This window comes from Burkholderia sp. AcTa6-5, assembly GCF_017815075.1.
Lineage (GTDB): Bacteria > Pseudomonadota > Gammaproteobacteria > Burkholderiales > Burkholderiaceae > Burkholderia > Burkholderia sola.
On sequence record NZ_JAGIQE010000012.1, the window covers coordinates 57253 to 170400 of the forward strand.

The 113148-nt window shown below is 67.1% G+C and carries 104 protein-coding genes, 1 tRNA gene and 1 pseudogene (2 of these 106 cut by a window edge); 47 read left to right on the top strand and 59 right to left on the bottom strand.

Annotated features, from left to right (window positions below; genetic code table 11):
- Window positions 1–1244: the 5' portion of a DNA-processing protein DprA gene (gene dprA / locus J8I33_RS17590; protein WP_185641094.1), read on the bottom strand. Its footprint begins 73 nt before the window's first position; the window shows 1244 of its 1317 coding nt (coding positions 1–1244); the start codon lies at window positions 1242–1244; its stop codon lies off the left edge, out of view.
- Between the two features lie 185 nt (window positions 1245–1429).
- Here dprA and def point away from each other — a divergent pair, with 185 nt between their 5' ends.
- The 14 genes from def (at window position 1430) to J8I33_RS17660 (ending at window position 14270) form a co-directional block, all read left to right on the top strand.
- Entirely contained in the window at window positions 1430–1933 is a 504-nt protein-coding gene (def, locus tag J8I33_RS17595) for a peptide deformylase (protein ID WP_006485794.1), read from the top strand.
- Window positions 1934–1967: 34 nt separating this feature from the next.
- Window positions 1968–2960: a methionyl-tRNA formyltransferase gene (fmt, locus tag J8I33_RS17600; RefSeq protein WP_124631139.1), complete on the top strand. Its 993-nt coding sequence runs from the start codon at window positions 1968–1970 to the stop codon at window positions 2958–2960.
- A gap of 120 nt (window positions 2961–3080) precedes the next feature.
- The gene (locus J8I33_RS17605; RefSeq protein ID WP_124556226.1) at window positions 3081–3722 is read left to right on the top strand and encodes a LysE family translocator; all 642 of its coding nucleotides are present in this window, start codon (window positions 3081–3083) and stop codon (window positions 3720–3722) included.
- A 100-nt stretch (window positions 3723–3822) separates the two neighbouring features.
- A complete protein-coding gene (htpX, locus tag J8I33_RS17610) occupies window positions 3823–4680 on the top strand; it encodes a zinc metalloprotease HtpX (RefSeq protein WP_011546484.1) in 858 nt (285 codons plus the stop codon).
- Window positions 4681–4913: 233 nt separating this feature from the next.
- Window positions 4914–6305, top strand: a complete 1392-nt coding sequence (rsmB, locus tag J8I33_RS17615; protein WP_089488947.1) for a 16S rRNA (cytosine(967)-C(5))-methyltransferase RsmB — start codon at window positions 4914–4916, stop codon at window positions 6303–6305.
- Window positions 6302–6892, top strand: a complete 591-nt coding sequence (locus J8I33_RS17620) for a DUF4390 domain-containing protein (RefSeq protein WP_006477467.1) — start codon at window positions 6302–6304, stop codon at window positions 6890–6892. The genes rsmB and J8I33_RS17620 overlap by 4 nt, the downstream gene beginning before the upstream one ends.
- Window positions 6882–9296 (top strand): sensor histidine kinase EsaS, encoded by a 2415-nt coding sequence (gene esaS, locus J8I33_RS17625; RefSeq protein ID WP_124556227.1) that lies wholly within the window; start codon window positions 6882–6884, stop codon window positions 9294–9296. The genes J8I33_RS17620 and esaS overlap by 11 nt, the downstream gene beginning before the upstream one ends.
- Window positions 9297–9998 (top strand): response regulator transcription factor EsaR, encoded by a 702-nt coding sequence (esaR, locus tag J8I33_RS17630; RefSeq protein WP_006495385.1) that lies wholly within the window; start codon window positions 9297–9299, stop codon window positions 9996–9998. It abuts the gene before it with no gap.
- Window positions 9999–10058: 60 nt separating this feature from the next.
- Window positions 10059–10134, top strand: a tRNA-Phe gene (locus tag J8I33_RS17635).
- A gap of 350 nt (window positions 10135–10484) precedes the next feature.
- Window positions 10485–11219, top strand: coding sequence for a 7-cyano-7-deazaguanine synthase QueC (gene queC / locus J8I33_RS17640; RefSeq protein ID WP_050011125.1), 735 nt, complete (start codon window positions 10485–10487; stop codon window positions 11217–11219).
- A 76-nt stretch (window positions 11220–11295) separates the two neighbouring features.
- Complete coding sequence (gene queE / locus J8I33_RS17645) at window positions 11296–11928, top strand: 7-carboxy-7-deazaguanine synthase (RefSeq protein WP_050011126.1); 633 nt, start codon at window positions 11296–11298, stop codon at window positions 11926–11928.
- A gap of 18 nt (window positions 11929–11946) precedes the next feature.
- Complete coding sequence (queD, locus tag J8I33_RS17650; RefSeq protein WP_050011127.1) at window positions 11947–12399, top strand: 6-carboxytetrahydropterin synthase QueD; 453 nt, start codon at window positions 11947–11949, stop codon at window positions 12397–12399.
- A gap of 333 nt (window positions 12400–12732) precedes the next feature.
- Window positions 12733–13518, top strand: coding sequence for an aldolase/citrate lyase family protein (locus J8I33_RS17655; RefSeq protein ID WP_209938396.1), 786 nt, complete (start codon window positions 12733–12735; stop codon window positions 13516–13518).
- Window positions 13515–14270: a tetratricopeptide repeat protein gene (locus tag J8I33_RS17660; protein WP_209938398.1), complete on the top strand. Its 756-nt coding sequence runs from the start codon at window positions 13515–13517 to the stop codon at window positions 14268–14270. The genes J8I33_RS17655 and J8I33_RS17660 overlap by 4 nt, the downstream gene beginning before the upstream one ends.
- A gap of 67 nt (window positions 14271–14337) precedes the next feature.
- On the opposite strand, the gene rodA is transcribed toward J8I33_RS17660, so the two are convergent.
- From rodA to J8I33_RS17685, 5 genes are all read right to left on the bottom strand, one after another.
- Complete coding sequence (rodA, locus tag J8I33_RS17665) at window positions 14338–15486, bottom strand: rod shape-determining protein RodA (protein ID WP_050011130.1); 1149 nt, start codon at window positions 15484–15486, stop codon at window positions 14338–14340.
- 11 nt (window positions 15487–15497) lie between these two features.
- Window positions 15498–17786, bottom strand: coding sequence for a penicillin-binding protein 2 (gene mrdA / locus J8I33_RS17670; protein WP_124556230.1), 2289 nt, complete (start codon window positions 17784–17786; stop codon window positions 15498–15500).
- Between the two features lie 101 nt (window positions 17787–17887).
- Window positions 17888–18400, bottom strand: coding sequence for a rod shape-determining protein MreD (gene mreD, locus J8I33_RS17675; RefSeq protein ID WP_006477476.1), 513 nt, complete (start codon window positions 18398–18400; stop codon window positions 17888–17890).
- Entirely contained in the window at window positions 18397–19473 is a 1077-nt protein-coding gene (gene mreC / locus J8I33_RS17680; protein WP_209938404.1) for a rod shape-determining protein MreC, read from the bottom strand. Before mreC ends, mreD begins: the two co-directional genes overlap by 4 nt.
- 138 nt (window positions 19474–19611) lie before the next feature.
- The gene (locus J8I33_RS17685; protein ID WP_004189550.1) at window positions 19612–20655 is read right to left on the bottom strand and encodes a rod shape-determining protein; all 1044 of its coding nucleotides are present in this window, start codon (window positions 20653–20655) and stop codon (window positions 19612–19614) included.
- Between the two features lie 367 nt (window positions 20656–21022).
- Here J8I33_RS17685 and gatC point away from each other — a divergent pair, with 367 nt between their 5' ends.
- From gatC to J8I33_RS17710, 5 genes are all read left to right on the top strand, one after another.
- Window positions 21023–21322 (top strand): Asp-tRNA(Asn)/Glu-tRNA(Gln) amidotransferase subunit GatC, encoded by a 300-nt coding sequence (gatC, locus tag J8I33_RS17690; protein WP_006485929.1) that lies wholly within the window; start codon window positions 21023–21025, stop codon window positions 21320–21322.
- Between the two features lie 69 nt (window positions 21323–21391).
- Window positions 21392–22882 carry an Asp-tRNA(Asn)/Glu-tRNA(Gln) amidotransferase subunit GatA gene (gatA, locus tag J8I33_RS17695; protein ID WP_006494379.1) on the top strand — a complete coding sequence of 497 codons (1491 nt, stop codon included), beginning with the start codon at window positions 21392–21394 and terminating at the stop codon, window positions 22880–22882.
- Between the two features lie 2 nt (window positions 22883–22884).
- Entirely contained in the window at window positions 22885–24357 is a 1473-nt protein-coding gene (gene gatB, locus J8I33_RS17700; RefSeq protein WP_050011133.1) for an Asp-tRNA(Asn)/Glu-tRNA(Gln) amidotransferase subunit GatB, read from the top strand.
- Between the two features lie 118 nt (window positions 24358–24475).
- The gene (locus J8I33_RS17705; protein ID WP_050011134.1) at window positions 24476–25315 is read left to right on the top strand and encodes a polyphosphate kinase 2 family protein; all 840 of its coding nucleotides are present in this window, start codon (window positions 24476–24478) and stop codon (window positions 25313–25315) included.
- Between the two features lie 35 nt (window positions 25316–25350).
- Complete coding sequence (locus J8I33_RS17710) at window positions 25351–26124, top strand: exodeoxyribonuclease III (RefSeq protein ID WP_074802007.1); 774 nt, start codon at window positions 25351–25353, stop codon at window positions 26122–26124.
- Window positions 26125–26210: 86 nt separating this feature from the next.
- Here the strand turns inward: J8I33_RS17710 and J8I33_RS17715 are convergent, their stop codons facing one another.
- On the bottom strand, window positions 26211–27263 hold the full coding sequence (locus tag J8I33_RS17715) for an NAD(P)-dependent alcohol dehydrogenase (RefSeq protein ID WP_124653081.1): 1053 nt from the start codon (window positions 27261–27263) through the stop codon (window positions 26211–26213).
- Window positions 27264–27490: 227 nt separating this feature from the next.
- Between J8I33_RS17715 and J8I33_RS17720 the strand changes: the two genes are divergently transcribed.
- Window positions 27491–28435 carry an AraC family transcriptional regulator gene (locus J8I33_RS17720; protein WP_209938406.1) on the top strand — a complete coding sequence of 315 codons (945 nt, stop codon included), beginning with the start codon at window positions 27491–27493 and terminating at the stop codon, window positions 28433–28435.
- A gap of 148 nt (window positions 28436–28583) precedes the next feature.
- On the opposite strand, the gene J8I33_RS17725 is transcribed toward J8I33_RS17720, so the two are convergent.
- From J8I33_RS17725 to argB, 18 genes are all read right to left on the bottom strand, one after another.
- Window positions 28584–30059, bottom strand: a complete 1476-nt coding sequence (locus J8I33_RS17725; RefSeq protein WP_209938408.1) for a hypothetical protein — start codon at window positions 30057–30059, stop codon at window positions 28584–28586.
- Complete coding sequence (locus J8I33_RS17730; RefSeq protein WP_209938410.1) at window positions 30060–31535, bottom strand: AAA family ATPase; 1476 nt, start codon at window positions 31533–31535, stop codon at window positions 30060–30062.
- Between the two features lie 5 nt (window positions 31536–31540).
- Window positions 31541–31918 (bottom strand): hypothetical protein, encoded by a 378-nt coding sequence (locus tag J8I33_RS17735; protein WP_209938417.1) that lies wholly within the window; start codon window positions 31916–31918, stop codon window positions 31541–31543.
- A gap of 169 nt (window positions 31919–32087) precedes the next feature.
- On the bottom strand, window positions 32088–33137 hold the full coding sequence (locus J8I33_RS17740) for a M48 family metallopeptidase (protein WP_209927557.1): 1050 nt from the start codon (window positions 33135–33137) through the stop codon (window positions 32088–32090).
- Window positions 33127–34548 carry an AmpG family muropeptide MFS transporter gene (locus tag J8I33_RS17745; protein WP_209938421.1) on the bottom strand — a complete coding sequence of 474 codons (1422 nt, stop codon included), beginning with the start codon at window positions 34546–34548 and terminating at the stop codon, window positions 33127–33129. Before J8I33_RS17745 ends, J8I33_RS17740 begins: the two co-directional genes overlap by 11 nt.
- Window positions 34549–34664: 116 nt before the next feature.
- Window positions 34665–35273, bottom strand: coding sequence for a methionine biosynthesis protein MetW (gene metW / locus J8I33_RS17750; protein WP_009689331.1), 609 nt, complete (start codon window positions 35271–35273; stop codon window positions 34665–34667).
- Complete coding sequence (locus J8I33_RS17755) at window positions 35270–36415, bottom strand: homoserine O-acetyltransferase (RefSeq protein ID WP_209927553.1); 1146 nt, start codon at window positions 36413–36415, stop codon at window positions 35270–35272. The genes metW and J8I33_RS17755 overlap by 4 nt, the downstream gene beginning before the upstream one ends.
- 266 nt (window positions 36416–36681) lie before the next feature.
- Window positions 36682–39585 (bottom strand): autotransporter outer membrane beta-barrel domain-containing protein, encoded by a 2904-nt coding sequence (locus J8I33_RS17760; protein WP_245172168.1) that lies wholly within the window; start codon window positions 39583–39585, stop codon window positions 36682–36684.
- An 843-nt stretch (window positions 39586–40428) separates the two neighbouring features.
- A complete protein-coding gene (locus J8I33_RS17765) occupies window positions 40429–41478 on the bottom strand; it encodes a fimbrial protein (RefSeq protein WP_209927552.1) in 1050 nt (349 codons plus the stop codon).
- Between the two features lie 24 nt (window positions 41479–41502).
- Window positions 41503–42600, bottom strand: coding sequence for a fimbria/pilus outer membrane usher protein (locus J8I33_RS17770; protein WP_348522281.1), 1098 nt, complete (start codon window positions 42598–42600; stop codon window positions 41503–41505).
- 392 nt (window positions 42601–42992) lie between these two features.
- Window positions 42993–43535 carry a fimbrial protein gene (locus J8I33_RS17775; RefSeq protein WP_209927550.1) on the bottom strand — a complete coding sequence of 181 codons (543 nt, stop codon included), beginning with the start codon at window positions 43533–43535 and terminating at the stop codon, window positions 42993–42995.
- Between the two features lie 249 nt (window positions 43536–43784).
- Window positions 43785–44849 (bottom strand): fimbrial protein, encoded by a 1065-nt coding sequence (locus tag J8I33_RS17780; RefSeq protein WP_209927548.1) that lies wholly within the window; start codon window positions 44847–44849, stop codon window positions 43785–43787.
- A 55-nt stretch (window positions 44850–44904) separates the two neighbouring features.
- Window positions 44905–47514, bottom strand: a complete 2610-nt coding sequence (locus tag J8I33_RS17785) for a fimbria/pilus outer membrane usher protein (protein WP_209927546.1) — start codon at window positions 47512–47514, stop codon at window positions 44905–44907.
- A 114-nt stretch (window positions 47515–47628) separates the two neighbouring features.
- Window positions 47629–48381: a fimbria/pilus periplasmic chaperone gene (locus tag J8I33_RS17790; protein ID WP_245172176.1), complete on the bottom strand. Its 753-nt coding sequence runs from the start codon at window positions 48379–48381 to the stop codon at window positions 47629–47631.
- 112 nt (window positions 48382–48493) lie between these two features.
- Entirely contained in the window at window positions 48494–49036 is a 543-nt protein-coding gene (locus J8I33_RS17795; RefSeq protein ID WP_209927542.1) for a fimbrial protein, read from the bottom strand.
- Window positions 49037–49563: 527 nt separating this feature from the next.
- Window positions 49564–50229 carry a nucleoid occlusion factor SlmA gene (slmA, locus tag J8I33_RS17800; protein ID WP_209938423.1) on the bottom strand — a complete coding sequence of 222 codons (666 nt, stop codon included), beginning with the start codon at window positions 50227–50229 and terminating at the stop codon, window positions 49564–49566.
- Window positions 50196–50987: a pyrimidine 5'-nucleotidase gene (locus J8I33_RS17805; protein WP_209927536.1), complete on the bottom strand. Its 792-nt coding sequence runs from the start codon at window positions 50985–50987 to the stop codon at window positions 50196–50198. The genes slmA and J8I33_RS17805 overlap by 34 nt, the downstream gene beginning before the upstream one ends.
- Entirely contained in the window at window positions 50984–51883 is a 900-nt protein-coding gene (gene argB, locus J8I33_RS17810; RefSeq protein ID WP_006490510.1) for an acetylglutamate kinase, read from the bottom strand. The genes J8I33_RS17805 and argB overlap by 4 nt, the downstream gene beginning before the upstream one ends.
- 294 nt (window positions 51884–52177) lie before the next feature.
- Between argB and J8I33_RS17815 the strand changes: the two genes are divergently transcribed.
- From J8I33_RS17815 to J8I33_RS17825, 3 genes are all read left to right on the top strand, one after another.
- The gene (locus tag J8I33_RS17815) at window positions 52178–52402 is read left to right on the top strand and encodes a cysteine-rich CWC family protein (RefSeq protein ID WP_011546466.1); all 225 of its coding nucleotides are present in this window, start codon (window positions 52178–52180) and stop codon (window positions 52400–52402) included.
- Between the two features lie 80 nt (window positions 52403–52482).
- Window positions 52483–53913 (top strand): ATP-binding protein, encoded by a 1431-nt coding sequence (locus tag J8I33_RS17820; protein ID WP_209938424.1) that lies wholly within the window; start codon window positions 52483–52485, stop codon window positions 53911–53913.
- A gap of 13 nt (window positions 53914–53926) precedes the next feature.
- Entirely contained in the window at window positions 53927–54469 is a 543-nt protein-coding gene (locus tag J8I33_RS17825) for a response regulator transcription factor (RefSeq protein ID WP_021156278.1), read from the top strand.
- Window positions 54470–54533: 64 nt separating this feature from the next.
- Here J8I33_RS17825 and hslU read toward each other — a convergent pair whose 3' ends face one another.
- The 8 genes from hslU to dapF form a co-directional block, all read right to left on the bottom strand.
- On the bottom strand, window positions 54534–55877 hold the full coding sequence (gene hslU, locus J8I33_RS17830) for an ATP-dependent protease ATPase subunit HslU (protein ID WP_124556249.1): 1344 nt from the start codon (window positions 55875–55877) through the stop codon (window positions 54534–54536).
- Between the two features lie 10 nt (window positions 55878–55887).
- A complete protein-coding gene (hslV, locus tag J8I33_RS17835) occupies window positions 55888–56424 on the bottom strand; it encodes an ATP-dependent protease subunit HslV (protein WP_006477497.1) in 537 nt (178 codons plus the stop codon).
- A gap of 237 nt (window positions 56425–56661) precedes the next feature.
- The gene (dksA, locus tag J8I33_RS17840; RefSeq protein ID WP_006477498.1) at window positions 56662–57078 is read right to left on the bottom strand and encodes an RNA polymerase-binding protein DksA; all 417 of its coding nucleotides are present in this window, start codon (window positions 57076–57078) and stop codon (window positions 56662–56664) included.
- A 494-nt stretch (window positions 57079–57572) separates the two neighbouring features.
- Window positions 57573–58655: a GTP-binding protein gene (locus tag J8I33_RS17845; RefSeq protein ID WP_176016704.1), complete on the bottom strand. Its 1083-nt coding sequence runs from the start codon at window positions 58653–58655 to the stop codon at window positions 57573–57575.
- 189 nt (window positions 58656–58844) lie between these two features.
- On the bottom strand, window positions 58845–60059 hold the full coding sequence (locus J8I33_RS17850; RefSeq protein ID WP_209938426.1) for a class I SAM-dependent rRNA methyltransferase: 1215 nt from the start codon (window positions 60057–60059) through the stop codon (window positions 58845–58847).
- 76 nt (window positions 60060–60135) lie between these two features.
- Window positions 60136–61056, bottom strand: coding sequence for a tyrosine recombinase XerC (gene xerC, locus J8I33_RS17855; RefSeq protein ID WP_089488909.1), 921 nt, complete (start codon window positions 61054–61056; stop codon window positions 60136–60138).
- 13 nt (window positions 61057–61069) lie between these two features.
- On the bottom strand, window positions 61070–61795 hold the full coding sequence (locus tag J8I33_RS17860; protein WP_124593521.1) for a DUF484 family protein: 726 nt from the start codon (window positions 61793–61795) through the stop codon (window positions 61070–61072).
- Window positions 61796–61832: 37 nt separating this feature from the next.
- Window positions 61833–62777 (bottom strand): diaminopimelate epimerase, encoded by a 945-nt coding sequence (dapF, locus tag J8I33_RS17865; RefSeq protein WP_080334404.1) that lies wholly within the window; start codon window positions 62775–62777, stop codon window positions 61833–61835.
- Between the two features lie 134 nt (window positions 62778–62911).
- Here dapF and J8I33_RS17870 point away from each other — a divergent pair.
- Window positions 62912–63058: pseudogene (locus J8I33_RS17870) on the top strand (addiction module antidote protein, HigA family); the annotation flags it as partial.
- 28 nt (window positions 63059–63086) lie between these two features.
- Here J8I33_RS17870 and lpxL read toward each other — a convergent pair.
- Window positions 63087–63971, bottom strand: a complete 885-nt coding sequence (lpxL, locus tag J8I33_RS17875; RefSeq protein WP_089488908.1) for a lauroyl acyltransferase LpxL — start codon at window positions 63969–63971, stop codon at window positions 63087–63089.
- A gap of 265 nt (window positions 63972–64236) precedes the next feature.
- On the opposite strand from lpxL, the gene metK reads away from it, so the two are divergent.
- Window positions 64237–65424 carry a methionine adenosyltransferase gene (metK, locus tag J8I33_RS17880; protein WP_050017940.1) on the top strand — a complete coding sequence of 396 codons (1188 nt, stop codon included), beginning with the start codon at window positions 64237–64239 and terminating at the stop codon, window positions 65422–65424.
- Between the two features lie 106 nt (window positions 65425–65530).
- On the opposite strand, the gene J8I33_RS17885 is transcribed toward metK, so the two are convergent.
- Complete coding sequence (locus tag J8I33_RS17885; RefSeq protein ID WP_006753005.1) at window positions 65531–65872, bottom strand: hypothetical protein; 342 nt, start codon at window positions 65870–65872, stop codon at window positions 65531–65533.
- Window positions 65873–66224: 352 nt separating this feature from the next.
- On the opposite strand from J8I33_RS17885, the gene J8I33_RS17890 reads away from it, so the two are divergent.
- The gene (locus J8I33_RS17890) at window positions 66225–66998 is read left to right on the top strand and encodes a phytanoyl-CoA dioxygenase family protein (RefSeq protein WP_050017942.1); all 774 of its coding nucleotides are present in this window, start codon (window positions 66225–66227) and stop codon (window positions 66996–66998) included.
- A gap of 150 nt (window positions 66999–67148) precedes the next feature.
- Here J8I33_RS17890 and J8I33_RS17895 read toward each other — a convergent pair whose 3' ends face one another.
- Window positions 67149–67355 (bottom strand): DUF3185 family protein, encoded by a 207-nt coding sequence (locus J8I33_RS17895; RefSeq protein WP_006477510.1) that lies wholly within the window; start codon window positions 67353–67355, stop codon window positions 67149–67151.
- A gap of 193 nt (window positions 67356–67548) precedes the next feature.
- Between J8I33_RS17895 and mgrA the strand changes: the two genes are divergently transcribed.
- Complete coding sequence (gene mgrA, locus J8I33_RS17900; protein WP_089488907.1) at window positions 67549–68592, top strand: L-glyceraldehyde 3-phosphate reductase; 1044 nt, start codon at window positions 67549–67551, stop codon at window positions 68590–68592.
- Window positions 68593–68697: 105 nt separating this feature from the next.
- Here the strand turns inward: mgrA and J8I33_RS17905 are convergent, their stop codons facing one another.
- Window positions 68698–68883, bottom strand: coding sequence for a hypothetical protein (locus J8I33_RS17905; RefSeq protein WP_006482800.1), 186 nt, complete (start codon window positions 68881–68883; stop codon window positions 68698–68700).
- 353 nt (window positions 68884–69236) lie between these two features.
- Window positions 69237–70124, bottom strand: a complete 888-nt coding sequence (locus tag J8I33_RS17910; RefSeq protein WP_050017949.1) for a DMT family transporter — start codon at window positions 70122–70124, stop codon at window positions 69237–69239.
- An 806-nt stretch (window positions 70125–70930) separates the two neighbouring features.
- On the opposite strand from J8I33_RS17910, the gene J8I33_RS17915 reads away from it, so the two are divergent.
- Both J8I33_RS17915 and J8I33_RS17920 read left to right on the top strand, forming a co-directional pair.
- A complete protein-coding gene (locus tag J8I33_RS17915; RefSeq protein WP_006477514.1) occupies window positions 70931–71143 on the top strand; it encodes a hypothetical protein in 213 nt (70 codons plus the stop codon).
- Between the two features lie 39 nt (window positions 71144–71182).
- Window positions 71183–72205, top strand: a complete 1023-nt coding sequence (locus J8I33_RS17920) for a serine/threonine protein kinase (RefSeq protein WP_124556258.1) — start codon at window positions 71183–71185, stop codon at window positions 72203–72205.
- A gap of 77 nt (window positions 72206–72282) precedes the next feature.
- On the opposite strand, the gene J8I33_RS17925 is transcribed toward J8I33_RS17920, so the two are convergent.
- Together J8I33_RS17925 and J8I33_RS17930 are read right to left on the bottom strand one after the other, a co-directional pair.
- Window positions 72283–73725, bottom strand: coding sequence for a coniferyl aldehyde dehydrogenase (locus tag J8I33_RS17925; protein ID WP_124556259.1), 1443 nt, complete (start codon window positions 73723–73725; stop codon window positions 72283–72285).
- Entirely contained in the window at window positions 73722–74228 is a 507-nt protein-coding gene (locus J8I33_RS17930) for a hypothetical protein (RefSeq protein WP_209928156.1), read from the bottom strand. Before J8I33_RS17930 ends, J8I33_RS17925 begins: the two co-directional genes overlap by 4 nt.
- A 503-nt stretch (window positions 74229–74731) precedes the next feature.
- On the opposite strand from J8I33_RS17930, the gene J8I33_RS17935 reads away from it, so the two are divergent.
- Window positions 74732–76372 carry a GMC family oxidoreductase N-terminal domain-containing protein gene (locus J8I33_RS17935; RefSeq protein WP_209938428.1) on the top strand — a complete coding sequence of 547 codons (1641 nt, stop codon included), beginning with the start codon at window positions 74732–74734 and terminating at the stop codon, window positions 76370–76372.
- A 33-nt stretch (window positions 76373–76405) separates the two neighbouring features.
- Here the strand turns inward: J8I33_RS17935 and J8I33_RS17940 are convergent, their stop codons facing one another.
- The 6 genes from J8I33_RS17940 to fliF are packed head-to-tail and all read right to left on the bottom strand — an operon-like array spanning window position 76406 to window position 83228.
- Window positions 76406–77776 carry a flagellar hook-length control protein FliK gene (locus tag J8I33_RS17940; protein WP_209928151.1) on the bottom strand — a complete coding sequence of 457 codons (1371 nt, stop codon included), beginning with the start codon at window positions 77774–77776 and terminating at the stop codon, window positions 76406–76408.
- Window positions 77777–77807: 31 nt separating this feature from the next.
- Window positions 77808–78266, bottom strand: a complete 459-nt coding sequence (gene fliJ, locus J8I33_RS17945; RefSeq protein ID WP_050014220.1) for a flagellar export protein FliJ — start codon at window positions 78264–78266, stop codon at window positions 77808–77810.
- 5 nt (window positions 78267–78271) lie between these two features.
- A complete protein-coding gene (gene fliI / locus J8I33_RS17950) occupies window positions 78272–79810 on the bottom strand; it encodes a flagellar protein export ATPase FliI (protein ID WP_209938430.1) in 1539 nt (512 codons plus the stop codon).
- Entirely contained in the window at window positions 79804–80487 is a 684-nt protein-coding gene (gene fliH / locus J8I33_RS17955; protein WP_050014222.1) for a flagellar assembly protein FliH, read from the bottom strand. Before fliH ends, fliI begins: the two co-directional genes overlap by 7 nt.
- Window positions 80480–81475, bottom strand: coding sequence for a flagellar motor switch protein FliG (gene fliG / locus J8I33_RS17960; RefSeq protein ID WP_050014223.1), 996 nt, complete (start codon window positions 81473–81475; stop codon window positions 80480–80482). Before fliG ends, fliH begins: the two co-directional genes overlap by 8 nt.
- On the bottom strand, window positions 81465–83228 hold the full coding sequence (gene fliF / locus J8I33_RS17965) for a flagellar basal-body MS-ring/collar protein FliF (RefSeq protein WP_050014224.1): 1764 nt from the start codon (window positions 83226–83228) through the stop codon (window positions 81465–81467). Before fliF ends, fliG begins: the two co-directional genes overlap by 11 nt.
- 248 nt (window positions 83229–83476) lie before the next feature.
- On the opposite strand from fliF, the gene fliE reads away from it, so the two are divergent.
- The 6 genes from fliE to J8I33_RS17995 all read left to right on the top strand — a co-directional run bounded on the left by fliE (window position 83477) and on the right by J8I33_RS17995 (window position 87625).
- Window positions 83477–83821, top strand: a complete 345-nt coding sequence (fliE, locus tag J8I33_RS17970; protein ID WP_050014225.1) for a flagellar hook-basal body complex protein FliE — start codon at window positions 83477–83479, stop codon at window positions 83819–83821.
- 230 nt (window positions 83822–84051) lie between these two features.
- Window positions 84052–84486 (top strand): flagellar export chaperone FliS, encoded by a 435-nt coding sequence (gene fliS / locus J8I33_RS17975; protein WP_050014226.1) that lies wholly within the window; start codon window positions 84052–84054, stop codon window positions 84484–84486.
- Entirely contained in the window at window positions 84483–84815 is a 333-nt protein-coding gene (locus J8I33_RS17980) for a flagellar protein FliT (RefSeq protein ID WP_050014227.1), read from the top strand. Before fliS ends, J8I33_RS17980 begins: the two co-directional genes overlap by 4 nt.
- A 133-nt stretch (window positions 84816–84948) precedes the next feature.
- Window positions 84949–86307, top strand: coding sequence for a flagellar hook-length control protein FliK (locus J8I33_RS17985; RefSeq protein WP_209938432.1), 1359 nt, complete (start codon window positions 84949–84951; stop codon window positions 86305–86307).
- Window positions 86304–86621: an EscU/YscU/HrcU family type III secretion system export apparatus switch protein gene (locus tag J8I33_RS17990; protein ID WP_050014230.1), complete on the top strand. Its 318-nt coding sequence runs from the start codon at window positions 86304–86306 to the stop codon at window positions 86619–86621. Before J8I33_RS17985 ends, J8I33_RS17990 begins: the two co-directional genes overlap by 4 nt.
- A 269-nt stretch (window positions 86622–86890) precedes the next feature.
- The gene (locus tag J8I33_RS17995; protein WP_050014231.1) at window positions 86891–87625 is read left to right on the top strand and encodes a PepSY-associated TM helix domain-containing protein; all 735 of its coding nucleotides are present in this window, start codon (window positions 86891–86893) and stop codon (window positions 87623–87625) included.
- Between the two features lie 61 nt (window positions 87626–87686).
- Here J8I33_RS17995 and J8I33_RS18000 read toward each other — a convergent pair whose 3' ends face one another.
- From J8I33_RS18000 to J8I33_RS18035, 8 genes are all read right to left on the bottom strand, one after another.
- Window positions 87687–88712: an XdhC family protein gene (locus tag J8I33_RS18000; protein ID WP_050014232.1), complete on the bottom strand. Its 1026-nt coding sequence runs from the start codon at window positions 88710–88712 to the stop codon at window positions 87687–87689.
- A gap of 253 nt (window positions 88713–88965) precedes the next feature.
- Window positions 88966–90372 (bottom strand): amino acid permease, encoded by a 1407-nt coding sequence (locus J8I33_RS18005; RefSeq protein ID WP_050014233.1) that lies wholly within the window; start codon window positions 90370–90372, stop codon window positions 88966–88968.
- A gap of 236 nt (window positions 90373–90608) precedes the next feature.
- The gene (rqpR, locus tag J8I33_RS18010) at window positions 90609–91265 is read right to left on the bottom strand and encodes a response regulator transcription factor RqpR (RefSeq protein WP_124556266.1); all 657 of its coding nucleotides are present in this window, start codon (window positions 91263–91265) and stop codon (window positions 90609–90611) included.
- A 7-nt stretch (window positions 91266–91272) separates the two neighbouring features.
- Window positions 91273–92088, bottom strand: coding sequence for a quorum system sensor histidine kinase RqpS (rqpS, locus tag J8I33_RS18015; protein ID WP_050014235.1), 816 nt, complete (start codon window positions 92086–92088; stop codon window positions 91273–91275).
- Window positions 92089–92538: 450 nt separating this feature from the next.
- Window positions 92539–93309, bottom strand: coding sequence for a ferredoxin--NADP reductase (locus J8I33_RS18020; RefSeq protein WP_050014236.1), 771 nt, complete (start codon window positions 93307–93309; stop codon window positions 92539–92541).
- A gap of 306 nt (window positions 93310–93615) precedes the next feature.
- A complete protein-coding gene (locus J8I33_RS18025; protein ID WP_089488901.1) occupies window positions 93616–94431 on the bottom strand; it encodes an endonuclease/exonuclease/phosphatase family protein in 816 nt (271 codons plus the stop codon).
- Between the two features lie 5 nt (window positions 94432–94436).
- Window positions 94437–94925, bottom strand: a complete 489-nt coding sequence (locus tag J8I33_RS18030; RefSeq protein WP_050014237.1) for a hypothetical protein — start codon at window positions 94923–94925, stop codon at window positions 94437–94439.
- Window positions 94926–95072: 147 nt separating this feature from the next.
- Complete coding sequence (locus J8I33_RS18035; RefSeq protein ID WP_209938439.1) at window positions 95073–95801, bottom strand: nitroreductase; 729 nt, start codon at window positions 95799–95801, stop codon at window positions 95073–95075.
- A 238-nt stretch (window positions 95802–96039) separates the two neighbouring features.
- Between J8I33_RS18035 and J8I33_RS18040 the strand changes: the two genes are divergently transcribed.
- The 3 genes from J8I33_RS18040 (at window position 96040) to J8I33_RS18050 (ending at window position 98788) form a co-directional block, all read left to right on the top strand.
- Window positions 96040–97020: an AAA family ATPase gene (locus J8I33_RS18040; protein ID WP_050014238.1), complete on the top strand. Its 981-nt coding sequence runs from the start codon at window positions 96040–96042 to the stop codon at window positions 97018–97020.
- Between the two features lie 178 nt (window positions 97021–97198).
- Complete coding sequence (locus J8I33_RS18045; RefSeq protein ID WP_050014239.1) at window positions 97199–98308, top strand: NAD(P)/FAD-dependent oxidoreductase; 1110 nt, start codon at window positions 97199–97201, stop codon at window positions 98306–98308.
- A 168-nt stretch (window positions 98309–98476) separates the two neighbouring features.
- Window positions 98477–98788 carry a high-potential iron-sulfur protein gene (locus tag J8I33_RS18050; RefSeq protein ID WP_021163765.1) on the top strand — a complete coding sequence of 104 codons (312 nt, stop codon included), beginning with the start codon at window positions 98477–98479 and terminating at the stop codon, window positions 98786–98788.
- A gap of 215 nt (window positions 98789–99003) precedes the next feature.
- Here the strand turns inward: J8I33_RS18050 and J8I33_RS18055 are convergent, their stop codons facing one another.
- On the bottom strand, window positions 99004–99519 hold the full coding sequence (locus J8I33_RS18055) for a hypothetical protein (protein ID WP_209938441.1): 516 nt from the start codon (window positions 99517–99519) through the stop codon (window positions 99004–99006).
- Window positions 99516–100526, bottom strand: a complete 1011-nt coding sequence (locus J8I33_RS18060; RefSeq protein ID WP_209938443.1) for a DUF6402 family protein — start codon at window positions 100524–100526, stop codon at window positions 99516–99518. The genes J8I33_RS18055 and J8I33_RS18060 overlap by 4 nt, the downstream gene beginning before the upstream one ends.
- Window positions 100527–100870: 344 nt before the next feature.
- On the opposite strand from J8I33_RS18060, the gene J8I33_RS18065 reads away from it, so the two are divergent.
- From J8I33_RS18065 to J8I33_RS18095, 7 genes are all read left to right on the top strand, one after another.
- Window positions 100871–102178, top strand: coding sequence for an MFS transporter (locus J8I33_RS18065; RefSeq protein WP_209938445.1), 1308 nt, complete (start codon window positions 100871–100873; stop codon window positions 102176–102178).
- Between the two features lie 320 nt (window positions 102179–102498).
- A complete protein-coding gene (locus J8I33_RS18070; protein ID WP_050014244.1) occupies window positions 102499–104127 on the top strand; it encodes an ABC transporter substrate-binding protein in 1629 nt (542 codons plus the stop codon).
- Window positions 104128–104245: 118 nt separating this feature from the next.
- The gene (locus J8I33_RS18075) at window positions 104246–105256 is read left to right on the top strand and encodes an ABC transporter permease subunit (protein WP_050014245.1); all 1011 of its coding nucleotides are present in this window, start codon (window positions 104246–104248) and stop codon (window positions 105254–105256) included.
- Window positions 105257–105260: 4 nt separating this feature from the next.
- Window positions 105261–106178 (top strand): ABC transporter permease subunit, encoded by a 918-nt coding sequence (locus tag J8I33_RS18080; RefSeq protein WP_006489141.1) that lies wholly within the window; start codon window positions 105261–105263, stop codon window positions 106176–106178.
- Between the two features lie 84 nt (window positions 106179–106262).
- Entirely contained in the window at window positions 106263–107261 is a 999-nt protein-coding gene (locus J8I33_RS18085; protein WP_209928143.1) for an ABC transporter ATP-binding protein, read from the top strand.
- Complete coding sequence (locus tag J8I33_RS18090; protein ID WP_050014247.1) at window positions 107258–108271, top strand: peptide ABC transporter ATP-binding protein; 1014 nt, start codon at window positions 107258–107260, stop codon at window positions 108269–108271. Before J8I33_RS18085 ends, J8I33_RS18090 begins: the two co-directional genes overlap by 4 nt.
- Complete coding sequence (locus J8I33_RS18095) at window positions 108264–109409, top strand: TraB/GumN family protein (RefSeq protein ID WP_050014248.1); 1146 nt, start codon at window positions 108264–108266, stop codon at window positions 109407–109409. Before J8I33_RS18090 ends, J8I33_RS18095 begins: the two co-directional genes overlap by 8 nt.
- A 577-nt stretch (window positions 109410–109986) precedes the next feature.
- Here the strand turns inward: J8I33_RS18095 and pxpA are convergent.
- The 3 genes from pxpA to pxpB are packed head-to-tail and all read right to left on the bottom strand — an operon-like array spanning window position 109987 to window position 112527.
- Entirely contained in the window at window positions 109987–110751 is a 765-nt protein-coding gene (gene pxpA, locus J8I33_RS18100) for a 5-oxoprolinase subunit PxpA (protein ID WP_050014249.1), read from the bottom strand.
- Window positions 110752–110806: 55 nt separating this feature from the next.
- Window positions 110807–111874: a biotin-dependent carboxyltransferase family protein gene (locus tag J8I33_RS18105; RefSeq protein WP_050014250.1), complete on the bottom strand. Its 1068-nt coding sequence runs from the start codon at window positions 111872–111874 to the stop codon at window positions 110807–110809.
- On the bottom strand, window positions 111871–112527 hold the full coding sequence (pxpB, locus tag J8I33_RS18110) for a 5-oxoprolinase subunit PxpB (protein WP_050014251.1): 657 nt from the start codon (window positions 112525–112527) through the stop codon (window positions 111871–111873). The genes J8I33_RS18105 and pxpB overlap by 4 nt, the downstream gene beginning before the upstream one ends.
- A 149-nt stretch (window positions 112528–112676) precedes the next feature.
- Between pxpB and J8I33_RS18115 the strand changes: the two genes are divergently transcribed.
- A protein-coding gene (locus J8I33_RS18115; RefSeq protein WP_057924555.1) for a winged helix DNA-binding protein crosses the window boundary here: on the top strand, window positions 112677–113148 show its 5' portion. 41 nt of this gene lie beyond the right edge of the window; the window shows 472 of its 513 coding nt (coding positions 1–472); it begins with the start codon at window positions 112677–112679; its stop codon lies off the right edge, out of view.

The following is a 113148-nucleotide window of genomic DNA, read 5'->3' on the forward strand; positions in this document are numbered from 1 at the left end:
GGGACACTGGCGACGCGGCCGGCCAGTTCCAGCGCGAGCAGCGCGCCATGCAGCACGTCGTCGGACAGGCCGCTGTGCTCGGCGAGCCATTCATACGTCACGGGCCCGTATCCCAGCGCGGCGAGCACTGCCTGTTCCGACGGGTTGCCCGGTGGCCGGGCTTCGATGCGAGGGGGCGGCGGCGCGCCCGCGACGGCGCGATCCGTTGGCGCGACGCCGGCAGCTTCGGGTTCGCGAATCGCACCGGCGTTCTCGCCCCGGTTGCCGGCCCGCGTCGCGCCGCCCGTTGCGCGCGCGGCCGGCTCGCCCAGCCCGTATTCCTCGAGCACGTCGAGCGGCGCCGCGGTGAGCTTTGCGCCGTCGCGGATCAGCGCGTGGCAGCCCTGCGCGAGCGGGGCGTGGATCGAACCGGGCATCGCGAACACATCGCGCCCCAGTTCGTTCGCGAGCCGCGCGGTGATCAGCGAGCCCGAGCGCGGGGCGGCCTCGACGACGAGCGCGCCGATCGCCAGCGCGGCGATCAGCCGGTTGCGCTGCGGGAAATGTGCGGCGCGGGCCGGCGTGCCGAGCGGCCATTCCGACACGATCGCGCCGTGCGCGGCGATCTCGTGGGCGAGCGCGCGGTGCCGCGCCGGATAGACGAGATCGGCGCCCGTCGCGATCACCGCGACGGTGCCCGACCGGCCGTCGAGCCCGCCACGATGCGCGGCGGCGTCGATCCCGAGCGCGAGGCCCGAGACGATCGTGAGGCCCGCGTCGGACAACGCGTGGGCGAAGTGCGCGGCGTCGGCGAGCCCTTGCGGCGTCGCATGGCGGCTGCCGACGATGGCGAGGCCGTGTGCGTGCAGCAGGTCGAGCCGCCCCTTTACATATAGCAGCGGCGGCGGATCGTGCAGGTCGCGCAGCCGCGGCGGGTAGGCCGGGTCGCTCAGCGTGACGAGCCCGTTGCCCGGCCCGTCGAGCCACGCGAGCACGGCGCGGGTGCGCGTGTCGAGATCGTCGCGCTCGCTTGCGCGCACGGCCTGCGCGGCGGCGGGGCTGCTCACGGCGGCGATGGCTTCGTCGGACGCGCGCAGCAACGCCGCCGGCGAGCCGAATGCCGCGAGCAGCGCCTGTAGCACGGCGGCCGAGAGGCCGGGCGCATGCGCGAGCTGCAGCCAGGCGCGCAGCGCGGCGGGCGTCAGCGCTTGCGGGGACATGAGGCGGCCCTCGAATGCGGCGTCCAGCGGAGCGCGTGGCGCCATGATAAAATTTTCATCATCCGAAATACTCGACAGGGCCGTGCGCGCAGGCGCCCGGCCGATTGCAGGAGGCGCGATCCGCGGCATTGATATGCCACGCATCCGCCTCATCTTCATTGCATCCCGGCGGCGGCGCCAGCCGGCCGGATGGCCGATGCGGCGCGCCGCTCCACCGAATACCGAACACCATGGCTTTGCTCAATATTCTTCATTACCCCGACAAGCGGCTGCACAAGGTCGCGAAGCCCGTCGACAAGGTCGACGACCGGATCCGCAAGCTCGTCGCCGACATGGCCGAGACCATGTACGCGGCGCCCGGCATCGGCCTGGCGGCCACCCAGGTCGACGTGCACGAGCGCGTGATCGTGATCGACGTCTCCGAGGAGAAGAACGAGCTGCGCGCGTTCATCAACCCGGAAATCGTGTGGTCGAGCGACGCGAAGCAGACCTACGAGGAAGGCTGTTTGTCGGTGCCCGGCATCTACGACGAAGTCGAACGTCCCGACCACGTGCGCGTGCGCGCGCTCAACGAGCAGGGCGAGACGTTCGAGCTCGACTGCGAAGGGTTGCTCGCGGTGTGCGTCCAGCACGAGATGGATCACCTGATGGGCCGCGTGTTCGTCGAATACCTGTCGCCGCTCAAGCAGACGCGTATCAAGACGAAGATGAAGAAACTCGAACGCGCGATGTGATGCGCGTGCGCCCAGCCCGACCCCGAACGCTGTCATGACCCATACGTTGCGCGTGATTTTTGCCGGTACGCCGGAATTCGCCGCGGCCGCTCTTGCCGCGATCCACGAGGCCGGTTTCCCGGTGCCGCTCGTGCTCACCCAGCCCGATCGCCCGGCCGGGCGCGGGATGAAACTCCAGGCGAGCGCGGTGAAGCGCTACGCCGTCGAGCACGGGATGACCGTCGCGCAGCCGCCGTCGCTGCGCCGCGCGGGCAAGTACCCGGCGGAGGCGGCCGACGCGATCGAGCTGCTGCGCACGACGCCGCACGACGTGATGGTGGTGGCCGCGTACGGCCTGCTGCTGCCGCAGGAAGTGCTCGACATCCCGCGCGCCGGCTGCATCAACATCCATGCGTCGCTGCTGCCGCGCTGGCGCGGCGCCGCGCCGATCCATCGTGCGATCGAGGCCGGCGACGCCGAGACGGGCGTTACGCTGATGCAGATGGACGTTGGCCTCGACACCGGCGCGATGATCGAGGAGGCGCGCCTCGCGATCGCGCCCGACGATACGACCGCGACGCTGCACGACCGGCTCGCCGCCGACGGCGCGCGGCTGATCGTCGATGCGCTCGTGCGGCTCGAGCGCGACGGCACGCTGCCGGCGACGCCGCAGCCGGCCGACGGCGTGACCTACGCGGAAAAGATCGGCAAGCACGAAGCGGCGCTCGACTGGCGCAAGCCGGCCGACGTGCTCGCGCGTCAGGTGCGTGCGTTCGATCCGTTCCCGGGCGGCGTCGCGACGCTCGACGGCGCGGCCATCAAGCTGTGGGCGGCCGAGCCCGTGGCTGCGCCGGCCACGATTGCCGACGCGGCGCCCGGCACGATCGTCGAAGCCGCGCCGGAAGGCGTGGTGGTCGCATGCGGTAGCGGCGCGCTGCGCGTCACCCAGCTGCAGAAGCCGGGCGGCAAGCGGCTGCCCGCGCGGGAATTCCTCGCCGGTTCGCCGCTCGCCGCCGGCCAGCGGTTTGCGCTGCCCGACGTGGACTGACAGGACCTGAGCGTCATTCGACCCGGTCCGCCGGCCCGGCGCAACTGGCCGGACGGCCGAGTCGCGCGGGGCGGCAGGCGCGCGTAGAATTTCCCTGCGCTCTCCGGTTTCGAGGTTTTCATGTTCGGCATCACCCATTTCGGCTTCTTCGTGTTCGCGGTTTTCCTGCTGAACATCACGCCCGGTCCCGATACGGCCTACATCGTCGGCCGCAGCGTCGCGCAGGGGCGCGGCGCGGGGCTGATGTCGGCGTTCGGCATTTCGGCCGGCTGCTGCGTCCATGCGCTCGCCTGCGCGTTCGGCCTGACCGCGCTGCTGGCCGCGTCGGCAACCGCGTTCACGGTGATCAAGCTGGTCGGCGCCGCGTACCTGATTTATCTCGGCGTGCGGATGATCATCGCGAAGCAGGCCGCCGCGCCGTCGGGCGCCGAAGCCGCGCAGGCCGCGGCCGCCAAGCCGCTGCGCCAGCTGTTCATGCAGGGTTTCTGGACCAACGTGCTGAATCCGAAGGTCGTGCTGTTCTTCGTGTCGTTCTTTCCGCAGTTCGTATCGGCCGACAGCCCGCACAAGGCCTGGGCGTTCCTGACCCTCGGCGCGGTGTTCGTCGCGATGAGCACGGTCTGGACGAGCGTGGTCGCGTGGGTGGCGGGCAGCGTCACGCAGCGCTTTTCCGGCAAGCCGGGCGTCAGGAAGTGGCTCGACCGCACGGTCGGCAGCGCTTTCGTCGGGCTCGGCCTTCGTCTCGCCGCTTCGCAACGCTGAGATTGAATTTTTCCGGCAAGACCTTATCTAACAAATCGCTTACAATTTTCCGCCGTGCGCTGTGATGCGCGGCGGGTCCCCTGACGGATAAGGAGTGGGTATGTTCAATTGGGTCAAAACGGCGATGCTGATGGCCGCGATCACGGCCCTGTTCATCGTGATCGGCGGGATGATCGGCGGCTCGCGCGGCATGACGATCGCGCTGCTGTTCGCGCTCGGCATGAATTTCTTCTCGTACTGGTTCTCGGACAAGATGGTGCTGCGCATGTACAACGCGCAGGAAGTCGACGAGAACACGGCGCCGCAGTTCTACCGGATGGTGCGCGAGCTGGCCACGCGCGCGAACCTGCCGATGCCGCGCGTCTACCTGATCAACGAGGATGCGCCGAACGCGTTCGCGACGGGCCGCAACCCGGAGCACGCGGCGGTCGCCGCGACGACGGGCATCCTGCGCGTGCTGTCGGAGCGCGAGATGCGCGGCGTGATGGCGCACGAGCTCGCGCACGTGAAGCACCGCGACATCCTGATCTCGACGATCACCGCGACGATGGCGGGCGCGATCTCGGCGCTCGCGAACTTCGCGATGTTCTTTGGCGGGCGCGACGAGAACGGCCGGCCGGCCAACCCGATCGCCGGTATCGCGGTCGCCTTGCTCGCGCCGATCGCCGGCGCGCTCATCCAGATGGCGATTTCGCGGGCCCGCGAGTTCGAGGCCGACCGCGGCGGCGCGCAGATTTCCGGCGATCCGCAGTCGCTCGCCACCGCGCTCGACAAGATCCATCGCTATGCGGCGGGCATCCCGTTCCAGGCGGCCGAAGCGCATCCGGCCACCGCGCAGATGATGATCATGAATCCGCTGCACGGCGGCGGTCTGCAGAACCTGTTCTCGACGCACCCGGCCACCGAGGAGCGCATCGCGCGCCTGATGGAGATGGCGCGCACCGGCCGCTTCGAGTGACGCTTGGCGACCCGCGCGGCCGTTGCCGCGCGGGGTCGCTTCGCCACCCCGCATGCTTCGCGCTGCGGGGTGTTTCATTTGTGCGCGCCGTAAAGGGGCCAAAGGGGCAGCATGGCCGCACGCTACAATGCGCGGTTTGGGATCGCCGGGCCAACTGGCGGTTGCGATCCCGCCGTTTGCCGCACCCGATTGCTCGCGCCTGTTTGCCGCGCTTGTTTGCCGATTCCGCACCGATGACACGACCCCGTTCTTCCGCTTCGACTTCCTCCGGCCGCCCGGCGCGCCTGGCTGCGCTGCACCTGGCGCCCGATTCGCTCGGCTTCGCGCTCGACGCGGCCGCGCAGGCGGTCGATGCGGTGCGACGCGGCACCGCGTTGCCGGCGGCATTGTCGGCGGTATTCGCGCAGATGCCATCCGGTGCGCAGCCACTCGCGCGCGGCGCGACGCAGGACGTCGCCTATCGGACGATGCGCCGCCTCGGCAGCGCGGACTGGCTGATCGGCAAGTTCGTCAGCAAGGCGCCGCCCGCGCACGTGCACGCGGTGCTCGCCGGTGCGTTCGCGCTGCTGCTCGACCCGGCGGACGAGGCCGCGTACCCGGCGTTCACGGTGGTCGACCAGGCCGTCACCGTCATCGGCGCGCGGCGCGAATTCGCGTTCGCGAAGGGGATGGTCAACGCGGTGCTGCGCCGTTTCCTGCGCGAGCGCGACGCACTCGTCGCCGCGATGCAGGACGACCCGGTCGCGCGCTGGAACTACCGCGCGTGGTGGGTCGATGCGGTGAAGCGTGCATGGCCCGACGCGTGGCAGGCGATTCTCGCGGCCGGCGAGCGTCAGGGGCCGCTGACGCTGCGCGTGAATGCGCGCCGCGTGAGCGTCGACGCGTATCTCGACACGCTGCGCGCGAATGGAATCGAAGCGACCGCAATCGGCCGGCATGCGGTGCGACTCGCGTCGGCGCTGCCGGTCGAACGCATTCCGGGCTTCGCCGACGGCGTGGTGTCGGTGCAGGACGCCGGCGCGCAGCTCGCGGCCGAATGGCTCGGCGCGCGCGACGGCATGCGCGTGCTCGATGCGTGCGCGGCGCCCGGCGGCAAGACGGGCCATATTCTCGAACTCGCCGATGCGGACGTCGTGGCGCTCGAAAGCGACGCGACGCGCGCCGCGCGGATCGGCGAGAATCTCGTGCGCCTGTCGCTCGCCGCGAACGTGTGCGTCGGCGACGCCGGCGCGCCGGACGCGTGGTACGACGGGCGTCCGTTCGATCGCATCCTGGCCGACGTGCCGTGCTCGGCGTCCGGCATCGTGCGGCGGCACCCCGACATCCGCTGGCTGCGCCGCGAGGCCGACATCCCGGCGCTGGTCGCGGAGCAGCGGCGCATCCTGTCCGCGCTGTGGCCGCTCGTGAAACCGGGCGGCGAACTGCTTTACGTGACCTGCTCGATCTTCCCCGAGGAAGGCGAAGGGCAGGCCCGCTGGTTTGAAGCGGCCTGTGAAGATGCGGTACGATTGGACGCCCCCGGCCAACTGCTGCCGGGCGGCGTGCAGGGACGGGCGGCCGCCGGCGCACTCGACCAGAACACCGATCACGACGGATTTTTCTACGCGCGGTTTCAGAAACGGTGACGATCAAACACCTTTTTCCCTTTCGGCTCGCGGCCGTCTTGCTGGTCGCGTTGACGCTGTGTCTGGCCGTCGTCCGGCCGGCGCATGCCGAATCGATCGCCGTGCAGCGCGCGTCGCTCCAGTCCGACGGAAGCGGCTGGAGCCTCGACGCACGGTTCGACTTCGAGCTGAATCCGAACCTCGAGGATGCCGTCAACAAGGGCATCCCGCTTTACTTCACGACCGACTTCGAGCTGAGCCGCGCGCGCTGGTACTGGTTCGACGAGCAGCCGGTGGCGGTCACGCAGACGATCCGCCTGTCGTTCCAGCCGCTCACGCGCGAGTACCGCGTGTCGACGGGCGGCCTGCAGCTCGGCTTTCCGTCGCTGAAGGATGCGCTCGCGGTGGTCCGGCACATCACGTCGTGGCACGTGATCGACCGCAACCAGGTGCGCGCGGGCGAAACCTACACGGCGTCGGTGCGCATGCAGCTCGATACGGCGCTGATGCCGAAGCCGTTCCAGGTCGATGCCGTGAACAACCGCGACTGGACGCTCGGGTCGGACTGGAAGCGCTTCAACTTCACGGTGACCGAACGTGCTAAATAAAGTACGCCGCGCGGCCAGCGGGAAGAGCCTCCTGATCCGCGTGATCGTCTCGACGGTCGCGCTGACCGCGCTGCTGCTGCTCGTGCTGCTCGCGGCCGCGAGCGCGAACACCGAATTCTTCGACCGCTACTACTCGTGGCTGTACGCGACGAACATCGTCGTCGCGCTCGTGTTCCTGCTCGTGGTGCTCGGGCTGATCGGGATGATCGTCGTGCGCCTGAGGAAGGGCAAGTTCGGCACGCGGCTGCTCGCGAAGCTCGCGGTGTTCTTCGCGCTCGTCGGTGTGGTGCCGGGCGGGATCATCTACATCGTGTCGTACCAGTTCGTGTCGCGCAGTATCGAATCGTGGTTCGACGTGAACGTCGAGACGGCGCTGACGGCCGGCCTGAACCTCGGCCGCGGGATGCTCGATGCGTCGCTGTCCGATCTGCAGACGAAGGCGCGGCTGATGTCCGACCAGCTCGCGAGCGTCGATGCGAACACGAACGGCACGACGCTCACGCTGCTGCGGCTGCGCGACCAGTTCGGCGTGCAGGACGCGACGATCGTCGAGCCGAGCCGCGGCGGCTCGGGTGCCGCGCCCGACCTGCACATCGTCGCGCAGGCGTCGGGCAATTTCGCGGCGCTGATTCCGGACGACCTGCCGACGCCGCTGATGCTGAGCCAGGCACGCGAACACGGCGCGTATGCGGCGATCGAGGGCGAAGTCGACGGCGACCCGCGCGCGCACGGTGCGAAGGGCGCGCTGCGGCTGCGCGTCGTGCGGCCGATTCCCGATGCGACGACGTCGCTGCTGCAGCCGGCGGAGCGGTTCCTGCAGCTCACGCAGCCGGTGCCGCCCGGGCTCGCGCACAATGCGGACGCGGTGCAGCGCGCGTACCGCGAGTACCAGGAAAAGTCGCTCGGCCGCACGGGCCTGCGCAAGATGTACATCGGCACGCTGACGCTCGCGCTGTTTCTCGCGACCTTCATCGCGATGATGCTCGCGCTCGCGCTCGGCCAGCAGCTCGCGCGGCCGCTGTTCCTGCTCGCGCAGGGCACGAAGGAGATCACCGAAGGCGACTACACGCCGAAGCGCGAGATCAAGACGCGCGACGAGCTCGGCTTCCTTACGCAGTCGTTCAACGCGATGACGCGCCAGTTGTCGGAGGCGCGGCTCGCGGTCGAGAAGAACCGCATCGCGCTCGAGCATTCGAAGACGTATCTCGAGAGCATTCTCGCGAACCTGACGGCCGGCGTGTTCGTGCTCGACCGGCAGTTCCGGCTGACGACGGCCAATCGCGGCGCCGAGCGGATCTTCCGGCAGCCGTTCAACTCGCTGATCGGTACGACGCTCGACCGGATCGGCGTGGCCGCCGGGTTCGGCGCGATGGTGCGCAAGGCGTTCGCCGATCGCGAGGCGGCGTCCGACGGCGGCAGCGGCGATCGCGGCCACTGGCAGCAGCAGTTCGCGATCGAGGTGCCGGGCGAAACCGATCCGCTGACGCTGCTCGTGCGCGGCACGCGGCTCGTGTCGACGGTCGAGGGGCAGGCCGACGATCCGCAGACGTCCGGCTACGTCGTCGTGTTCGACGACATCTCCGACGTGATTTCCGCGCAGCGTTCGGTTGCGTGGGGCGAGGTCGCGCGGCGGCTCGCGCACGAGATCAAGAATCCGCTGACGCCGATCCAGCTGTCGGCCGAGCGGCTGCAGATGAAGCTGTCGGACAAACTCTCACCGCCCGACGCGGACGTGCTCAAGCGCGGCGCGACGATGATCGTGAACCAGGTGGCCGCGATGAAGCGGATGGTCGACGATTTCCGCGAATACGCGCGCACGCCGCCGGCGGTGCTCGCGAACCTGCAGTTGAACGAACTGGCGAGCGAGGTGCTCGGGCTGTACGGCGTCGGCGAAGGCAAGAACCCGATCGTCGCCGAACTCGCGCCGTCGCTGCCGGTGATTCGCGGCGACGCGACGCAATTGCGCCAGGTGATTCACAACCTGCTGCAGAATGCGCAGGATTCGGTTGCGGAGTCCGCGCATCCGCGTGTGTTGATCGAAACCAAGACAGTAGAATATGGCGACCCCGACGCCGAGGGCAAAACGCGCGTCGCGGTACGTCTGACCGTGTCCGACAACGGGCCCGGTTTTCCGGCACGCATCCTGACCCGCGCGTTCGAGCCTTACGTGACGACGAAGGCGAAGGGCACGGGGCTCGGGCTGGCCACGGTCAAGAAAATCGTTGACGAGCACGGCGCGCGGATCGATCTGCGCAATCGCATGCACGGCGAGACCGTCGAGGGTGCGCAGGTGTCGATCCTGTTCCTGCAGATGGCGAGCGATACGCCAGGCGCCGAACCCGGTGCGCAGGACGGGACGACTCCCGCCAAGACAAAAGCAAGTGAGCAGACAAAGGCAGCGTAAATGGCAACCATCCTGGTGGTAGATGATGAAATGGGCATCCGGGAATTGCTCTCGGAGATCCTCAGCGATGAAGGACATGTCGTCGAGGCGGCGGAGAACGCGCAGGCCGCGCGGGAATACCGGCTGAATCAGGCGCCCGATCTCGTGCTGCTCGATATCTGGATGCCCGATACCGACGGCGTCACGCTGCTCAAGGAATGGGCGGCGCAGGGGCTGCTGACGATGCCCGTGATCATGATGTCCGGGCACGCGACGATCGATACGGCCGTCGAGGCGACGAAGATCGGCGCGCTCGATTTCCTCGAGAAACCGATCGCGCTGCAGAAGCTGCTGAAGTCGGTCGAGCACGGGCTTGCGCGCGGCGCAGCGCCGGTGTCCGCGAACGCGGCGGCGAAGGCGGGCGGCGGGCAGGCCGCGGGGCCGGCGGCGGTCGCGTCCGCGGCGGCGCTGCCGACGCTCGGCGACGACATGGCGTCGGCGCTCGGCCTCGCGGGCCAGACGGCCGCGATCCCGTTCGACATCCCGTTGCGCGAGGCGCGCGATGCGTTCGAGCGCGCGTACTTCGAATATCACCTCGCGCGCGAGAACGGCAGCATGACGCGCGTCGCGGAGAAGACGGGCCTCGAGCGCACGCACCTGTATCGCAAGCTGAAGCAACTCGGCGTCGAGCTCGGCAAGAAGCCGTCGGAAGGCGCGCTGTAAAAAATTTCGCGAAAGCACTTGCTCGGGGCCGAATAGCTCGATATACTTTCATTCTTCGTTGGCCCGGTAGCTCAGTTGGTAGAGCAGCGGATTGAAAATCCGCGTGTCGATGGTTCGATTCCGTCCCAGGCCACCAGCATTTAAAACCCCAAGAATCGGAAGGTTCTTGGGGTTTTTCGTTTGTGGTGGATATCGCGCGTCGTGAGCGGCGGGCCCGGCAGCATTCGCCGGGGCATGATAAAATCCGTGCCCGCTCAATGACTTAGCGCATCGCTTCATGCGCATGGCAGGCTGCCCGCGGCGCACCTGCCGTGGCGCGCGGCCACGATGCCGCGCGATGAGCGGTATAAGCGCGCCGCCGCATTCGCGGCCAACCGCGCTGCCTATACTGGTCGGGCCGGCGCAGGCCGGCCGCGTCGGCCGCCCGGTGGCAGCCGGCCTCGGGGCGCAGTGCGACGCGAGCCTACACATTCACGGAGTATCACGGTGATTCGGACAGACGCTAAAGACGGCGCGCTCGTGTTGTTTTCCGGCGGGCAGGACTCCGCCACGTGCGTGGCATGGGCCCTCGAGCGCTACCAGACGGTCGAGACGCTCGGCTTCGATTACGGCCAGCGTCATCGCGTCGAACTCGAGTGCCGCGAAGGCGTGCGCGAAGCGCTGAAGCGCAAGTTTCCGGCGTGGTCGGACCGGCTCGGCGACGATCACATGATCGACCTGTCGGTGCTCGGCGCGATCAGCGATACCGCGATGACGCGCACGATCGAGATCGAGACGACGGCCAACGGCCTGCCGAACACGTTCGTGCCGGGCCGCAACCTGATGTTCATGACGATCGCCGCGGCGATCGCCTATCGCCGCGGGCTGCGCGTGCTGGTCGGCGGGATGTGCGAGACCGATTTCTCCGGCTATCCGGACTGCCGCGACGACACGATGAAGGCGCTGCAGGTCGCGCTGAATCTCGGGATGGATACGCGCATCGTGCTCGAGACGCCGCTGATGTGGCTCGACAAGGCGCAGACCTGGCAGCTCGCCGAACAGCTCGGCGGCAACGCGCTCGTCGAACTGATCCGCGTCGAGACGCACACGTGCTACGTGGGCGAGCGTGCGGAGTTGCACGACTGGGGCTTCGGCTGCGGCGAATGCCCGGCCTGCAAGCTGCGCAAGCGCGGCTACGAGGCCTACCTGAAGGGCGAGCGGGTGACCGAAGCGCCGCTGTGACGCGGCTCGCGCGGGCAGCGCTTGATGGACAACGGATTCTGATCGACAACGAGCGGCGCGAGCCGGACGAAGCACGATGACTTACGCGGTCAAGGAAATTTTCTACACGTTGCAGGGCGAGGGCGCGAATGCGGGCCGGCCGGCCGTGTTCTGCCGGTTCGCCGGCTGCAACCTGTGGTCGGGCCGCGAAGAGGATCGTGCGGAGGCCGTGTGCCGCTTCTGCGATACGGATTTCGTCGGCACCGACGGCGAGAACGGCGGCAAGTTCAAGGATGCCGCCGCGCTCGTGGCGACGATCGCCGGCCTGTGGCCGGACGGCGAAGCGCACCGCTTCGTCGTCTGCACGGGCGGCGAGCCGATGCTGCAGCTCGACCAGCCGCTCGTCGACGCGCTGCATGCGGCCGGCTTCGAGATCGCGATCGAGACCAATGGTTCGCTGCCGGTGCTCGACACGATCGACTGGATCTGCGTGAGCCCGAAGGCCGATGCGCCGCTCGTCGTCACGAAGGGCAACGAACTGAAGGTCGTCGTGCCGCAGGACAACCAGCGGCTCGCCGACTACGCGAAGCTCGATTTCGAGTATTTTCTCGTGCAGCCGATGGACGGCCCGTCGCGCGACCTCAACACGAAGCTCGCGATCGACTGGTGCAAGCGTCATCCGCAGTGGCGGCTGTCGATGCAGACCCACAAATATCTGAACATTCCCTGAGCCACGGCCTTTGACATCGTGCTGATTACCCGAAAACTCGAATTCGACGCGGGCCACCGCATTCCCGATCACCGCAGCCAGTGCAGGAACCTGCACGGCCATCGCTACGTGCTCGAAATCACGCTGCGCGGCGATCTCGTCGATACCGAGGGCGCGCCCGACCGCGGCATGGTGATGGATTTCGCCGACGTGAAGGCGCTCGCGATGGAGCACCTCGTCAGCAAGTGGGACCACGCGTTCCTGGTCTATGCGCGCGACGACGTCGTGCGCTCGTTCCTCGAGCAGATGGCCGACCACAAGACCGTCGTGATCGACCGGATCCCGACCGTCGAGAACCTCGCGGCGATCGCGTTCGACCGCCTCGCGAACGTGTACGACGCGCACTACGGCGTGAACCTGCGCCTCGAGCGCGTGCGCTTGTACGAAACGCCGAACTGCTGGGCCGACGTCGAGCGCCAGTCCGGCCGCTGATCCTGCCTGCACCGGCAGCCCCGCCGTCCGGCGCGGGCTGCCCGTCACCGCGCCTGGCGGTGTCGCCTCCCGCCGTCCCGCGCCGGTACGGCTTCCCCCGTCTGTTCCCGCATCGAGCACCCCGCCGCGCTATGATCGTCGTGCGGCACCGAAAAACGCGCGCGTGGGCGATCGCGCGGCCCGCGCTGTCAGATCGGCCGTCCCGGTCCGACTCACGTTCTGCGGCGCGCGGTCTGCGGCCGCCGCCATGCTTCGATTGCTTGGGCGGTGCGCGTTTCGCTTCGCCTGTTGCTTGTCCCGTTCGATTGCCGTTCCGTTCCGGAGGCCGTATCGATGAGCACGCTCACCAATTCCCTCAAACAACGCCTGCGCGACGGTGACGAGCCGCTGTACGGCCTGTGGCTGTCGCTCGGCAGCGACTCGGCCGCGGAAGCGCTCGCGCATGCCGGTTACGACTGGCTCTGCATCGACATGGAGCATGCGCCGAACGACAGTCGCGACGTGGCATCGCAACTGCGCGCGATCGCCGCGGCGCACCTGCCGAGCGAGCCGGTCGTGCGCGTGCCGGCGCGCGAGCCGTGGCTCGTGAAGCGCGCGCTCGACGCCGGCGCGCGCACGCTGATGTTCCCGTGTATCGAGTCGCCCGACGACGCCGCGCACGCGGTGCGGCTCACGCGCTTCCCGTCGCCGGAATCGCCGGACGGGCGGCGCGGCGTGGCCGGCATGGTGCGCGCGGCGGCATTCGGCATGCGCCGCGACTACCTGCAGACGGCGAATGCGCAAGTCGCGGTGGTCGTGCAGGTCGAATCGGCGCGCGGCGTCGACGAAGTCGAGCGGATCGCGGCGACGCCCGGCGTCGATTGCCTGTTCGTCGGCCCGGCCGATCTCGCGGCGAGCCTCGGGCATCTCGGCGATATCCGCCACCCGGACGTCGAAACCGCGATGGCGCGCGTGCTCGCGGCCGGCAAGCAGGCGGGCGTCGCGGTCGGCATCTTCGCCGGCGATACGGCGGCCGCGCGCCAGTATCGCGACGCCGGATACCGGATGATCACCGTATCGGCCGACGTGAGCTGGCTGTTGCGCGCGACGCGGCAGGCGTTGCAGGAGGTACGGTCATGAACGGAGCAGACGCTGCGGGCCGCAGGCGGGTGCGGATCGGGGCGATGGTCGGGCTGTGGGCCGTGTGGACGGCGGCCGCCGCGCAGGGCGTGTCGCAAGCGAAGCCCGATCCGGCGCGCGAGACGCAATCGGCGGTCGCCGACTACAACGCCGGCGACTATCGCGCGGCGCTTGTGCAGTTCCACGATGCGGCCGAGCGCGGCGATCGCCTCGCGCAGTTCAACTACGCGATGATGCTGCTGACGGGCGAAGGCGTGACGGCGAACATCGACGAAGGGGTGCGCTGGCTCAAGCGCGCGGCGGACGCGAACATGTCGCACGCGCAGTACGTGTACGGCCGGATGTTCGACGACGGCGAGTTCGTCGCGCGCAACCCGGCCGAAGCGCATCGCTGGTTCCTGCGGGCCGCGAAGCAGGGGCATGTGCAGGCCGAGCTGTCGCTCGCAAACCAGTTCCTCGACGGGCGCGGTACGCCGCGCGACAACCGGCAGGCGTTCACGTGGTACAAGCAGGCCGCCGACGCCGGCGATCCCGTCGCGCAGTACGTGACCGCGTCGTTCTACGAGCGCGGCGGCGACGGCGTCGCGCAGAACCTGAACATCGCGCGCGCGTATTACGCGGCGGCCGCCGCGCAGGGCGACGAGACGGCCGGGCTGAAATTCAAGGAGTTGAGCGCGCGGCTGAAGGCGCCGACGCCGGCATCGGGCGCCGGCGCGGTGCAGCCAGGCAAGCCGTACGCGCCGCCGCAGTAAGCGGCCTGGCCCAATGAAAAACGGCGCCGGGGCGCCGTTTTCGTGTGTCGCGGGGCAGGCCGCGCGGTCAGCTCTTCATCAGCCGCCGCTGCCGCCCGACGCTCATGATCATCCCGATCGCGATGCCGAGCGTCGTGAGCGCGGTGCCGCCGTAGCTCATGAACGGCAGCGGCACGCCGACGACCGGCAGCACGCCGCTCACCATCCCGATGTTGACGAACGCGTAGACGAAGAACGCGAGCGTGAGCGAGCCCGCGAGCAGCCGGCCGAACTGCGTCGCGCCCTGCGCGGCGATGTAGAGGCCGCGTGCGATCAGCGCCATGTACAGCGTCAGCAGCACGAGCCCGCCGGCGAGCCCCCATTCCTCGGAGAACACCGCGAAGATGAAGTCGGTGTGCTTTTCCGGAATGAATTCGAGGTGCGCCTGCGTGCCTTTCAGGTAGCCCTTGCCGAGCGCGCCGCCCGAGCCGATCGCGATCACGGCCTGGATCGTGTGGAAGCCCTTGCCGAGCGGGTCGGACGTCGGGTCGAGCAGTGTGCACACACGGTGCTTCTGGTAGTCGTGCATCAGCGGCCACTGCACTTCGGGCTGGCAGATGCGTTCCTCGAACACGGCGATCGAGCCGACCGCGATCACGCCCGCGACGAGCACGGGCACGATCAGCTTGAACGACAGGCCGGCGAGGTAGATCACGAAGAAGCCGGCCGCGAATACGAGCAGGCCCGTGCCGAGGTCGGGCTGCTTCGCGATCAGCCCGACCGGCACCATCAGGATCCCGAACGCGGCGACGAAGTCGTACCAGCGCAGCCCGCCTTCGCGGCGCTGGTAGTACCACGCGAGCATCAGCGGCGTCGCGATCTTCAGGATTTCCGACGGCTGGATCACGACGCCGACGTTCAGCCAGCGCTTCGCGCCCTTCTTGGTCATCCCGAACAGCGCGACGGCAATCAGCAGCGCGACCCCGAACGTATAGAGCGGGACCGCGAAGCGCATCAGCGTGGTCGGCGGGATGTTGGCGATCACCCACATCAGCACGAACGTCAGCAGAATGTTGCGCAACTGGTCCTCGACGCGGCCCGGCACGTCGATCGACGCGCTGTACAGCGTGACGATGCCGACGCACAGCAGCAGGAACACGATGAGGGCGAGCGGGCGGTCGAAGCCCGCGAACATCTGCTTGATCTTGTCGAGCCAGGCGCGCTTGTCGAATTGCATGCCTTTCTCCGTTAATGAGCGGTGCCGGCGTCCGCCGCTTTCGCGGGGGCCGTTGCGCGGTGGTTGTCGTCCCGCGGCGTGGCGACGACCGGCTGCGCGTCGCTGGCGGGCCGGCGCGGCCGGTGCGGGCGCCGGATCGGCGGCAGGCTCGCGGCCATCGGCGCCGCGGCGCTCGCGTCGGCCGGCGCGGTGGCGCTGGCGCTAGCCGGCCCCGAGGCACCCGACGCCCCCGATGCGGCCGATGCCGCATCGGCCGCGCTGGCCGCCGACGGCACGACCGGCTGCGGCAGCGCGGTGAAGCCGGCCGCGATCGTGGCGGGCTTCGACGTGTCGCCGACCACCGGCGCGCTCACCGGCTCGGTGGCCGACGCCGCGGCGGCCACGGCCGCGGCTTCGTTCTTCGGGTTCTGGCGCTCGACGAGGTAGTAGTCGAGCACGCGCCGCGCGATCGGGCCGGCGGCCTGCGCGCCCCAGCCGCCGTTCTCGACGACCAGCGCGATGGCGATCTGCGGATGGTCGACCGGCGCGTACGCGATGAACAGCGCGTGGTCGCGCAGGTGCTCGGCGAGCAGGTGGCCCTTGTAGTTCGAGCCCTGCAGCGAGAACACCTGCGCGGTCCCGGTCTTGCCGGCCGCGAGGTACGGCACGCCGCGGAACACCTTGTACGCGGTGCCGGACGGGTTCTCGATCACGTTCTCCATCCCGCGCTTCACGACGTCGATGTCGGCCGCCTTGAGCGGGATCACGTCGCTTTCCTTCGGCACGGTCAGGTGGCGCGCTCGCGAGATCGGATCCTCGACTTCCTTCACGAGGTGAGGCTTCATCACGACGCCGTTGTTCGCGAGCGTCGCCGTGGCGTGCGCGAGCTGCAGGATCGTGAACGAGTTGTAGCCCTGGCCGATCCCGAGGCTGATCGTCTCGCCGTCGAACCACTTCTGCTGCGCCGCTTTCTTGAACGCCTTCTTCTTCCAGTCGGTCGACGGCAGGATCCCGCGCGCCTCGCCCTGGATGTCGATCCCGGTGATCTGGCCGAAGCCGAACGGCTTCATGAAGTTCGCGATCGCGTTCACGCCGAGGTCGCGCGCGAGCATGTAGAAGTAGGTGTCGTTCGACACCATGATCGCCTTGTTCATGTCGACCCAGCCCTGGCCCGAGCGCACGTCGTTGCGGAACGTGTGACCGCCGAACGTGAAGTAGCCGGGATCCTGGAAGCCCCAGCCCGGCGTGCGCTTGCCGAGCGTCAGGCCTGCGAGCGCCATGAACGGCTTGTACGTCGAGCCGGGCGGGTAGGTGCCGTGCAGCGGGCGGTTCAGCAGCGGCTTGTCGGGCGAGTTGTTCAGCTCGTCCCAGGTCTGCTGGTCGATGCCGTCGACGAACGAGTTCGGGTCGAAGCTTGGCGACGACACGAACGCGAGCACGTCGCCCGTCTTCGGCTCGATCGCGACGAGCGCGCCGCGCTTGCCGGCGAACGCCTGCTCGGCGACCTGCTGCAGCCCGATGTCGAGCGACAGCACGAGGTTGTTGCCGGGCGTCGCCTGCGTGCGCGACAGCGTGCGCACCGGCCGGCCGCCGGCCGTCACCTCGACTTCCTCGAAACCCGTCAGCCCGTGCAGCTCGGTTTCGTAGCTCTGCTCGACGCCGATCTTGCCAATGTAGTCGGTGCCCTTGTAGTTGTTCGCGTCGCGGCGCGGATCGTAGTGCTCCTGGTCGCTGTCGTTGTCGTCGCTCATCGCGTCGATGCGATCCTGGTCGCGCTTCGAGATCCGGCCGATATAGCCGATCACGTGCGCGGCCGTCATGCCGAGCGGGTACTGACGGAACAGCCGCGCGCGCACGTCGACGCCGGGGAAGCGGAAACGCTGCGCGGTGAAGCGCGCGACTTCCGCGTCGGTGAGCCGCGTGCGGATCGGCAGGCTCTCGAAGTTCTTCGAGTCTTCCTGCAGCTTCTTGAAGCGGCGGCGGTCGCGGGCGTCGATCGGGATGATTTCGGACAGCTTGTCGATCGTGTTGTCGAGCGTGTCGTCGAGCTTCGACGGCGTGATCTCGAGCGTGTACGCCGAGTAGTTCTTCGCGAGGATCACGCCGTTGCGGTCGGTGATGATCCCGCGGTTCGGCACGATCGGCGCGACGGAGATGCGGTTTTCCTCGGCCTGCAGCGCGTATTTGCCGTGCTGCATCAGCTGCAGGTAGAAGAAGCGGCTCGCGAGCAGCCCGAAGCAGACGAACACGAACACGCCCGCCGCCGCGACGCGCAGGCGGAACCTCGAGAGCTGCTGTTGGGTGTCGTTGAATTCGGTCATTTAAGGGCAATCTGGCCCGCGCGCGGGCGCGGGCGAGGTGCCGCCCCGGAGCGCGACGCGCGGCGGGCGTGGGGGCGGCGGGTATTCAAGGTCGGTCCGGCTCAGATCGGTCGCGTATCGTCCGGGTCGACCGGGCGGCGTTGCGGCATCAGCAGCAGGTGGCTCGCGATCGGCCACAGCGCGGCTTCGACGAAACCGTCGACCAGATAGCGCCAGCCGGGGAACGCGGCGCCCATCAGCAGGCGGATCACGAACGGCACGAGCTGCGCGGCGACGAGCAGCGGCGTGACGTACAGCACCTGCACGCCGATCGGCATCCACAGCACGCGGCGGTGGATCGTGATCGCGCCGTACGACAGCAGCGTATAGGCGAGCGCGTGCTCGCCGAGCAGCCCCGCGTCGTGCACGTCCATCAGGATGCCGAGCGCGAACGCGACGCCCATCCCGACCTTGCGCGGTTGATGGATGTTCCAGAACAGCAGCACGAGCGCGACGAAGTCGGGCACGCCGGGCAGGCGGCCCCACGGCATCAGGTTCAGCAGGAACGCGGCGGCGAGGCTGAAGACGATGAAGTACGGGTTGACCGGCTGCAGGATGTATTGCGGACGGTTCATCGCTGGGCTCCTGGTTGCCCGGCCGCGGGCTTCGCGGGCGCGGCAGCGGGCTGGGCCGGCGCGGCGGGCGCCGCCGGCGCGGGTTTCGCGCCGGGTGCGGCCGCGGCGGCCGGCTTCGCGTTCGCGTCGGCCTTCTCGGCCTTCTCGGCTTTCACGCCCTTCGCGGCGGCTTTCGCGCCCTTCTTGCCCTTCGCGTTCTTCTCGGTCGCGGGATCAAGCTCGGCCGGGCGCGGCGGGATGTCGTTCCGGTAATGCAGCACGAGCATCTGGCGCGCGCCGCGTACGGCCGCGACCGGTGCGCAGGTCACGCGGGCGAACGCGGTATCGGCGAGCTTGTCGACGCGCACGACCTTCGCGACCGGCAGGCCGGGCGGATAGACGCCGTCGAGGCCGCTCGTGACGAGCTCGTCGCCGGCGACGAGATCCGCGCTCGTCGGCACGAAGCGCAGGTCGAGCGAATCGCCCTTCGGCGTGCCGTAGATCACGCTGCGCAGGCCGGTGCGCAGCACCTGCACGGGAATCGCGAGATCGCGGTCGGTGATCAGCGTGACTTCGGCCTGCAGCGGGAACACGCGCGTGACCTGGCCGACCACGCCGTCCTCGCTGACGACCGGCGAGCCGTCCTGGATGCCTTGCTGCGACCCCTGGCCGATCACGATCTTCTGCGTGAACGGGTCGCTCGTGTCGTACTGGATCTCGACCGGGGTCGACTGCGTCGCGATGTGCTGGCGCAGTTCGAGCACCGCGCGCAGGTGCGCGTTTTCCTGCGTGAGCACGGCGGCCTGGTTGGCTTGCGTGGACAGTTGCAGGTTGCGCTTGCGCAGGTCGTCGTTCTCGTGGCGCAGCGACGCGCCGGTAACGGCGATGTCGGCCGCGCCCATGAACAGGTCGCGCGGCACGAGCGCCGCGCGTTGCAGCGGGTAGAGCACGGTGCCGAGCACGCCGCGCACGATTTCGAGCGTGCTGAAGCGCGCGTCCGACACGAGGAGCGCGATGGCGAGGGCGACGAAGAAGATGAGCCGCGCGAGCGCGGGCGGACCTTGCTTGAAGAGGGGCGGCGGACTGTATTCCATGGTCGGCGCCGGGCGCGTGTGATCGGTTAAATAATGCTCAGACGCGCAAACGGCGCGGCGGTTCGTTCTGAACGAGCGATCCGGCCGCGCCGCGGGTGCGTCATATCAAACGGGACTGCTTAGGCGATCACTCGGCGATCACTCGTACGAGAAGATGCTGCCCAGCTTGTCCATGCGCTCGAGCGCCATGCCCGAACCGCGTACGACGCAGGTGAGCGGATCCTCGGCGACGAGCACCGGCAGGCCGGTTTCTTCCGCGAGCAGGCGATCGAGGTCGCGCAGCAGCGCGCCGCCGCCCGTCAGCATCATCCCGCGTTCGGCGATGTCGGCGCCGAGTTCCGGCGGCGTCTGTTCGAGCGCGATCTTCACCGACGACACGATCTGGTTCAGCGGATCGGTCAGCGCTTCGAGGATTTCGTTGCTGGAGATCGTGAAGCTGCGCGGGATGCCTTCCGACAGGTTGCGGCCCTTCACTTCCATTTCCTTGACTTCGGAGCCCGGGAACGCGGAGCCGATTTCCTTCTTGATCGCCTCGGCGGTCTGCTCGCCGATCAGCATCCCGTAGTTGCGGCGGATGTAGTTGACGATCGCCTCGTCGAACTTGTCGCCGCCGACGCGCACCGAGCCTTTGTACACGATGCCGCCGAGCGAGATCACGCCGACTTCGGTCGTGCCGCCGCCGATGTCGACGACCATCGAGCCGGTGGCTTCGGACACCGGCAGGCCCGCGCCGATCGCGGCCGCCATCGGCTCCTCGATCAGATAGACCTGCGACGCGCCGGCGCCGTGCGCCGCTTCCTTGATCGCGCGGCGCTCGACCTGGGTCGAGCCGCACGGCACGCAGATGATGATGCGCGGCGACGGCGAGAACATGCGCGACTCGTGGGCCGTCTTGATGAACTGCTTGATCATCTGCTCGGTGACGGTGAAGTCGGCGATCACGCCGTCCTTCATCGGGCGGATCGCCTCGATGTTGCCCGGCACCTTGCCGAGCATCTGCTTGGCTTCCTTGCCGACCGCCTGGATCGTCTTCTTGCCGTTGGGGCCGCCTTCCTGGCGGATCGACACGACGGACGGCTCATCGAGGACGATGCCCTTGCCGCGCATGTAGATCAGGGTGTTTGCGGTGCCGAGGTCGATCGCGAGATCGTTGGAGAAGTAGCTGCGCAAAAAACCGAACATTCAGAATCCTGTTTCGCTCTGGGCCGGCCCTGCATAGCGAGCGCTGAGGGCGGCAGCGGAAAAAATAACAGCCTCGGGAAGCGTGGCGGAAGCGGCCGCCGCGGCGCACGAAGCTGCGAGTGATGTCTACCGGGGATCGCACGAAGCACGCACGGCTTGCCGAAACAGGGCGAAACGGTGCGGGAAAAGGCTGCCGGGTTTGGGTCGAACGCGTAATGATACCTTATAATTTCTCGGTATTTGAATCGAAACGGGCGGTATTTTTGCCGCTTCGGCCCCGATTTTTGAGGGTGGGATCGCACCCTCCAACCCCCCGCCGCAGTGCTGTCGTCGATGCGCTGCGCAGCCTTGTTTTTCCGGTGATCGCATGGCCCTGACCCTGACCGATGTGAAACGCATCGCGCACCTGGCGCGACTCGAAATGGCCGACGCCGACGCCGAGCACATGCTCGGCCAGCTCAATGAATTCTTCGGCCTCGTCGAACAGATGCAGGCGGTCGACACCGCCGGCATCGCGCCGCTCGCCCACCCGATCGAACAGATCCAGGAAGTCGCGCAGCGCCTGCGCGACGACGCCGTGACGGAAGTCGTCGATCGCGACGACAACCAGCGTCCGGCGCCGGCCGTCCAGGACGGCCTCTATCTCGTGCCGAAGGTGATCGAGTAAGCATTCGATGACAAGCGCGCCGGCCGTCCAGCGCCGCGCGCCACCCAGAATTCCCAGGAAAACCACTCAATGCACGCAAAAAGCCTGACCGAACTGCGCGCCGCGCTCGCCGCCAAGGAATGCTCGGCCGTCGAGCTCGCGCAGCACTACCTGAAGCGGATCGACGCCGCGCGCGACCTGAACGCGTTCGTCCACGTCGACGCCGACCTCACCCTCGCGCAGGCGAAAGCCGCCGACGCGGAACTCGCCCGCGGTGCGGGCGGCGCGCTGACCGGCCTGCCGATCGCGCACAAGGACGTGTTCGTCACGCGCGGCTGGCGCTCGACCGCTGGCTCGAAGATGCTCGCGAACTACGAGAGCCCGTTCGACGCGACCGTCGTCGCCCGCCTGCAGGCGGCCGGCATGGTCACGCTCGGCAAGACCAACATGGACGAGTTCGCGATGGGCTCGTCCAACGAGAATTCGGCGTTCGGCGCGGTGAAGAACCCGTGGGACACGAACGCGGTGCCGGGCGGCAGCTCGGGCGGCAGCTCGGCCGCCGTCGCCGCGCGCCTCGCGCCGGCCGCGACCGGCACGGACACCGGCGGCTCGATCCGCCAGCCCGCGTCGTTCGCGGGCGTGACCGGCATCAAGCCGACCTACGGCCGCGTGTCGCGCTACGGGATGATCGCGTTCGCGTCGTCGCTCGACCAGGGTGGCCCGATGGCGCAGAGCGCGTCCGATTGCGCGCTGCTGCTGAACGCGATGGCGGGCTTCGACGAGCGCGACTCGACGAGCCTCGAGCGCGACGACGAAGACTTCACGCGCCACCTCGGCCAGCCGTGGGCGGCCGGCAACGACGCGGGCAAGCCGCTCGCGGGCCTGCGCATCGGCTTGCCGAACGAGTATTTCGGCGCCGGCCTCGCCGACGACGTGCGCGCGACGATCGACGCGGCGCTCAAGCAATACGAAGCGCTCGGCGCGACGCTCGTGCCGGTGTCGCTGCCGAAGACGGAACTGTCGATCCCCGTGTACTACGTGATCGCGCCGGCGGAAGCGTCGTCGAACCTGTCGCGTTTCGATGGCGTGCGCTTCGGCCACCGCGCCGCGCAGTACGGCGACCTGCTCGACATGTACAAGAAGTCGCGCGCCGAAGGCTTCGGGCCCGAGGTGAAGCGCCGGATTCTGGTCGGCACGTACGTGCTGTCGCACGGCTACTACGACGCGTACTACCTGCAGGCGCAGAAGATCCGCCGCATCATCGCGAACGATTTCCAGGAAGCGTTCAAGTCCTGCGACGTGATCATGGGCCCGGCGTCGCCGACGGTCGCATGGGATCTCGGCGCGAAGGGCGACGATCCGGTGCAGATGTATCTCGCCGATATCTACACGCTGTCGGTGAGCCTCGCGGGCCTGCCCGGCATGAGCGTGCCGTGCGGCTTCGGCGCGGGCGCGAACGCGCAGCGCCCGGTCGGCCTGCAGATCATCGGCAACTATTTCAACGAAGCCCGGATGCTGCAGGTCGCCGACGCGTTCCAGCGTGCGACCGACTGGCACAAGCAAGTTCCGGCGGGGGTGTAAGCATGACTCAATGGGAAGTCGTTATCGGTCTCGAGACGCACGCGCAACTGTCGACCGTCTCGAAGATTTTCTCGGGCGCCTCGACGCAGTTCGGCGCGGAGCCGAACACGCAGGCGTGCCCGGTCGACCTGGCGCTGCCGGGCGTGCTGCCGGTGCTGAACCGCGGCGCGGTCGAGCGGGCGATCCGCTTCGGCCTCGCGATCGGCTCGACCATCGCGCCGCGCAGCATCTTCGCGCGCAAGAATTATTTCTACCCCGATCTGCCGAAGGGCTATCAGATCAGCCAGTACGAGATTCCGGTCGTGCAGGGCGGCCAGATCACGATCCAGGTGCCGGCCAACGAAAAGGCCGGCAAGGCCGCGTACGAGAAGACCGTCAACCTGACCCGCGCGCACCTCGAGGAAGACGCGGGCAAGTCGCTGCATGAAGACTTCGCCGGGATGACGGGCATCGACCTGAACCGTGCCGGCACGCCGCTGCTCGAGATCGTCACCGAGCCGGAAATGCGCAGCGCGGCCGAGGCCGTCGCGTACGCGAAGGCGCTGCACGCGCTCGTCGTGTGGCTCGGCATCTGCGACGGCAACATGCAGGAAGGCTCGTTCCGCTGCGACGCGAACGTGTCGGTGCGCCCGGTCGGCCAGGAGAAGTTCGGCACGCGCGCGGAAATCAAGAACCTGAACTCGTTCCGGTTCCTCGAGGAAGCGATCAACTACGAAGTGCGCCGCCAGATCGAGCTGATCGAGGACGGCGGCGAAGTCGTGCAGGAAACGCGCCTGTACGATCCGGACAAGCGCGAGACGCGTTCGATGCGCAGCAAGGAAGACGCGCACGATTACCGCTACTTCCCGGACCCCGACCTGATGCCGCTCGTGATCGGCCAGGACTGGGTCGAGCGTGTGCAGTCGGGCATGCCCGAACTGCCGGCCGCGATGCAGCAGCGCTTCGTCGACGAGTACGGCGTGTCCGCGTACGACGCGGGCGTGCTGACGTCGAGCAAGGCGATGGCCGCGTACTTCGAATCGGTGGTCGCGAAGGCCGGCGCGGCGAATGCGAAGATCGTCGCGAACTGGCTGATGGGCGACGTGTCGTCGCAACTGAACCGCGACGGCATCGAGATCGACGCGATTCCGGTGTCGGCCGCGCAACTCGCGCTGTTGCTGCAGCGCATCGCCGACGGCACGATCTCGAACAAGATCGCGAAGGAAATTTTCGCGACGATCTGGGACGAGAAGGCGACCGACGAAGGTGCGGCCGACCGCATCATCGACGCGAAGGGCCTGAAGCAGATCTCCGACACCGGCGCGCTGGAAGCGATCATCGACGAAGTGCTCGCGGCGAACGCGAAATCGGTCGAGGAATTCCGCGCGGGCAAGGAAAAGGCGTTCAACGCGCTGATCGGCCAGGCGATGAAGGCGACCAAGGGCAAGGCCAATCCGCAGCAGGTCAACGAACTGCTGAAGAAGAAGCTCGGCTGAACATGCGTGCGCGCCTGAACCGCGCTTGACGACGGGCCGCTCCGAAGCAGTTCGGGGCGGCCCGTCGCGTTTGGTGGATGCGTTATCGTATGCATCGCACCGTCCAACGGAGGAACGAATGGCGAAACAACCGTCGCTCGACGATTTCCGCGTGCCCTACAGCACGCGCGACAAGGAAGCCGCCGCATTCAAGCTCGACGCGTTCGACCCGGCCGCGAAGCCGTTTTCGTCCGGTTCGAAGGAGGCCGACCGCGAACGGCTGTCGGCCGTGTCGACCGAGCTCGACGTCCAGCAGGAGCGCCTGCACACGCAGCAGAAGAAGCGCGTGCTGCTCGTGCTGCAGGGGATGGACACGAGCGGCAAGGACGGCACCGTGCGCGCGGTGTTCCGCGAGGTCGATCCGCTCGGCCTGCGCATCGTGCCGTTCAAGGCGCCGACGCCGATCGAGGCCGCGCACGACTTCCTGTGGCGCGTGCATGCGCAGGTGCCGGCGGCGGGCGAACTCGCGATCTTCAACCGCAGCCACTACGAAGACGTGCTGGTGCCGCGCGTGCTCGGTGCGATCGACGACAAGGAATGCGAGCGCCGCTACCGGCAGATCCGCGATTTCGAGACGATGCTGTTCGAGAACGGCACGACCATCGTCAAGTGCTTCCTGCACATTTCGAAGGACGAGCAGCGCGCGCGGCTGCAGGCGCGTATCGACGATCCGACCAAGCACTGGAAATTCGACATCTCGGATCTCGACGCGCGCAAGCACTGGGACGCGTACCAGTCCGCGTACCGCGACGCGCTCGCCGCGACGTCGGCCGAGCATGCGCCGTGGTACGTGATCCCGGCGAATTCGAAGACGCACCGCAACGTGATGATCGCCGAGCTGCTGCTGCGCACGATGACCGACATGAAGCTGGAATTCCCGCCGCCGAAGCCCGAACTCGAAGGCGTGAAGATCCGCTAACCCCTGTAAAAACATCGAACTGAACGGAACCCGACATGATGCGAGTGATTACCGCCAACCTGAACGGCATCCGCTCCGCCGCGAAGAAGGGCTTCTTCGACTGGCTCGGCGAACAGAACGCCGACTGCGTGTGCGTGCAGGAAATCAAGGTATCGGCCGACGACCTGCCGGCCGAATTCGTCGAGCCGCACGGCTTCAAGAGCTATTTCCACCACGCCGAGAAGAAGGGCTACAGCGGCGCGGGCGTGTACAGCCGCCGCGAACCCGATGACGTGATCATCGGCTTCGGCAGCAGCGAGTTCGATCCCGAGGGGCGCTACGTCGAGGCGCGCTACGGCAAGCTGTCGGTCGTGTCGGTGTACGTGCCGTCCGGCTCGAGCGGCGAGGAGCGCCAGCAGGCGAAGTACCGCTTCATGGCTGAATTCATGCCGCACCTCGCGGCGCTGAAGAAAAAGCGCGAGGTGATCCTGTGCGGCGACGTGAACATCGTCCACAAGGAAATCGACATCAAGAACTGGAAGAGCAACCAGAAGAATTCCGGCTGCCTGCCGGAAGAGCGCGAATGGCTCACGAAGCTGTTCGACGACGTCGGCTACGTCGACGTGTTCCGCACGCTCGATCAGCGCCCCGAGCAGTACACGTGGTGGAGCAACCGCGGGCAAGCGTATGCGAAGAACGTCGGGTGGCGGATCGATTACCAGATCGCGACGCCGGGCGTGGCCGGCACCGCGAAAAGCACGTCGATCTTCAAGGACATCAAGTTCAGCGACCACGCGCCGCTGACGATCGACTACGACTACACGAAGTGACGGCCGGCGCTACGCGGTGCGCGTAGCCGCCGCATGCAAAACGGGCCGCATGTCGAACATGCGGCCCGTTTCGTTTGGGGCGCGGCTTACTGCTTGAGCGACGCCATATCCACGACGAACCGGTACTTCACGTCGCTCTTCAGCATCCGCTCGTAGGCGGCGTTGATCTGCTGCATCGGAATCGTCTCGATATCGGACGTGATCCCGTGCTCCGCACAGAAATCGAGCATTTCCTGCGTCTCCGCGATCCCGCCGATCAGCGAGCCCGCGAGGCGGCGGCGCTTGAAGATCAGGTTGAACACCTGCGGCGACGGATGATCGTGCTCCGGCGCGCCGACGAGCGTCATCGTGCCGTCGCGCTTCAGCAGGTGCAGGAACGGGTTCAGGTCGTGCTGCGCGGCGACCGTGTTCAGGATGAAGTCGAAGCTGTTCAGGTGCGCGTTCATCTGCGCTTCGTCCTTCGAGATCACCACTTCATGCGCGCCGAGCCGCTTGCCGTCCTCGATCTTCGACGGCGACGTCGTGAACAGCACGACGTGCGCGCCCATCGCGCGCGCCAGCTTCACGCCCATGTGGCCGAGGCCGCCAAGGCCGACGATGCCGACCTTCTTGCCGGGGCCGACGTTCCACTGCCGCAGCGGCGAGTAGGTCGTGATCCCCGCGCACAGGAGCGGCGCGGCGCCGGCCGGATCGAGCGTGTCCGGCACGCGCAGCACGAATGCTTCGTCGACGACGAGCTGCGTCGAGTAGCCGCCGTAAGTGATGTCGCCCGTCACGCGATCCTGGCCGTTGTAGGTGCCGACGAAGCCGTTTTCGCAATACTGCTCGAGGCCTTCTTCGCAGCTTGCGCAGGTGCGGCACGAATCGACGAGGCAGCCGACGCCGACCAGCTCGCCGACCTTGAAGCGCGACACCTGCGGGCCGGTCGCGGTCACGCGGCCGACGATTTCATGGCCCGGCACGACCGGGTAGATCGTGTTGCGCCATTCGTTGCGCGCCTGGTGAAGGTCCGAGTGGCAGACGCCGCAGTAGAGGACGTCGATCTGGACGTCGAGGTCGCGCAGCGCGCGACGCTGGAATTCGAACGGGGCGAGCGGCGAGCGCGAATCGGTCGCCGCGTAGGCATAGGTTGTGCTCATGCAATGGGCTCCTTGTCCGGAAAACGTCCGGTGAAACAGACTGCCGTCGCATCATGTGGCGATGCGGCGAGACAGGACGTCATCGTAAGGAGCGAGGCGCCGCGGCGAAATACCCGAAGGTCTGGAAGATTTGCCTATTCCTCTCGAATTGCCCGCGAACAGCCGTCAAAACGCGTTCACGGTGCTACATTGCGAGCCAGATTCTCTTGCCGGACAGGGCCGCACCGATGAGCTTCCAACCCTTTTTGGCCGACGCGGGCGAGCGCCTGCAGCGCCGCATGATCGACCTGCACACGCGCCTCGCGCCGAACGAGGGCGACACGCTCGCGGCGCTCGACGGCGTGCGCTTCATCCGCGTGACCCATCCGGCGCCGCGCATGCCGGTGCTGTACGAGCCGAGCATCATCGTCGTGTGCCAGGGGCGCAAGCTCGGCTACCTCGGCGACCGCTCGTTCGTGTACGACGCGCAGCAGTATCTGGTGCTGTCGGTGCCGCTGCCGTTCGAATGCGAGACGTTCGCGAGCATGGACGAGCCGTTTCTCGCGATCTCGATCCGCGTCGATCTGGCGGTGATCGCCGAGCTGGCGATCCTGCTCGACGAGACGCTCGGCGCGGCCGTCAGCGAGCCGCTCGGCGTCTACTCGACGCCGCTCGATGCGCCGCTGGCCGATGCGGTCGTGCGGCTGCTCGAAGCGCTCGCGTCGCCGCACGACACGCGCGTGCTGGGGCCGGCGATCATGCGCGAGATCGCGTATCGCGTGCTGACCGGCGAGCAGGGCGACGCGATGCGCGCGGCGCTCGTTCAGCAGCATCATTTCGGCCGCATCGCGAAGGCGCTGCGGCGCATCCATGCGGAGCTGAAGGCCGATCTCGACGTCGAGACGCTCGCCCGCGAGGCCGGGATGAGCCTCGCGGTGTTCCACGCGCAGTTCAAGCACGTGACGGCGACGTCGCCGATGCAGTACGTGAAGACCGCGCGGCTGCACCAGGCGCGGCTGATGATGGTGCGCGACGGGCTGGGCGCCGGCGCGGCGGCCGCGCGGGTCGGCTATGCGAGCGCGTCGCAGTTCAGCCGCGAGTTCAAGCGGCTGTTCGGCCGCAGCCCCGGAGACGAAGTGCGCTGGATGCGCGACAGCGGCGTGCGCTCGGTTTCGGATATTGTGCGGGCGTGATGTGCGCGAAATGTGGTTGTGGTTTGCCCCAAAATGAAAATTCCGATGCCGGGCATCAGCCGATCGACCCGTACTCTACGCGGGGCTCCGTACGCCGTCTCGTAGAGTACGCATCACTCAGTTTTGTCCTTTTCGATTACGGGAATACTTATCGAGAGGGATTTTTCAGCGGTGGAGTCGCTCCTCGCTTGAGCATCAGCGCAGCAACTCGGAAGAGGTCAGGCATATCAATTCGACCGTCGTTTCTAAAGGACAGGACCCCGATGTTTTCCATGGCCAATGCGAGCGCTTCGACTGGGTTTGATGCCTTGGCAAATTCAAATGGCGGCAAGAAACCAGTCGTTTCGCTCTTCGCTGCTTTTAGAATCGTATTAACAGTCTTCGTTTCTTCCCACAATTCATAGATGCGAGTCGGTTCGCATGGCACGGTAACGCCCGCAAGCGGCGCAATGGCTCGTTTGATCCATGGGTACTCAAGCACGAGTTGATCTACTCGAACTCTAGATGCTTCGCGCAACCCGTGTCGAATTCCATCAGCTGAGATTGCTTGTGTTGACAGTGTGTGGGGGTACTTTCCTGCCTCTGCAAACAACTTCATAAAGCTACGCGGAGTGACACGGCCGTGAGCATCACCAAGATGATTGTAGGGCCAATCATACGTCCCGCCCTTTTTTGCCCCTCTGCCCATATATAGGCCAGCAAGGCCGACCATCATGCGCTGCTGAGCAGCACCATCAGCATAAAGGCTGCGCTTTCGAAACCAGGTTCGCATATCTGCCGGGTAATCTGCATCCGCTTCTGATGCCAACGCAATAAGCGAGCGATTTGCTTTCCGCTCTGCAAGTTGCAACAGTTGGGAAAACATCATCCCGTACAAGTCTTCTTTCGTCCAAACGAGCTCGATGCGCATGCTTCGAAGTTTGGGGAGTTCAACGAAGCGGAGCGTTTCATCGTTAAATTGTTCTGGTCGAATAAAGACCTTTCCGCGAATGGCTCGCCGAGCACGTAGTGACCATATGACCTCGAACAGTGCGTCTAGCAGCTTTCGGCTTCGCTTCCATTCGGTCGAGATAGTGTCGAGAGCATCGAAGGTGACAATTAAGGTTTTGCGATCTGATGCGAAATGACGATCCAAACGCGAGAGTTCGCGATCCGCATCCTCTGGATCGGCATATTGGGTCATGAGGTCACGTAACGTCGGTTGCTCGGTATCGGGATCGGTTGCCCGCTTTGCCGCTCGAATAATGACGGATTGCCAGAACTCAAAACCCTGCTGTGCCTCTTGGCCGGCCGGAACACGAGCGTCAATGTTGCGCGAGGTGACTCCACCTTCAGACGCTATGCCTGTGTAGCCAGCTTCAACGATGACCGAATCTAGGTCAACTTGCGGATATGCCAGGGCAGCGTAATTCCTTGTATCGTCGTGTTGCAGTACCCCTGCCCAAAAGCTTTTACCCGAACCTCTGGCTCCCACGACGACCGGAGTGTCCGGATCGAGCGCGAATGCATGCTGACGCGGCGTAAAGATTTCGCTCACAGTAGGTCGATGGGCGCCAGAAGCATCATGATCCGACGGGAGCCGGGCCATGGCCGCTTGGATGCCGATATAGTCGATGTTGTTCATTCAGCTTTCCGCATTTTCAAGTCCTAGCATGCTACGACATGCGTCAATAAACGGCTGATAGGTCGTTTTATACACCAACGCATCCAACAGGTCGGGGCTTCCAAGCGGATCGAAGGATGCGTAGTGGTCATCGTTAAGGATGCGACACGTATTCAATCCATTTTCTGCGGGCACTGGCACTTGGTCGATGTCAGTGTCGTCCCATTCGACATCAAATTCGTTCGCCAACCCCCCCACGTCGACCGGTCTTGCGAGTGGGTCCGGAGCTTTTACGAGGGTATGTCCAACAAGCTCGGACATTCGATCTATGAATCGATCTTGGGATTGAACATCAGTAGAAGCCTTCGCGTGCACGAATAGCAGCGTATCTTGCCAACTGAACGGAGGAGCGTCGTCCTCACGAGGATGGGGTCCCGAATCAGTGGTGCCATTCGCCGCAGTTCCGAGGAGATTTTCGGTGTCTGACGAAGTCGTGAGTTTCCATTGTGTTGAAACACTACGGCCCAGCGTTTCAAGGTGCGCGAACAGAAGTCGATAATCCGCGTATGTTTGAGGCTGATCCACGCCAAAGAGAAGTATCTTTGCGCCCAGGCCAACGATCGACGCTGCAGTGGTTTCATGTAAGCCAGCACGAGCATCAATGAGAATGGCGTCATATGCGCGGCTCGCTGAAACTCGGTCCAGCGCGAGCGCAATATGATCAGTGAAAGTCGTTGCGTTGCCATTTTTGTCCGTGCTCGCAAGGTATGCTCGCGCAATTTTGCCTAGTACGTTTTCTGGATTTTCATTCGCGAGCTGTCCAACAGCAGGAATGACGTCCAGTCTTCCTCGACCGGCGCCGAGCCACGATGCGCCAATCATGTCCTCAACAAACTGATCGTCGACCGGACCTAACCCTTGCTCAACGACGTAGTCCAGCATTCCAAAACGGGGAAGCGTATCGGGGCGAAGCAGCATGTTACCTAGCCCGGGCGCTTCCAGATCTAGATCGATCGCTAGGATGCGTCTCCCTTGGGCGATAAGGTCGGCGGCCAACACGCATAAGGCGGTTGTGCGCCCAACACCACCTTTCAGGCTTACAAACGCGAGGCGATTACGGCTGGCTCTCGGGACGGCCGGGTCGCGTAGCCAGTCGCTACCAATCATGCGGCGGTCAAGCACCCGGACTCTCAGAAGTCGTTCATTCACATGTACACGAACGGACAAGACATCGTCCGGCGCTCGCAGGCGCTCGTCGAACAATTCTGAAGGCGTTGCTACCGCGAGGCCATCGCCGTCTACATAGGGACACACCAGCTCATGAGCACGGCGAGCCAGAGAATCCTTCGCAGCCGGGTCTAGCGTGCGATCGGGGACGATCAAAGTGAGCTTTCCGGAAACGTCCCGAAGAAAAAAATAGTTGGCGAGCGCTTGCTCACCCAGTACGTCAGCGACGAGTTGTGCGAAGGTGGGTAGTGCCAGGTCAAAGGTCATCATGCTTTCTACTCCTCGCCACGGATTTGCGCCGCTGCCATGAGGCGCTTCGTCTGCGCAAACCACTGGTCAATTTCGTTCAGAGTTGTGCTGCCGCTCTTCCAGTAGCGGCGATGAACCGTCCATGATTGAAACACTGGATTTCGGATAATTTCGTACATGGATGTGTAGTTACTACGTTGCCCAAGATGTTTGCGGGCAATCGTCAGAAACTCGGGGAAATGCCCGTGAGGGTCAGCAGTAGTCCGCAGGGTGGCAATTCGATACTTTATTGCGCATTCGGCGGCGAAGCCGACAAGATGGCCCGCGTTATCTAGTCGATCCACTACACGCAAGCTCTCAGCATCCTTCAGGTGGCGCAATGCTGCACTTCGATAATCGTCCATGCTCTTCTTTATCGCCGCTGGTCCAAGCGAAATGATAACTGGCTCCGACCGGTCGCGCGACGCTATCGTCCGGATATCTCCGACAATGGCTCGATGGAAGACCATTTGGGAGAGGCAGAGACCTGCCATGCTGCTATATGAAATTGTGTGATTCGTACCGCTAGATCGCTCAGCGCCGCACGATCTTGCGCCGCTGCGCGCTGATGCCCGCATAGTCGGGCAGCGATTCGACGCGTTTGCCGGTCGCCTTCGCGTACAGCGGCATCAGGTCCGGTAGCCGGTTCAGCAGATCCTGGCGGCGCGCGGTGCTGTACGGGTGCGTGTAGATGAAGCCCGACGTCTTGTTCGCGCGCGTCGCGACCGCGAGTTTGTCCCACAGCGTGATCGCCGCGCGCGGATCGAAGCCCGCGCGTGCGGCGATGTCGCCGCCGATCACGTCGGCCTCGGTCTCGTCGGTCGGATCGTAGTGGAGCGACTGCAGGCGCTCGCCGAGGTTCAGCGCCTGCGGCAGCGGATCGCCGACGCCGAATAGCGGCGGCAGCGCGGCCGCGCGCAGCGACGTCTGCGAGGCCACGCTGAAGTTGCTGCGCGCGTGTTCGCGCAGCGCGTGCGCGATGCCGTGCGCGAGCAGCACGCCGAACTCGTCGTCGTTCAGGCGCACGCGGTCGAGCATGCCGCCGTACACGAGCACCTTGCCGCCCGGCAGGCAGGTGAGGCGGATGTCGCGCGAGCGGATCACGTTCACGTCCCACGCCCAGCTCTTCACGCGGTCGTTCCACTTCACCGAATACGGCGCCAGCTTCATGACGATCGCGCGCAGGCGTTTCACGCGCGGTTGGTTCGCCGGCAGCAGCCGGTTGCTGTCGGCGGCCGTCTGCACGATCTGCGCGTATTCGTTCGCGGTGAGCTGTTCGAGCAGCGGCGACGGGATCAGCGTGCGGAACGCGATCGCGTTGCCGTAGCGGACTTGCGGCGGCGTCGGCGTATAGGCCTTTGCTGGCACCGCGGCGCCGGTCGGCTGCGCGCCTTCGGCGGACGGCGGGACGGGCGCGGCAGAGGTTGCAGCGGCGGGCGGCGCGGCCTGGGCGACCGCCGGCGCGGAGCCTGCCGCGGTCGCGCCGGTGTCGGTCGCGTGCGCGAGCGTCGCGGCCAGCGCCGCGGCGCCGACGCTCAACGCCACCGCCGCGTGTGCGAGCCGACGCGGGCGGTTACCGCGCACGGCTCGCCTCGCCGTTGCGCGCGGTGCCGTTCCACGGCGCGATCCTGAACAGCAGCAGCATGCCGGGAATCGCGAGCGCGGTACACACGATGAAATAGTCGTACCAGCCGATCTTGGCGACAACGAAGCCGCTCGCGGCCGACGCGAGCGTACGCGGCACCGACGCGAGGCTCGTGAACAGCGCGAACTGCGTGGCCGTGTAGCGCGGGTCGGTCGTGCTCGCGATATACGCGACGAACGCGGCCATTGTCAGGCCGGTCGTGAAGGTTTCGAAGCCGTAGACGATCGCGAGCGCGACCGTCATCGGGCTCAGCCTTGGTGTGATCTCGATACCGAACACCGACATGAACGACGCGAGCGCGTGGCTGGCCGCGACCGTGAAGTCGTACAGCATCGCGAGCACCGGCGAGCCGGGGCCGAGCTGCGCGAGCCACGCGAAGCCGAGCGTCGACACCATCTGCAGCGCGCCGAAGATCCACAGCCCGCGGCCGATGCCGATCTTCACGAGCCAGATGCCGCCGATGATGCCGCCGGCGACGCTCGCGACGAGCGCGGTGGTTTTCGCGACGATGCCGATTTCGGTGCGCGTGAAGCCGATGTCGAGGAAGAACGACGTCGACAGCGTGGTCGCCATCGTGTCGCCGATCTTGAACAGGAAGATGAATGCGATGACGAGCAGCGCCCCGGCCCAGCCGTCGCGCTGGATGAATTCGCGAAACGGCAGCACGATCGCGTCGCGCAGGTTGCGCGGCGGCGCGCCGACCACTTCGGGCTCGCGCACGACGAGCGTCATCAGGATGCCCGGCAGCATGAACGCGCCGGTGATCGCGAACACGGCGTCCCACGGCAGGTGGTCGGACAGGATCAGCGCCAGCGAACCGGGGATCAGCGCGGCGAGCTTGTACGCGTTGACGTGTACCGCGTTGCCGAGCCCCTGCTCGGTGTCGCGCAGCAGTTCGCGGCGGTACGCATCGATCACGATGTCGGCGCTCGCGCCGAAGAACGCGACGAGCGTCGTCAGCGCGGCGACCGTCCAGATCGAGTCGCGCGGCGACACGAAGCCGAGCGCGGCGATCGCGCCCGCGACCAGCAACTGCGTGAGCAGCAGCCAGCCGCGCCGGCGGCCCGGCCGCCAGCCGGGCAGGCGCGGGATGTAGCGGTCCATCAGCGGCGCCCACAGGAACTTCCACGTATACGGGAACTGGATCAGCGCGAACAGGCCGATTTCCTTCAGGTTCACGCCCTCGGAGCGCAGCCACGCCTGCACGAGGTAGACGAGCGTGAACAGGGGCAGCCCCGACGTGAAGCCCAGAAACACGCAGATCAGCATGTGCGTGTTCAGATAGGCGCGCCAGCCGGGGTGATCCTCGTGAGCGGTGAGTGCGGGCGCCTCGTGTGGCGTTTTCGACATGGACTGGAACTGGGTAGCGTTGACTGATGGCGGCGGCAGCGCAGGCGGCGCGCACGGCGCGGGAGGGGCGGCCGCGCGCGCGGGCGGGCCGGATCTTCCGTCAACGGCTCCCCGGCTCAGCTGCGCTTGACGCGGTAGACAGCAAGACTACCACGCCAGTTCGCTCCCCATCGAATCGGTTGGCCGTCGTGCAGCACGACGCGGTCGAGGATCGTCACGCCCACTTCGGGCGCCAGCGCCTCGAAATCCTCGATCGTCAGCACCCGCACGTTCGGCGTGTTGTGCCACTGGTAAGGCAGCGATTTCGACACCGGCATCCGGCCGTTCAGCACCGACAGCCGGTGCGGCCAGTAGCCGAAGTTCGGGAACGACACGATGCACTCGCGGCCGACGCGCGCCGTTTCGCGCAGGATCGCAGCCGTCTGGTGAATCGTCTGCAACGTCTGCGACAGGATCGCGATGTCGAAGCTGTGGTCCTCGAACAGGCGCAGGCCGTCCTCGAGGTTCTGCTGGATCACGTTGATGCCGTTCTTCGCGCTCGCGAGCACGCCCGCGTCGTTCAGCTCGATCCCGTAGCCGGTCACGTCCAGTTCTTCCATCAGCAGCGCGAGCAGCGAGCCGTCGCCGCAGCCGAGGTCGAGCACCGTCGAGCGCGGTTCGACCCAGCGCGCGATCGTGCGGAAGTCCGCGCGGGCGGACAGGGAGTTCAGGGCTTGCTGGTTCATGCGCCTACCTCGTTGCCGATTCGTTCGTAATACGCGCGCAGCAGGTTGTGATAGCGCGCGTCGTCGAGCAGGAACGCATCGTGGCCGTGCGGCGCGTCGATTTCCGCGTAGCTGACCGTGCGCTTGTTGTCGAGCAGCGCCTTTACGATCTCGCGCGAGCGGGCCGGCGCGAAACGCCAGTCGGTCGAGAAGCTCGCGATCAGGTATTTCGCCTGCGTGTGCGCGAGCGCGGCCGTCAGGTTGCCGTCGAACGCCTTCGCCGGGTCGAAGTAGTCGAGCGCGCGCGTGATCAGCAGGTACGTGTTCGCGTCGAAGTAGTCGGCGAACTTGTCGCCCTGGTAGCGCAGGTACGACTCGACCTCGAATTCGACATCGAAGCTGAAGTTGTATGCATCGAGCGCACCGTCGGCGCGGCGCAGCGCACGGCCGAATTTCTCGGCCATGTCGTCGTCGGACAGGTAGGTGATGTGGCCGATCATCCGCGCGACGCGCAAGCCGCGCTTCGGCTTCACGCCGTGCGCGTAGTAGTCGCCGCCGTGGAAATCGGGATCGGACAGGATCGCCGAGCGCGCGACCTCGTTGAACGCGATGTTCTGCGCGGACAGCTTCGGCGTCGATGCGATGTCGATGCAGTGCGCGACGCGCTCCGGATACATCAGGCTCCACGCGAGCGCCTGCATCCCGCCGAGGCTGCCGCCCATCACCGCGGCGAAGCGCTCGATGCCGAACGCGTCGGCCACGCGCGCTTGCGCGTGCACCCAGTCCTCGACGGTGACCACCGGGAATTTTGCGCCGTACGGCTTGCCGCTCGACGGGTCGATGCTCATCGGGCCGGTCGAGCCGAAGCACGAGCCGAGGTTGTTCACGCCGATCACGAAGAAGCGGTTGGTGTCGAGCGGTTTGCCGGGGCCGACCAGGTTGTCCCACCAGCCGGTGCTGCGCGGATCGTCCGCGTAGACGCCGGCGACGTGATGCGACGCGTTGAGCGCGTGGCAGACGAGCACCGCGTTCGAGCGCGCGGCGTTGAGCTCGCCGTACGTTTCGACGACGAGCTGATAGTTGCCGATCACGCTGCCGCTTTGCAAGCGCAGTGGTTCGGCGAAGTGCATGGTCTGTGGAGCGACGATGCCGATCGATTCCATTCGTTCCGCCTTATGACTGGGCGGCTAAACGGTGTCGGCGAGGCGCGGAGGCGAAGGTGCGCGGCTGACGACCTCTTTAGCCGCATTTGTAGTGAACCGCCGGGGGAACGATGCATCGACGCATCAAGCCCCGGCCGGTTCGCGCGCCCGCAATCGAGTCAGCAAATCGGCGCGCTTCCGACTGCCGCCATGGGCGGCAGGTCGGCAAAGTATAGCGGAATTCGGCGGGGCACGGATTTCGCGCCCCGCCGACGGTCGATGCGGCGTTACCAGCGATATTTTGCCGAGAGTTGGCCACGGACCACCGAATAGTCGGAGAAATTGCCTTCCACGCCGACGCTCGCCGATACCGAGAAGTGACGGCTCAACTGGCCGGTCGCGCCGATTCGCACGGCTGCCCGGTCGCGCGGCACGCTGAACGAGAACGCATTGCCGTCGAGCGCCAGCGAGCGCGAGCCGGGGCCGTGCCACCAGTTTGCCTCGATGAACGGCCGAAGTTCGCGTCCATGCGGCATCGCGGTGATGCCATGCACGCGCACGCCCAGGCGGGTGAGCACGTCGGTGGCGCCCTGGCCGTCGATCCGGCCGCCGGGCGTGGCGTGCGCGTCCGCGCGATAGTCCGACACGACGAGCTGCGCTTCGGGTTCGACGAAGAAGCGCGTGTCGCCTCGCTCGTAGAAGGGCAGTGAATAGCCCGTTTCGAGCGAGCCCGTGACGGTTCGCGACCGGTACGAGTCGGCAGCCAGACTGCCGCCGATGCTGTTCGCATAAGCGCCATACATGAACCACGCGTCGACATAGGGGCCGGTCAGGATGTCGCGGTTGCCGTACCACGTGCCATACAGCCCGACGTTGTAGCCGGAGACGCTGCCGCGCGCGGTGGCGTTCATCACGCGGTGCTCGATCGCGCTCCACAGGGGGCGCGTCGACCAGTTCGTCTGGCTGCCGTACATGCCCATCGCGCCGACCCGGATGCTGCCGCCGCGACCGTCATTGAAGCGGAGCAGGTCGGCGCCCGCGTGGATCAGGCGGCCGTTGCCCGACACGCTGCGGTTGCCGCCCGACATCGACGTCATCTGGCCCTCGGCACGCAGCCAGACCGCACCGTCGAGCGGGCCGGCTGCTTCGGTGCGCAGCGAGCGATCGTCGCGCTGATGCAGCGTGTGGATTGCCATCATCGACGCAGCATCGGCGTTCGCGAGATACGCATCGGGCTCCGGGGCGGCAGTGCGAGGGGGCGGAACGATTTCCGGGCTGATCGGCGGATCGGGATCGACGGGGCCGGGCGGCTGCGGCGGTTCAGGCGGCTGCGGCGGTTCCGGCGGTACGGGTTTTGCCGCGGAGACGAGATACCAGTCGTCCTCCCGGCCGCCCTGGCCGCCGCGCTTGAGCATGTAGTCATAGCCGCCGGCCGACAACGTGCCGAAGCCGTTCCGGTAGCCGTCCGATCCCGCATCGAGCGTGAAGGCCGACGCGTCGGTCGTGCCGCCATTGCGGGTTTCGACGAGCGGGATGCCGATGGTCGTCGGCGCGCCGTCGCCGCCGGAACGCTTGACGACGATGCCGGTGTCGCCCGACGCGTGGCCGCCGTCGATCACGAGGCGGTCGGTGGGCGATGCGTCGTCCTGCAGCGTCGTATGGAGGACGAGCCGGCCGTTGCGGGCCGCATAGTCGCCGGTCACGACGAGTGTGCGCGGTGTCGGCGTGCCGCGTGCCGCGGGCGCGGCGAACGCGATCGTCGAATCGTTCAGCGCGACGGAGCCGACCGTCGAATCGGCGGTGACGGTCCAGCGGCTGTTCGTGTTCAGCGACAGCGTGCGGACCGCGTCGGTCGCGCCGGTCCATACGGATGCATTGGCGAGCGAGACGTCCGTCACGGCATCCGTCGGGCTGCCGTCGTCGGTCGGCTGGTTGACGATGTCGCCGTCGGCACGGGAGCCGGTGTCGAGCGTCAGGCGCACGGGGGCGCCGGACTCCGCGTGGACGGATAGCAGCGTGCCGTTGCCGCCGATGGCGCGCGTGCCGTTCTTCAGCGTGATGATCGCGTCGGACGCGTCGATCGCGCCGTGGCGTTCGCTGATCAGCGAGCCGTCGTCGATCGTCAGCGTGCCGCCGTAGACGGCCGCTGCATGGGCGCCGTCGCCGGTCGCGCGCGCGCTGCTCCGCACCAGGTCGATCGTGCCGCCGGCGCTTGAATAAAGCGCGGCGGCTTCCTTGCCGTGGGTTTCGACGCTCGTGTCGACGAGGGACGCGACGGAGTCCGTGCCGGCCGACATCACGCCGCGCGCGCGTTCGCCGTCTGTCGTGATTCCGCCGCGTGTCATCGCGATCTTGCCGCCGAGGCGGGCGATCACGCCGATCGCGCGTTCGCCGGTGGTGGTCACGAACGTATCGGTTGCATCGATGGCAGGCGTATCGGTGTATTCCTTCGAGGCATAAAGCCCGTGCGCGCTCTTGCCGTGCGTGATGACGCGGGTGCCCGCGAGTTCGACACTGCCCTCGCGCGTGTCCACGCCGAGCGCGTAGTCGCCGGCGGTTTCGAGGTGCGAGTCGCTGAATGCAACCGTGGAGGCGCTCGGCAGGAACAGCACCGACGCATAGTCGCCGTCCGTGCGGATATCGGTGCGGGTCAGTGTCGCGCGGACACCACCGTAACTGATGGACAGGCCGACGCCGAACAGGCCGCTGGTACGAACCAGCGTATCAGCCACGTCGATGGTGCCGCCCGGCGCCAGGATCGCCGTGATGCCATGCGCTTCCTTGCCGCGTGTCACGATCACGCTGTCGGAGAGCGTGAGGCGCGCGTTGGTGCCGTCGACGGACGCGCCATGCGAATAGTCGCCGTCGGTATCGATGGACACGCGTTCCGCGGATGCGTTGCCGCCGTTACGAAGTTCGATGCCGGCGCTGGAGCCGCCGCGGGTCCGGATTTCGGTATCGCGGAGGACGATGCGCGACGTGCTGCCCCACGCGGAGACACCCGAGGCGCCGTTGCCGGTCGAAAAAACGCGGGTCCGGCCGCTGGTCGTCAGGATGCCGCCGTTGATCGCGGAAAGCACCTCTTTGCCTGCCTCGTGCGTCGAATATTCACCCGGCGCGACTTCGAGTTCAATGCCGTCGGCTCGCTGCGGGCCGCCGCCCGTGACTTGCGCGGTTGACGGCGACGACATCGCCGCGCCGGCGAGCAGGGCCGAATGTGCGACATACAGGCGGACGCGCGCACGGGGCGAGAGGAAATAACTGCGGGTCACCAGATCACCTTTCTTTTCTAGAACAGGTGAAAAGTAGTTCCGCTGAGCACGTTTGGATATTGGACGAGTTCGAATTTGTGGAAGGAGCCGAAGGGCGGCACGGCGTACACGTGAGGCGCGAAGGCGCTTCGGTGCCGACTCCTGGATGATTGCAGGCGTGGGGGCGGACCCGGAACCGGGCCGGCCAATTGCGTGGCGCCCGGCGTGAGCGTTTCCGGCCGGGTTCGTGAGGGAATCCTGAACGAGGTGAGATGCAGTGACGACTGCTTGAACGACCATGCCGTCGGCGGGCGGATCGATGGCCGCTGGTCTGCCGAGGATGCGGGAGAAGGGGCGCACCCCCGCGCCCCGGTGACGATCCGGCGCGCGGGACGTGCGCCGGATCGTGGACTTTACTGATACATGATCGAGTACATCACCGAAGTGTTCACCGTGCCCTGGCCCGCGGCGCCGCCCGTCGCGACATACTGGGCGTAGTACGGCAGGTCCGCAGCGCCGTCCTTCAGCGCGACGGCCTTCGAGTTTTCATCGGCCTTGCCGACTCCGATGTTGGTCGTGTCGCCGTTGAGCAGGCCGACTTCGACGTTCTTCGCGGTGCCCGATGCGTTGTTGCCGGTGGCCGGCGAGCAGTTCTTCAGGCCGATCTGCGAACAGAAGGCCAGTTTCGGCCACCGATGGAGCGGTGGCTTTCGAAGAACGCCGGCCGTATGTGATGGGCTACCGGGCGTTCATCCGAATGACTGAGCGATGCGTGCTATGCGCTCACTGGTAGCTCATCGTGAACGTGGCGACACCCTTGACCGTTCCGCCCGATACCTTGTCGGTCGCGATGTATTGCGCAGACAACGGGATGCTGGTCGTTGATGCCGACGGGCCGACCAGCCACTGGTTCAGGTTGCCGATTTCGGCCGAATCGGGACCGTAGCCAACCGGCTGACCGTTTTTCAGGATGCGCAGCTTCACGCCTTTCGCCGTCGAGTCCGGCGTCAACGTCAACTGGTTGCCGGTATTGCCCGTATCGGTCAAATCGGTCAACGTGACATATACGTTCGTCCCCGTTTTGCAAGACAACCCGATGTTGAAGCCGGTGTCGCCCGCAGTTGTACCCACGGTGTTCAATTTGCTGGCGGCGGTCGGCGGTAAGCGCACCAGGACGTTAGGGGTCGTCACAGTGCAGCTTTGGGGCATCTGCGTGATTTTTGCGTTGATAAAAGGCATGAGCTTCCATAGGAATATGCCGCCGTTAAGCATTGGATCGTTGGAGTCGAGGTGGTTGTTTATGCTTCTGAGGTTTCCAAATCTATGTACGACATAGACTGATGATACGTTGTATATAAGATCATTTAATTTGATTAAATCAAATCTGATTTTCAGTGTTCCGGAAAAGGGACGGGTGGATGTGCTGCTAGGGGGGCCCCATGGCGCCCAACCTTGCAGGAATCCCGTTATCACTTGCCCTGTTTCGGCATTGATGAGTCGAAGTCCCGTGGAGCGAAGAAAGTCGTCTGTCGCCAAATTATCAGCCAACCTGACAACCCCGGGATACTCCGTTTCCACGTAGCCCGGGTCGGTCTTGAAGTCGAATCTGAATCCACCCGGGCTGAGTATGTTGGCCGGACAGTTGTACTGCAGCTCATACGTCCCGCTTCCAATGACAGATCCGTTTGCCGCGTTGAGCGGAATGCTGACATTTTTAATGGGGATATGCCATTCGCCAATGCCAGTTCCTGGGCAATTGGGAAGGGGGGCAGAATGGGCGAATTTGACGAGTCCCATCAATAAGACAATAATTGATTTGCGAATTTTAATCATGTGAATTTCGAGCTGTGTTGACGACTATCTGTCGTTTGCCTTGGCATCGATGTTTCGATCAGGATTCGTGGTCAGCCAATTTCCAGCCGACGTTTCATCCATGGGGTGCTGTTCAATTGCCGGGGCGCTATTCGCGACCGAACTAGTTTGTTTCGCGTTTGTGCGTGGGCTGTAATTACAAGTCGATTCGAAACGGGAATAGACTTCACGCTTGCCAATATGAACGGGTAGCTGATAGGAAAACGTGCACGACTCCGTAGAGCGATTACCCCATTTCGCAACCAGCGTGCCGGAATCGTCCGCACCGCGCATGAACAGGTTGCCGCCTTGTCCGACTACGCTTTTCGAATTGCCTTGCGCATCGGAAATGGTCGCCCCGAATGGAACCGGTGCACCGTTCGGCTGGCGTACCGTGAGCAACGCGGCTCGGCCGGTGGTGGTCGCGAATTTGACCTTCACGACCGAATTCGCCCGTGGCGCAACCTGCTGGCTGGTCGACAGCATTTCGACGTCCAGCGGAATCCCCTTCGGATCGAGATCGATGGTGTTCATCTGGTACGGTGTCAAGTACGGGAGCACCGCGTAGCCGTGTCGGTCGATCCGGACGTCCGAGCCGTTCGTGACGCGTGCACCCACTGCGTCCCTTGCCTCGATGAGCGCGACCGTGTCGCCGAGATCGTTAGCGAGCGTGATGCCGCCGACGTGCCCGACAAGTGCACCCGATACGCCTGCCGAGACGCTCGAATAGCGGCTACCGCCGCTCGCGCTGCCGGATAATGTTGCCAGCGGGCTGCGGTACTGCACATTACCCCCGCCGGACGTTGAGCCGCCGCCAGTGTTGGCATTCACGCCGTACGAGAGCGTATTGGACTGCCCGACGGTGCCGGTTACCGACATCTGTCCGGTTGCGCCGCCGCGACGTTGATCTCGAACGGCCCCGGCGCGACGTTGGTTTCGTACAGTACGGCACCGTTCTGCGATACCGCGACGTGCGCGTTGCTCGTCGCGACGCCCCGAATCACGGGCGCATAGCCGCGACATCGCCGCGCCTGCGAGCAGGGCCGAATGTGCGACATACAGGCGGACGCGCGCGCGGGCCGAGATGAAATAACTGCGGGTCACCAGATCACCTTTCTTTTCTAGAACAGGTGAAAAGTAGTTCCGCTGAGCACGTTTGGATATTGGACGAGTTCGAATTTGTGGAAGGAGCCGAAGGGCGGCACGGCGTACACGTGAGGCGCGAAGGCGCTTCGGTGCCGACTCCTGGATGATTGCAGGCGTGGGGGCGGACCCGGAACCGGGCCGGCCAATTGCGTGGCGCCCGGCGTGAGCGTTTCCGGCCGGGTTCGTGAGGGAATCCTGAACGAGGTGAGATGCAGTGACGACTGCTTGAACGACCATGCCGTCGGCGGGCGGATCGATGGCCGCTGGTCTGCCGAGGATGCGGGAGAAGGGGCGCACCCCCGCGCCCCGGTGACGATCCGGCGCGCGGGACGTGCGCCGGATCGTGGACTTTACTGATACATGATCGAGTACATCACCGAAGTGTTCACCGTGCCCTGGCCCGCGGCGCCGCCCGTCGCGACATACTGGGCGTAGTACGGCAGGTCCGCAGCGCCGTCCTTCAGCGCGACGGCCTTCGAGTTTTCATCGGCCTTGCCGACTCCGATGTTGGTCGTGTCGCCGTTGAGCAGGCCGACTTCGACGTTCTTCGCGGTGCCCGATGCGTTGAGCAGCTGACCGGTCGTCGAGTTGACCGTGGTGCCCGGTTCGAAGTGCGTGTAGACGTTGCCGGTGGCCGGCGAGCAGTTCTTCAGGCCGATCTTGAACGGCGTGCGGCCGGCCGTCGCGCCGCCGCTGGCGAGCGACGTCGTCGACACCTTCGGCAGCGCGACCGTGAAGTCCTTGCCGCCCGTGCCGTTGCCGTCGATCGTGCAGGTTTGCGTACCGATCTTGCCGTTGATGGTGATGGTGCCGTCGGCGGCGTGCGAGACGGCCGGCATCATGGCTGCGGCAGCGACGGTGAGAGCAGCGATGCTGGAGAGTGCGAGTTTCATATCAATTTCCTCGAGTACTGGTTGAAAAAACGCGGACTCCGTCGTCGTGCCGCCTGCTCGCCGGGACTGGCCGTGCGTGCGGCATGTCGAGTTCATCCGATAAGCACCTTCCGATGAAGTCCTGTCGGACTGCTAATCAGAAGATTATTCCGGTCACCGATCGGGCGGTGACCGATGGAGCGCGCCGGCTGCGTGAAACTGGGTTGCGGCCGGCGCACTGCCGAATTGCTTTGATCGAGTGCGACGCGTTCACTGATAGCTCAACGTGAACGTCGCGGCGCCCTTGACCTTCCCGCCGGATACGACGCCGGTCGCGATGTATTGCGCGCTCAGCGGGATACTGCTGACCGACCCTGACGATCCGACGTACCACTGGTTCGGGTTGCCGACCGCGGACGAATCGGGACCGTAGCTGACGGGTTGGCCGTTCCTGAGAATCCGCAGCTTGACGCCCTTCGCCGTGGCGTCCGGCGTGAGCGTGAGTGCATTGCTCATGTTTCCCGGATCGGTCAGGTCCGTCAGCGTCACGTAGAGGTTCGTACCGGCCTTGCAGGACAGGCTGATGGCGAAGTCGCGATCGCCGGCTGTCATGCCGACCGCGTTCAGCTTGCTGGCGGCGACCGGTGGCAGCGGGACGTTCACGTTGTTCGTCAGGACGGTACAGCTGACCGGCGTGAGCGCGATGTTCCCGGTGTCCCACCAATAGGATCTCCAATACCCTTTCAGTTGATTGGTGCTCCTGTTGAATGCTTGTATTTCCGAGTCGTATTGAGTCATGTTGAACAGGACTGCATTAGGATAGTTGTAGATGTTGTCGCTCAGTTTGATCAGCTCTTTCTTGATCCTCAGCACGCCTTGGGTAGCCCCGGTCTGACCGATTGGTGGCCCCCACGGCTGAGTAAGAGCGGTATTCGCCATCATGACTTCACCCGTATCCAGGTTCGTCGTGCGGATGCCAACGTACAAATAGTGAACAGTATTCGAGCCGGTCAACCCGCCGGTGTTGAAGGCCCCCGGTATGTCGGTCGGGTAGTAATACTGCGCGAACCTGAACTCCCATCCGCCGGGATTGGCGTCACACTTGTACGAAATGTCCTGGGTCGCGGTTCCAATTACGGCGCCGTTCGGCAAATTGGGCGGAATGACGAGTTTCCCTCCCTTGACGAATCCGTAGGGCCAGAAGATCCCATTGGGGGGGGTGTCAAACTTGCAGTATTGCGCATGCGCAATGCCGATACCGCATGCCACCGGCATCAACCAGACGATGAGCAGCCGGAGAAGATGAATGGCGAATCTGCGTGGGGTGAACTTCATGAAACCTCACCGTAAAAATTGTGTGTTCGAAGGAGTCGGCCGCATGTGGAACGGCTTACGGCCGGGCCTTGATCGGCGAGTAGTCGCATTTCGCGTCCATCCGCTCGTACGCGGCATGCTTGCTCCGCTCCGTCGGCAAACTGTAGGAGAACGAACAGGCCTGATTGGCGCGGTTGCCCCATTTCGCGGTCAGCACACCCGAGTCATTCAGGCCGCGCGTGAATACCGTGCCGCCCTGGCCCGCCATGCCGATCGAATTGCCTTCCTCGTCGACCACCGCGCTGCCAAACGGAATGGGCGTGCCGTCCGGCTGATGAATCCCGAGCAGCACCGCGCGTCCGCTGACGGTGCCGAACTTGAGCTTCACCACCGAATTCGCGCGCGGTGCGACCTGCTGGCTCGTCGTCAGCATCTCCACGTCGAGCGGAATGCCCTTCGGGTCGAGCTCGATCGTGTTCATCTTGTACGGCGTCAGATACGGCAGCACCGCATAGCCGCGCCGGCCGATCCGAACGTCCGTGCCGTTGGTGACACGGGCACCGACGGCGTTCTTGGCCTCGATGATCGCGACGGTATCGCCGAGATCGTTGGCCAGCGTGACGCCGCCCGCATGACCGACGACGCCGCCCGATACGCCGACGGATACGCTCGAGTAGCCGCTGCCGCCGGCCGCGCTGCCCGAGAGAGTCGCGAACGGGCTGCGATACTGCACGTTGCCGCCGCCCGACGTCGTGCCGCCGCCGGTGGTGGTGTTCAAGCCGTAGGTGAGCGCGCCGGATTCGCCGAGCGTGCCGGCCAGCGACATCTGGCCGGTCGTGCCGCCCCGGTTGTCGTGCGCGATACTCGAGCTCAACGTCGGCGCATACGAGCGCCGGCCGAGCGGGATGGTCACGTTCGCGTAGACCTGGTTGTTCAGGTTGCCGGAATAGCCGTCGCGCTGCCTCGACACCGACAGGTTGTAGCTCACGTTGAGGCCGGCGATCCGCAGGCTGTTGTTGTAGCCGACCTGGAACTGCGTGGTCGTGCCTTGCCGATTCCAGTAGCTGGACGACGAGCCGATCGCGAACAGCGTGCCGCGCCCTTCGCCGAGCGTCTGGTTCAGCGTCAGTTGAACCTGGTTGCGCTGCCGGTACACGTCGCCCGGATTCCGGCCTGCTGCCGCTTGTTCCCGGGCATACATCGCATCGCGCATGCCCCAGTATCCGCGCGACGAGTAGCGGTACGCGGCGACCGCGATGTTGGTGCCGGTCGCTTCGACGGATTTGCTGTAGCTGACGCGCACGCTCTGGCCGCTCGTGGCCGACACGCCCGGGATGCGGGCGCTCGCCTGCGTGACATCGACCGCGAACGCGCCGGCCGGCGTGTTGAACGCGGCACCGACCAGCCCGGCCAGATAGTTTTCCGCGACGATGGCCCCGACATAGCCGGTCAGCAGGTTGCTGATGCCGCGCTGATAGGTGGCCTGCGCAAAATTCGGGTGACGCTCGAGCAGCGACTCGCGCAACTGCCCCACCGCGACGCCGAAACGCGAGAGGCCGGGGCGCAGCGACTGCACGACCGCCGCATACGGCACCGTGAAGCTGTGCTTTCTACCGTCGGCCTCGGTGACCGTGACGAGCAGGTTGCCGCCATAGCCGGTCGGGTACAGGTCGTTGATCTCGAACGGGCCGGGCGCGACGTTGGTTTCGTACAGCAGCGCGCCGTTCTGCGACACCTCGACGTGCGCATTGCTCGTGGCGACGCCGCGGATCATCGGCGCATAGCCGCGCATCGAGTCGGGCAGCATCCGGTCGTCCGTCTCGAGCGTGGCGCCGCGAATGCCGACGCTCTCGAACAGCGTGCCGTCGGTATAGGTCTCGCCGATCTTCAGCTGGCTGCGCCATGCGGGCAGGTCGCGCTGCAGGTAGGTGTTGAGGCTCCGGTAGCGGCTCGGCCCCTGGGATTGCGCGCTGTAGGAGCCGTTGTGGCGGAAATGCCAGTTGCCGATATTGGCGCCCGCGTTCAACCCGAGATAGGCCTGCGTGCTGTCATAGCCGGACGACATGTTCCGGAACACGTTCGCGTCGTACTTGAGCGTCATGCTTGGCACGCCGCTGTCCCACAGTTCCGGACTCACGTAGCCGCGCGGATTGCGCAGCAGCGATGCCTGCGGAATGCTCACGTTCAGCCGCAGCTCGGACATGTCGAATTCAACGGTGGCGCCGGCCACCAGACTGGCGACGTCCGTGCACTCGCCGGCCTGCACGCGCGCGAGCTCGGCGCGCGCTGCATCGGTCAGCGTCTCGCTGTCGAGGCCGAGCCGGCTCACGAGCGTGCGGTCGAAGCACGGCGTCGCGCTGACCGCGCCTGCCGGTGCATCGAAGCGTACCGTCGAGCGGCCCGTCCACGTTTCGTTCACGTAGAGGTCGACCAGATACTCGCCGGCCGGAACCGGGTTGCCTTTCGCGAAGCGATCGAGGTCGAGCCGCTGGCCGCGCGGCTTCATCATCAACGTGTCATTGAACTGAACCTGCGCGACGTCGAAGGGCTCCGCCGGAGCGGCTGACGCGTCGGCGGCGAATGCACCGGCCGTCCAGCCGCCGAGCGCCGCCATGACGAGCAGATAGCCCGGCTTGAGCGCGAAACGCGGAGACTCCAGTGGTTGAATGTGATGATTCGCTCGCATGAATTCAATGTGTTGATGCCGCATCGTCATAACGCGAGCGACGGTCTGCCTGCGCCGGTGCGAGTGCCGCACCGCCGGTCAGCAACGGGTTGAGTCGGAAACGGTCGGGCGGTGTCAGTGCGCCTTTTTCGGCGCGTAACGGCCTTCGATGGCGGCGCCGTAATCGTTGAGGAACGTGTAGTCGACTTCGATCGGCGCGCCGGACGGCGACGGCACATTGCCGACGTCGAATTGTTCGGTGGCACCCGGCTTGACCATGCCGCCCTTGTCGTCGGTCCAGGTCGCGCCGCCGGACTTGACGACCAGCTTGGTGAACGTCACGTGGTAGGGCGTCGGATTCGTCGCTTGCAGTGCATAGCCGCCGCTGGACTTCGGCGCGAAATTCCAGGTGACCTTTTCCGCGGATTCGTCGGCGACGCCTTGCAGTGCCGCAGGGCGGAAGAACAATTTGATGCGCGTGCGGAACGCGAGCTGCAGCATGTTCGGATCATTCGAATCGCCGGCGGCCTGAGGCGGGACGTCGAGCACGTTGAGCCAGTACAGCGTTTCCTTGTCCTGCGCGAGCGGTTCCTGCGTATAGATCAGCCGCAGGCTCTGGCCTTTCTTCGGATCGAGACGGAACAACGGCGGCGTCAGCGTAAACGGTACCTTCGAGTCGTCCGGCAGCGCGTTCGCGTGGCCGTCGTCGACCCATGCCTGGACGAGCGAAGGCCGGTCGCCCTCGTTGGTCAGCTTGACCGTGACCTCGCGCTCCTTTTCCGGATAGATCACGCGCGTTCCGCCGATCACGACGCTTGCATCCGCGGTGCTCAGGCCGGACAGCGACGCGATCAGCGCTGCGGCCCCCACGCTCAAACGCAAGTTCATTGGCATTCCCATCGCTGAGTTCTCCTTGTAGATGGACAGTTCACTGTTGGTCGGACGCGGCCCGTGCAGCGCCACTGCTTCGCGTGCCCGGGCCGCCGGTCGGCAGACCGCGTTACTGGTACGAGACCGAGTACATGACAGACGTATTGACCGTGCCGGCCGTGGACGCGCCGCCGGTCGCGACGTATTGCGCAAAGTAGTTCAGCTCGGCTGCGGCGCCCGTGATATCCACGATCTGCGAGTTCTGCTGCGCTTGCGCCTTGCCCAGCTCGATCTTCGAGCCGTCCTTGTTCAGCAGGCCGACTTCGACGTTCTTCGCGTCACCCGTTGCATTGAAGAGCTGGCCCGTCTGCGCGTTGACCGTCGTGCCCGGCTCGAAGTACACCGACGCCTTGCCCGAATTCGGCGAGCAGTTGGTCAGGTTGATGCGGAACGGCTTGCGGCCGGCCGTCGAGCCCGGCGTAGCGAGGGCGGACGTCGACACGTTGGGCAGCGTGACGGTGAAATCCTTGCCGCCGCCGTCGCCCGAGATGTTGCAGGTCTGGGCGGTGATCTCGCCGGTGATCGTGATCGTGCCGTCGGCTGCCTGAGCCGACGAGGCCGCGGCGAGGAGACCTGCCGTCGCCATCAGAATGGAAAGTGCTTTTTTGGACATTTAAGTACCTGTTAGTAAGGGCCTCGCGTCGAAAGACGACGCACGGACGTTTCCATCGCGCTGTCGCGCATCGCTGCTGCGGGGCGGCAGCAACTGCGGGAAACAGGCGATATTGTTCCGAAGTAAGTCATTCGAAAGAATGGGACGAGGTCTAAGTTGAATGGCTTTCATGTAGGTCTAGTACTAAATTTCTTTTAAGAATCGTCAGAGGCCCGTGGCTCGTACGCCGCACACACGTGCCGAGACGTCGACGTTGCGGGAGCGCCGCAAGGATCGAGAGGTCGTTTGACGGATGAAGCGCGCGTCGACGGCCCGTCCGTTCAGGTGGGTATTTGATGAGGATGACGAATCGATAAGGGCGTGCGAAGGATTCGAACCCTGGATCGAATCAGTCCGTCAGCACCGCAGGTGCGGGACGGGTGAGGTCATGCCGTGTGCCACGGCGAGCGCGGAATCGGCGCTCGCGCATCGATGATGTCGCCACGCGAGTGCGACGCTCGACGGCGCGCACGTCGCCGTCTCATGCGTTACTGCAGAATCAGCCGCAAATGCGCATCGGCCTGCTCGCTCGGCGACTTCTGGAACCCGCCTTTCGCGAACCGATGCCAGCGGCCGATCACGTAGCTGACGAGCAGGCTCGCCCGCGCGGCGGGATCGTAGTCGGCAGGCAGCACGAACGGCGTCGCGCCGTCCTGCGGCGCATTCGCCTCCGTGCGCGCGACCCGAAGGCATTGCTTGACGGTCGCCTCGATCCGGTCGAGCAACTGGTTCACGCGCTCGGTGAGCCGCTCGTCCTCGCCGACCAGCGCCTCGCCGGTCAGCACGCGCGTCATGCCGGGGTTCTTCGCGGCGAAATTGAGCATCGTCAGTGCGATCGTGCGTGCCTGCAGCACGCCGTTCGGCTCCTTCGCGACGATCTGGTTGACGAGCCCGAACAGCGCCTGCTCGATGAACTCGATCAGCCCTTCGTACATCTTCGCCTTGCTGGCGAAATGCCGGTAGAGCGCGGCTTCCGACACGTCGAGCCGCGCCGCGAGCGCGGCGGTCGTGATTTTCTCGGGCTTCGGCGCCTCGAGCATCGCGGCGAGCGTCTGCAGGATCATCACGCGCCGCTCGCCCGGCTTCGGGCGCGGGCGGGACGGCGTGGCCTGGTCTTCCGTTACGGCTTGGTCCTGCGGGTAAGTCGGCTGCATTTCTGTCGCCCCGATCGTGTGCCCAGTCGCAGCGATTTTAACGAACGAATGCGCTGGTCGACATAATGCGGTCGGCCGACGTTCGGCAGATGGCCCGGCAGGTGGCCGGTGATCCATACGGTGCCGATGCCGAGGCGCTTGTAGCGCTTCAGGTGGCTGCGGGTGTCTTCGACGAGGATCGCATCCGTGAGCCGTGCATGCACGGCGCGCAAAGTCCTGCGCAGCATCGCACGATCGGGCTTCGCGCGCCACGTGCGGCGATCACGCATGTGCTCGATCGCGATCACGCGCTCGAACAGCCGCTCGATGCGCAGCTCCCGCAGCACCGCGCGTGCGTAGTTCGCGGGCGCGTTGGTCAGCACGAACTTGCGGCCCGGCAGCGCGGCGATGATGTGCGCGAGACCACGCTCTGCGCGCACCATTGCAGGCAAGTCGGAAAACGTGTGGACCACGCGCAGGAAGTCGTGCGGATCGATCGGGTGATGGCGCGTGAGGCCGAGCAGCGCGGCGCCGTAGCGCTCGGTATAGCCGTTGCGCAGGCGATCGGCTTCGGCGCGCTCGACCTGCAGCGCGTCGATGATGTATTGCGTCATCGCACGGTTGATCTCGGGAAAGATCGCGTGCGATGCGTGGTGCAGCGTGTTATCGAGATCGAACAGCCAGACGGGCGCGCCGGCACGCGGCCGGCTGCGCGAAATGCGCCGGCGTCGCAACGACGCCGGCAGGTCGGGGCTGGCAGGCGGGCGGCGCGCGCTCAATGCGAGCGGATCATCGTGCCGAACGGCTGCTCGGTCAGGATTTCCAGCAGCACCGAGTGCTCGATCCGGCCGTCGACGATGTGCACCGACTTCACGCCGCTCTTCGCCGCGTCGAGCGCCGACGAGATCTTCGGCAGCATGCCGCCCGAGATCGTGCCGTCTTCGAACAGCGCGTCGATCTCGCGTGCGGAGAGATCGGTCAGCAGGTTGCCGTCCTTGTCCATCACGCCGGGGATGTTGGTCATCATCAGCAGCTTCTCGGCGTTGAGCACCGTGGCGAGCTTGCCGGCGACGAGGTCGGCATTGATGTTGTACGACAGGCCATCCTCGCCGAAACCGATCGGCGAGATCACCGGGATGAACGCGTCGTCCTGCAGCGCCTTCACGACCGCCGGGTTGATCGCCTCGACTTCGCCGACCTGGCCGATGTCGATGTACTGGCCCGGGTTGTCGCGGTCCGGCATCAGCAGCTTGCGTGCGTGGATCAGGCCGCCGTCCTTGCCCGTCAGGCCCACCGCGTGGCCGCCGAAGTGGTTGATCAGCATCACGATGTCCTGCTGCACTTCGCCGCCGAGCACCCATTCGACGACTTCCATCGTCTCTTCGTCGGTGACGCGCATGCCCTGGATGAAGGTGCCGGCCTTGCCGATCTTCTTCAGTGCGTGATCGATCTGCGGACCGCCGCCGTGGACGATCACCGGATTGATGCCGACCAGTTTCAGCAGGATCACGTCGCGCGCGAAGCCTTGCTTGAGCCGCTCTTCCGTCATCGCGTTGCCGCCGTATTTGATGACCACGGTCTTGCCGTGGTAACGGCGGATGTACGGCAGCGCCTCGGCGAGGATTTCTGCCTTCAGCGTGGGGGCGATCTGCGAGAGGTCGATGGGCTCGGACATGGCGGCGGCTCTGGCTGGGAACGGTTGAAACAGGCCGAATTGTACAGGAGTGGCGCAGCGCAGCATCGGGTTTTTGGGCCGGCCGGAACACCGGCGGCGCGAGGCGGGTACAGCGCGCGGCGGCCCGCCGGCTATGGCGCGGCGCGATTCGGGCGGCGCCGCGCGGGCGGTGCCGGCGGGCTGGCCAACGTGCGTTTCCGATGGCGTTCGGTCAGGCGACCGGCGTGCAAAATCCAGCCGCCGCGCTATGCTTGTCGCGTGGGGCGATGTCCCGCCCGCTTCCGCGATTGCGCCATGACCGATTCCGCCGCCGACGCCCGTTCCGCCCCGCGCCGTGCGCGCTGCCCGCACTGCGGGCGCGGCTTCGACTGCGGCGCGCATACGCAGCCGTTCGACTGCTGGTGCGCGGCGATGCCGGTGCCGCCCGGCGGCACGCCGCCCGCGGCCGGCGCGCGGTGCCGATGCCCCGAGTGCCTGGCCGACGAGATCGCACAGCGCATGGCCGGCGCGGCCGGTTGACGGCGCCGCGCCGCGCCCGTTCGTGCGCATCGATCCGGCCCCGCTAGAGGCGCCGGGCGCTAAACGGGTAAACTGCCCGGATGCAACGAATCACCACCACCGGGCGCGTCAACCTCAGTCACCTGTTCTGGCTGCGCAATCTTGCGATCATCGGCCAGCTCGTGACGATCGGCGTCGTGCAGACCTATTTTGGCGTGCATCTGCCGTTGCCGGCGATGCTGATGGTCATCGCGCTCGAAATCGTTTTCAACGCGTTGACCTGGGTGCGCGTGCTGCGCGCGCGGCCCGAGACCAATTTCGAGTTGCTCGGCCAGCTGTGGGTCGACCTCGGTGCGCTGTCCGCGCTGCTGTTCCTGTCGGGCGGCACGACCAATCCGTTCGTGTCGCTGTACCTGCCGTCGCTCGCGATCGCGGCGGCCGTGCTGCCGTGGCACCTGATGATCTGGCTCGCGGCGTTCGCGGTCGCGTGCTACGCGGCGCTCGGCTTCGACTCGGTGCCGCTCAACATGGACAATCCCGCGAACCTGTTCGATTACTACCGTACCGGCATGTGGGCGAACTTCATGGTCAGCGTCGGGCTGATCGCGTGGTTCGTCGCGCGCATGTCGAACGCGCTGCGCCAGCGCGACGCGGCGCTCGGCGAGGCGCAGCAGCATCTGCTGCGCGACGAGCGGGCCGTCGCGCTCGGCGTGCAGGCCGCCACCGTCGCGCATGAAATGGGCACGCCGCTGTCGACGATCGCGATGCTCGCCGAGGAGTTGCGCGACGCGGCGCGCGCCGATCCGGGGCTCGCACGCTACGAGGCCGACCTGAAGGTGCTCGAGGAACAGATGTCGCTGTGCACGTCGGCGCTCGCGCGCCTGCGCAGCCGCGCGAGCGCGCCGGCGAGCCGCCAGCCGGTGGACGACTGGCTCGACACGTTCGTCGAGCACTGGCGTCTGCGGCATCCGCACGTGCAGTTCGAACTGCTCGGCGCGCGCCCGGCGGGCGTCGCGCTCGACGATACGGTCGCGGCCGGCCAGATCCTGACGATCCTGCTCGACAACGCCGCGCGCGCGAGCCCGCAGCGCGTGACGCTCGCTGCGAAGGTCGCGCATGGCGGCACGGCCGACGAAATCGAATTCGAGGTATGCGACGACGGGCCCGGTATTCCGGCCGCGCTGCGCGAATCGCTCGGCGCGATGCCGGTCGACAGTACGCAGGGCGGGCACGGCGTCGGCCTGTATCTGGCGTTTAGCGCGGCCGCGCGGCTCGGCGGCGAGATCGAACTGTCCGATGTCGTGCCGCGCGCGGCGGGCGGCAACGGGCGGGCCGGCGGTGCGGCGAATGGCCACGCGGCGGCCGCATCGGGACAACGCGCGGGCTCGCGCACGGGCGCACATGCAGCCGACCGGCCAGCCGGCACGCCGGACGGCCGCCCGGCTGGCGCGCCGGCCGGGCGCGGCACGCGGGCCGTGCTGCGCCTGCCGGTCGTGCGCGTCGCGCTGCCGGCGGCCTCAACCAACACGTAGACGGAGAAACCACATGAGTGAGAACAATTTCCTGGTGATCGACGACAACGAGGTGTTCGCGGGCACGCTCGCGCGCGGCCTCGAGCGCCGCGGTTACGCTGTCCAGCAGGCGCATGACAAGGAGGCGGCGCTGCGGCTCGCCGCGGGCGGCAAGTTCCAGTTCATCACCGTCGACCTGCATCTCGGCGAGGATTCGGGACTGAGCCTGATCGCGCCGTTGTGCGACCTGCAGCCCGACGCGCGCATTCTCGTGCTGACCGGCTATGCGAGCATCGCGACCGCCGTGCAGGCCGTGAAGGAAGGTGCCGACAACTACCTCGCGAAGCCGGCGAACGTCGAGTCGATCCTGGCCGCGCTGCAGACCAACGCGACCGAAGTGCAGGCCGACGAAGCGCTGGAGAACCCGGTCGTGCTGTCGGTGGACCGGCTTGAATGGGAGCACATCCAGCGCGTGCTGGCCGAGAACAACAACAACATTTCGGCGACCGCGCGTGCGCTGAACATGCACCGCCGCACGCTGCAGCGCAAGCTCGCGAAGAAGCCGGTGCGCCAGTAAGCGGCGCACCAACGAAAACGGGCGGCCCGCCAGGCCGCCCGTTTCGCATTCGCCGCCGCGCGCGTTACAGCACGTAGCGCGACAGGTCTTCGTCCTGCGACACTTCGCCGAGTGCGCGGTCGACATACTTCGCGTCGATCGTCACGCGCTCGCCGGCGTGGTTGCCCGCCGAGAACGACACTTCCTCGAGCAGTTTCTCGATCACCGTGTACAGCCGGCGCGCGCCGATGTTCTCGGTTTTCTCGTTGACCGCGAACGCGATCTCGGCGAGGCGCCGGATACCGTCGTCGGCGAATTCGAGCTGTACGTCTTCGGTCGCGAGCAGCGCCTGGTACTGCTTGACGAGGCTCGCGTCGGTCGCGACGAGGATCGCTTCGAAGTCGTTCACCGACAGCGAATCGAGTTCGACGCGGATCGGGAAGCGGCCCTGCAGTTCCGGAATCAGGTCGCTCGGCTTCGCGAGGTGGAACGCGCCGCTCGCGATGAACAGGATGTGATCGGTCTTCACCATCCCGTACTTCGTGTTGACCGTCGTGCCTTCGACGAGCGGCAGCAGGTCGCGCTGCACGCCCTGGCGCGACACTTCGCCGCCGCTGCCTTCGTTGTTGCGCGACGTGATCTTGTCGATCTCGTCGAGGAACACGATGCCGTTCTGCTCGACGTTCTGCACGGCCTTCGTCTTCACTTCCTCTTCGTTCAGCATCTTCGCCGCTTCTTCGTCGGTCAGCAGCTTCAGCGCTTCCTTGATTTTCACCTTGCGGCGCTGCTTCTTGCCGCTGCCGAGGTTCGAGAACATCGAGCGGATCTGCTCGGTCATCTCTTCCATCCCGGGCGGCGCCATGATGTCCATGCCGACCGACGGCTGCTCGAGGTCGAGCTCGACTTCCTTGTCGTCGAGCTGGCCTTCGCGCAGGCGCTTGCGGAACGTCTGACGGGTTGCGTTGTTGTCGTCGTTCGCGTGCTCGGCATTGCCGCCGAAGCCGACCGCGCGCGGTTGCGGCAGCAGGATGTCGAGGATGCGGTCTTCAGCCTGGTCGGTCGCCTTGCTGCGCACCTTGCGCATTTCGGATTCGCGCGTCTGCTTGACCGAGATCTCGATCAGGTCGCGCACGATGCTGTCGACATCGCGGCCGACGTAGCCGACTTCGGTGAACTTGGTCGCTTCGATCTTGATGAACGGCGCGTCGGCGAGCTTCGCGAGGCGGCGCGCGATTTCGGTCTTGCCGACGCCCGTCGGCCCGATCATCAGAATGTTCTTCGGCGTGATTTCCTGGCGCAGCGGCTCGGCGACCTGCTGGCGGCGCCAGCGGTTGCGCAGCGCGACGGCGACGGCCTTCTTCGCCTTCGCCTGGCCGATGATGTGCTTGTCGAGTTCCGAGACGATCTCGGCAGGGGTCATGGTGCTCATGGGGCTGTCCTTACTCGATCGTTTCGATGATGCGGTTGTGGTTCGTGTAGATGCACATGTCGCCGGCGATCCCGAGCGACTTCTCGACGATCTCGCGCGGCGACAGCTCGGTGTTCTCGACGAGCGCGCGGGCCGCGGCCTGCGCGTACGCACCGCCCGAGCCAATCGCGCAGATCCCGCCTTCCGGGTCGAGCACGTCGCCATTGCCGGTGATCACGAGCGTGGTGGTCGCATCGGCCGTGATCAGCATCGCCTCGAGGCGGCGCAGCATCCGGTCGGTGCGCCAGTCCTTCGCGAGCTCGACGGCCGCGCGGGTCAGGTTGCCTTGGTGCTTCTCGAGCTTCGCCTCGAAGCGGTCGAGCAGCGAGAACGCATCGGCGGTGCCGCCCGCGAATCCGACCAGTACCTGGTTGTTGTAGATCCGCCGCACTTTCCGCGCGCCACCCTTCATGACGATGTTGCCGAGGGTTACCTGGCCGTCGCCGCCGAGCGCGACCTTGTCGCCGCGCCGGACCGAAACGATGGTCGTGCCGTGAAATTGCTCCATCTGCGTTCCTTGAGAAAAACGGGGAAGAGTCGGGCGGCGCGATGCGCCGCCGCGTGAATCCGCAGTGCGCCGGGGAGCGGCCCGGCGCGCGTCCGTTTCATTTTAGGGCGGGCGCCGGGATATCAAGAGGGGAAGGCAAATCGGCCGGCGGCCGGGAATCGGTGCCGGAAAAACAAAAAGCGCGCGGCAGGCCGCGCGCTTTCGGGAAGCAGCGTGTTTGAGCGGAATGCCGCCCGATCAGTCGCCGAACAGCTTCTGGCGCAGCTCGCGGCGCTCCTGCGCCTCGAGCGACAGCGTGGCGGTCGGACGCGCGAGCAGGCGCGGAATGCCGATCGGCTCGCCGGTTTCCTCACACCAGCCGTAATCGCCGGAATCGATGCGGGCGAGCGACTGCTGAACCTTCTTGAGGAGCTTGCGTTCGCGGTCGCGCGTACGCAGCTCGAGCGCGTGCTCTTCCTCGATCGTCGCGCGGTCGGCGGGATCGGGGACGATCACCGTCTCGCGCAGGTTCTCGGTCGTCTGGCCTGCATTCTTGAGGATGTCCGCCTGCAACTGTTCGAGCCGATTTTTGAAGAAGGCGAGCTGATCCTCATTCATGTAATCCTTGTCGCTCATCTTCAGGATTTCGGCTTCGGTCAAGAGTTTCTTCGTCATCTGCTTGCTTCTTCAATGTGCGGCAAATCGAGAGATATTGCCTGCACTTTGGGATTACCCGCAACCGCGTTTGCATTCATTTGCGATTTGCCGCCGCGGGGCCGAAAGCCTCTGGAAACCGGTTCTCAAATACCAGGATAGGCCTGGCGCGGAGTTGTGCGCGCTGCGAACCGGTGTGCTGCGCGGCACATCGCATCGGCCGCGGCCGGGAGGCGGATGGGCGATCCGGCGCGGTTGCGATGCCCGGAAAACTGGTTCAGCAAGAACCGGGCCTGTTTGTTGCCGTACTCCAGCGGGCACGTATTGTAACTGAATCGCAAGCGGGCGCCGTATCGGGTCGATCCCCGTCGGCTGCGCCAATATCTAGAAAATATAACGCGCAAATCGCGAAAAAGCGATGACGGCGAAACCCTGCCCGAAAAAGGCGCCGCGCGGCGGCCGCCACCGCCCGGGCTGGCGGCCGGGCGGCGGGGCGCGGCGGGCGCCCGCGCGGGTCAGGCGAGGCAGGCGTCGAGGCCGTCGGTGATCAGGTCCTGCGGCAGGTCGACGCCGATGAACACCATCTTGTTGGTCTTCTTCTCGACCGGCAGCCACTTCGCCGCGAGGTCGCTGCCCATCATCTGGTGCACGCCCTGGAACACGACCTTGCGGTCGACGCCCTTCATGTACAGCACGCCCTTGTAGCGCAGCATCCGCTCGCCGTAGATCTGCAGGATGCCGCCGAGGAAGTCTTCCAGCTTGTTCGGGTCGAACGGGCGGTCGTTGCGGTACACGAACGACTTGATCTTGTCGTCGTGGTGCGCGTGGTGGTGGTGATGATGGTGGCCATGGTCGTGATCGTGCGCGCATTGACCGTGATCGTGGTCGCAATTCGCGTGATCGTGATCATGGCCGTGATCGTGGTGAGCGTGCGCGTGATCGTCCTCGGCGAGGAAATCGGGATCGATCTCGAGCTTCGCGTTCAGGTTGAAGCCGCGCAGGTCGAAGATTTCCTTGATGTCCGCTTCGCCGAAATTCACGACCTTGATCGCGGCCTTCGGGTTCATGTGCATCAGGCGGTGCTTGAGGCCCGCGACAGTCTGGTCGTCGACGAGGTCCGACTTCGTGATGAACAGGCGGTCGGCGAAACCGACCTGGCGCTGCACCACCTCGTGTTCGTCTAGCTGTGCGTTCGCGTGCTTCGCGTCGACCAGCGTGATGACCGCGTCGAGCAGGAAATCGTCGGCGATTTCGCTGTCGATGAAGAACGTCTGGGCGACGGGGCCCGGGTTCGCGAGGCCGGTCGTCTCGATCACGATGCGGTCGAAATCGAGCTTGCCTTCGCGCTTCTTCGCGGCGAGATCGCCGAGCGTGCGCGCGAGGTCGCCGCGGATCGTGCAGCAGATGCAGCCGTTGCTCATCTGGATGATCTGCTCGTTCGAATCCTGGATGAGGATTTCGTTGTCGATGTTCTCTTCGCCGAACTCGTTCTCGATCACGGCGATCTTCATGCCGTGCTGTTCGTTCAGGATGCGCTTGAGCAGCGTCGTCTTGCCGCTGCCGAGGAAGCCGGTGAGGATGGTGACGGGAGTGGCCATGTCAATCGCCTGTTGTTCGTGAATCGGGGTCAAAACCAGGATGTGCGTCGCGCCCTCGCGCTGCGAGCCGGGGCGCACAACCAACAATTGAAACATACCTGTCAAGTTCCCGCCCGTCGTCCGGACGACAGGCGGCAACGCAGCGCCGCCAATGGGACGGGCGCGGTTGTCCGCGCTAGATCGGGGCGATCAGACGATTTGCAACAGCAGGCCCTTCAGATATTCGCCTTCCGGGAACGCGGCGAGCAGCGGATGATCGACGCCCGCACCGAGCCGTTTCAGGATGCGCGCGTCGACCTTCGCGTCGGCGGCCGCGCCCGCGACGATCTTCTGGAACAGGTCCATGTCGATCGCGCCCGAGCACGAGTACGTGAACAGCAGGCCGCCCGGACGCAGCAGCTTGAAGCCGCTCAGGTTGATGTCCTTGTACGCGCGCGCCGCGCGATCGACGCTGTCGCGCGTCGGCGCGAACTTCGGCGGATCGAGCACGATCAGGTCGAAACGCTCGCCTTCGTCGACGAGGCGGCGCAGCGTCTTGAACGCATCGGCGTCGAGCCAGGTCGCGTGTTCGGCGTCGAAGCCGTTGGCGACGACGTTCTGCTGCGCGAGCGCGAGCGCATCGCCCGACGAATCGATCGATACGACGCGTTTCGCGCCGCCCTTGAGCGCCGCGAGCGAGAAGCCGCCCGTGTAGCAGAAGCAGTTCAGCACGTCGCGGTCGGCCGCGTACTGCGCGACGAGCGCGCGGTTGTCGCGCTGGTCGACGTAGAAGCCCGTCTTGTGGCCGTTCGGCACGTCGACGTGATAGCGCACGCCGTTTTCATTCGCGATCAGCGTGGCGGGCGGCGCGTCGCCGGCCAGTACGCCGGTCGTCTGTTCCAGCCCTTCCTTGTCGCGGATCGACACGTCCGAGCGCTCGTACACGTTCGGGCAGCCGGTCGCGCCGGTGAGCGCCGCGACGATCGCGTCCTTCCACGCTTCGACGCCCGCGGCCATGAACTGGCAGACGAGCTGGCCGCGCGGCGCGGCGCCGGCTTCGGCGGTATCCGCGACGTAGTAGTCGACGACCAGCCCCGGCAGCCCGTCGGCTTCGCCGAACACGAGCCGCACCGCGCCCGTGCCCGACACCATCGTCGTGCGGTGCGCGACCGCGCGCTGCACGCGGCGCTTGAAGAACGCGTGATCGATCGGCTCGTGCTCGTCGAAGCTCCACACCCGCACGCGGATCTGCGACTGCGGGCTGTACGCGCCGCGCGCGAGGAAGCGGCCGTCGTGCGCGCGCACGAGCACGGTCGCGCCGGGCGCGGGTTTGCCGTCGACGCGGTCGATCGCATTGGCGTAGATCCACGGATGGCGGCGCAGCAGCGATTTTTCCTTGGACGGCTTGAGGGTGACGGTTTGCATGATGAGATCGAAATGGGCCGCGCGCGACGCCGGCCGGTGCCGGCCGCCGCGCGCGGCGGGTAACACGGGGCGCGCGTCAGTCGCGCTTCTTCGCGCGCGGATGCGCGCTGTCGTAAATCTTCGCGAGATGCTGGAAGTCGAGCGACGTATAGATCTGCGTCGCCGCGACGCTCGCGTGTCCGAGCAGTTCCTGCACCGCGCGCAGGTCGCCGCTCGACTGCAGCACGTGCGTCGCGAACGAGTGGCGCAGCACGTGCGGGTGGACGTTGGCGGGAATGCCGGCGGCGAGCGCCGCGCGCTTCACGCGCTCGCGCACGACGCCCGGCGACATCCGGTTGCCGCGCACCGACACGAACAGCGGATGCGGATCGTGCTTCACGAATTCGTCGCGCACCGCGAGCCACGCGTTCAGCGCGTCGATCGCCTTGCGGCCGACCGGCACCTTGCGCTCCTTGTTGCCCTTGCCGCGCACGGTGACCTCGGCTTCGGCGAGGTCGAGCCAGCCGGCCGAGCGGTAGCCGTCGGCCTGCGTGTACCGGACGTCGAGCCCGACCAGCTCGGCGAGGCGCAGCCCCGACGAATAGAACAGCTCGAGGATCGCGTGATCGCGGATGCCTTCGGTCGTGTCGGGCAGCGGCGTATCCATGAGCGTGACCGCATCGTCGACCGACAGCGCCTTGGGCAGCGATTTCTCGCGTTTGGGCGCGCGGACCCCGGCGACGGGGTTCGCGGGCATCTCGACGCGCTGCGCGAACCAGCGATAGAACGCACGCCATGCGGAAAGCCGGTGCGAGATCGAGCGCGCGGACAACCCGGCCGCGTGCCCGCGCACGACCGCGCCGCGCATGTCGGCGGCGGTCAATGCGTCGAGCGGCCGGCCGGCCGCGAGCTTCTTCAGTTCGTCGAGTTCGTGCGTGTACGCGCGCAGCGTATGTTCCGACAACTGCCTGACATGCTTCAGGTTCGACAGGTAGGCGGCGATCGGATCGTCGGTCATCGCGTGCGGCGGATCAGTGCGGCAGCAGGCGCGTGAGCGCGGCGCTCGCGAGCGTCGCGATCTGCGCGAGGAAGTCGGTCGCCATCCCGTCGTGGAAGCGGCGCGGATCGGGCGAGCCGAGCACGAGCAGGCCGAACGCGGGCGCGTCGTTGCCGGCGAGCGGCGCGCGCAGCGCGAGCAGCGCGACCGATGCGGCCGCACCGTCGCCGGCCGGCGCGGCTTCGGCGCCTTCCGCCGCGCTCGCGGCCGGGGCGGCGAGCGCGGGGGCGAGCCACTGGGCGGCCTCGAAGCCCGTGTTCGCGCCGCAGTACGGCGTCGACAGGCCGTTCGTGAACAGGCGCACTTCCTCGCCGACCTGGCGGGCGAAATCGGCTTGCGCGTAGGTGTCGGCGACGTCCCACACGCGCAGCGCCGTCTGCGGCACGTCGAACACGTCGGCGATGCCGTCGGCGATCGTGCGCGGCAGCGCGTACGGATCGCGTTCCGCGATCACGCGCGCGGTCCAGCGGCTGAACTTCGCGGACAGGCTGTCGTTCTCGTGGCCGTAGCGCACGAGTTCGGCGAGCCGGCGCTCGAGATGCTTGTTCTTGTCGCGCAGCATCTCCATCTGCCGCTCCTGCAGCGAGATCGCGGCCTTGCCGTGCGGGTTCGCGAGACGGATCGTCGCGAGCAGCTCGGCGTGCTGCGCGAAGAATTCGGGATTGGCGAGCAGGTAGTCGGCGACTTCGCGATCGTTCATGTGGCTGGCGCGTTCAGTTATCAAGGACGTTGCAGGGTCAGGCGTTCAGGTCGATCTCGCCTTCGAACACGGTCGTGGCGGGGCCGGCCATCATCAGCGCGGCGGCTTCGTCGCGCGCGCCGTCCCAGCCGATCGTCAGCGTGCCGCCGTGGGTGTGCACGGTCACGGGCGAATCGAGCAGGCCGCGCCGGATGCCGGCCGCGACCGCCGCGCATGCGCCGGTGCCGCACGCGAGCGTCTCGCCCGCGCCGCGTTCGTACACGCGCAGCTTCACCTCGTGGCGCGACACGATCTGCATGAAGCCGGCGTTCACGCGCTGCGGGAAGCGCGCATGGCGCTCGATCAGCGGGCCTTCTTCCAGCACCGGATACGCCTCGACATCGTCGACGACCTGCACCGCGTGCGGGTTGCCCATCGACACCGTCGAGATCCAGCGCGTCGCGCCGCCGACGTCGAGCGGCCACAGCGTGTCGTTGCCTTCCTTGCGGCCGTCGAGGCCCGTCGCGCCTGGACCGGCCGTATCGAACGGCACCTGTGCCGGCGCGAACACGGGCGCGCCCATGTCGACGACGACTTCGCCGTTGTCCTGCAGCGTCAGCGTAATCAGGCCCTTCATGACCTGCACGCGCACGCTGCGCTTGTCGGTCAGGCCGCGGTCGCTGACGAACTTCACGAAACAGCGCGCGCCGTTGCCGCAGTGTTCGACCTCGCCGCCGTCGCAATTGAAGATCCGGTACTTGAAATCCGCGCCGTCGACGGTCGGCTTCTCGACCAGCAGCAACTGGTCGGCGCCGATGCCGAAGTGGCGGTTGGCGAGCGCGCGCACCTGCGCGTCGGTGAGCGGCGGCAGCGCGCGCGAGTAACCGTCGAGCACGACGAAGTCGTTGCCCGCGCCGTGCATCTTGGTGAACGAGAGTTTCACTGGGTCCGGAATTCCATGGCGAACAAGGCGGTCGGCACGACACGGACGGCCGCCGGCCATGCCGGGCGGCCTCGTTCGTCGTGCTGATCTCAACCGCAAATGATACATGCAGCCGACGGGGGCGTCCCGCGCGGGCGGGGCCGCGCGTCTGTCGTGCAGATGGGAAGGGGCGCTATTTGCCGATCGGCCGACTGGACATGGCGTTGCGGCTCGAGGCGTGGCTCGGCGAGGAAAACGGGGGAAAGGCCGATCTGTGGCTCGCGCAGCAGTCGGCCTACGATCTCGGGCAGGCGCGCGCGAAGGGTGCGCCGAAGGTGGCGAGGGCGCAGGCGCGCGCATGACGGCGCACCCGCGAACGTCGCGGCAGGGTCAGTACAGGCTCGGCTCGCCGGGCGGGCGCGTCTTGAAGCGCTTGTGCACCCAGTAGTACTGCTCGGGCATCAGCGGAATCTGTTCCTCGAGGAATGCGTTCATCCGCCGCGCGTCGAGATCGTCGTCGCCGGTCGGGTAGTGATCCCACGGCTTGAATACCTTCAGACGGTAGCCCTTGTAGTTCGGCAGCACCTCGCCGATGAACGGCACGACCTGCGCGCGGCCCGTCTTCGCGAGCCGGCCGACGGCCGTCAGCGTGCAGGCCGGCACGCCGAAGAACGGGACGAACGTCGAGTTGCGCAGCCCGTAGTCCATGTCCGCGCCGAGCATCACCGGCTTGCGGTCGCGCAGCCAGCGCAGCACGACGCGCGCGCTGTCCGCGCGGCCGACCATCTCGGCGTCGAAGCGCCCGCGCGCCTTCTTCGCCTCTTCCTCGAGCACCGCGTTCGAGAACGGCTGGTAAAGCGATCCGCAGCGGCGGTGCAGCGACCGGTTCAGCCAGATCGAACCGGCCTCGATGCCGACGAAGTGCAGGCCGAGGAACAGCGTCGGCGGCAGGTCGGGATCGTCGAGATCGACCGCGCTGTCGACCTGGATCAGCTTCGCGAGCTTCTTCTCCGAGCCGAACCACTGGACGCTGCGCTCGACGTAGCTGCGGATCGCATGACGGAAATGCTGGCCGGCCACTTCCTCGCGCCGTTCGTCGCTCCAGTCGGGGAAGCAGAGTTTCAGATTCGTATGTACGATGCGCTTTCGCCGGCTGGGGATCTGATACAGCAGCCAGCCGAGGCCATCGCCGAACCGTGCGGTCAGACCGTACGGCAGCAGGGCGAGCAGCTTCAGCAAGCCGATGGCGAGGTGCGTGCCGAGGCGGCCTAGCATGCGGAATCTCCGTGGGGCCGGCTGGCCGGCACGTTGCGAACAGGGTGGTAAGACAGCGGAAGATGCAGCACGGGCGGCGCTCTGTGACAATTCAGGAAAGCCGCTATAATACGGGCTTCGCCGAGTTAACTGACAACTTGCGGGGCGAAGCCGGCTGGCGCGACACACGCTGCCCGGTCCTGGTAATCCGCTAAAGCGTCGCCGCTTCAGGCCCAACGAAGCTGGCTACGTGAAACCAACCGTAACCACACAGGAGCCTGAAAAAGTGGCAAACGATTATCTCTTCACGTCCGAATCCGTCTCCGAAGGCCATCCGGACAAGGTCGCGGACCAAATCTCGGACGCGATTCTCGACGCCATCCTCGAGCAGGACAAATACTCCCGCGTTGCGGCCGAAACGCTGTGCAACACGGGTCTCGTCGTGCTGGCTGGTGAAATCACCACGACGGCCAACATCGATTACATCCAGATCGCGCGCGATACGATCAAGCGCATCGGCTACGACAACACCGACTACGGCATCGACTACAAGGGTTGCGCGGTGCTCGTCGCGTACGACAAGCAGTCGCCGGACATCGCGCAGGGCGTCGATCGCGCACACGACGACAACCTCGATCAGGGCGCGGGCGACCAGGGCCTGATGTTCGGCTATGCGTGCGACGAAACGCCGGAACTGATGCCGCTGCCGATCTACCTGTCGCACCGGCTCGTCGAGCGCCAGGCCAGCCTGCGCCGCGACGGTCGCCTGCAATGGCTGCGTCCGGACGCGAAGTCGCAGGTCACCGTCCGCTACGTCGACGGCAAGCCTGATTCGATCGACACCGTCGTGCTGTCGACGCAGCATGCGCCGGACATCGAGCTGCCGGCGCTGCGCGAAGCGGTGATCGAGGAAATCATCAAGCCGACGCTGCCGGCCGACCTGATCAAGGGCGACATCAAGTTCCTCGTGAACCCGACCGGCCGGTTCGTGATCGGTGGCCCGCAAGGCGATTGCGGCCTGACCGGCCGCAAGATCATCGTCGATACCTACGGCGGTGCCGCACCGCACGGCGGCGGCGCGTTCTCGGGCAAGGATCCGTCGAAGGTCGACCGTTCGGCTGCGTATGCGGGCCGCTACGTCGCGAAGAACATCGTCGCGGCCGGCCTCGCGTCGCGCGCGCTGATCCAGGTGTCGTACGCGATCGGCGTGGCCGAGCCGACCTCGGTGATGGTCAACACGTTCGGCACGGGCCGCGTGTCGGATGCGGTGATCACGAAGCTCGTGCGTGAGCATTTCGATCTGCGTCCGAAGGGCATCATCAAGATGCTCGACCTGCTGCGCCCGATCTACGAGAAGACGGCAGCTTACGGCCACTTCGGCCGCGAAGAGCCGGAATTCTCGTGGGAAGCGACCGACAAGGCGCTCGTGCTGGCCGAAGCGGCCGGCGTGGAGCCGACGGCACGCGTCGCGTAAGCGTCGTCCGCCTGAAACGAAAAACCCCGGCATGCCGGGGTTTTTTTGCGTGTGGAGCGCCGGCGAAATGACGGCGATCGTGGCGGGCCTGCCCGCCGGCGCGGTTTCAGCGTGCGCTGAACCCGAACCACCCATTGCTGGCCGCGAGGCGGCGCGGGCGGTTGATGCGGCGCTGCGGGCCGAGCGTGCGGCGCAGCGCGAGCGCGCGCAGCGACGACGGCTTCTGCAGCAGCGAACGCAGGCCGGCGCGGCGTGCGAACGCCTGCGCGCTCATCATCGAGAAGAATGCGTGGAACCACGCGCGGATGCCGTCCAGCCGGCTGTGCGCGTGCGTGTGCCTGGCGAGCGCCTGCGTGCGGGCGCGGTGATGGCGCAGCGAGCGGGCGGGAGCGGACGGCACGACGCGCTTCGCAGCGCGGTTGAAACGGGAAGTCAGACGGAATGGCATGTGAACGATGCTTCGCTTGTATGGGTGGCGCCCTGCAGAGCGCACTGGTATGAACGGCCTCGGATGACGCAACGGATCTTATCGAAACCCGTTGCGCGCCGCGCCCGCCAGAATTGACAGGCCGCGTCAGGCTACAGGGGATTCGTGACGCGCAAAAGTCGCGATAAACCCTTGTGCCGCAACGCGTGTGCCGCATACCGCCTGTCGCTGAGGCAGGCGCCGCGCCGCACAGTTCCCTTGCGCTGGATCAAATCCGCGATTGGCATGCCCCTGCGCACGACAATGGCGCTGTTCGTGGTATCCGGCGCCGATTTACAATCGTCACATTCACACAATAAACGTCTGGCATCCCATGTCGTCTCCATTGCAGTCGGAATCGATCCGCGCGCAAGTCGCGGAATTGCGCGAGCGCGGCTTCGTCGTCGCGCGCGGCCTCGTCGGCGAAGCGCAGTGCGCGGCGCTCAGGCAGATCGCGGAGCGCCAGTTGCGGGAGGCCGCCGAGCCGATCGAGTTCGAGGCCGACCTGCGCTATCCGGGCGCGCCCGAGTCGAAGCATGCGCCGGGCGGGCATACGGTGCGACGGCTGCTCGATGCGTATTCGCGCGATCCGGCGTTCGCCGCGCGCGCGATCGCGCCCGAGATCGGCGCATGGATGCGCGAGTATTTCGGTGAAGAGCCGGTGCTGTCGCGCGCGCATCACAACTGCATGATGACGAAGCACCCGGCGTACGGCAGCCTGACCGGCTGGCATCGCGATTTCCGCTACTGGGCGTTCGAGCGCCCGGACATGGTCTCGGTGTGGCTTGCGCTCGGGCCGGAAACCAACGAGAACGGCGCGCTGTGGCTCGTGCCGGGTTCGCATACGGCCGAATTCGGGCCGGAAGCGTTCGACGACGCGAAGTTCTTCCGCAGCGATCTGCCGGAAAACCGCAGGATGATCGACGCGGCCACGTGCCCGTCGCTGCAGACGGGCGACGTCGTGTTCTTCCACAGCAACACGCTGCATTCGGCCGGGCAGAACCGTTCCGACCAGGTGAAGTTCTCGCTCGTGTACACGTATCACGGCGCGAGCAACCGGCCGCTGCCCGGCACACGCTCGGCGTCGAAGCCGGAAGTGCCGTTCTAGGTTCGGATCGGACGGGCGGCGACACCGCGGCGGTCACGCGATGCGGCGCATCGCGGGCGTTTGAAGCAACGGGCGGCCTGGCCGCCCGTTTCGTTTGACGCGGCCCGAGCCGAGCGACGCGGGCCGTTCGTATGTCGCGCGGCGGCGCGCTCAGCGCTTGCCGCCCGGCATCGCGAGGCCGATCAGGCCGACGAACGACGCGACGGCGCCGCCGACGATCAGCAGGATCGTCTTCGTCGCCGGCGAGCCGGTGAAGAAGCGCGACACGTTGTCGTTGATCGAATGGAACGACTGGCCGCCGAAATACAGCAGCACGACGCCGCCGACGAGCAGTGCAACCGAGATGACCCGGGACATACCAACCTCGCTGAAACGGTGATTCGAGACGCCGCAGTGTAGGCGAGCGCCGCGGTCGCGTCCATCGTCGTGCCGCCGTGCACGATCCGGCCGCTTTCGCTACCATGGTCGTCGTATGACTTCTTCGCCGCCGTCGCGCCATGGGCGCGGCCGGCGCGCGTCCCTTCCCCCGATGTCCTGACGGAACAGACTCATGGCCTACGAAGCAGCTTCCGAACGTTATGCCGGCATGCAATACCGCACCTGCGGCAAATCCGGGCTCCAACTGCCCGCCCTGTCGCTCGGTCTGTGGCACAACTTCGGCGATTCGACGCCGATCTCGACGCAGCGCGAGATCCTGCGCACCGCGTTCGACCTCGGCATCAACCACTTCGACCTCGCGAACAACTACGGGCCGCCGTACGGGAGCGCCGAAACCAACTTTGGCCGACTGCTGAAGGAGGATTTCCGGCCGTATCGCGACGAGCTGCTGATCTCGACGAAGGCCGGCTGGGACATGTGGCCGGGGCCGTACGGCAGCGGCGGCGGATCGCGCAAATACGTGCTCGCGAGCCTCGACCAGAGCTTGCAGCGGATGGGGCTCGATTACGTCGACATTTTCTACTCGCACCGTTTCGACGCACATACGCCGCTCGAGGAAACCGCCGGCGCGCTCGCGTCGGCGGTGCAGCAGGGCAAGGCGCTCTACATCGGCATCTCGTCGTACTCAGCCGCGAAGACGCGCGAGATGGCCGCGCTGCTCGCGCAATACAAGGTGCCGCTGCTGATTCACCAGCCGTCGTACAACCTGCTGAACCGCTGGATCGAAGAGGATCTGCTCGGCACGCTCGACGACGTCGGCGCGGGCAGCATCGCGTTCACGCCGCTCGCGCAGGGTTTGCTCACGTCGAAGTACCTGAACGGCGTGCCGGCCGACGCGCGCGTGAACAAGCCGGGCGGCGGCTCGCTGAAGCAGGATCACCTGAGCGCGGACAACCTCGAGCATGTGCGCAAGCTCAACGCGATCGCCGAACGGCGCGGCCAGAGCCTTGCACAGATGGCGCTGGCGTGGGTGCTGCGTAACGGCCGCGTGACGTCCGCGCTGATCGGTGCGAGCCGGGCCGAGCAGGTGCGCGAGAACGTCGGTGCGTTGAAGAACCTCGAATTCTCCGCTGAGGAACTCGCGGAGATCGATCGTTACGCGACGGAAGGCGGCATCAATCTGTGGGAAAAGCCGTCCACGGATCAGGCGATCTGATCGAAAGTCGATACGGGATGCGAAACATCGCGTGCCGTATCGGTCACGCGCAGGCAGTCCGTCGCGTCGCTGCGGGGCAGCGACGCACGTCACGCGCCGATGGCGCTAGATCAGCGCAGGCAGGCCTTCAACGAGCAACACAGCGACGCCGACGCCGAGAATGACGCCGAGCACGCGCAGCAGGTTGTGACGGAATTGTGTGGCGCATGGCACCGCGCCGAGAAATAGCGCTCCGGCCAGCGCCATCGGAATCAACAGAATGAAGTCGCCGATCGTGAAATAGGTCGTCATGCGTGTCTCCAGTGTCGGCCGAAGTGGGCGCTTCAGTGCTTGCCTGGCGGCTCCATCCCTGCGGGATATCGGCCCGAAACGGCACGCGTGCGCTCACCCCGGTCCCATGCCGGGTGTTTCTAGTGGGTCCGGCCCGTCGTACGCGGGCCGGTCAATTCGAGTATAGGCAACCGGCGGCGTTTTTCGCTATCCGAACCATTAAAAATCAGCGGAAAGCCTCGGGAATCCCGCGGTTTTCGCGCAAACAAGACGAACGCCTTGCGCGTATCTTTCCCGTTCCTTTCGATTTTCGCGGAATCGTCGTATGTGTCCGATGCGGGCCGCCGCACCCGCGGGCGCGGCGGCCCGCCCGCTCACGCGCGGTCGGGTTGCGGGCGGCCGGCCGGCGCGCGAAACACGAGCGCGAGCCCCGCGATGATCGCGCCCATGCCGGCGAGCGCGAGCGGCTCGGGCCGGTTGCCGAGCCACACGGCGTCCATCAGCGTGGTGACGACGGGCACGAGATAGAACAGGCTCGTCACGTTGACGAGATCGCCGCGCTGCATCAACCGGTAGAACAGCAGTTGCGCGATCACCGAGATCACGATGCCGAGCCACAGCAGCGGCACGACGAACGCCCAGCTCATATCGAACGACACCGGCCGGAACGGCACGATCGCGACGCACAGCGCGAGGCCGATCGCATTCTGCAGCGGCAGCACGTCGGCGGGCGCCGCGCGGACGCGCTTTTGCAGCAGCGAGCCGACGGTCAGCGCGACGAGCGCCGTGAGCGCGCACGCGACGCCGGCAGCCGACAGGCCGCCCGTCCCGCCGCTCACGCCGCGGCCGACGACGAGCGCGAGGCCGGCGAGCGATAGCGCGAGTCCCGCGATGCGCACCGGTTGCCAGCGACGCTCGACGATCGCGAGCGTGAGGATCGGCTGCACGCCGAGGATCGTCGCGAGCACGCCGGGCGCGATGCCGCGCTCGAGCGCGAGCAGGTAGAAGATCGAATAGCCGCCCATCATCAGCAAGCCGGTCAGCGCGGCCATGCGCCGCTCGCCGCGCGGCGGCAGCCAGCGTTTGCGCATGAACGCCAGCGCGAGCAGCACGAGCGATGCGAGCGCGAAGCGGGCGGTGAGAAAGGCGAACGCGGACGCGTGACGCAGACCGAGTTCGGCGAAGATCGCGCCGCTGCTCCACAGCAGTACGAAGAGCGACGTCGCGCCATGCGCGGCGAGCGCGCGTTTGAACGAAACCATGTGAATCCACCTGTCGAACGGATCGAAACGTTCCATTCGCGCGCGCGGCAACACGTCGTGCGTCATGACGCACGTACCTGTGACCAACGGGGCGAATGGAAGACGAAAACGGATGCCGGCGAGTCAGCCGGCGCGTGCCGCCGAAGGGGGCGGCGCGGCGCAGACGAGCGGCGGTGCGACAGGGGGAGGAAGGACCGACGGATGCGCGCACGCCCGCGGCCGCGAGTCGAACTGCGGCCGGGATTTTGCGAGGGCGGACGTGAGCGGATGCATCGTGTCGGAGTGCGGTTGAACGCGAATGAAAGGTTAAGGTACCGCAAGGCAGCCATCGAACGCAACTGCTGTCGGCGGCTGCATATCGCGAGCGACATGTCGCGCCGATGCAGGCCGATGCCGGTGCGCGCGCAAGCGTTCGACGAACGGTGGATAGCGATCGGCATGCGATGCGCGCGACGTGATTCCGGTCGGCCGCGCGAAGTGTTCCGATGATTCCGCAGCGGCGAAGCGAAGCGGCACGCGCGTTGCGTCAACATGTGCGCGCGGCGGCGCCGGGCGGTTTCGGTGGGCAGTCACATTCGACAGGGTATGATGGGGGTAACCGGGCGGGCAAGTACGTGCCCGACGCAGTGGTTGATTGGAGACATTCGACGAATTCGCGGCACTTCGCCTGCTTCTTCTTCTTTTCGCGCTTCGATAAACCGTGAACAATGGGATCACGCGCAACGCTCCGCCGAGAGCGGCGCGGATCGTGCATTTGCCGGCTCGCCAGCGGGCCGGGTTTCAAGATTCAAGAGTGGGGAACCATCATGCATATCGGGTCGATCGTCTGCACTACCCATATCGCGGTGCCGAAGGGCGCGCGCGGCATCGTCCAGCGCATCCTGGGCGACATGGCCATGGTGACCTGGTACGCGGGCGTGCCGGGTGAGTCGAAAGAACTCAACACCGAGCCTTTCTTTCTCGAGGACCTGATCGACACCGGCGAATCCGTTCTGCCGGCCGGCGCGGCGCTTCACTAAGGCTCGTCTTTCGGTCCGGCTGGCTGCACAATGCGGGGCATGACAGACGCCACTTCCGCTCCCGCTTCCTCCGCCAGCCCGCCGTTCGCCGGCCTCACGCCCGAGTGCGTGCTCGACGCGCTCGACAGCGTGCTGATGCCGGCCGGCCTGCGCACCGACGGGCGCCTGCTCGCCCTCAACAGCTACGAAAACCGCGTCTACCAGGTCGGCATCGAAGACGGCCCGCCGGTCGTCGCGAAGTTCTATCGCCCGGCGCGCTGGTCCGACGACGCGATCCTCGAAGAGCATGCGTTCGTCGCCGAACTCGCCGCGCGCGAGATTCCGGCGGTGCCCGCGCGTGCCTTCGACGGCCGCACGCTGCACGCGTTCGACGGCTTCCGATTCTCGATCTTCGAGCGGCGCGGCGGCCGCGCACCCGATCTCGACCGCAGCGACACGCTCGAATGGCTCGGCCGCTTCATCGGCCGCATTCATGCGGTCGGCGCGACGCAGCCGTATGTCGCGCGTCCCGTGCTCGACATCGCCACGTTCGGCTACGAGCCGCGCGACTACCTGCTCGCGCACGATTTCATTCCGGATGACGTAAGACCGGCGTACGAGACCGCGGTCAAGCTCGCGCTCGAAGGCGTCGAGGCCGCGTTCGAGCGCGCCGGAGAGATCCGCCTGCTGCGCACGCACGGCGACTGTCATCCGAGCAACGTACTGTGGACCGATGCCGGCCCGCATTTCGTCGACTTCGACGACAGCCGGATGGCGCCGGCCGTGCAGGATCTGTGGCTGCTGCTGCCGGGCGATCGCGAAGGCGCATCGCGCGCGCTGGCCGACCTGCTCGCCGGCTACGAGGATTTCTGCGAATTCGAGCCGCGCGAGCTGCATCTGGTCGAAGCGCTGCGCACGCTGCGGCTGATCCACTATGCGGCGTGGCTCGCGCGGCGCTGGGACGATCCCGCGTTTCCGGCCGCCTTCCCGTGGTTCAACACGCATCGTTACTGGGAAGCGCGCGTGCTCGAACTGCGCGAGCAGATCGGCGCGATGCAGGAAGGGCCGCTCTGGCCCGTGTGACGTGTGGCGGCTGCATGCGCGGCATCCATGCCGCGCGGCAGCTTCGCCGGGGCCGCGGCGCGACGCGGCCCGCCCTCTCAGAACTTCAGCATCAGCTTGATCAGCGCGGCGAAGCGCTTGCCGTACGGCGGTGCGAGCAGGTTGCGCGCGTTCAGCCGCGCCTGCGTGAGCACCGGCTTCATCTTCGAGAACGTCACGAAGCCGTCGTAGCCGTGATACGCGCCCATGCCGCTCGCGCCGACGCCGCCGAACGGCAAGCTGCCGCACGCGATGTGCATCAGCGTTTCGTTGATCGACACGCCGCCCGAGACCGTTTCGCGCATCACGCGGTCGATCGTGCCGCCATCCTCGTCGAACAGGTATAGCGCGAGCGGACGCGGGCGCGCATTGACGTACGCGATCGCTTCGTCGAGCCGTTCGTACGGCACGAGCGGCAGCAGCGGCCCGAAGATTTCCTCCTGCATCAGTGGCGACGCGGCCGGCACCTGCGTGACCGCGCACGGCACGAAGCGGCGCGACACCGGATCGGACTGCGCGTCGGACAGCGGATGCAGCTGCGCGCCGGCGGCCTGCGCATCGCTTGCCAGTTGCTGCAGACGTGCGTAGTGACGCGGCGACACGATCGTCGTGTAGTCGCCGTTGGTCGACAGGTCCGGATACAGCTTCGCGAAGCGGGCCCGCGCGCGTTCGATGAACGCGCCTTCCATGCCGCGCGGCAGCAGCACGTAGTCGGGCGCGATGCAGGTCTGGCCGGCGTTCAGCGTCTTGCCGGCGACGATCGCGTCGACGGCCGCGTCGAAGCGCGCATTCGGGCCGACGATCGCCGGCGACTTGCCGCCGAGTTCCAGCGTGACGGGCGTGAGGTTGTCGGCGGCCGCGCGCATCACGTGGCGGCCGACCTGCGTCGAGCCGGTGAACAGCAGATGGTCGAACGGCAGTGCGCTGAACGCGGCGCCGACTTCCGCGTCGCCGTTCACGACCGCGACGTGGTCGCGCGTGAAGGTCTTGCCGATCAGTTGCTCGAACAGCGCCGACGTGCGCGGCGTCAGTTCGGACATCTTGATGATCGCGCGGTTGCCGGCGGCGAGCGCGCAGATCAGCGGGCCCACGGCGAGCAGTACCGGGTAGTTCCACGGCACGACGATGCCGACCACGCCGAGCGGTTGCGGAATCACCTTCGCGCGCGCCGGGCGCAGCCACTTGTTCATCGGCTTGCGGATCGGCTTCATCCAGCGCTTGCCGTGCTTCAGCGCATCGTCGATCTCTTCCTTCGCCATCCAGATTTCCGACAGCAGCACTTCCTGCTTCGCGCGATGGCCGAAATCGGCGCTGATTGCGTCGGCGAGCGCATCCGCGTGATCGATCAGCATCGTGCGCAGCGCGCGCAGGTGCTGCGCGCGCGTGTCCCATGCCGGGTACGGTGCGCGCAGGTACGCCGCGCGCTGGTCGTGCAGCAGCGACGTCAGCGCATCGACCGACGGCAGTGCTTGCGGGGCCAGTTCGGGCAGGTCGTTCTTCATGTCGTCTCCTCCAGTTGGGCCTGGCTGATCGGCCGGCCGTCACGCCGCACGCGCACGCTCGGCGAGCGCGGCGACGCGGATCGGGTGATGCGTGTCGCCCGGCGCGGGGCCGGATGCGACGGGTGCTCGAAAACCGGTTTCAGTACGCGGCAAGCGTCGTATCCGCGCGACGGTGTCCGCGTCCGAACGTCGTGCCGCACGGCATGCGCATACGAGCCGATACGGTGACGCGCGGGCACGCGATGCCGTCTCGCGATCGTCTGCCGGTGTACCGCGGCGGCGCAGCGCGACAGATCCGCGGCGGTGGCTCGCCGCGGATCGTTCGGCGGCGGCGACACACCGTCCAAACGGTCGGCGACGACACGTGCCGTTCGATTTCCACCGACCGCGCGCATGGCGCCGTGCATCGTCGCGCGGGCCGTCGTTTGAAATGAAATGCGGACCGCGCGCGTGACCGCCGGATCACCCGGTCGGCACGCGGCCGGCAGGCGTTGGCGCTGCATCGTCGTTCCTCCCGTTTCGCGACGAATCGGCTTCTCGTGGCCGGTGCATCGCGCGACGCGACTCGATACATCTTAAATTTAGTTCACGCGGGCGTTTAGAGGAATCGCTCTTGAATCGGCGCGCCGCGCACGGGACGGCCATTCCTACAATGCCCCGAGGGTCTGTTTGCAGATGGAACACGCATGCGTTGCCATGAGAACGGCCGCTCGCGAGGCGCGCGACGCCGCGAATACTGACGTATTCGCAAGGAGTGCAACGCGGCGAGCGGCCGTTCTCATGGCAACCCCAAATTAAAAAATCATGTAACGGGAATGCCCGAAATCGCCCGTATGGCGGCGTCGCTCGTCGCTTGTTTGGCTCGGCCAAACGGCGCTCCTCGCTCCTTGCCCTACGGGCGATTTCGGGCATTCGCATGCGTGTTCCATCTGCAAACAGACCCTCCAGAGGAGACGCGGTCGCGCGGCGGTGCCGGGCGCCTTCCATGACACGACGGAGACGTGACATGCAATACGACTACATCATCGTCGGCGGCGGCTCGGGCGGCTCGAGCCTCGCCGGCCGTCTCGCCGATGCCTGCCCCGATGCGACGATCGCGCTGATCGAGGCCGGCTCGCATACGGAGCGCAACCTGCTCGTCAACATGCCGGTCGGCATCGCGGCGCTGGTGCCGTTCAAGCTCGGCACCAACTACGGCTACGAGACGGTGCCGCAGCCGGGCCTCGGCGGGCGGCGCGGTTATCAGCCGCGCGGGCGCGGGATGGGTGGCTCGAGCGCGATCAACGCGATGATCTACACGCGCGGCCACCCGACCGACTACGACGAGTGGGCGCAGCTCGGCGCGACGGGCTGGGGTTGGCAGGACGTGCTGCCGTATTTCCGCCGCGCGGAAGGCAACGAACGCGGCGCGGACGCATGGCACGGCGCGGACGGGCCGCTGTCGGTATCGGATCTGCGCTTTCGCAATCCGTTCTCCGAACGATTCATCCAGGCCGCGCACGCGGCCGGCTATCCGCTGAACGACGACTTCAACGGGGCGACGCAGGAAGGCGTCGGCTTCTATCAGGTCACGCATCGCGACGGCTCGCGCTGCAGCGTGGCGCGTGCGTACATTTACGGCCGCAACCGGCCGAACCTGCACGTGGTCCCCGATGCGACGGTGCTGCGCGTCGGCTTCGACGGCAAGCGCGCGGTCGGCGTCGTCGTGTCGCGCAACGGGCGGGTCGAGACGCTCGGCGCGCGCGCGGAAGTGGTCCTGTCGGCCGGCGCGTTCAATTCGCCGCAACTGCTGATGTGTTCGGGGATCGGCCCGGCCGATCAGTTGCGCCGGCACGGGATCGCGGTCGTGCAGGATGCGCCGGACGTCGGCGCGAACCTGATCGACCACATCGACTTCATCATCAACACCCGCGTGAATTCGTCGGAACTGGTCGGCGTGTGCGTGCGCGGGATCGCGAAGATGACGCCCGCGCTCGTGCGCTATTTCTCGAGCCGCACGGGGATGATGACGAGCAACGTCGCGGAGGCCGGCGGCTTCATCAAGAGCGATCCGTCGCTCGCGCGGCCCGACCTGCAACTGCATTTCTGCACGGCGCTCGTCGACGATCACAACCGCAAGATGCACTGGGGTTTCGGCTATTCGCTGCACGTGTGCGCGCTGCGGCCGTTCAGCCGCGGCATGGTCGCGCTCGCGAGCGGCGATGCGCGCGACGCGCCGCTGATCGATCCGCGCTTCTTCAGCGATTCACGCGACCTCGACCTGCTGGTGCGCGGTACGCACGCGATGCGCCGCATCCTGTCGCAGGCGCCGCTCGCGTCGCACGGCGGGCGCGAGCTGTACACGCGGCCGGACCAGAGCGAAGCGGAGCTGCGCGCGACGATCGTCGCGCATGCGGACACGATCTATCACCCGGTCGGCACCTGCCGGATGGGCTCGGATGTGCGCGCGGTCGTCGATCCGCAACTGCGCGTGCGCGGCGTCGACGGGCTGCGGGTGGTGGATGCGTCGGTGATGCCGACGCTGGTCGGCGGGAACACGAATGCGCCGTCGGTGATGATCGGCGAACGCGCGGCGGACTTCATCGTCGCCGCGCGCAAGGGCGGCGTCCCGCGCGGCGAGGCGGCTGCCGCGGTGCACGGCCGCTGAACGCGGCGCGCGCACGGCAGCAGCAGCCCATGCTCAGGCAAACGTATCGACGAGGCCGGCGCGGCTCGCGCGCGCGGCGACCGGTGCGGATTGCGCGGCGTCGACGGGTGCATCGACGGCTGATGGTCCGCCGTTCCCGCGTCGCGGCGACTGGCCGCCGGCGAAGGTCTGCTGCGGGTTTTGCTGCTGTTGCTGCGAAGCGAAGCCGCCGTCGCTGACGGTCGCGCTGCCGAGCCCGAGCCCGCCCGCTTCCATCGCTTCGCGCAGCTTCGGCAGCGCGGCTTCGACCGCGTCGCGCACCTGCGCGTGCTGCGACACGAACAGTGCGTGCGCATGGTTGTCCGCGACGCGCAGCACGACCTGCAGCGGCCCGAGATCGGGCGGGTTGAGCGTCAGCTCGGCGCTCTGCTGGTGCGCATTCGACAGGAACACCACCTTCTGGCTCAGCGCATCCGTCCAGTCGGCCGTGCCGACGTGCGGCGCGAGCACGTGCGCGTTGGCGGCGGCGATCGCGCCGGCTGCCGGCGACAGTTGCAGGTTCGCCTGCGCGGCGGCGGCAGCCGTTGCGCCGGCCGCGAGCGTCGCGCTGGCGGCCGGGTCCGTCGCGTTGCTGGCCGCCGCGAGCGCGTGCTGGACGCCGGACTGCGCGTTCGCGTCGGCCTGCAGTGTCTGCGCGGTGATCTGGGTCGGCGTCGGTTGCGTGGCGAGCGCGCCTTTCGCGTCGGCGAGCGTGCGGTCGAAGGTCGGCACTTTCGGCGTCAGCGGTGCGGCGGCGTTCGATGCGGTTGCGGCCGGCGTCGTCGGCGTGGCGGCGGCGGTCGCGCCGGTCGCCGGCATCGCGATCGCGCCCGCGCCGCCCGTCAGCTTGGCGAGCGCCGCTTGCAGCGCGTCGCGGCTCGATGCCGGGTCGGTCGGTTGGGCGGCCGCGTCCTGGGCTGCATGATCGGCGAGCGTCGCCGCGGCGTCCGGCTGGCCGGACACGGCCGTCTTTTGCGTCGTGGCCGCGGCGGCAACGGCCGCGGCGGTCGCCGCGTCGGCCGGCGTCGCGGTGTCCGGGCGCGCCTGCAATTGCGCCTGCACGGCCGCGGCGGCCGCAAGCGCGGCGGCGTCGGGGTTGACGGCGGCGTTCGCGGTCGTGTCGTCGGTCGCCTTGTCGTCATCCGTGCCGGACGGTTTCGCGCCGGCGGCCGGCTTCGACGCAGCCTGTTGGGTCGACGCGTCCGGCGTGCCGGCGTTGGCCGTATCGCCGCGCGTGGCGACGCTTTGCTTGAGCGTCTGCGCGAACGGCGCGGCGCTCGTGGCGGCCGACGCATCGTTGGCGGCGGACGAACCCGAGCCGCGGGCGGCCTTGAGTGCGGCGCCGGCGGTGTCGAGCAGCGCGCCGAGCAGGGGCAGGGGAGGCATGACGGTTCTCTCGTTCGAATGCGGTGGTCGGTTACGACGAACGGGCCGCGTCGGCCCGCATGCGCAGGATCTTCGCGGCGTGTTCGTCGGCGTCGCGCTGTTCGCGCCGGGCGTCGCGCTGTGCTTCCTGCGCGACGCCGCGCGCCTGCAGGATTTCATACGAGCCGACGGTACGTTTCTTCTGCTGCCAGTTCGGGCGCGCCTCGTCGATGCGGACGTCGGCCGCGGCGAGCACGCTGCGCTGCTGCGCGATCGCGGCATCGAGCGTGTCGATGAACGCCTGGAAATTGCGCCAGTTGCCGGCCGGCATCCCGCTTTGCGCGGATTGCGCGAAGCGCGCGTGATATTCGTCGCGATAGCGCAGCAGCGCGTCGAGCTGTTCGGCCGCCGCGGTGCGGTCGCGCTGCGCGGTGCCGAGCTGCTTTGCGGCCGAGTCGAGGTCGTCCTGCGCACGGTCGAGCAGCAACTGAAGGGGAAAGCCGTGGGCCATCGGGATCAGCCTCCGTAAGCGTCGAACAGCGCATCGAGCGCAGTGAGGCTCGATGCGAACGGCGCGCATTCGCGAAAGCCTTGCTGCAGGAACGCCTCGATGCGCGGGTAGAGCGCGATCGCGCGGTCGAGCTGCGCGTCGCGGCCGGGGGCGTACGCGCCGACCGCGATCAGGTCGCGGTTGCGCTGGTAGCGCGACAGCATCTGCTTGAACTGCCGCACGTGGTCGAGATGCGTTTCGTCGATCAGCGCGGTCATCGCGCGGCTGATCGACGCTTCGATGTCGATCGCGGGATAGTGGCCGGCCTCGGCGAGCGCGCGCGACAGCACGATGTGGCCGTCGAGGATCGCGCGCGCCGAATCGGCGATCGGGTCCTGCTGGTCGTCGCCTTCGGTCAGCACCGTGTAGAACGCGGTGATCGAGCCGCCGCCTTCGGGCCCGTTGCCGGTGCGCTCGACGAGCGCGGGCAGCTTCGCGAACACCGACGGCGGATACCCCTTGGTCGCGGGCGGCTCGCCGATCGCCAGCGCGATCTCGCGCTGCGCCATCGCGTAGCGCGTCAGCGAATCCATCAGCAGCAGCACGTGCTTGCCCTGGTCGCGGAAATACTCGGCGAGCGACGTCGCGTACGCGGCGCCCTGCATCCGCAGCAGCGGCGACACGTCGGCCGGCGCCGCGACGACGACCGAGCGCGCGAGCCCGTCCTCGCCGAGGATCTGTTCGATGAATTCCTTCACTTCGCGGCCGCGTTCGCCGATCAGCCCGATCACGATCACTTCCGCGCTCGTGTAGCGCGCCATCGTGCCGAGCAGCACCGACTTGCCGACGCCGGAGCCCGCGAACAGGCCCATCCGCTGGCCGCGGCCGACGGTGAGCAGCGCGTTGATCGCGCGCACGCCGACGTCGAGCACGTGGTGGATCGGTTCGCGATCGAGCGGGTTGATCGACGGCGCCGACAGCGGCGCATCGACTTTCGACGCGAGCGGGCCGAGGCCGTCGAGCGGGCGGCCCGACGCGTCGACGACGCGCCCGAGCATCTCCCAGCCGACCGGCAGCCGCTTCGCGCCCGCGAGCGGATCGGTGACGGGCGCGCTTTCGCGCGGCCACACGCGTGCGCCGGGCAAGACGCCTGCGACGTCGGTGGTCGGCATCAGGAACAGGCGGTCGCCGGCGAAGCCGACGACTTCCGCTTCCGCATGCGGCAGCGTGCTGCCGGGCGGCAGTTCGATCGTGCATTCTGCGCCGACCGACAGGCGCAGCCCGATCGCCTCGAGCACGAGGCCGGCCGCGCGCGTGAGGCGCCCGCACGGGCGCAGCGGCAGCGCGTGGTGGCTGCGCGCGGCGAGCCCGTTCAGGTGCGTGCGCCAGTGCGCGAGATGCGGGTTGTGCGGCGCGCGCGGGGCGGCGGCGGCGGCCGCGGACGCGGACGCGGGGTGCGGCGTGGCATCGTGCGCGGCCGCCGGCCCGAACGACGCGAGCGCGAGCTCGCGTTCGAGCGGCGTCATGCCGTCGTGCGCGAGCGCGTCGGGCGAGCGCGTCACCACGTGCTTACCTTGCCGATCGCGGCGGCGACGCGCTGCCAGCGCGTGGGCAGCGTCGCGTCGACCTCCCCGGTCGCGGCGTGCGCGCGGCAGCCGCCGCGCTCGATCGACGCGTCGGTGCGCACGTTCCAGCCGAGCGTGTCGAGATCGTCCTGCAGATACGCTTCGACGACGGGCAGGTCGGCCGGATTGACCGCGAGATGCGGCGCGCCGGACAGCGCGGGTTCGGCCGCGAGCACGTCGCGCACGGCGGCGACCAGTGCGGCCGGGTCGTGCTTCACGTGCTGGCGCACGACCTGCTGCGCGATGTCGAGCGCGAGCTGCGCGAGGTCGGACGCGAGATCGTGTTCGACGGTCGCCACGGCTTCGCGGAACGACGCGGCGAGCGCCGCGAGCTGCGCGGCCTGTTCGCGTGCGTCGGCCTGGCCGGCCTCGAAGCCCTGTTCGCGGCCCTGCTCGAAACCGGCCTGGTAGCCGCGCGCCTGGCCTTCGACGTGGCCGGCCGCATGGCCTTCGGCGTGCGCGGCGTCGCGCACGCGCTGCAATTCCTCGGCGAGCGCGGCCGCAGCGGCCGCCGCGTCGTCGGGCGGCGGCGGGGGCGGCGGCGGGTCGAACGACGCCATCTCCCACCGCTGGTATGCGGTGAGGGTGCCCACGCGATCGCTCGCCGAATCAGACATACGCGTCTTCCGCCTTGCCGCCGATCGCGATCGCGCCGCTCTCGGCCAGGTTGCGCACGATCTGCAGGATGCGGCGCTGCTGCGTCTCGACGTCGGACACGCGTACCGGGCCGCGTGCGTCGAGATCCTCGGCGAGCAGTTCGGCCGCGCGCTGCGACATGTTCGCGAGGAACTTCTGACGCAGCGCGGGCGGTGCGCCCTTCAACGCGATGATCAGCGTTTCCGACTCGACTTCCTTCAGGATCATCTGGATCGCGCGATCCTCGAGGTCGAGCAGGTTCTCGAACACGAACATCTGGTCGATGATCTTCTGCGCGAGATCGGCGTCGTACTGGCGCACGCTTTCGAGCACGCCTTCCTCGTGCACGCTGGTCATGAAGTTCAGGATCTCGGCCGCGGTGCGGATGCCGCCCATCGGGCTGCGCTTCAGGTTGTCGCTGCCGGACAGCAGGCCCGTCAGCACGTCGTCGAGCTCGCGCAGCGCGGCCGGCTGGATGCCGTCGAGCGTCGCGATCCGCAGCAGCACGTCGTTACGCAGCCGTTCGGTGAAGCACGATGCGATTTCGGACGCCTGGTCGCGGTCGAGGTGCACGAGGATCGTCGCGATGATCTGCGGATGCTCGTTCTTGATCAGTTCGGCCACCGCGGCCGAATCCATCCATTTGAGGCCCTCGATGCCGCTCGTGTCGCTGCCCTGCAGGATGCGGTCGATCAGCACGCCGGCCTTGTCCTCGCCGAGCGCCTTCGTCAGCACCGAGCGGATGTACTCGTTGGAATCGAGCGACAGCGCGGTGTGCTGCTCGGCTTCCTTCACGAATTCCTGCAGCACGTCCTCGACCTGCTCGCGCGTGACGTTCTTCAGCGCGGCCATCGCCACGCCGATCTTCTGGACCTCGCGCGGCGCGAGGAACTTGAATACCTGCGCGGCCTCTTCCTCGCCGATCGACATCAGCAGCAGCGCGCTCTTGGTCAAGCCTTCAGCGTTCATCGGACACCCAGTTCTTCACGACGGTGGCGACGATCTTTGGATCCTGGCGGGCGATCGTGCGCGCGTAGTCGAGGTTGCGTTCGTAGCGGTTCTTCTCGTTTTCGAAGCCGAGCAGCAGCGGATCGGCTTCGTCGGCTGGCTTCTCCAGCGCGGGCAGGCCGTCGAGCGCGACCGTGTCTTCCGGCGCGGCGAGCGCCGGCGCGGCCGGCTCGGGCGGCGGGAACGCGCGGCGCATCGCCGGGCGCACGAACATGAAGTAGAGCGCCGCTGCGGCCGCTGCGATGCCGAGCCACTTCGCGGCTTCCTTCGCCATCGCGATCACGTCGGGTTGGCGCCACCACGGCAGGTCGGCGTACGGGTCGCTCACGGTCGAGAACGCGCTGTTCACGACGTTGACCGAGTCGCCGCGCTTCGCGTCGTAGCCCATCGCATCCTTCACGAGCTGTTCGACCTGCGCGAGCTTCGCGGGCGGCAGCGGCTGCATCGTCACGTGGCCCTTCGCGTCGGCGACCGGCTGGTAGTTGACGACGACCGCGACCGACAGCCGCTTCACGCTGCCCATCGGCTGTTCGGTATGGCGGATCGTCTTGTCGAGCTCGTAGTTGGTCGTCTGGTCCTTGCGGTCGCTGACCGGCGTGGTCTGCGGCCCGTTCTGGCCGTTGCCCGCGACGATCGGCGCGGAGGCCGGCTGCGGCGGCGTGTTCGACAGCGCGCCCGGCACGCCCGACGCGCCGCCCTGCGCGAGTTCGGTCGCGCTGCTGGTCTGCTGGCTGCGGATCGCGGATTGCTGCGGATTGCCGTTCGGGCCGTAGCTTTCCGACGTCTGCTCGATCTTCGAGAAATCGAGATCGGCGCTGACCTGCGAGCGCGCGTTGCCGGCGCCGAAGATCGGCGCGAGGATCGCGTCGATGCGCTTCTGCGTGTTGTGCTCGACCTGCTGCACGTACTTGAGCTGGCTCGCGTCGAGGCCGGACGCGGACGCGGTCTGGGTCAGCAGGTTGCCGTCCTGGTCGACGATCGTCACGTTCTTGGCCGGCATGTCGGGCACGCCGGACGACACCATCCGCGTGATCGCCTGCACCTGGCCCTCGTCGAGCACGCGGCCCGGGTAGAGGTCGACGAACACCGACGCGCTCGGCGCTTCCTTGTCGCGCACGAACACCGACGGCTTCGGGATCGCGAGGTGCACGCGCGCGCCGCGCACGGCGTTGATCGATTCGATGGTGCGCTGCAGCTCGCCTTCGAGCGCGCGCTGGTAGTTGATCTGCTCGGCGAACTGGCTGATGCCGAATTTCTGGTTGTCCATCAGCTCGAAGCCGACCGAGCCGCCCTTCGGCAGCCCCATCGCGGCGAGCTTCAGGCGCGTTTCGTGCACCTGGCCCGACGGCACGAGGATCGCGCCGCCGGCATCGGCGAACTTGTAGGGAACGTTTGCCTGCTGGAGCGCGGCGATGATCGCGCCGCCGTCGCGGTCCGACAGGTTGCTGTACAGCACGCGGTAGTCGGGCGCGCGGCTCCACAGCACGAGCGCGGTGATCGCGGCGATCGCGAACGCGACGGCGATCACGAACGGCAGCTTCGGGTTGCCCTTCATCCGCGAGATGCCGGGGATGCGTTCGGCGAAGCCGCCCAGCCCGAAGTCCGCGCCTGCGCCGCCCGCGCCCGGCAACGCGGCGGCCGCGGCGGCGCCTGGCGCCGGGCTGAGGCCCGCGCGGGCGTCTGGGTTGATCAGCGAGTTAGCCTGCGAATCCATGCGTCGAGTTTCTCCGGAGCGGGACGACTGAGCTCGCTCGGACGAGCGGGCGGACAATGACACGATGCGATTATCGTGACCCGCGGCGCACTCCGATCGACCGAAAAGAGCGGGGTTTCCCCCGTACTTTCGCGGCTTTGACGCGCGCCGCGCTGCTATCCTTTTTCGCGATCCGGCATGGTGCGCGTGGTGCGGCGCCGGCGGGTCGCCCGGTGCGTCCGGGTCTCTTCTCTAGGTTTGGGGGCAGCATGACTGCGAACGTCAGCGGAATCGGTTCGGTGTTGCAACAGATGCAGTCGATGGCCGCGCAGGCGTCCGGCGGCGTCGCGAGCCCGACGGCGGCGCTGGCCGGCTCGGGCGCGGCGACGGCCGGCACGTTCGCGAGCGCGATGAAGGCGTCGCTCGACAAGATCAGCGGCGACCAGCAGCACGCGCTCGGCGAGGCGAAGGCGTTCGAGGTCGGCGCGCCGAACATCTCGCTGAACGACGTGATGGTCGACATGCAGAAAGCCAACATCGGCTTCCAGTTCGGGCTCCAGGTCCGCAACAAGCTAGTGAGCGCTTACAACGACATCATGCAGATGGCGGTGTGAGGGGCCATCAGGCGATGGGCATCCGCGGGCGGGCATTCGGGGACGGCTAACCGGCGGCGGGCATCCAGGAACGGCTCCAGGCTTGCGGAACGGGGCCGGCGAGCCGGCATCGGCGGCCCCCGCGTACCTAAAGCTTTTCAAATCCCTTCCGATAACTGCGGTGAAGGCCGCACCGTGCGACGCACGGCGGCGGCTCCCGACCAGCCAACGCAAATAACAAGGAGAAGTGCATGTTTTCCCCAGGACACGCTGGAGCCAGTGCGTACGCGCGTGTCGGCGTCGAGACCGGGGTGATGGGCGCTTCCCCGCACCGGCTGATCGCGATGCTGTACCAGGGCGCGCGGCAGGCGATCGCGCTGGCGCGCATGCATTTGCAGCAGGACAACGTCGCCGGGCGCGGCGAAGCGATCGGCAAGGCGATCCGGATCGTCGAGAGCGGCCTGCAGGCGTCGCTGAACCGCGACGCGGGCGGCGAGATCGCCGAACGGCTCAATGCGCTGTACACCTATATCGGCCGGCGCCTGCTGGAAGCGAACGCGCAGGCGAGCGACGCGATGCTGATCGAGGTCGACGGCTTGCTCGCGACGCTCGAGGAAGCATGGACGGGCATCGCCCCGGAAGTCGCGCGGATGGCCGCGCAACAGGTAGCGGAAGCATCACGATGAATCACAAGGCCGAATACTTCGCGCGTTACGAGGCGCTCGCCGCCGTGTCGGGCCGGATGCTGTGCGCCGCGCGCGGCGCCGACTGGAACGCGTTGCCGGAGTTGCAGGCCGAATTCATGCAACTCGTCGACGGGTTGAAGCAGGCCGATCCGGCCGTCGTGCTCGACGAATCGGATCTCGGCCGCAAGCTCGACCTGATCCGCCGCATCCTGGCCGACGACGCCGCGATCCGCGATCTCGCGAGCCCGGACGTCGCGCGGCTGTCCGCGCTGTTCGAGGCGCGGCGCTCGACCCAGGTATTGACCGATCTTTATCGCGCGCGCGGGTAGGGCCGTGCGCCGGGCGACCGGCGCGAGGCGCCCGGACCCGGCGCCGCATGCGGCGCGCGCTGTTCCCGTGCGCGGCACCGGCGTGCCGCGCGCGGATTCGCAACCCGTTGGCTGAGCTGAGCAGGCCCCGATCATGACCGGTATCGACTCCGTTGCGGCCGCGCTGCTGGCGAGCCGCCTCGACAGCCTGCTGACCGGCACCGTCGCGGCGTCCGCCGGCGGCGGCGCGACCGCGCAGGTCGGCACGCCGGGCGCCGGCGCGTCGTCCCCGCCGCCGACCGGCAGCCCGCCCGCCGCGCCGCCGGCTTCCACGCAGACCGCGCTGTCCGATGTCGGACGCGTGCTCGACGCGATCTCGCGCTCGGGCGGCGATGCGACGCCAGCGATCGTCGGCCGGCTGCCGCTGCTCGCCGATCCGGCCGTGCTGCTCACCGATACGCCGGTGCCCGCGCCGACGCCCGCGCCGGCTGCGTCCGCACCCACCGGGGCTTCCACGCCGGCTTCCGCTCAAGCGTCGTCCGCCGCGGCGACGCGCGAAGCGGCCGCGCCGCCGCCGGTCGCGGCGTTGCGTGCGGCGTTGGCGCAGACCGTGAGCGAAAGCGGCCTCTTCTACGAATCCCATCTCGCGCAGTGGCTGGCCGGCCAGCGTCCGCTCGCAGCGCTGATGCGCGAGCCGCAGGCACGCCTCGCGACCGCGCTCGCGCCGGCCGACCCGACAGTCGTCCCGCACGACTCGACCGACGTGCTCGACGAACTGCTCGCGCAGCGCCCGCCGCTGCCGGCCGCCGCGCGGGCCAGCGCGCCACCGTCGGCCCAGGGCGGCGCATCGGCGCGCGACCCCGTGCAGGCCGCACCGGCAGCAGCCCGGCCGGGCACGTCGTTGCCGCCCGATACCGCCGATCCGCTGGCTGCGCGCGCCGATACGCGCTGGACGCCCGCGCGCGCCGAGCTGGCCGCCGCATCGTCCGATCCGCAGGCGCAGCCGCTCGCGACCGTGCATCCGGCCGCCGTGCCGCTCGTTCGGCAGCAGCTCGATGCGCTCGCGACCGACCAGTTTCGCTGGACCGGCGAGGCGTGGCCCGGTGCGCGGCTCGACTGGACGATCGAACCCGACGAGCCGGGCCACCGCGCGCCGCGCGGCGGCGGCGACGACACGGGCGACGGCATCGCGTGGCGCACGCGCCTCACGTTGACGCTGCCGTCGCTCGGCACGGTCGATGCCGAACTGGTGCTGAACGGCGCGCAGCTCGTCGCCCGGCTGCGCGCGAACCAGACGGGCGCCGACCGTCTCACGCGCCACGAAGCCGCGCTGCGGCAGCGGCTCGAAGGCTCGGGGCTCAAGGTGGGCGGGCTGTCGATCCGCGCGGTCGACGACGGGCCGGACGGCTTCGACCTGTTCGCCGCCCAGGCCGCCGCCGCCGCGTATGCGCGCGGTGCGGCCGGCGGCCCCGATGCGCGGGTGCCGGGCGACGATGACGAGGCGCTGCGATGAGCATGACGTCCCGCAAGCGCGCGGCCGCGCTCGTCTACGACCCGAAAGGCGGCGATGCGGCGCCGCGCGTGGTCGCGAAGGGCTATGGCGTGCTCGCCGAGATGATCGTCGCGCGCGCGCACGATGCGGGGCTGTACGTGCACACGGCGCCGGAGATGGTGTCGCTGCTGATGCAGGTCGATCTCGACGACCGGATTCCGCCGCAGCTCTATCAGGCGGTCGCCGACCTGCTCGCGTGGCTGTACGCGCTCGATCGCACCGAGCCTGCGCCGGATGGCGTCGCGCCGCGTTTTCCGTTGCCGCCGTTGCGCTGAACGGCCTGCCGTCGGGCGGCTTCTTGCGGATGGCAGTCCGTGGTCAGCGGGATGGTTCCGCCGACATTTTGCGTCTATCGATCGCCATCGTGTCGCGACGCATGCCTTCTTGCGCATTCGCGCGCGCATTGAACCTGCCGCTCCGTACGCGCACCCGATTGAGCCGCCTTCCGATTTATGTAATGATATCCATTCTCATTTTCATGTTGCCCGGGCGGCGCGCATTCCCTGCGCGCCGCCCGTCGTTTTGAACGAATGGATACCTTCGCGTGAACGCGCCCGAAACGATCGACCCGCCCAAGACGGGCCTGCCGCGCGCCGGCGTCACCGTGCTGCACCCGGCGGGCCGCCCGCTGAACGACGACGAGCTGGCCGCGCGCCGCCGGCGCTCGCGCCGCGCGACCTTCATCAAGTGGCTGCGCAAGGTGCACGGCTGGGTCGGGCTGTGGGGCGCGGTGCTCGGGCTGCTGTTCGGCGTGACGGGCGTGGTGCTGAACCACCGCGCGCCGCCGCTGAAGATCTCGACCGGCGAGCCGCAGGTCGAGGAGATGCAGATCGCGCTGCCGGATCCGGTGCCGAAGACGCCCGCCGCGATGATGAAGTGGCTCCAGCAGGAGCTGCATTTCGACGGCAAGCCGGGCCGCATGCGCAAGGAGCCCGCGCAGGCCGTCGCGTGGGGCGACAAGCGCGTGATGCAGCCCGAGCACTGGCAATTCGGCGTGTTCGGGCCGCACCAGAACCTGCAGGGCGAATACTGGGTGGGCAACGGCTACGTGTCGGTGAAGCGCACGGGCAACACGTTCCTGACGACGCTGAACAACCTGCATCGCGGCGTCGGGATGAATCTCGGCTGGGTGCTGCTGATGGATACGATCGCGGGCTCGTTGATCCTGCTGTCGTTGACGGGCGTGCTGCTGTGGACCGAGCTGAACAAGCGCCGCACGGTCGGCGTCGTGCTGGTGGTCGGTTCGGTCGCCGCCGCGCTGGCCGCCGGCCTGACCTGACCGACGGTCGCGCCGGCCGGGGCCAGCGCCCGGCGCACGCGCGGCCGCCCGCCGCCGCGGGTCAGAGCCCGCAGGCCGCGCCGCTGTTCGCCGCGATTTCGCGCGCGGCCTTCGCGCCTTCGACCTGCAGGATCGTCGGCAGCGACACGTTGTTCTTCGCGGCGGTGATTTCCGCGAGGATCGAGATCGCGATTTCCGGCGGCGTCCGGCTGCCGATGTAGATGCCGGCCGGCCCGTGCAGCCGGGCCAGTTCCCCTTCGCTCAGGTCGAATTCGCGCAGCCGCTCCCGCCGCGCCGCGTTGTTGCGCCGCGAGCCGAGCGCGCCCACGTAGAACGCGGGCGTCTTCAGCGCCTCCATCAGCGCGAGATCGTCGAGCTTCGGGTCGTGCGTGAGCGCGATCACGGCCGAACGCGCATCGAGCTTCATGTCGAGCACCGTATCGTCGGGCATCGTGTGGACGACGCGCGTGCCCGGCACGTCCCACGCATCCGTGTATTCGTCGCGCGGATCGCAGACCGTCACCTGATAGTCGAGCCCGACCGCGATCTGGCACAGATAGCGCGACAACTGGCCGGCGCCGATCACGAGCATCCGGTAGCGCGGCCCATGGATCGTCACGAGCCGTTCGCCGTCGAACGCGAGCCCGTCGGCCGCCTGCGCGGGCGACAGCGACGCGCGACCGGTCGCCAGCGTCATCGTGCGCGTGACAAGGCGGCCGGCCTCGACTTCCGCGCACAGCGCCGCGATCCCGCTGTCGCGCGTGAGCGGTTCGAGCACGAGCTGGATCGTGCCGCCGCACGGCAGCCCGAAGCGGTGCGCTTCCTCGGCCGTCACGCCGTACTTGAGCGCTTCCGGGCGCGCATCGGCCGCGATGCCGCTCGCATGCACGCGGGCGATCAGGTCGTCCTCGATGCATCCGCCGGACACGGAGCCGACCACCAGGCCGTCCTCGCGCACCGCGAGCATCGCGCCTTCGGGGCGCGGCGACGAGCCCCATGTCTTCACGACCGTCACGAGCAGCACGCGGCGCCCTTCTTCGAGCCAGCGCGCGCTGGATTTCAGTACATCGAGATCGACGCTTTCCATCGTGTTTTCCTGTTGCCGGACGGGCCGCCGCGCGGCGCCGTCGTTCGATGGCGCGATTATGAACCGCCCGGCGCGCGTGTGCAGGCGGCGCGCGGGCCGTGCCGGCAAATCCGGACGATCGGGCAAGAGATCGCGACGATCGGACAGTGATCGCGCGCTGGCGGAGGGTTCGGGGAAAGAAGGTGTGCGGGGCCGCGACGGGCCCCGCGTGGGTTCGTCATGGCGCGCCGCGGAGGCGCCGCCATGACGGCGCTCAGTGCGCGTCGGGGTGACCGTGCGCGAGCTTCGAATGGTGCCGCGAGTACAGGAAGTAGATCACGAGGCCGATCACGAGCCAGATGCCGAACGCGGCCCACGTGACCGGCTGCAGGTTCAGCATCAGGAACAGGCACGCCGCGACCGCGAGGATCGGCACCACCGGCACGCCCGGGCAGCGGAACGCGCGCGGCAGCTCCGGGTGCGTGCGGCGCAGCACGAGCACGGCGATCGACACCATCGAGAACGCCGCGAGCGTGCCGATGTTGATCAGCTCGGCGAGCACGTTGAGCGGCACGAGCGCGGCGATCAGCCCGAAGAACAGGCCGACGAGCCAGGTGGTCAGGAACGGCGTCGCGAAACGCGGATGCACGCGCGACAACGCGGCCGGCAGCAGCCCGTCGCGCGACATCGCGAAGATCACGCGCGTCTGGCCGTAGCTCATCACGAGGATCACGGTCAGCATGCCGAGCACCGCGCCGAGATCGATGAAGCCCGCGACCCACTTCTCGCCGGCGACCTGCAGCGCATACGAGATCGGGTGCGAGATGTTCGCGTACTGGGCCGACGGCACGATGCCGGTCGCGACCGCGGCGACCGTCACGTACAGCACCGCGCACACCGCGAGCGACGCGATGATGCCGATCGGCAGATCGCGCTTCGGGTTCTTCACTTCCTCGGCCGCCGACGACACCGCGTCGAAGCCGATGAACGCGAAGAACATCACGGCGGCCGCGCCGAACACGCCGTTCCAGCCGTGCGGCATGAACGGCTTCCAGTTCGCGGGCGTCACGTGGAACAGGCCGACCGCGATCACGAGCAGCACGACCGACACCTTGATGAACACCATGATGTTGTTGATGCGGGTCGATTCGCGGATGCCGATCGACAGCAGCGTCGTGATCACGATCATCACGAGGAACGCGGGCAGGTTGAACCACGTGGTGACGCCGGGCACCGCGCCGGGCGCGGCCGTCAGCACGGTCGGCAGCGACAGCCCGAAGCCCTGCAGCAGCGATTGCAGATAGCCCGACCAGCCGACCGACACGGCCGACGACGCGAGGCCGTACTCGAGCATCAGATCCCAGCCGATGATCCACGCGACGAGCTCGCCGAGCGTCGCGTACGAATACGTGTAGATCGAGCCGGCGACGGGGATCGACGACGCGAACTCCGCATACGACAACGCGGCCAGGCCGCACGCGATCGCGGCGATCACGAACGACAGCATCAGGGCGGGGCCGGCCTGAACGGCGCCGGTGCCGGTCAGCACGAAAATACCGGTGCCGATGATCGCGCCGATGCCGAGGAACGTGAGGTCGATCGCGCCGAGCGCTTTCTTGAGCCCGGCGGCTTGCGCGCCGGCGATCATGCGATCGACGTTTTTCTTGCGGAAGAGAGACATTGCGGATGAATCGCCAGCACGCGCAGGCACGGCGCGCCGACTGAGTGAAAACCCATAATTTTAGCCGATTTGGCGTACAAGCCCCGTTGCGGTGCAGCGGCGTGTCGCGGAATCGTCCGAAAAAACAAGCGTTTGCGCGCGACACGGGGTGAAACGGAGGCGAAGCGGGCGCGATCGAGCGCGGCGCGGCGTTCGCCGCGTCGCCGGATCGGACGAATGCGGGGCTGGCCGGGCGATCAGGCGCCGGCCGTGGGCGCCATGTCGACGAGCCGATTGCTCATCACGTAGAACGTGAGTTCCGCGTTGTTCGACAGCCGCATCTTCTCGAGCAGCCGCGACCGGTACACGCTGACCGTCTTCACCGACAGCGACAGCGTGTTCGCGATATCGGTGAGCCGCTTGCCGGACGCGAGCATGCAGAGCGTCTGGTATTCGCGATCGGACAGCTTCTCGTGCGGCAGCGGTTCGTTCTCGAACGACACGTATTCGGCGAGCGCCTCGGCCATCGCGGGGCTCACGTACTTGCGGCCGGCCGCGACCTGCTGGATCGCGCCGATCATCTGCGCGGCGTTGACCGTCTTCGACAGGTAGCCGGCCGCGCCGGCCTTCAGCGCGCGTACCGCGTACTGATCCTCGCGGTACATCGAGAACATCAGCACCGGCGCACGCGTGAGCTTGCGCTTGAGGCGCTTGAGCACCTCGATGCCGTTCGTGTCGGGCAGCGAGATGTCGAGCAGGATCACGTCGAATTCCTGCTTGTCGACGGCGGCCATCGCGTCGCCGCCGGTCTCGGCCTCGGTCACGTCGCGCGCGATGCCGCGGTCGATCAGCAACTGGCGGATCCCTTGCCGGACGATCGCGTGATCGTCCACGAGCAGGATGTTCAGGCTCATCGCGACCTCACGAAAGCGACGTGCGGCGTGCCGCGACCGGCACCGCGAGCAGCGAATCCCACGCGAAGCGTGCGGTGACGCGCGTGCCGCGGCCGGTGGCCGGCGTGGCCGCCTCGAAGCTGCCGCCGAACGCCTCGCACCGGGCGCGCATGCCGGCCAGGCCGTAGCCGCTGCGGCGGCGCTGGGCGAAACCGGTCCCATCGTCGGCGACACTGAGCGACAGGTGCGTGCCGTCGGTGGCGATCCGGACGTCGACCGACGTCGCGCGGGCATGTTTCGCGACGTTCGACAACGCTTCCTGCGCGACGCGGAACACCGCGAGCGCGCTTGCGCCGGCGAGCTGCGTCAGGCGGGCGTCGGCCGCGCACACGAAGCTCGTGCGCAGACCCGTGCGGGCCGCATGGGTGTCGATCCACGACGCCAGCGCGCCGACCATGCCGGCGTCCAGCGCCGGCGTGTCGCGCTCGTCGATGAGCCGGCGATTCGCGTCGGTCGCGGCGTCGAGCGCCTGCTGCGCCAGCGCCAGCGCGCGCAAGCAGCCTTCCGGCGCATCGGCCGGCAGCCACGTTTGAACGTTTGCGAGCGCGAAGCGGGCGGCGGTCAATTCGGCGCCGAGCCCGTCGTGCAGCTCGCCGGCCAGATGGCGGCGGGCCGCTTCGTCGGCGGCGAGAAGCTGGGCGGAAAGTGCCGCGATCCGTGCGGCGGACGCGTCGCGTTTCGACGCGGCGTCGGCCGTCGACGGAGTAGCAGCGCGGCCAGGCATGCGCTGCCGCGACGGGAACGGGGCGTGGGCGCCCGAGGGCGCGTTAAGCGACGTATCCATGACTCTCCCTGCTGTCAGAAAGCGGTTCAGACACCGGCTGGCTGCGTGGGCTGGCTGCCGTTTCGATGACGGTCGCCGCCGGAGAATCGCCCCATGCCGAAGTAACAAAAGTTACGTCTTGTAACACTTGCATCCGACCCTTTCAAGCTCATCCAAACGGCAACCACGCGCGCCGAATAATATCTCAAAATTTCTGAAAAGGTCATGTCAGGCGGACATTTAAGGGTAAATGTGAATGATCGGAATGAAGGTGTTGTAGGAAAAACACTGACACCCGAGCACCCGGGGATGACGTATCCAAATGTAACTATTTGAGATGGAATGGTCCCAGTTTGTTACGAATTCGCCAAGTGCGGACGAAAAAAAACCGGCGCTTTCGCTCCGGTTCTTGATGATGCGCAATGAGGGCCTGTTCCCGTTATTGGCGGGAACAGGCCCGAAGGGGATCGATCAGTCCACGAACGCGCGCTCGATCACGTAATGACCCGGTGCGCTGTTCTTGCCTTCGACGAGGCCGGCCTGCTTCAGCAGCTCGGTCGTGTCCTTCAGCATCGCGGTGCTGCCGCACAGCATCACGCGGTCGTTTTCCGGCGAGAACGCCGGCACGCCGAGATCCGTGAACAGCTTGCCCGTCGCGATCAGGTCGGTGATCCGGCCCTCGTTGTCGAACGCTTCGCGCGTGACCGTCGGGTAGTAGACGAGCTTTTCCTTGATGATGTCGCCCAGGTACTCGTGGCCCGGCAGGTCGTGCTTGATGTAGTCCATGTACGCGAGCTCGCCCTTCAGGCGGCACGTGTGGGTCAGGATCACCTTGTCGAAGCGGTCGTAGATGTCCGGATCGCGGATGATCGACATGAACGGCGCGAGGCCCGTGCCCGTCGACAGCATCCACAGCGTCTTGCCCGGCAGCAGGTTGTCGGCGACCAGCGTGCCCGTGGGCTTCTTGCCGATCAGCACCGTGTCGCCCACCTTCAGGTGTTGCAGGCGCGACGTCAGCGGGCCGTCCTGCACCTTGATGCTGAAGAATTCGAGATGCTCTTCGTAGTTCGGGCTGACGATCGAGTAGGCGCGCGCGAGCGGCTTGCCGTCGACTTCGAGGCCGACCATCGTGAATTCGCCGTTGTTGAAGCGCAGGCTCGCCTCACGGGTGCAGGTGAAGCTGAAAAGCGTGTCGGTCCAGTGATGGACGGATTGGACGGTGGCGGTGTCGTATTTGCTCATGGCTTTGAAAACGGACGCGCGTGGCGAACGCGTGTAACGGGCCCAAAAAATGGGCAAAAACCGAGTGCGACGGCCCGATCGCGGATCGGCCGGCTGGCGCGTCGGACACGCGCCTTCTCGATGACAGACGTTTGAGGAACTGGTTATTTTACCCTGTCGACGCGGATCGCGGGCTTGACCCCCGCGGCTGCGCGGATTTGGCGCAACATATCCTTTCAACATGCTTTCGCTGGTCGGCCGCGTGATTCGCGGCGCATGCGGCGCGTGCCGGCGGCGCCGTGACCGGGGCGCCGCCGGCCGCGCGCGTTACTGCGGATCGAGGCGCAGGCGCGCAATGTACGGCAGGTGGTCCGACAGCCACGCGGCCTCGCCGGACGGCGCGCGCCATTCGAGCGGCGTCAGGCCGCGCACGAACATCTTGTCGAGCGCGAGCGCCGGCGAGAACGCGGGGAACGTGCGGCCCGATTCGCCGAGCAGCGTCGCGACCTCGGACAGCCCGATCTCGCCGAACAGCGCGACCGAATCGTTGCGCCAGTCGTTGAAGTCGCCGGCGAGCATCAACGGGCCGTCGCCCGCGTTGCGCTCGATCCAGTGCGCGATCCAGTGCATCTGGCGCAGCCGCGCGGCGCGCGTGAGCGCGAGGTGCGCGCACAGCAGCGTCACCGGCCGCGCGCCCGCGAGCGTCGCGCGCGCGACCAGCAGCCCGCGCCGCTCGAAGCGGTGCGCGGAGATGTCCCAGCGGCCGCCGAGGTCGAGCGGATGCGGCGACAGGATCGCGTTGCCGTGCCGCCACGACGGCTTGAACACGTTCGGCCCGAGCGCGATCTGCCAGTCGAGCGCCTGCGCGATCTCGGTGGCCTGGCAATGCCACACGTCGTCGACCGTGTCGTCCATCGGCGCGCCGAAGCCCGGTGCGAGCATCGGGCGCGGCATGCGGCGCGCCATCGCTTCCTGCAGGAAATACACGTCGGCGTGGGTCGACTGCATCCAGTCGCGCATCGCGTTCCACGCGGTGAAGCCGAGCGGCGAGCGCCCTTTGTGCAGGTTCCAGCTGACGGCGGTGATTTCGTCGGGCGCGGCGTGGGGCTCGGCGAACGGCAAGGAGAGGGCGTCGGCGGACATGACGTTCAGTCCTTCGCGACGTGCGCGCGCACGCGGTACACGAGATGCGGATGCTGCTCGACGAGCGTCCAGTCGGTCCAGGCGTCGCCGCCGACCGCCAGGCCGGGGTGGCTCGCGACGATTTGCCGCGGCGACGCCGGCACGCACGGATCGCTACGCGTCGCGTTTTCGTCGTCGAGCGTTTCCTGCACGTCGAGCCCGAGCGACACGGTGTTCGCGCTGACGTCGACGGCGAGCGGCGCGACCGTCACCGAGCGCGCGCGCTCGGTCGGCACGACGCGCGCGGCATTGCCGCAGCCGACCGGCACGGACGACGGATAGCGATGGGTATCGGTGCGGGACTGGCCCACGGTGGTGTTTTGCTGGAACGTGTCGATCGTCTGACCGTCGCGCACCACCTGGATTTCCCATGCGACGACGGCCGGCGCGGGGCTCTGCGCATGGGCGGCGAGCACGACGCTCGCAAGCAGGACGGCCAGGCCGTGTTTCAGCATGAAACGTCTCCGGAAACTCGGGAAAAGCGGGGAACGGACGCACATCTTACGCTCGATCGATTTCGGTCGCGATGTGGCGGGACATGCCGCGCCAGGTTCGCAGCACGATGCGGTCCTGCTCGGCAGGTAGGGCCGCGTCATGCATTTTCAAGCGAAAAAGCGCGTGAACTCGGCGACGCTCGCGCGCTCGGTGACGAGCCGGTTCTCGATCGCGTCCGGGTCCGCATGGCCGAGCGACATCCCGCAGACGAACGGCTCGTTCGCAGGAATGTCGAGGTGTTCGGCGACGATCCGGTGAAACGGCACGAACGCCGCCTGCGGGCACGTATCGAGGCCGCGGGCACGCGCGGCCGTCATCACGCCTTGCAGGAACATCCCGCAGTCCAGCCATGCGCCGTGCGTCATGACCCGGTCCAGTGTGAAGAACAGCGCGACCGGCGCATCGAAGAAACGGAAATTGCGCGCGTGCTGCGCATGCATGCGCGCCTTCTCGTCGCGGCGGATGTTCAACAGGCCGTACAGGTCCCAGCCGACCTTGCGGCGCCGGTCGATATACGGCGACACCCATTCGCGCGGGTAGTAGTCGTATTCGGCGACGTATTTCTCGTCGCGCGCGGGGTCGTCGTAGGCGGCGGTGAGCGCGGCGGCGAGCGCGTCGCGCGTGGCGCCCGTCGCGACGTACACGCGCCACGGCTGGATGTTGGTGCCCGACGGCGCGCGGCTCGCGGCTTCGAGGATCGCCTCGATCGTGTCGCGCGGCACAGGCGTCGGCAGGAACGCGCGGACCGCGCGGCGCGACTTGAGCGCGGCGTCGACGGCATCGACGGAACGGATCGCGTCGGCATCGACGCGCGGGGAAGCAGCGGGGACGGGCATCGGCATACACCTTCGGGCGGCGCGGCGTCAGGCGAAGTGCGGGGCAGTGTGCGAGCGGCGCGCCCGCCGCGAGGGTCGTGAACGTTCGATCATACGCCGCGGCGCGCGGCCGTGCAGCGGGCGCGCGCTGTTAGCAGCAGACGCCCCCGGCTGCTTGCTTGCACGGCGATGCGGGATCGTTACACTGAAAATCGTAAGGGTCTGATGAGTGTGTGACGGCAAGTGCAGCGAGGTGGGTATGACGACGGCGATGGTGAAACAGGAACTGGCGGTGGCGTCCTTCAGCACGGTGTACGACCTCGAGCAGGTCGAGACGGCGCTGAGCGACCTGAACGAGAGCGCGAGCGACGCACTGCGCTCGACCTACGAGCGGATGCTCAAGACGGGGAATCTGCGCTTCTGCGTGAAGCCGAACCGGATGCCGTCGTTCGACGCGCTCGGCGAAGCGCTGCCGAATTTCGGCGAGCCGCTCGACGACGTGCGCAAGCAGATCGCGCTGTGTCTCGAAACGGAGGATCGGCTCGAACTGATGCCGATCCTGCTGCTCGGGCCGCCCGGGATCGGCAAGACGCATTTCGCGAAGGCGCTCGCGCAGTTGCTCGGCACCGCGTACCACTACGTGCCGATGAGTTCGCTGACGGCCGGCTGGATCCTGTCGGGCGCGTCGTCGCAATGGAAGAACGCGAAGCCGGGCAAGGTGTTCGACGCGCTCGTGAACGGCAGCTACGCGAACCCGGTGATCGCGGTCGACGAGATCGACAAGGCCGGCAGCGATGCGCAATACGATCCGCTCGGCGCGCTGTATGCGTTGCTCGAGCACGACACCGCGCGCGCGTTCGTCGACGAATTCGCGGAAGTGCCGATCAACGCGGGCAACGTGATCTGGATCGCGACCGCGAACGACGCGCAGGCGATTCCGGAGCCGTTGCTCAACCGGATGAACGTGTACGAGATCGCGGCGCCCGATGCGGCCGGCGCGCGCCGGATCGCGCAGACGATCTACGACGAGATCCGCACGTCGCATGCGTGGGGGCGGCGCTTCCCGGAGACGCTCGGCGACGATGCGCTCGACGTGCTGGCCGCGACGCCGCCGCGCACGATGCGCCGCGCGCTGCTGCACGCGTTCGGCGCCGCGCGGCTCGCCGGCCGCGACGCGATCGGGCCGACCGACATCCGCGCGGACGAAGGCGCGGCGAAGCGCCGGCCGATCGGCTTCTGACGCCGTCCCGCGCGCCCGGCTGCGGTGTGCGCGGGGCGTGCGTTGTGCGCCCGGCCACATCGTTGTCCACACCACCATCCGTATCGTCGCGACGCGATGCGCACGTGTTCGGCAAGCGGGCGAACCGGGACGTACAATTCTCTTCTCTCCCTTCGACGCGCGAGCAGCGCGAAAAGCCATGGAGCAGACGGATTGTGTCGTGATCGGCGCGGGTGTCGTCGGTCTGGCGATTGCGCGCGAGCTGGCCGCGCGCGGGCGTGAAACGATCGTGCTCGAGGCGGCCGACGCGATCGGCACGGGCACGAGTTCGCGCAACAGCGAGGTGATTCACGCGGGGCTCTACTATCCGCGCGGGTCGCTGAAGGCGACGTCGTGCGTGCACGGGCGCGACCTGCTGTACGAATTCTGCGACACGCATCACGTGCCGCACCGGCGCACGGGCAAGCTGATCGTCGCGACGAGCGCCGCGCAGGTGAAGCAGTTGAAGGCGATCGGCGCGCGCGCGGCCGAAAACGGCGTGCTCGACCTGCTGCCGCTCACGCGCGCCGAGGCGCAGACGCTCGAGCCCGCGCTCGAATGCGTGGAGGCGCTGTTCTCGCCGTCGACCGGCATCGTCGACAGCCACCAGCTGATGCTCGCGCTGCTCGGCGATGCGGAGCGCGACGGCGCCGTGTGCGCGCTGCAATCTCCGGTCGAGTCGATCGACGTGCTGCGCGGCGGGCGCTTCAGCGTGCGTACCGGCGGCGCCGCGCCGACCGAGATCGACGCGTCGTGCGTGATCAACAGCGCGGGGCTCGGCGCGCAGGCGCTCGCGCACCGCACGCGCGGCCTCGATCCGCGCTGGGTGCCGCCGCTCTATCTCGCGCGCGGCAATTATTTCAGCCTGTCGGGCCGTGCGCCGTTCTCGCACCTGATCTACCCGATGCCCGATCGTGCGGGGCTCGGCGTGCACCTGACGTTCGATCTCGGCGGGCAGGCGCGCTTCGGCCCGGACGTCGAGTGGTGCGATGCGCTGCGCTACGAAGTCGATCCGGCGCGCGCGGGTGCGTTCTACGCGTCGATCCGTGCATTCTGGCCGGGCCTGCCCGACGACGCGCTGCAGCCGGCGTACGCGGGCATCCGGCCGAAGGTCGCCGGGCCCGGCGAGCCGCCGGCCGACTTCATCGTGCAGGGCGCCGCTCAACACGGCGTGCGCGGGCTCGTGAACCTGTTCGGCATCGAGTCGCCGGGGCTCACCGCGTCGCTCGCGCTCGCGCAGCGCGTCGGCGACATGGTGTCGCGCGCGTGACGCACGGCCCGCCTCCGCGCGGGCCGGCCGCGGGAAGCCCGTGTGAAGCCCGTGTGAAATCCCTTATCTCCGGCATTTCGGCGCGCACATTTATTCGCTTGGCGGTTATTCTGTTGGACGCCGTCGCCAGAACGGCTTTCAAACCGATAACGTTGGAGCGAGTCCCCCATGAAAACATCCCGTCGGAGTTTCCTGATTACGAGCATCGGCGCCGTGTCCGCGCTGGCGCTGTCGCGCGAAGCGCTGGCCGATGCGCCGATGCTGTCGGAAACCGATCCGACCGCGGTGGCGCTCGGCTACAAGGCCGATGCCACGAAGGTCGACAAGACGAAGTACCCGAAATACGCGGCGGGCCAGGATTGCGCGGCCTGCATGCTGTATCAAGGCAAGAAGGGCTCGGCGTCGGGCCCGTGCGGCGCGTTCCCCGGCAAGCAGGTGTCGGCGAAGGGCTGGTGCAGCGCGTTCTCGAAGATGGGTTGAGGCCCGTGCGGCATCGTGCGATGCCGCAATGCGGCGAAAACCGCAACACGCTCGCCTTCCAACGATGGCGGGCGTTTTTTATTGCTTGAAAACGGTTCCCGCGTGCGGGACGCGGTTACGCAGCGCAAGGCACTTCGATACTGCTTCGGAGGCGTTCTGCCCAGCAATACGGGATGTGGCTGGATCGGCTATCGCTTCGACGTGTCACGCATGTCTTACGGAAGCTGTGCGGCGAGTCGATCGTAAAGGGAAGGCGGAAGCCCGATCGTCTCGAGGTTGTCGCCCTTGGGATAGATCAATGCGTCCTTTGTCCAGGTCAGGCTGACCAACGTCCCGGAGGTATCCCGGTAGGTTCGCTCGGCAAGCAGCCGCGTGACGTCGTTGCTGTACAGCCTCAGAATGATCGTGTCTCGGAAGTAGCAGTATTGCGCGACGTAGCGGCCGTCAGGCGCGTACTCGGTCACTTGATCGCGGGGACTGCAGGCGCCTCGCAATCGTGCGTCAAGCCAGTATCGCCACGCCATGCCAAGCACCATGAGGACCGCGAGTGTGATGACGACGCGCCGGACCGATGCGAAGACGATTCGGCTGGCTCGCTGCGTTTGGCCGGCTTGACCCGACCAGATGAAGCGTAGCGCGCGAATCATTGCGATCGATGCAATCACGATGGAAACGCTCGCGAATATCAGAACAAGCGTACCGATACCAATGGATTCTGCGGCGGCACTCATGAAAACTCGATCTCGATGGGTTCGGGGAGGGTTACGCAGCGATAGTCCGAGAAGATGACGAAGTCACCGCCGCGCCGGTGCCGTAGCTGCCACTCGCGAAACGACTTGTTTCTGACCGGATAGTAGATGTTGCCCCGGGACCGCTTGCCTTCGGCGACGACGGGATAGTCCAGCCAGCGAATGCCGGCAATTCCGGCTGCACCGGTCGCCGGCACGAGGACGACGCGCTTGTGGTTCCAGTGTCCGAGATATTGCGACTGTTCGCCGGTCCGGTCGGAAAACGTATAGTTGTCGCGTACGTAAAGATAGATCGACGTGATCGTTGCGTGACGCGCGTCGCGGTCGAATTCGGCATAGGCGACGGCCGCATAGATGTTGAACGACCCCAGCGCCCCCGTTAGATCATCCGGTAATCCGCTGTTGGTCAGCCGTTGGAGGATGAATTCGTCGAGCTTTTGGCCAAACGTACTTTCAACGCCGGCGAACTGAAACTGGAAGCGTTTGTGCAATTCCGCCAGGTTTCCATTGCAAAGCGCCAGCGCGTCGATCGTCGTATCGGTCATTCTGACACGGGACAAGCACCGGCGAAGTGATTCGACAGCCCGTGGCGTAGTGAGCCGTTCACGTTGTTGTAGCGCGTTGTATTGCGCCTGTGCACGAGGGTATTTGAGAACCCATTCGAGCTTGACGGATTTCATGTCGTACATGTCGGGGGGATAGGGTTGGCCCTCCTGATTGATGCATAGTGCCTCGTCCCTGTCGGTCGGCGAATAGTTCAACGCTCCGGCAAACCATTGCTCTATCAACCTCGCCGATACCGGCATGAACAGTCTCCGCATCATCGATAGCTTGGCGTCGTGGGCGATTTCGCAGCCTTCGATGCCTTCGCATCGAGCCCATTTCCTTAGCAGCCTGTTAGCCTTGTAATAAGGAATTTTGTCGTTGTCCATGATGGTGCCCGAGCAAAATTGTTGTGACCGGCCAACGTTCCGATACATGTCGAACATCGTGTGATCCGGCGCGTGGAATTGCATCGGGCGAAAGTTAATGGAAAGGAATGGCGCGGGAAATCAGACAAGGACGAAAGCGTTGTCTCCGCGCACGACTGACACCACGCGAATGGGTGGGATCCGTTGCACGGCTGGCGTGTTCTCGACGGAGCATGTCCGCTCGATCGTGCGATGCCGCAATGCGGCGAAAACCGCAAAACGCTCGCCTTCCAACGATGGCGGGTGTTTTTTATTGCTTGAAAACGGTTCCGTCGCTTTCTACACTCGCTGCACACCAGCGCGCCGCGGCATCCCGCGCGCCGAACCGCCCGACACGGCGAATTCATGAGGACGAGGCACGCATGGCGACGATTGCGAATTCAACGAAATTGACCCGGCCCGAGCGTGCGCTGAACCGGCGAGCCGTCGTGGCCGCCGTGATCGGCAATGCGCTCGAGTGGTACGACTTCACGGTGTTCGGCTTCATGACGGTCGTGATCGCCGAGCTGTTCTTCCCCACCTCGAGCGAATACTCGTCGCTGCTGCTCACCACCGCGACGTTCGGCGTCGCGTTCTTCATGCGCCCGATCGGCGGCATCGTGTTCGGGCTGTACGCGGACCGTGCGGGCCGCAAGGCCGCGCTGTCGCTGGTGATCCTGCTGATGACGGCCGGCATTTTCCTGCTCGCGATCGCGCCGCCCTATGCGGCGATCGGCATCGGCGGCCCGCTGCTGATCGTGCTCGGCCGCCTGCTGCAGGGCTTTTCCGCGGGCGGCGAATTCGGCAGCGCGACGGCGCTGCTGATCGAAGCGGCGCCGTTCTCGAAACGCGGTTTCTACGGCAGCTGGCAGATGGCGAGCCAGGCGGGCGCGCTGCTGATCGGCGCGCTCGTCGGCGCGGCCGTCACGCGCGGGCTGTCGCACGACGCGCTGCGCAACTGGGGCTGGCGCGTGCCGTTCGTCCTCGGGCTCGTGATCGGCCCGATCGGTTTCTACATCCGCCGTCATCTCGCGGATTCCGAAGCATTCCTGCATGCGCAGCAGAGCGCGCGCCGCGCGACGCTCGGCGAAGTGTTCACGCGCCACCCGCGCGAGGTGCTGTGCGGGCTCGGCTCGGTGATCGCGCTCACCGTGACGATCTACGTGCTGATCAGCTATCTGCCGACCTTCGCGGTGAAGCAGCTGAAGCTGCCCTATGCGGAATCGTTCTACGCGGTGATCGTCGGCAACCTGCTGCTGATGGTGCTGTCGCCGATCGCCGGCGCGTGGTCGGACCGCATCGGCCGCAAGGGGCTGTCGCTGTGGTCGCTGGCGCTGACGCTCGCGCTGATGTATCCGCTGTTCGCGTGGCTCGACGCGGCGCCGAGCATCGGGCGGCTGATCGCGGTGCAGGCCGTGCTGTCGGTGACGCTCGCGGGCTACTACGGGCCGTTCGGCGCGATGATCGCCGAGCTGTTCCCGGCCAACGTGCGCTCGACCGGGCTGTCGATCGCGTACAACGTCGCGGTGATGCTGTTCGGCGGCTTCGGCCAGTTCATCGTCACGTGGCTGATCAAGGTGACCGGCACGCCGCTCGCGCCGACCTATTACGTGATGGCGGGCATCGCGCTGTCGATCGTCGCGGTCGCGTTCGTGCCCGCGCGCAACGCCGACCTCGACGCGCCGGCGTGACGACATGACGATTTGACGACGGTCACCGCATCGTTTCGTAAAACGCAATGATGTGCTGCAGAACGCGGGGAAACGGTGCGTCGCCCCTTCGTGTTCGCACCCGAATTGTTTAGTCGTCGAACGAAACAAGCCGCGAAATGAACGAAATTGTCGCTCGCGCGCGTTGTCGCATTTTTTACCCCCACTAAAAATCGGCAAAAACCCGCCGGACATCTAGAAGAGTTTTTTCTCCAGCTTGTTGCCGCATCGTTAGCTCAAGTAATATCCGCGTACGCCGGACCCTGGCGGGACCGGTTCCGATCTGGAGACCTGGAGGAAACATGGAATACAACCGTCTGTTGCACACCCTGCGTGTTACCGCCATGGCAGGCGTGGCAGCGGCATCGCTCGGCGTCGCGGGCTCTGCATTCGCACAGATCCCGAACAAAACGCTCGTCTACTGCTCAGAAGGCAGCCCGGCGGGTTTCGATTCCGCGCAATTTACGACCGGCGTCGATTTCACCGCCGCCACGTTCACCGTCTACAACCGCCTCGTCGAATTCGAGCGCGGCGGCACGAAGGTCGAGCCCGGCCTCGCCGAGAAGTGGGACGTGTCGTCCGACGGCAAGGTGTACACGTTCCACCTGCGCCACGGCGTGAAGTTCCACACGACCGACTTCTTCAAGCCGACGCGTGAATTCAACGCGGACGACGTGCTGTTCTCGTTCCAGCGCATGCTCGACCCGAACAATGCGTTCCGCAAGGCGTACCCGGTGTCGTTCCCGTACTTCACCGACATGGGCCTCGACAAGCTGATCACGAAGATCGAGAAGGTCGATCCGTACACCGTGAAGTTCACGCTGGCCGAGCCGAACGCGCCGTTCATCCAGAACATGGCGATGGAATTCGCGTCGATCCTGTCGGCCGAATACGGCGATCAGCTGATGAAGGCCGGCAAGGCCGCCGACATCAACCAGAAGCCGGTCGGCACGGGCCCGTTCATCTTCCGCAGCTATACGAAGGATGCGACGATCCGCTTCGACGGCAATCCCGATTACTGGAAGAAGGGCGAAGTGAAGCTGTCGAAGCTGATCTTCTCGATCACGCCGGATCCGGGCGTGCGCGTGCAGAAGCTCAAGCGCAACGAATGCCAGGTGATGAGCTATCCGCGCCCGGCCGACATCGCGACGCTGAAGGCCGATTCGAACGTCGACATGCCGTCGCAGGCCGGCTTCAACCTCGGCTACCTCGCGTACAACGTCGAGCACAAGCCGGTCGACAAGCTCGAGGTGCGTCAGGCGCTCGACATGGCGATCAACAAGAAGGCGATCCTCGAGTCCGTCTACCAGGGCGCCGGCCAGGCCGCGACCGCGCCGATGCCGCCGACCCAATGGTCGTACGACAAGAACCTGAAGATGGCCGCCTATGACACCGCGAAGGCGAAGGCGCTGCTCGCGAAGGCAGGCTTCCCGAACGGTTTCGAGATCACGCTGTGGGCGATGCCGGTGCAGCGCGCGTACAACCCGAACGCCCGCCTGATGGCCGAGATGATCCAGGCCGACTGGGCGAAGATCGGCGTGAAGGCGAAGATCGTCACGTATGAATGGGGCGAGTACATCAAGCGCGCGCACTCGGGCGAGCAGGACACGATGCTGATCGGCTGGACGGGCGACAACGGCGACCCCGACAACTGGCTCGGCACGCTGCTCGGCTGCGAGGCGATCAAGGGCAACAACTTCTCGCACTGGTGCTACAAGCCGTTCGACGAACTGGTGCAGAAGGGCCGCACGACGACGGGGCAGGACGCGCGCACGAAGCTCTACACGCAGGCGCAGCAGATCTTCGCGCAACAGCTGCCGTTCTCGCCGATCGCGAACTCGACCGTTTACCAGCCGGTGCGCAAGAACGTGGTCGACATGCGTATCGAACCGCTCGGCTATGCGCGTTTCGACGGTGTCAGCGTGAAGTAACCGGGCTGGCGTAAGCTGTCGTCATTGAGAAAACCGGCTTGAAATCATCCGGCGGCGAGGGGCCAAAAGCCCTTCGTCGCCGGTCGCACATTTCCCACAAGAAAATACGAGACGCATCATGTTCAGATTCGTGTTGCGCCGCGTGGGGATGGTGATCCCGACTTTCATCGGCATCACCATCCTGGCGTTTGCGCTGATTCACCTGATACCGGGCGACCCCATCGAAGTGATGATGGGCGAGCGCGGCGTCGATCCCGCGATGCACGCAGAGGCGATGAAACGCCTCGGGCTCGACCAGCCGCTGCCCCTGCAGTACATCCACTACATCGGCCGGGCGCTGCATGGCGACCTCGGCATGTCGATCATCACCAACACGAGCGTCGCGGGCGAGTTCTTCGCGCGCTTCCCGGCGACCGTCGAACTGTCGCTGTGCGCGCTCGTGTTCGCGCTCGCGGTCGGTCTGCCGGCCGGCGTGATCGCCGCGCTGCGGCGCGGCTCGGTCGTCGACCACGGCGTGATGGGCACCGCGCTCACCGGCTATTCGATGCCGATCTTCTGGTGGGGGCTGATCCTCATCATGGTGTTCTCGTCGTATCTCGGCTGGACGCCCGTGTCGGGGCGCATCGCGGTCGAATACGATTTCCCGCACCCGACCGGCTTCATGCTGATCGACGCGCTGCTCGCGCCGGACGAAGGTTCGTTCAAGTCGGCGGTCAGCCACCTGATCCTGCCCGCGATCGTGCTCGGCACGATCCCGCTTGCGGTGATCGCGCGGATGACGCGCTCGTCGATGCTCGAAGTGTTGCGCGAGGACTACATCCGCACCGCCCGCGCGAAAGGGCTGTCGCCCGTGCGCGTGGTCGTCGTGCATGCGCTGCGCAATGCGCTGATCCCGGTCGTCACCGTGATCGGCCTGCAGATCGGCACGCTGCTTGCCGGCGCCGTGCTGACCGAGACGCTCTTTTCGTGGCCCGGCGTCGGCAAGTGGCTGATCGATGCGATCGGCCGCCGCGACTATCCGGTCGTCCAGGGCGGCATCCTGTTGATCGCGACGCTCGTGATCGTCGTGAACCTGGTCGTCGACCTGCTGTACGGCGTGCTGAATCCGCGCATCCGCCACACGAGGTAATTCCATGAGCAATCTGCAAAATACCCTGCCGACCGAATCCGCGCCGGCCGGCGGCCGTGCGCTCGCGCTGCGCGAGTTCTGGGCCAACTTCTCGCGCAACCGCGGCGCCGTCGGCGCGGGCATCGTCGTGATCGTGCTGATCGCAGTCGCCCTGCTCGCGCCGCTGATCGCGCCGCACAGCCCGGTCGAGCAATACCGCGACTACGTGAAGATTCCGCCCGCGTGGCTCGCCGGCGGCAACTGGCAATTCATCCTCGGCACCGACGAAGCGGGCCGCGACATCCTTTCGCGGCTGATGTTCGGCGCGCGGATGTCGTTCTGGATCGGCTTCGTATCGGTCGTGCTCGCGCTGATCCCCGGCATCGTGCTCGGGCTCGTCGCCGCGTTCTTCCAGAAGTGGGCCGACACGCCGGTGATGCGCATCATGGACGTGCTGCTCGCGCTGCCGTCGCTGCTGCTCGCGGTCGCGGTCGTCGCGATCATCGGCCCGGGCCTCACCAACACGATGTTCGCGATCGCGATCGTCGCGCTGCCGGCCTACGTGCGCCTCACGCGCGCGTCGGCGCTCGGCGAGCTGCAGAAAGAGTACGTGACCGCGTCGCGCGTGGCCGGCGCCGGCACGCTGCGGCTGATGTTCTCGCAGGTGCTGCCGAACTGCACGGCGCCGCTGATCGTGCAGGCGACGCTCGGCTTCTCGTCGGCGATTCTCGACGCGGCCGCGCTCGGCTTCCTCGGCCTCGGCGTGCAACCGCCGACCGCCGAGTGGGGCGCGATGCTCGCGTCCGCGCGCGACTACATCGACAACGCATGGTGGATCGTGACGATGCCCGGCCTGTCGATCCTGATTTCGGTGCTCGCGATCAACCTGCTCGGCGACGGGCTGCGCGACGCACTCGATCCCAAACTGAAGCGGATGGCGTGAGATGAAACAACCCCCACACTCACTATGTTCGCTGCCCCCCAAGGGGGCGGTCGCCCTCCTTGGGGCGGCCCGGCGGAGGACGACATGAGCCAAAATCTACTGACCATCCGCAATCTCGCGGTGAACTTCAACGGCCTGCCCGCGGTCGACCGGATCAACCTGTCGGTCGCGCCGGGCGAGGTGGTGGGCGTCGTCGGCGAATCGGGCTCGGGCAAGAGCGTGACGATGATGGCGCTGATGGGCCTGATCGACGCGCCCGGCAAGGTGACGGCCGACGAGGTCACGTTCAACGGCGTCGATCTCTTGAAGGCATCGCCGAAGGCGCGCCGCAAGATCGTCGGCAAGGACATCGCGATGGTGTTCCAGGACGCGCTGACGAGCCTGAACCCGAGCTACACGGTCGGCTACCAGATCAAGGAAGTGCTGAAGCTGCACGAAGGGCTGCGCGGCGACGCGCTGCACCGGCGCGCGCTGGAGCTGCTCGACCAGGTCGGCATTCCCGATGCGAAGAATCGCATCGCATCGTTTCCGCACCAGATGTCGGGCGGGATGAACCAGCGCGTGATGATCGCGATGGCCGTCGCGTGCAACCCGAAGCTGCTGATCGCCGACGAGCCGACCACCGCGCTCGACGTGACGATCCAGGCGCAGATCATGGATCTGCTCGTGAAGCTGCAGAAGGAGCGCGGGATGGCGCTCGTGCTGATCTCGCACGATCTGGCCGTGGTGTCGGAGGTCGCGCATCGCGTCGCGGTGATGTACGCGGGCGAGATCATCGAGACCAACCGCGTGCCCGACATCTTCCGCGCGCCGCATCATCCGTACACCGAAGCGCTGCTCGCGGCGATTCCCGAGCACAATCAGGGGGCGCGTCGCCTTGCCGCATTGCCGGGCATGGTGCCGGGCCGCGATGATCGCCCGTCCGGGTGCCTGTTCGCGCCGCGCTGCAAGTACGTCGTCGACGATTGCCGCAAGGCGCGGCCGGCGCTCGACGCGCTGGTGTCGGGCAACGATGCGATGCGCGCGCGCTGCATCAAGCCGCTCAATCTTTCCAACCTCGACGTGACGGGAGGCGCACGATGAACGCAGTCCAAGATACGCGCCACGCGTCGCACGACGAGGACGTCCTGGTGGCCGATGGCCTCGCGAAACACTACACGGTGAAGCGCGGGATGTTCGGGCAGGGCACGGTGAAGGCGCTGAACGGCGTGTCGTTCTCGCTGAAGCGCGGCAAGACGCTCGCCGTCGTCGGCGAGTCGGGCTGCGGGAAGTCGACGCTCGCGCGCCAACTGACGATGATCGAGACGCCCACCGCCGGCAGCCTCGTGATCGACGGCAAGAACGTCGCCGGCGCGAACCGCGAGACGGTCGCCGACCTGCGCCGCCGCGTGCAGATGGTGTTCCAGAACCCGTTCGCGTCGCTGAATCCGCGCAAGACCGTCGAGCAGACGCTCGCGGAGCCGCTCGAGATCAACGCGAACCTGACGGCCGCCGAGCGCGCCGCGCGCATCGCGCAGATCATGCGCACGGTCGGCCTGCGGCCCGAGCACGCGAAACGCTATCCGCACATGTTCTCGGGCGGCCAGCGCCAGCGGGTCGCGATCGCGCGCGCGATGATCCTCGATCCGCGCATCGTCGTCGCCGACGAGCCGGTGTCCGCGCTCGACGTGTCGATCCAGGCGCAGATCCTGAACCTGTTCATGGATCTGCAAGAGCAGTTCAAGACGAGCTACGTGTTCATCTCGCACAACCTGTCGGTGGTCGAGCATGTCGCGGACGACGTGATGGTGATGTACTTCGGCAGCGTCGCCGAGCTCGGCGACAAGGCGACGATCTACGCACGGCCGCGTCATCCGTACACGCGGGCGCTGATGTCGGCGACGCCGGCGATCTTCGAGGAAGATCGCCGCGTGCAGATCAAGCTGCAGGGCGAGTTGCCGTCGCCGCTCAATCCGCCGTCGGGCTGCTCGTTTCACCAGCGCTGCCCGTACGCGATCGAGCGGTGCCGCGTCGAGGAGCCGCCATTGCGCGAAGTCGACGGCCGGCGCGTGGCCTGCCATCGCGCCGAGGAGGTCGGGGAGGAGAATGCCTGAAGCGTTGGCGGCGCGCGTGTCCGGCGTGCGCCGTGCGGGAGCAGGCGGCGCGCGCGCGATGCGTGCGTACCGCGATGCGCGGCGCTGGAGCGTGCGTACCGTCACGGGCGCGGCGCTGGCCGGCGCGTGCGTGGCGGCCAGCGTCATGGTCCCCGTCGAACCGGCGCGCGCCGAAGGGCGTGCGCCGGCGACCTCGCCGATTCATCCGTCGCAGGTGCCGCGGCCCGGCATGAGCCTGCCGGGCTTCCATGCGCCGGCCGTGTCCGATGGCACGGTGTCGCGCGGCACCGTGCGCGTGCAGCCGGCGCGCATGCCGTTCTACGTCGCGACCCGCGGCAAGGTCACGCTCTACGTGCTCGGCACGCTGCACACGGGCGACCCGTCCGATTACCCGAGCGCGCAGCCGTTCCGGCCGCAGATCCTCGCGGCGCTCGCCGCGTCGCCGACGCTCGCGCTCGAGCTGTCGCCCGACGATCTGCTCGAATCGCAGGACGACGTGTCGAAGTACGGCGTGTGCCGCTACCCATGCCTGCAGCGCCTGCTGCCCGAGCCGCTGTGGCAGCGGCTCGCGGCGCGCCTGCGCGGCAACCCGGCCGCGCTCGCCGAGATCCGCAAGATGCGGCCGTGGCTCGCGGCGCTCGTCGTCGAGACCTACGATTCGCTGTCGGCCGGCCTGCAGACCGAATACGGCACCGAGGCGCAACTGCAGAACGTGTTCCTGAAGCGCAAGGGCGGCCGCGTGATCGGGCTCGAGACGCTCGCCGAACAGATGCGCGCATTCACCGGGCTGACGCTCGCCGAGCAGCGCGAGATGCTCGCGCAGGACATGGTGCAGACGCCCGCGCAGAACGCCGACGACATCAAGGCGCTGCATCGACTGTGGCGAATTGGCGACGCCGATGCGATCGCCGCGTGGGCCGTCGCGAAGAGCGAGCGGCTCGCGCGTTCGAAGGCGTTGTCGGCGTCGCTCGACAACAAGATCGTGTACGAGCGCAACCGGCGCTTCGTTGCACGGATGACGGCAATCGCCGCGCCGAACCGGCCGTTGTTCGTCGCGATCGGCGCGCTGCATCTGGGCGGCTCGCGCGGCGTGCTCGAATTGTTGCGCCAGCAAGGATACCGGGTCGACGCGAACTGATCGCGCCCGGCTGTCCGCACCGATCTTCCCCTGTTTGATCGACGTCGCGCGCCCCGCGCGAGGCGCTTGCGCGCGGGGCGTCGGTCGATAAGGAAAACCCTCGAATCATCGGAAAATAGCGTTTAAAACGATTGACATCCCGATCGGCCGATATCTATTCTTCATCCCACAAGTTGAAAAAATGAAAAGAATAGATAAGTTCTACGGGGTAGCAGAAATAAAGCGCGGGGTGAGCGTCGCCGGCACGTGAAGCACGTGCCGGCCGCGGAGAGTCTGCATGCACGGCGGGGCCAATCGTCGTCGAACAACATAGGCATGCAGGTCGACTTGCACATAAGCGACGTTCCGTCGTCTGACCGGGGAAGGCAGTGATCGGGCGGCGGCGGACGTTTTTTAATCCGGAATATTTTTCCGGTCACCGTCGAAAGACGGTTTCGGGGGATGAATCGACAGACGGCGAAGCCGCAGCGATTGCATCAACGTAAAAGCGCCACGAGGGCGCTTTTTTCTTTGGTGCGATGAAAACGTGCGGTGAGCGGGCAACGTCGCGAATGCGTCGAGTGCGTCGAACGGGCAGTTACGCGCCTTCGTCGGCCTGCACCGCTCCGGGCGCCACCACGTCGACGCCGGCGGCCTCGAGCGCCGCGCGGATCCGCTTCGCGAACGCCAGCGCATGCGGCCCGTCGCCATGCAGGCAGACGGTCTGCGCATTGAGCGGCACCCATTCGCCGCTCAGCGCGCGCACCTGCCGGTTGCGCACCATGTCGAGCGTGCGCGCGAGCACCGCATCCTCATCGTCGATCAACGCGCCGGGCTGGCTGCGCGGCACCAGCGAGCCGTCCGCGCGGTAGCCCCGATCGGCGAACACTTCCTCCACCGCGGCGAGCCCCGCATGCCGCGCGGCCGCGACGAATACGCTGTTCGCGAGCCCGAACACCGCGAGCGACGGATCGAAGTCGTGGATCGCGGACACCACCGCGTCGGCGATCAGCGGGTCGCGCGCGGCCTGGTTGTACAGCGCGCCGTGCGGTTTCACGTGCGCGATGCGCCCGCCCTCGGCCTGCGCGATCGCCGACAGCGCGCCGAGCTGGTACAGCACGCCCGCATAGATGTCGCCGGCCGGCAGCTGCATTTCCTTGCGGCCGAAATTCTCCGGATCGTGAAAGCTCGGGTGCGCGCCGATCGACACGCCTTTCTGCACGGCCCAGCGCACGCAGTCGCGCATCGCATTCGCGCCGCCTGCATGCCAGCCGCATGCGATGTTCGCCGACGTGACGAGGTCGAGCAGCGCCTCGTCCGATCCGCATCCTTCGCCGAGATCGGCATTCAGATCGATTTCCATATGTTCCTCGTCCACTGGTTGCGTGGCGCGTCTTTCGTTACCGCTTCCGCCATTGTCACGCCGCGCGCGATTGCGCGCGGCGGCGCGCTTCCTCGCGCATCTCGATCGCGACGTCGATCTGGCGCAGGTACGCCCGTTCCGCGACGAGGGCGGCGCGCGCGGCGTCGGGCGTCGTGCGCACGAAGCGGATCGGCAGGTTGAGCCGCGCCTGCGCGAGCTTCCACAGGTCGGCGCGGATCACCGTGCCGATCTTCGGGTACCCGCCGGTGGTCTGCGCGTCGTGCATCAGCACGATCGGCTGGCCGTTCGGCGGCACCTGGATCGTGCCCGGCAGCACCGCGTGCGACAGCAGCTCGGCCGGCCGCTCGCGCACCAGCTCGGCGCCGGCGAGGCGATAGCCCATCCGGTTGCTGTTCGCGGTGACGAGCCATTCCTCGTCCCAGAACGCCTGCTGCGAATCGGCCGCGAACGACGCGTAGTCCGGGCCCGGCAGCACGCGTACGGGCATCGCCCACGGCGCATGCGCGGGGCGGTGACGGCGCGGCGGCTCGTCGACGCGCACGAACGCGCACCACGCCGGCGCCTTCACGCCGAATTCGGGCGCGTCGGCCGCGAGGCAGCCGGCGCCGGCCGGCGGCGCGCCGACCGGCAGCCGGTCGCCGTCGCGCAGCGTGCGACCGCCGAGGCCGCCGAAGCGCGACGCGAGATCGGTGCTGCGCGAGCCGAGCATCGGCAGCACGTCGATGCCGCCCGCGATGCACAGGTAGCCGCGCATCCCGCGTTTCGCGGCCGGCAGCACGAGCGTCTGGCCGGCGTCGACCGGCAGGCTCCACCACGAATACACGGGCTTGCCGTCGAGCGTCGCGCCGAACTCGGTGCCGGTGATCGCGATGCGCGTGGCGCGCGTGAAGCGGAACGTGGCGGGGCCGATCGTGATTTCGACGGCCGCCGCGTCGGGGCGGTTGCCGACGAGCCGGTTGCCGACTTCGAGCGCGAGGCCGTCGAGCGCGCCGCCTTGCGCGACGCCGAGATGGCGCGTGCCGCGGCGCCCGAGATCCTGCACGGTCGACAGCGGGCCGGCCCGCACGACCTCGACGGTGCCCGGTGCGTTGCTCTGGGTCATCGTGCGTCGACTCCCGCAATGGTGAAGCGTACGCGGTCGCCGGGCAGCAGCAGCGTCGGCTGCGGCCGCGCCGGATCGAACAGCCGCTGCGACGTGTGGCCGATCAGCTGCCAGCCGCCGGGCGACGTGGCCGGGTAGATGCCCGTCTGCGCGCCGCCGATGCCGACCGAGCCGGCCGGCACCTCGAGGCGCGGCGCCGCGCGGCGCGGCGTATGCAGCGACGCGTCGAGGCCGCCCAGATACGCGAAGCCCGGCTGGAATCCGACGAAGAACACGACGTAGGCGCCGGCCGCGTGGCGTGCGACGACCTCGTCGGCCGACAGCCCCGTGTGCGCTGCGACGGCGGCCAGGTCGGGGCCGGCGGCCCCGCCGTACTCGACCGGGATTTCGACCTCGCGGCCGTCCGCGTGCTCGACGTCGGCCGTCTCCCACGCGTCGCGCAGCGCGGGCGTGAGCGAGTCGGCCGTCGCGGCGAGCGGGTCGAACACGATGGTCAGGTTGTTCATGCCGGGGACGACGTCGATCACGTCGGGCCACGCGCGCGCGGCCGCGGCCACGGCCCAGACGCGGCGCTGGCAATCGAGCGTGGCGGGCGGCGGCACCTCGCAGACGAGGGCGGCATCGCCGAGCGGATAAATGCGGGGTGGCGTCATCGGACTGGCACGGTTCGGACGGCAATGTTAGCGCACATTGTCAATAAAATATCGACAACTTCTCAATAAGCGTTTTCGCCTAGCTCGTAGGCCGGGGCTTCTGGCGTACACTCGGGCACGTCCTGTCATCCGGCTTGCGCCGCCTTTCCATGAAGCGTCCTGCGACCAAGATCGTGTCATCCGAACACCTCGTTTCCGATTCGAGCGCGGAGCTGTCGGAACTCGAATACGGGCTCATCATGGCCGGCAACGCGTTCAACCGCTGGATGGTGCGCTGCATGTCGGCGGCGGGCGCGAAGGACATGACGGCGGTCGAGGTCTCGCTGCTGCATCACGTCAGCCATCGCGAACGCAAGAAGAAGCTCGCCGACATCTGCTTCGTGCTCAATATCGAGGATACGCACGTCGCGACCTATGCGCTGAAAAAACTGATCGCCCGCGGCTATGTGAAAAGCGAGAAGAGCGGCAAGGAAGTGTTCTTCTTCGCGACCGACGCGGGCCGCGAGCTGTGCCTGAAGTACCGCGAGGTGCGCGAGCATTGCCTGATCGAGACGCTGAAGGACAGCGGCCTCACCAACGCGCAGATCGGAGACGCGGCGCAGTTGCTGCGCCACGCGTCGG

What these genes read in the sequence shown, in the direction of transcription:
- def (WP_006485794.1), top strand. Translation starts at nt 1,430, where the DNA reads ATGGCTTTGCTCAATATTCTTCATTACCCCGACAAGCGGCTGCACAAG.
- fmt (WP_124631139.1), top strand. Translation starts at nt 1,968, where the DNA reads ATGACCCATACGTTGCGCGTGATTTTTGCCGGTACGCCGGAATTCGCC.
- J8I33_RS17605 (WP_124556226.1), top strand. Translation starts at nt 3,081, where the DNA reads ATGTTCGGCATCACCCATTTCGGCTTCTTCGTGTTCGCGGTTTTCCTG.
- htpX (WP_011546484.1), top strand. Translation starts at nt 3,823, where the DNA reads ATGTTCAATTGGGTCAAAACGGCGATGCTGATGGCCGCGATCACGGCC.
- rsmB (WP_089488947.1), top strand. Translation starts at nt 4,914, where the DNA reads ATGACACGACCCCGTTCTTCCGCTTCGACTTCCTCCGGCCGCCCGGCG.
- esaR (WP_006495385.1), top strand. Translation starts at nt 9,297, where the DNA reads ATGGCAACCATCCTGGTGGTAGATGATGAAATGGGCATCCGGGAATTG.
- queE (WP_050011126.1), top strand. Translation starts at nt 11,296, where the DNA reads ATGACTTACGCGGTCAAGGAAATTTTCTACACGTTGCAGGGCGAGGGC.
- J8I33_RS17655 (WP_209938396.1), top strand. Translation starts at nt 12,733, where the DNA reads ATGAGCACGCTCACCAATTCCCTCAAACAACGCCTGCGCGACGGTGAC.
- J8I33_RS17660 (WP_209938398.1), top strand. Translation starts at nt 13,515, where the DNA reads ATGAACGGAGCAGACGCTGCGGGCCGCAGGCGGGTGCGGATCGGGGCG.
- rodA (WP_050011130.1), bottom strand. Translation starts at nt 15,486, where the DNA reads ATGCAATTCGACAAGCGCGCCTGGCTCGACAAGATCAAGCAGATGTTC.
- mrdA (WP_124556230.1), bottom strand. Translation starts at nt 17,786, where the DNA reads ATGACCGAATTCAACGACACCCAACAGCAGCTCTCGAGGTTCCGCCTG.
- mreD (WP_006477476.1), bottom strand. Translation starts at nt 18,400, where the DNA reads ATGAACCGTCCGCAATACATCCTGCAGCCGGTCAACCCGTACTTCATC.
- mreC (WP_209938404.1), bottom strand. Translation starts at nt 19,473, where the DNA reads ATGGAATACAGTCCGCCGCCCCTCTTCAAGCAAGGTCCGCCCGCGCTC.
- J8I33_RS17685 (WP_004189550.1), bottom strand. Translation starts at nt 20,655, where the DNA reads ATGTTCGGTTTTTTGCGCAGCTACTTCTCCAACGATCTCGCGATCGAC.
- gatC (WP_006485929.1), top strand. Translation starts at nt 21,023, where the DNA reads ATGGCCCTGACCCTGACCGATGTGAAACGCATCGCGCACCTGGCGCGA.
- gatA (WP_006494379.1), top strand. Translation starts at nt 21,392, where the DNA reads ATGCACGCAAAAAGCCTGACCGAACTGCGCGCCGCGCTCGCCGCCAAG.
- gatB (WP_050011133.1), top strand. Translation starts at nt 22,885, where the DNA reads ATGACTCAATGGGAAGTCGTTATCGGTCTCGAGACGCACGCGCAACTG.
- J8I33_RS17705 (WP_050011134.1), top strand. Translation starts at nt 24,476, where the DNA reads ATGGCGAAACAACCGTCGCTCGACGATTTCCGCGTGCCCTACAGCACG.
- J8I33_RS17710 (WP_074802007.1), top strand. Translation starts at nt 25,351, where the DNA reads ATGATGCGAGTGATTACCGCCAACCTGAACGGCATCCGCTCCGCCGCG.
- J8I33_RS17715 (WP_124653081.1), bottom strand. Translation starts at nt 27,263, where the DNA reads ATGAGCACAACCTATGCCTACGCGGCGACCGATTCGCGCTCGCCGCTC.
- J8I33_RS17720 (WP_209938406.1), top strand. Translation starts at nt 27,491, where the DNA reads ATGAGCTTCCAACCCTTTTTGGCCGACGCGGGCGAGCGCCTGCAGCGC.
- J8I33_RS17725 (WP_209938408.1), bottom strand. Translation starts at nt 30,059, where the DNA reads ATGAACAACATCGACTATATCGGCATCCAAGCGGCCATGGCCCGGCTC.
- J8I33_RS17730 (WP_209938410.1), bottom strand. Translation starts at nt 31,535, where the DNA reads ATGATGACCTTTGACCTGGCACTACCCACCTTCGCACAACTCGTCGCT.
- J8I33_RS17735 (WP_209938417.1), bottom strand. Translation starts at nt 31,918, where the DNA reads ATGGACGATTATCGAAGTGCAGCATTGCGCCACCTGAAGGATGCTGAG.
- J8I33_RS17745 (WP_209938421.1), bottom strand. Translation starts at nt 34,548, where the DNA reads ATGTCGAAAACGCCACACGAGGCGCCCGCACTCACCGCTCACGAGGAT.
- metW (WP_009689331.1), bottom strand. Translation starts at nt 35,273, where the DNA reads ATGAACCAGCAAGCCCTGAACTCCCTGTCCGCCCGCGCGGACTTCCGC.
- J8I33_RS17755 (WP_209927553.1), bottom strand. Translation starts at nt 36,415, where the DNA reads ATGGAATCGATCGGCATCGTCGCTCCACAGACCATGCACTTCGCCGAA.
- J8I33_RS17760 (WP_245172168.1), bottom strand. Translation starts at nt 39,585, where the DNA reads ATGTCGTCGCCGTCAACCGCGCAAGTCACGGGCGGCGGCCCGCAGCGA.
- J8I33_RS17765 (WP_209927552.1), bottom strand. Translation starts at nt 41,478, where the DNA reads ATGATTAAAATTCGCAAATCAATTATTGTCTTATTGATGGGACTCGTC.
- J8I33_RS17775 (WP_209927550.1), bottom strand. Translation starts at nt 43,535, where the DNA reads ATGAAACTCGCACTCTCCAGCATCGCTGCTCTCACCGTCGCTGCCGCA.
- J8I33_RS17780 (WP_209927548.1), bottom strand. Translation starts at nt 44,849, where the DNA reads ATGAAGTTCACCCCACGCAGATTCGCCATTCATCTTCTCCGGCTGCTC.
- J8I33_RS17785 (WP_209927546.1), bottom strand. Translation starts at nt 47,514, where the DNA reads ATGCGAGCGAATCATCACATTCAACCACTGGAGTCTCCGCGTTTCGCG.
- J8I33_RS17790 (WP_245172176.1), bottom strand. Translation starts at nt 48,381, where the DNA reads ATGAACTTGCGTTTGAGCGTGGGGGCCGCAGCGCTGATCGCGTCGCTG.
- J8I33_RS17795 (WP_209927542.1), bottom strand. Translation starts at nt 49,036, where the DNA reads ATGTCCAAAAAAGCACTTTCCATTCTGATGGCGACGGCAGGTCTCCTC.
- slmA (WP_209938423.1), bottom strand. Translation starts at nt 50,229, where the DNA reads ATGCAGCCGACTTACCCGCAGGACCAAGCCGTAACGGAAGACCAGGCC.
- argB (WP_006490510.1), bottom strand. Translation starts at nt 51,883, where the DNA reads ATGTCCGAGCCCATCGACCTCTCGCAGATCGCCCCCACGCTGAAGGCA.
- J8I33_RS17815 (WP_011546466.1), top strand. Translation starts at nt 52,178, where the DNA reads ATGACCGATTCCGCCGCCGACGCCCGTTCCGCCCCGCGCCGTGCGCGC.
- J8I33_RS17820 (WP_209938424.1), top strand. Translation starts at nt 52,483, where the DNA reads ATGCAACGAATCACCACCACCGGGCGCGTCAACCTCAGTCACCTGTTC.
- J8I33_RS17825 (WP_021156278.1), top strand. Translation starts at nt 53,927, where the DNA reads ATGAGTGAGAACAATTTCCTGGTGATCGACGACAACGAGGTGTTCGCG.
- hslU (WP_124556249.1), bottom strand. Translation starts at nt 55,877, where the DNA reads ATGAGCACCATGACCCCTGCCGAGATCGTCTCGGAACTCGACAAGCAC.
- hslV (WP_006477497.1), bottom strand. Translation starts at nt 56,424, where the DNA reads ATGGAGCAATTTCACGGCACGACCATCGTTTCGGTCCGGCGCGGCGAC.
- dksA (WP_006477498.1), bottom strand. Translation starts at nt 57,078, where the DNA reads ATGACGAAGAAACTCTTGACCGAAGCCGAAATCCTGAAGATGAGCGAC.
- J8I33_RS17845 (WP_176016704.1), bottom strand. Translation starts at nt 58,655, where the DNA reads ATGGCCACTCCCGTCACCATCCTCACCGGCTTCCTCGGCAGCGGCAAG.
- J8I33_RS17850 (WP_209938426.1), bottom strand. Translation starts at nt 60,059, where the DNA reads ATGCAAACCGTCACCCTCAAGCCGTCCAAGGAAAAATCGCTGCTGCGC.
- xerC (WP_089488909.1), bottom strand. Translation starts at nt 61,056, where the DNA reads ATGACCGACGATCCGATCGCCGCCTACCTGTCGAACCTGAAGCATGTC.
- J8I33_RS17860 (WP_124593521.1), bottom strand. Translation starts at nt 61,795, where the DNA reads ATGAACGATCGCGAAGTCGCCGACTACCTGCTCGCCAATCCCGAATTC.
- dapF (WP_080334404.1), bottom strand. Translation starts at nt 62,777, where the DNA reads ATGGCCGGCGGCCGTCCGTGTCGTGCCGACCGCCTTGTTCGCCATGGA.
- lpxL (WP_089488908.1), bottom strand. Translation starts at nt 63,971, where the DNA reads ATGCTAGGCCGCCTCGGCACGCACCTCGCCATCGGCTTGCTGAAGCTG.
- J8I33_RS17885 (WP_006753005.1), bottom strand. Translation starts at nt 65,872, where the DNA reads ATGCCATTCCGTCTGACTTCCCGTTTCAACCGCGCTGCGAAGCGCGTC.
- J8I33_RS17890 (WP_050017942.1), top strand. Translation starts at nt 66,225, where the DNA reads ATGTCGTCTCCATTGCAGTCGGAATCGATCCGCGCGCAAGTCGCGGAA.
- J8I33_RS17895 (WP_006477510.1), bottom strand. Translation starts at nt 67,355, where the DNA reads ATGTCCCGGGTCATCTCGGTTGCACTGCTCGTCGGCGGCGTCGTGCTG.
- mgrA (WP_089488907.1), top strand. Translation starts at nt 67,549, where the DNA reads ATGGCCTACGAAGCAGCTTCCGAACGTTATGCCGGCATGCAATACCGC.
- J8I33_RS17905 (WP_006482800.1), bottom strand. Translation starts at nt 68,883, where the DNA reads ATGACGACCTATTTCACGATCGGCGACTTCATTCTGTTGATTCCGATG.
- J8I33_RS17910 (WP_050017949.1), bottom strand. Translation starts at nt 70,124, where the DNA reads ATGGTTTCGTTCAAACGCGCGCTCGCCGCGCATGGCGCGACGTCGCTC.
- J8I33_RS17915 (WP_006477514.1), top strand. Translation starts at nt 70,931, where the DNA reads ATGCATATCGGGTCGATCGTCTGCACTACCCATATCGCGGTGCCGAAG.
- J8I33_RS17920 (WP_124556258.1), top strand. Translation starts at nt 71,183, where the DNA reads ATGACAGACGCCACTTCCGCTCCCGCTTCCTCCGCCAGCCCGCCGTTC.
- J8I33_RS17925 (WP_124556259.1), bottom strand. Translation starts at nt 73,725, where the DNA reads ATGAAGAACGACCTGCCCGAACTGGCCCCGCAAGCACTGCCGTCGGTC.
- J8I33_RS17930 (WP_209928156.1), bottom strand. Translation starts at nt 74,228, where the DNA reads ATGCAGCGCCAACGCCTGCCGGCCGCGTGCCGACCGGGTGATCCGGCG.
- J8I33_RS17935 (WP_209938428.1), top strand. Translation starts at nt 74,732, where the DNA reads ATGCAATACGACTACATCATCGTCGGCGGCGGCTCGGGCGGCTCGAGC.
- J8I33_RS17940 (WP_209928151.1), bottom strand. Translation starts at nt 77,776, where the DNA reads ATGCCTCCCCTGCCCCTGCTCGGCGCGCTGCTCGACACCGCCGGCGCC.
- fliJ (WP_050014220.1), bottom strand. Translation starts at nt 78,266, where the DNA reads ATGGCCCACGGCTTTCCCCTTCAGTTGCTGCTCGACCGTGCGCAGGAC.
- fliH (WP_050014222.1), bottom strand. Translation starts at nt 80,487, where the DNA reads ATGTCTGATTCGGCGAGCGATCGCGTGGGCACCCTCACCGCATACCAG.
- fliG (WP_050014223.1), bottom strand. Translation starts at nt 81,475, where the DNA reads ATGAACGCTGAAGGCTTGACCAAGAGCGCGCTGCTGCTGATGTCGATC.
- fliF (WP_050014224.1), bottom strand. Translation starts at nt 83,228, where the DNA reads ATGGATTCGCAGGCTAACTCGCTGATCAACCCAGACGCCCGCGCGGGC.
- fliE (WP_050014225.1), top strand. Translation starts at nt 83,477, where the DNA reads ATGACTGCGAACGTCAGCGGAATCGGTTCGGTGTTGCAACAGATGCAG.
- fliS (WP_050014226.1), top strand. Translation starts at nt 84,052, where the DNA reads ATGTTTTCCCCAGGACACGCTGGAGCCAGTGCGTACGCGCGTGTCGGC.
- J8I33_RS17980 (WP_050014227.1), top strand. Translation starts at nt 84,483, where the DNA reads ATGAATCACAAGGCCGAATACTTCGCGCGTTACGAGGCGCTCGCCGCC.
- J8I33_RS17985 (WP_209938432.1), top strand. Translation starts at nt 84,949, where the DNA reads ATGACCGGTATCGACTCCGTTGCGGCCGCGCTGCTGGCGAGCCGCCTC.
- J8I33_RS17990 (WP_050014230.1), top strand. Translation starts at nt 86,304, where the DNA reads ATGAGCATGACGTCCCGCAAGCGCGCGGCCGCGCTCGTCTACGACCCG.
- J8I33_RS18000 (WP_050014232.1), bottom strand. Translation starts at nt 88,712, where the DNA reads ATGGAAAGCGTCGATCTCGATGTACTGAAATCCAGCGCGCGCTGGCTC.
- J8I33_RS18005 (WP_050014233.1), bottom strand. Translation starts at nt 90,372, where the DNA reads ATGTCTCTCTTCCGCAAGAAAAACGTCGATCGCATGATCGCCGGCGCG.
- rqpR (WP_124556266.1), bottom strand. Translation starts at nt 91,265, where the DNA reads ATGAGCCTGAACATCCTGCTCGTGGACGATCACGCGATCGTCCGGCAA.
- rqpS (WP_050014235.1), bottom strand. Translation starts at nt 92,088, where the DNA reads ATGGATACGTCGCTTAACGCGCCCTCGGGCGCCCACGCCCCGTTCCCG.
- J8I33_RS18020 (WP_050014236.1), bottom strand. Translation starts at nt 93,309, where the DNA reads ATGAGCAAATACGACACCGCCACCGTCCAATCCGTCCATCACTGGACC.
- J8I33_RS18025 (WP_089488901.1), bottom strand. Translation starts at nt 94,431, where the DNA reads ATGTCCGCCGACGCCCTCTCCTTGCCGTTCGCCGAGCCCCACGCCGCG.
- J8I33_RS18030 (WP_050014237.1), bottom strand. Translation starts at nt 94,925, where the DNA reads ATGCTGAAACACGGCCTGGCCGTCCTGCTTGCGAGCGTCGTGCTCGCC.
- J8I33_RS18035 (WP_209938439.1), bottom strand. Translation starts at nt 95,801, where the DNA reads ATGCCCGTCCCCGCTGCTTCCCCGCGCGTCGATGCCGACGCGATCCGT.
- J8I33_RS18040 (WP_050014238.1), top strand. Translation starts at nt 96,040, where the DNA reads ATGACGACGGCGATGGTGAAACAGGAACTGGCGGTGGCGTCCTTCAGC.
- J8I33_RS18045 (WP_050014239.1), top strand. Translation starts at nt 97,199, where the DNA reads ATGGAGCAGACGGATTGTGTCGTGATCGGCGCGGGTGTCGTCGGTCTG.
- J8I33_RS18050 (WP_021163765.1), top strand. Translation starts at nt 98,477, where the DNA reads ATGAAAACATCCCGTCGGAGTTTCCTGATTACGAGCATCGGCGCCGTG.
- J8I33_RS18055 (WP_209938441.1), bottom strand. Translation starts at nt 99,519, where the DNA reads ATGAGTGCCGCCGCAGAATCCATTGGTATCGGTACGCTTGTTCTGATA.
- J8I33_RS18060 (WP_209938443.1), bottom strand. Translation starts at nt 100,526, where the DNA reads ATGTTCGACATGTATCGGAACGTTGGCCGGTCACAACAATTTTGCTCG.
- J8I33_RS18065 (WP_209938445.1), top strand. Translation starts at nt 100,871, where the DNA reads ATGGCGACGATTGCGAATTCAACGAAATTGACCCGGCCCGAGCGTGCG.
- J8I33_RS18070 (WP_050014244.1), top strand. Translation starts at nt 102,499, where the DNA reads ATGGAATACAACCGTCTGTTGCACACCCTGCGTGTTACCGCCATGGCA.
- J8I33_RS18075 (WP_050014245.1), top strand. Translation starts at nt 104,246, where the DNA reads ATGTTCAGATTCGTGTTGCGCCGCGTGGGGATGGTGATCCCGACTTTC.
- J8I33_RS18080 (WP_006489141.1), top strand. Translation starts at nt 105,261, where the DNA reads ATGAGCAATCTGCAAAATACCCTGCCGACCGAATCCGCGCCGGCCGGC.
- J8I33_RS18085 (WP_209928143.1), top strand. Translation starts at nt 106,263, where the DNA reads ATGAGCCAAAATCTACTGACCATCCGCAATCTCGCGGTGAACTTCAAC.
- J8I33_RS18090 (WP_050014247.1), top strand. Translation starts at nt 107,258, where the DNA reads ATGAACGCAGTCCAAGATACGCGCCACGCGTCGCACGACGAGGACGTC.
- J8I33_RS18095 (WP_050014248.1), top strand. Translation starts at nt 108,264, where the DNA reads ATGCCTGAAGCGTTGGCGGCGCGCGTGTCCGGCGTGCGCCGTGCGGGA.
- pxpA (WP_050014249.1), bottom strand. Translation starts at nt 110,751, where the DNA reads ATGGAAATCGATCTGAATGCCGATCTCGGCGAAGGATGCGGATCGGAC.
- J8I33_RS18105 (WP_050014250.1), bottom strand. Translation starts at nt 111,874, where the DNA reads ATGACCCAGAGCAACGCACCGGGCACCGTCGAGGTCGTGCGGGCCGGC.
- pxpB (WP_050014251.1), bottom strand. Translation starts at nt 112,527, where the DNA reads ATGACGCCACCCCGCATTTATCCGCTCGGCGATGCCGCCCTCGTCTGC.